This is a genomic window from Pseudomonas sp. 06C 126, assembly GCF_001855215.1.
GTDB lineage: Bacteria > Pseudomonadota > Gammaproteobacteria > Pseudomonadales > Pseudomonadaceae > Aquipseudomonas > Aquipseudomonas proteolytica.
In genome coordinates this window covers 1-115,052 of sequence record NZ_MIFU01000003.1, presented here as the reverse complement: position 1 = coordinate 115,052, position 115,052 = coordinate 1, and the positions used below count along the sequence as shown (strand labels likewise).

Here is a 115,052-nt window from a genome sequence, read left to right as displayed (position 1 = left end):
AATTCAATGCTGTTTTCCTTGCCAGGTGCCGCCATGCTGCTGTTCTTCCCCCTTCGATTACTCCGTGATGTTTAACTGGCTGCGCAGCTCCCTGCCCGCGCGGGCCGGTGTCGCGGTGATCCTGATTGCGATCCTGGCCCTGGCCAGTTCCCTGAGCGCCGGGCTGATCGCCTGGTTCAGCCAGGGCGACGGCGCGGCCATCAACACCGCAGGCTCGGTGCGCATGGAGACCTACCACCTGAGCTGGAAACTCGCCGACCATGCCCCCGCCGACGAGATCCAGGCCATCACCCAAAGCCTGCAACGGCGCCTGGACAGCCAGTCATTGAAAGCAGTGCTGGAAGACGGCCCCCAGAGCGCCCTGCAACAGAGCTACCAGCAGATCCAGCAACACTGGAACCTGGAGCTGCGCCCGGCCATCGAGCGTGGCGACGGCGCCCTGTTCCGCGAACGCGCGCCAGCCTTTGTCGAGCAACTGAACCAGTTCGTCAGCCTGTTGCAGCAGCAGAGCGAGCACAAACAAGGCTGGCAACAGCTGATCCAGGGCCTGGCGCTGTTCAGCACCCTGATCATCCTGCTGCTGGGGCTGTATGAATTGCAGTACGGCGTGGTCACGCCCTTGAAGGAGTTGGTGGACGCGACCCGACGCTTTCGTGAGGGTGACTACACGGCGCGGGTCAATCACCGCTCCCAAGACGAGCTTGGCCAGTTGGCCCTGAGCTTCAACACCCTGGCCGAAACCATCGAGCAGTCCCACCGCACCCTGGAAAGCCAGGTGCAGCACAAGACCCTCAACCTGCAACAAGCCAACGCCGCCCTCGAGTTGCTCTACGAGAGCAGCCGCAGCCTGGCCACGCGCCTGGCCAACGCCGAAGGCCTCGACGAATTGATCCGGCGCTTCCAGAAGCGCCTGCCGGGCCTGCGCCTGTCGCTGTGCCTGCAAGGGCACTTCCTCGCCCCGGCACAGCAGATGCTCGCGCTGCATGGTGAAAACAGCCGCAACGTCTGCGCCATTGGCGACTGCGCCACCTGCGAACGGCATCACGTGGCCCCGCCCCAGGTGTTCAGCATCAGCAACCAGGGCGCAGAGTTGGGCGAACTCAAGGCGCATTTCGTCGATGGGCATACGCCCCAGGACTGGGAAAAACAGCTGATCCAGGCGCTGGCCAACCTGATTGGCACCTCGCTGTCCCTCAAGCGCCAGCGTGAACAGGACCACCGCCTGTTACTGCTGGATGAACGCACGATCATCGCCCGCGAACTACATGACTCCCTGGCGCAAGCGCTGTCGTATATGAAGCTGCAAGTCAGCCGCATGCAGACCCTGCTGCGCCGTGACGAACCCAAGGCCACCCTGGAAACCGTCACCGGCGAACTGCGCGAAGGCCTGAACAACGCCTATCGGCAACTGCGTGAGTTGCTTACCACCTTCCGCCTGCAAATCCACGATGCCGGGCTGGTCCAGGAGCTCAAAGACACCGCCGAGGAGTTCTCGCGCCGTGGCGAATTCCAAGTGCACCTGCATGTGGACGCCCTGGCCTTCCAACTGTCAGCCAGTGAACAGATCCACCTGTTGCAGGTGACCCGTGAAGCCTTGTCCAACTGCCTGCGCCACGCCCATGCCGAGAACGCCTGGCTGCAACTGCGCCAGCACGGCGAAACCGTGAGCTTGAGCATTGAAGACGACGGCCGCGGCTTCAGCGAGCCGGTAGACCAACGCGAACACCACGGCCTGAACATCATGGATGAACGCGCCCGCAGCCTACACGGCCAACTGGATATTTCTGCCCGCGAGCCCCAAGGCACACGGGTACATTTGCTGTTTCGCCCGGAATTCCTCGGGCAGTCTTTACAACAAGGTAGCCTGTCATGAACACCCCACACCGCCACGGCATCCTGCTCGTCGACGACCACCCGATGATGCGCCACGGCATGCGCCAGATGCTCGAACTGGAAGATGACCTGCACGTGGTGGGCGAAGCCGGCAATGGCGAGGAAGCCCTGGGGCTGATCGAATCGTTGCAACCGGACCTGGTGTTGCTGGACAACAACATGCCGCAAATGAACGGCCTGGAAACCCTGCGCCGCCTGCGCGCCATGGCCTATGGCGGCAAGGTCTTGCTGTTTACCGTGTCCGATGCCGAAGACGACATCCGCGACGCCCTGCGCCTGGATGCCAACGGTTATCTGCTCAAGGACATGGAGCCGGAACTGCTGATCCAGTACATCCGCGATGCCCTGCACGGCGCCCTGGTGATCAGCCCTGGCCTGACGCGCGTGCTGGCCCAGGCCCTGCGCTCACCCCAACCCCATGCCGCGGTTGAACTGACCGAGCGCGAGCGGCAGGTGTTGAAGACCATCGCCGGGGGTTACAGCAATAAGGTGATCGGGCACAAGCTGGGGATTACCGAGGGCACGGTGAAGGTGCATGTGAAGAATCTGCTGCACAAACTGGGGTTGCGCTCGCGGGTGGAGGCTGCGGTGTGGGCGATGGAGCATTTGCGCCAGGCTGGGTAGGGGTTTGTGGGAGCTGGCTTGCCTGCGAGGGTCGTTAGCGATGACGTTGGGTAACTGACACCCCGAGGTGTTCTTGCTGGCGTGATCGCAGGCAAGCCAGCTCCTACAGGGGAATGCAGCTGCGCGCTCTGGCGTTGCATTACCGCACTTTCACCGTCAACGCCCCCACACTCGCCAAAACAATAACCGTCCCCACAATCACCATCATCGAAGGTCGCTGCGCCAATATCACCCATGCCATCACCATCGCCACCGGCGGTATGAGGTAAAGCGCAATCGCTGCCCGACTGACCTGGCTATGCGTCAGTACATAAGCCCAGGCCAGGTATGCCAGCGCACTGGGAAAGATGCCCAGCACCAGCACTGCCAGGTTCACCCGCACCGGAGCCTGGGCCACTTCCTCCGGTAATCCGGGCAGATACACCAGCAGCAACGCGGTACCTGACCAGAGGGTGAAACACACCATTGTCAGTCCGTCATAACGCTGTGAGTAACGCTTTTGCAGGGCGAAATACAGGCTCCAGGACGCCGCTGCCAGCAGGATCAACACGCCATGCCCATCCAGTTCGCCCAAGCCCCGATCCCCCACCGCCACGACTCCGGCACCGAGCAGGCCGCCGAGGACACAAGCCCATTGCCAGGCGCCGAGCCGCTCCCTGAACAACGTGCTGGCGAGCAATGCGCTGAACAGTGGCGTCGATTGCGCCAGGACGCTGGCGGCGCCGGCACTCACACCGCGCTGGCCGTAGTTGAGGGCGATGTGGTGCAGCGTCACCGCAAACAATCCCAACACCGCAAACAAAGGCAAATCCCGGACCCGGGGCCGTGCAATGCCCTTGCAGCAGGCCACCCCGGCCATAAACACCGAAGCAATCAAAAAGCGCAGCACAGCCAGATTGTCGGGCGCATAGGCCTGCAGCGCGATATGGATGCCGACAGGCGAATACGCCCAGCAGAGGATGACGAAGAGGGTCGCCAGGACAACTTTTGCGTGGGGCATGAGCATTCTCAGGGACGTGGCAGCACACAGGCACTGCCTGGCAAAAGTATGAGAAAACTCAAGCCCTGAAAAAAGTGACTTAAACTGAGCCCACTCTTCACTTCAGGTGAACCATGGAACTGTCCCAACTGCGCATGTTCAAGACGGTCTACGAGTTGGGCAGCATCGCCCGTGCAGCCGCAAAGCTGCATTGCGTGCCGTCCAATATCACCGCACGGCTCAAGTCCCTGGAGCAGGAGCTCGGGGTCGCGTTGTTCCTGCGTGAGGGCCGGGGCCTGCGGGTCAGTCCTGCGGGCGAAGTGTTTATCGAATACGCGACGAAAATCCTCGACCTCACCGAAGCCTCCCGGCGTGCCGTCGCACCTGGTGGCGCGCCCCATGGGCACCTGCGGATCGGGGCTATCGAGTCCAGTGCAACGGGGCGCTTGCCCCATTTGCTGGCGCGCTACCACGCGCTGTACCCACAAGTGTCGTTGGCGTTGAGCACCGGCACCTGGTCGCAGTTGCTCGATGATATCCAGCACCATCGGCTGGATGCGGCGATTGTCGCCGTGGATGTGCAACGCCCGGGGCTGGAAAGCACGCTGCTGTATAGCGAAGACCTGGTGCTGATCGCCCCCACGTCCCTGGGGCCGGTGCGCACCGTGACCGACCTGCAGGGCCTGACCCTGTTTATGTGGCCGACCGGCTGCCCGTATCGCCTGGCACTGGAGCAGTGGTTGTCACGCCACGGCCAAGTCGCGTCAATCGTCAGCATCGCCAGCTACGGTACGATTATCGGCTGTGTCAGCGCCGGCAGCGGCGCCGCGCTGGTACCACGGGGGATCTACGAGCAATATCGTCAGGGCGCCAACTGGCAAGGCCACGAGTTCGCGGAACTGACGCGCATCGACAACCGGTTTTACTGGCACGCCAACACAGGCTGCCATCCGGCCCGGGATGCATTTTCGGCACTGCTGCGCGATCACTGCCTCCTCGGGGCTACCTCCAACGAGGCATAGGCCCGGCAAGCCTTGCGCCCTACCATGGGGGGGAGCGGAGGTACGCCATGCTGACCCACCCATCCATCGTTTTAACCCTGCGCCGGCATCATCTGTTCAGCCCCTTGCCGGAAAAAATCTTCCAGGACGTCTGCACCCTGGCCAATCTCAAGCGCCTGCCCGGGCACGCGACCTTGATGCATCAGGGCGACCCCGCCGAGCGGTTTTTCCTGTTGATCAGTGGCCAGGTCAAGTTGCACCGGGTCACCGGTGAAGGCCAGGAGCATCTGGTGGAAGTCATTCGCCCCGGCCAGACCTTTGCCGAAGCCCTGCTGTTCAGCCAGGCCAAGGCCTACCCGGTGAGTGCCACGGCGCTCAAGGACAGCGTGCTGGTTACCATCGAGGGCCATCATTACCGCAAGGCCCTGGAAGACCAGCCGCAGATCTGCCTGGCAATCCTCGGCACCATGAGCATCCACCTGCATCAACGCCTCAAGGACATCGACACCCTGAGCCTGGCCAATGCCAGTCGCCGGGTCATCAACTTTCTGATCCAGGAGCGCGACCTGGCCAGCGGCGATGTGGTGCTGCAGGTGCCCAAGCGTCTGGTGGCCTCCAAACTGGGGATTCAGCCAGAGACGTTTTCGCGGATCCTGCATCGGCTGGTAGACGCCGGACTGATCGATGTACAACGGCGCACAATCCGCATCCTGTGCGAGGAGCAGTTGATGACCTATCAGGCCGGCTGACTTAGAATCGACGCCATTCTTCGCCCGCCTTCCTGACACGAGCGCCCCCATGAGCTTTGATTTCGACACGATCCACCCTCGCCTCGGCACCGGCAGCACCAAGTGGAGCCGCTACCCCGAAGACGTCTTGCCGATGTGGATTGCCGACATGGACATCGCCGCCCCGCCGGCGATCCTCAAGGCCCTGCACGCGCGCCTGGACCAGCAGATGCTCGGCTACAGCGTCGCCCGGCCTGAAGTGCGCGAGGCGATCATCAGCGACCTGTGGCACAAGTACGCCTGGCGCGTGCAGCCCGATGAATTGCTGTTCCTGCCGGGTGTCGAGCCAGGCTTCAACATGGCCTTGCATGCCTTTGTCCAACCGGGCCAGTCGGTGGTCTTGCAAACCCCCAACTACGCGCCGCTGCGCCATGCAGCGGGCAACTGGAACCTGCCGAAGATCGAAGTGCCGTTTGAACTGAGCGACCAGGGCGAATACCTCACCCCCCTGCCCGCCTTGCGCCAAGCCCTGAAAGGTGCCGGCGCACTGCTGTTGAGCAACCCCCACAACCCCCTGGGCAAGGTGTTTGCCCGCGAGGAACTGCTGGCCGTCGCCAATGCCTGCCTGGAACAAGGCACGCTGATTGTCTCCGATGAGATCCACGCCGAGCTGTGCTTCGACGGGCGCCGGCATATCCCTACCGCCTCGTTGAGTGCAGAGATCGCACGGCGCACCATCACCCTGATGTCCGCGAGCAAGGCCTACAACGTCGCCGGCCTGAAGACCTGCTTTGCGATTGTCCAGGCCCCACTCATCCGCGAGCGCTTCAACAAGGCACGCTGCGGCATGGTCGATAGCGTCAGCCCGTTGGGCCTGGAAGCCACCTGGGCGGCGTATAGCCAATGTGGTGAGTGGTTGGAGGCGTTGGTCACGTACCTGCAAGGCAACCGCAACTACCTGGTGGATGCCGTGCAAAAACGCCTGCCGGGGGTGGTCATGCATGCGCCTCAAGGTACCTACCTGGCCTGGCTGGATTGCAGCGCCCTGGGCCTGGAAGACCCACAGCGGTTTTTCCTTGAGCAGGCCAAGGTAGGCTTGAGTGCGGGCGTGGAATTTGGCGATGACAGCCAACAGTTCGTGCGCTTGAACTTTGGCTGCCCGCGGGCATTGCTCGAAGAAGGTATTTCACGCCTGGAACGCAGCCTGCAAAACCTGTAGGCGCGGCCCTGGCGGCTGATCAGAGCTTGGCGATGGACACCTCGGTGGATTTGACGAAGGCAATCACTTCACTGCCCACCTTCAACTCCAGGTCACGCACCGAACGTGTGGTGATCACCGAGGTGACAATCCCGGACGCGGTTTGCACGTCGATCTCGGACACCACTTCGCCGAGCAGGATTTCCTTGATCACGCCTTTGAACTGGTTGCGCACGTTGATCGCTTTGATGGTCATGTCGGTTTTCCTTTCACTGTTGGGTCAATCCGCACGAATGCGCAGGCCTTCAAAATGCGCCATTCGCACCAACAACAAAAGGAATAAATAACTATTTATTTATTCCATATAGACATATGAAAAACCCTGTAGGAGCCGGCTTGCCGGCTCCTACATGGGTTTGGTCAAAAACCTACTGTTGCCGACACCAGCCAGGTACGCGGCGTAGACAGGGTCAGGCCGGGCGCGCTGTCGCTGGAGGTCGCGGCCGATGCCCAGTAGGTCGTATTCAGCACGTTCTCCACAGTCGCACGCAGGGTCACTGGGTTTTCCTTGACCTTGAAGGTGTAGCGCGCCCCCAGGTCGTAGCGTTCCCAATTGTCGATCTTCTGCTGGTTGGCCGCGTCCAGGTACTGCGCGCCGGTATGAATCGCGCGGGCGGTCAGGGTCAGGCCTTGCAGGCGTGGGATATCCCATTCGGCACCCAGGTTGACGTTGGCCACTGGTGCACCGGTGCCGCGCTTGCCGTCGGTCAGGCCCTGGGCGGTCTTGGTCTGTTCGCTGTCGAGCAGCATCACCCCGCCGAGCAGGCGCACGCCGGCCAGGGGTTCGCCAAACACGTTCAGTTCCACGCCCTGGTTGCGCAATTCGCCATTGGGTTTGAAGAAGCCCTGGTTGTCGATGCCATAGGCCGGCTGCTTGATCTGGAACACGCTGGCCGTCATGCCAAAGCTGCCCATGTCGTACTTGGCGCCGACCTCCACCTGCTTGCTCTTGGTCGGTGGGAAGATCGCGTTTTCATTGCTTACCCCGCTCGAAGGTGCCGTCTCGCCCTGGCTCAGGCCTTCCATGTAGTTGGTGTACAGGGACAGTTGATCGGTGACTTTCACCACCAGGCCCAGGGCCGGCGAGGTCGCTTGTTCGTCGTACTCCGGCTGGTCCTTGATGCCATTGCTCCAGGACGTGACCTGGACCTTTTGCAGGCGTGCTCCCAGGGTCAGCAGTACCCGTTCATCGAAGAAGGCCAGGGTGTCGGCCAAAGCCAGGCTGGTGAAGCGGTTTTCGGTGTGGGTGCTGGTGTCCCAGCGCACAGCCTGGCCTGGACGGGGCAACACCACCGGGTTGTAGAGGTTGCTCCTGCCGGGGGTATAGCGCTCGCCGGCATTGTCGAAATCCATGTTGAACTGGTTGAGGCTGACATTGAGCGTGTGCCCTACAGGGCCGGTATTGAACCAACTGCGCGCGCCCACAGTGGCGGTCTTGACGTCTTCGTCGCGGCGGAAGCTGCGCGGCACTACCGTGAAGTCGCCATTGCTCTGGGTCGCTTGCACACCGTGGCGCAGGAAGTCGTAGTTGCCTTTGCGCGCACCGGCGGCGGCGTAGACCATCAGCGAATCGCTGACATCAAACTCGCCACGCACCGCCCCAAAGGTGTCCTTGGTATGGGAGTACGTCCAGGATTGGGCAAAGTTGTCGCGGATGTCGCGGGCCTTGGGCATCACGCTGCCCCTGGCAACTTCCACGCGCTCCTGGGGCGCGTCGGCGGTGCGTTCCTGACGCCCGAGGTCGAGGGACAGGCGCACTCGCTCCTTGCGATAGTCGAGGCCGATCACGGTCATTTCGCGGTCGACCTCCTGGTGATCCCATTCGGTATCGCCGGATTGCTTCACGCCATTGAAACGCACGCCAAACTGCTGCTCGTCGCCAAACCGCCGACCGATATCCACCGCACCACCGAACTGCCCGGCCGAGGCATAGCTGCCAGTGAACTCGGTAAGCGGTGCATCGGCGGCACGCTTGGGCTCGATATTGATCCCGCCACCGATACTGCCCCGCGGCGCGATACCACCGAGCAAGGCGCCGGGGCCCTTGAGGATATCGACGCGCTCGACCATTTCCATGTCGATGGCGTAAGTCGGCAGCACGCCATACAGGCCGCCGTAGGACACATCGCTGTTGAACAGGCTGAAACCGCGCACCGAAAACTGCTCGAAACGTCCACCGGCAGGGTTGGTGATGCGCACCGAAGGGTCGCTGGCAACCATTTCGCCGAGGGTCCGCGCTTGCAGGTTCTTCACCGCCTTGGCGGTGTAGGACGTGAGGTTGAACGGGGTATCCATAAAGTCGTTATCGCCCAACAGGCCCTGGGCGCCTTTGCGTGTCACTTGGTCACCGGCGTAGGTTTGGGCAACGGGTGTGTTCGCGGTCCCCAGAATCGAGGTGGCTGGCAACTGATAAGCACCGCCCTGTGGTGCGGGGATCAAGGTGTAGGCACGCTCACCCACCGTTTGCAATTGCAGGCCCGAGCCTTGCAGCAGGCGTGCGAAGCCTTCTTCGACGGCAAACTCACCGGAAATCCCGGCGCTTTGGCGACCGCCGACCAGGGCCGGGTCCACCGACAGATTGACCCCGGCCAGCCCGGCAAAGCGGGTCAAGGCGCTACCCAGGCTGCCGGCGGGCACCTGGTAACTGCGCCGGGCCGCGTCCTCGGCCCAGCTCACAGGGATAAACATTGGGCTGGCACTCAGGCTCAGGACCAGACTCAGGCGCAGTAGCGATGGCGGGACGACAGGCATTAAAAGGCTCTCTGTTTTCGTTCACTTGCCTTGGATGACAGGCGAGCCGAAAAAAAGGGACACGATCGTTCAAACTGGCCGAAAAAATGTTGGAGCCGCTTTGTGTGGGAGCGGGCTTGCTCGCGAAGGCGGTGTATCAGACATAGATGAGTTGGCTGACCCTGCGCCTTCGCGAGCAAGCCCGCTCCCACATTGGATCTGCCTCAACAATTAAATCGTGGTCAAGCCAGGGTTTTACGCGGTGCCAGCGTGACCCAATAGCGCGTGCGCCACTGCACCTGCAGCCCATGGGTGGTGGCCAGCAGGCTGATGATGCGGTCGGTGTCGTCCAGGCGGAAACTGCCGGTGACGCGCAAGGCTTCCAGGCTCGGGTCCCAGCGCAAAACGCCCGGGCGATAGCGATCAAGCTCGCGCAGGAAGTCGCCCAGCCCCTGGTTCTGCGCCGTCAGCACGCCATCGCGCCAGCCCAGTTGCAGCGCGTCGAACGGAACCGGCACCCCCAGCCCCGAGGCCTGCAGGCGTATCTGTTGCCCGCCGCGCACCAGGGCGCTATGCCCCGCTCCGTCGTGCACTTGCACCTGGCCCTTGAGCACCGACACCACACACGCCTGCGCGAACTGGCGCACACAGACCTCCGCCTGGCTGGCGACAACCTGGCCATAACGGGTGTGGACAGTCAGCGCCGCCGCGCCTGGCACACTCAGCGCCATCTCCCCGTCGACCAGGGTCAGGCGCCGCTGCGCAAGGTTTACATCCACCGCGCTGGCCGTGTTCAGTTGCAGGGCGCTGCCATCGGCCAGCGGCACGCGCTTGCGCTCGCCGGTGGCGGTATGCAGGTCGGCACGCCACACGTCGAGGGGTAACTGGCGACTGAGCAGCCATGCCGCCGGCACCAGCGCTGCCACGCCCAGGGCGCGTTTGAGCACGGCACGCCGCCCCGGTTGCGGGCGGTCGAGGCTGGCCATGGCCAGGGAGGATGGCAATTCGGCAAAACGCTGGCGCAGCAACTGCGCTTTTTGCCAGGCCTGTTCGTGCTGGGGATGGCTGTCGCGCCATTGCTGCAAGCCCGCGTGATCGCGCTCGCCGGCCGTGCCCGACTCCAGCAGCGCCAACCACTGCGCCGCTGCCCGCGCCACATCCGGCGCGGTGCGGCTCACAGTTCCACCAGCAGGCAATGCTCATAGGCCTGGGCCATGTAGCGTTTGACCGTACGTTCCGAAACCTTGAGACGCTCGGCAATCTCCCGGTAGCCCAGGCCTTCGAGCTGGCTCCAGAGAAACGCCCGACGCACGACCGGCAGCAAACCATCGAGCAATTCATCCAGTGCCTGCAGGGTTTCCAGCAGCAACCAGCGCTGCTCCGGCGATGGCACGCAGTCGTCGGGCAAACGTGCCAAGGCATTCAGGTAGGCCTGCTCCAGGCTGCGGCGCTGATGGAAATTGACCAGCAGGCGCTTGCCCACTGTCACCAGATAGGCGCGTGGCTCCTGCAATTGCGCTACCGGCTGGGCACTGGCCAGCACCCGCAGGAACGTATCCTGACTCAAGTCGGCGGCATCCCAGGCATTGCCCAGGCGCCGACGCAGCCAGCTTTCCAGCCAACTGCGGTGGTCGCGGTACAAGGTGCTCAGGCTGGGTTCGGCGGTGGTCGTTGGCGATACAGCATCATTCATGGCAAGCGAACCCTGAGCAGCGCGAGTGAGTCTCAAATGAGATTCATTCTATTTAATATCCCTGCGCTGCACCATGTTCTTTTTGCCGGGTAGACGGGCGGAGGCTGTTAATCAAGCGCCCTGGCCTTATGCCGCAGCAGATCAATAAACAACCCCAACTCGTGGCTCACCGGTTCACCCTTGCGCAGCAAGATGCCAAATGGCGCAAGCGTCACTTCCAGCTCCACTGGCAACTCGACCACTAGGCCCATCTTCAGGTAATCACGCAGGGCGCTTTCCGAAAGCACCATGATTGCATCGGTCAGTTGGATCAGTTGCTGCATGGAATACACCGAGCTGCATTCGATGATGTCCGCCGGCAGGGGCAAGGCCAGGCGCTGCAACGCTTCGTCAAAGCCGATGCGTGCCGGGCTGCTTTCCGGTTGCAGAATCCACGGCCAGTCGCTGACCAGTTCCTCCAACGGCAAGCTCGCGCGCTGCGCCAACGGATGCCCGGCATGTACCACCACCAGCAGGCGCTCGTTGCCCAACGGCTCAAAGCTGTAATGCTCGCTATTTGTGGCAGCGTTGCGACGGGCGATGGCCAGGTCGATACGCCCTTGTTCCAGCAGTTGGATCACCTGGTCGCTGGTGTCTCCCATAATGCGAATGCGCAGTTGCGGGTTGAGTGACTTGATCTGGGCAATCGAGTCCATCACCAGGTCCGGCGCGGCGCCCATGATGGTGCCGATGGCCAGGTAGCCATAACCGCCCTGCTGGCGGGCCATCAAGTCTTCGGCGCAGCGGTCCAGGCCGCTGAGTGCCGATTCGGCGAAGCGAATCAACTCCTTGCCCAACGCCGTGGGGCGCATGCCACGGGGCAAGCGTTCGAACAGGTCACAGGCAAACATGTCTTCGATCTCGCGCAGCATGCGGGTGGCCGCCGGTTGCGACATGTTCAGGGCCTGGGAAGCACGGTGCAGGTTCTGGCTCGAACTCAAGGCCACCAGCATATGCAAATGCTTGTAGCGCAGGCGGTTGAACAGGCTGCGGGAGATCAGCGGACTACTCATTCTTTTCCTTACTATCGATACCCTGAGGTTATCGCTTATGAGCGAGATTCGATTTGTAGCGCATTGCTCGGCCGCCGTACAGTCCGGCCCATAAGAACAAAGCCCTACAAAAGGACTTCAAGATGACCACGCTACCCGTGTCCCTGCTCGCCAAAATTTCCTGGCGGCTGCTGCCCTTCCTGCTACTGATGTACATCATGGCCTTCCTCGACCGCGCCAACGTCGGGTTCGCCAAACAAGCCTTCCAGGCCGACACCGGCCTGAGCGACGCCGCCTTCGCCTTTGGCGCCGGGGTGTTTTTTATGGGCTACGCCTTGCTCGAAGTGCCGAGCAACCTGATCCTGCATCGCGTCGGTGCACGCCTGTGGATGTGCCGGATCATGGTCAGTTGGGGCCTGGTCTCGGCGGCCATGATGTTTGCCCACAACGAAACCAGCTTCTACATCCTGCGCTTCTTGCTGGGTGTGGCCGAAGCTGGGTTTTTCCCTGGCGTAATCCTCTACCTCACCTACTGGTTTCCCCAGGCCGCACGCGGCAAGGCCATGGGTTTTTTCTACTTTGGCGCGCCACTGGCCTTCATCTTCGGCAGCCCGCTGTCTGGCCTGCTCCTGGAAATGGACGGCTTCGGCGGCCTGCATGGCTGGCAATGGCTGTTCGTCGTGGAGGGCCTGATGGCTTCGGCAGTGGGGATCTGGGCCTATTGGTACCTGGACAATCGCCCCGCCGACGCCAAATGGCTGACCGTTGAGGAGCGCCGCCAGATCCAGGACCTGCTGGACGCCGAAGACCAGCACAAAGGTTCCCATGGCCGCAGCCTGCTCAGCGTGCTGTGCCAGCCGTCAGTGCTTTACCTGTGCCTGGTCTACCTGCTGATCCAAGCCAGTGTGTACGGCGTGGTGTTTTACCTGCCGACCCAGGTCAGTGGTTTGCTTGGCACCAAGGTCGGCCTGATGGTCGGGCTGGTCTCGGCGATTCCCTGGGTGTGCGCGCTGTTCGCCGCGTGGTGGATCCCCGGTTATTCCGACCGCAGCGGCGAGCGCCGGCGCACCGCATCGCTCACCTTACTAATGGCTGCCGCCGGCATCGCCTGCTCAGTGACATTCGCCAACCCATTGCTGGGCATGCTCGCCCTGTGCTTCGCCGCCTCGGGATTTATTGCCGTGCAGCCGGTGTTCTGGACCTTCCCGTCCAGCTACCTGGCAGGTAGCGCCGCAGCTGCAGGAATTGCCTTGATCAACTCCTTTGGCGCACTGGGCGGGTTTATCGCCCCGGTCCTGAAGAACTGGGCGGAAACCGCCTTCCACTCCCCGGCAGCCGGCCTGTACCTGCTGTCCGCCACCACGGTACTGGCTGCGTTGCTGGTGCTGGGTATCCATTCCCCCGGCCAAAAAGCGTCGAACACGCCGGCCACTGTTTAATTTTCAGGAGTCACACCATGGGCAACATCACCATCAAACACGTCCGCGCTTTTGTGTTGCGCGGCGGTGGCGCGGACTATCACGACCAGGCTGACGGTCACTGGATCGACGACCACATTTCCACGCCCATGAGCAAGTACCCCGAGTACCGCCAGAGCCGCCGCAGTTTCGGGATCAATGTGCTCGGCACGTTGGTAGTGGAGATAGAAGCCAGCGACGGCACCGTTGGGTTTGCCGTGACCACCGGTGGCGAACCTGCGGCCTATATCGTTGAGAAACACCTGGCACGTTTCCTTGAAGGCGCACGCGTCACTGATATCGAGAAAATCTGGGACCAGATGTACCAGTCCACTCTGTATTACGGGCGTAAGGGTCTGGTAATCAACACCATCTCCGGCGTGGACCTGGCGCTATGGGACCTGCTCGGCAAGATCCGCCAGGAACCGGTACACCAATTGCTCGGCGGTGCGGTGCGCGATGAACTGCAGTTCTACGCCACCGGCGCGCGCCCGGACCTGGCGCAGAAGATGGGTTTTATCGGTGGCAAGATGCCCCTGCACCACGGCCCGGCCGAAGGTGAAGAAGGCTTGCGCAAAAACCTCGAAGAGCTGGCGACCATGCGTGAGCGGGTCGGCCCGGACTTCTGGCTGATGCTCGATTGCTGGATGAGCCTGGACCTCAACTACGCCACCAAACTGGCGATTGGCGCCCACGAATACGGCCTTAAATGGATTGAAGAGGCGCTGTCCCCCGACGATTACTGGGGCTACGCAGCGCTGCGTAACAACGTACCCAAGGGCATGCTGGTCACCACCGGCGAACATGAAGCCACCCGCTGGGGCTTTCGCATGCTCCTGGAGATGGGCTGCTGCGACATTATCCAGCCGGATGTCGGCTGGTGCGGCGGCTTGACAGAACTGGTGAAAATTTCCGCCCTGGCCGACGCGCACAACGCCATGGTGGTGCCGCACGGTTCCTCGGTCTATAGCTACCACTTCGTCGCCACCCGGCAGAACAGCCCGTTCGCCGAATTCCTGATGATGGCGCCCAAGGCCGACGAAGTGGTGCCGATGTTCCACCCGCAACTGCTGGGCGAACCGGTGCCGATCAATGGCCGCATGCGCTTGTCGGTACTCGACAAGCCGGGCTTCGGCGTAGACCTGAACCCCGCTTGCCAACTGCACCGTCCGTATAACCGCTAAGGAATTTCACCATGAAAATGCCTCACAACGCGTTCAAGGCCGGCCTGCGGCAGGACGTCAGCCAATACGGGATCTGGGCGGGTTTTGCCAACGGCTACGCCGCAGAAATTGTCGCCAGCGTAGGTTACGACTGGATGCTGATTGACGGCGAACACGCGCCGAACACCGTTCCCAGCGTGCTCAATCAATTGCAGGCAGTGGCGCCGTACAGCACCGCGCCCGTGGTGCGTGCGGTCAGCGGCGATGCCAACCTGATCAAGCAACTGCTGGATCTCGGCGCGCAGACCCTGATGATCCCCATGGTCGAAACCGCCGAGCAAGCCCAGGCCCTGGTGCGCGCCATGCGTTATCCGCCCCACGGTATCCGTGGCGTGGGCGGCGGCCTGACCCGGGCGACGCGCTGGGATGGCGTCGACCATTACCTCACGACCGCCCATCAAGAGCTATGCCTGATCGTTCAGGTCGAGTCGCGCCTGGGCGTGGAAAACGTCGAGGCCATCGCCGCCGTCGAAGGCGTGGACGCGGTATTTATCGGCCCCGCTGACCTGTCCATCGGCCTCGGCCATGCCGGTAACCCCGGCCACCCCGAAGTCCAGGAGCGCATCCAGCACGCGGTCAGCGCTACGCTCGCTGCGGGCAAGGCCTGCGGCATTCTTGCACCCAATGAAGAAGACGCCCGACGTTACCAGGCCTGGGGCTGCCGCTTTATCGCGGTAGCCATTGATATCAGCCTGCTGCGCCAGAGCGCCCAAAGTACCCTCGCCCGCTACCGCCCTGCCGCCGACGCTAAAGCGCCTTCGCGCACTTACTAAGGAGCCTGCCATGCCATCCGTTCCGGTTTACCAGAACTTCATCAACGGCTGCTTTACCGCCAGCAGCGCGCACATCGACGTGCTGAACCCGGCCACCGGCGCACTGCTGTCCAAGGTGCCGGCCGCCACTGCCGAAGATGTCGACCAGGCCCTGGCCGCCGCCCGCGCAGCGCAAAAAGACTGGTCCCGCAAACCGGCCATCGAGCGCGCCGGGCACTTGCGACGAATCGCCGCCAAGCTGCGGGAAAACGTCGCGCACCTGGCCCGCACCGTCACACTAGAACAGGGCAAGATCAGCAGCCTGGCCGAAATCGAAGTCAACTTCACCGCCGACTACCTCGACTACATGGCCGAATGGGCGCGCCGCATCGAAGGCGAGATCATCACCAGCGACCGGCCCAACGAAAACATCTTCCTGTTCCGCAAACCCCTGGGCGTGGTGGCCGGGATCCTGCCGTGGAATTTCCCGTTCTTCCTCATCGCCCGCAAGATGGCCCCGGCTCTGCTGACCGGCAATACCATCGTGATCAAGCCCAGCGAAGAAACACCGAACAACTGCTTTGAGTTCGCCCGCCTGGTGGCCGAGACCGACTTGCCGGCCGGGGTATTCAACGTAGTCTGCGGCGACGGCCAGGTCGGCGGCGCCCTCACCGCCCACAAGGGCGTGGACATGATCAGCTTCACCGGCAGCGTCGCGACTGGCTCGCGGATCATGACCGCGGCGGCACCGAACATCACCAAGCTCAACCTGGAGCTGGGCGGCAAGGCGCCGGCCATCGTCCTGGCCGATGCCAACCTGGAGCTGGCCGTCAAAGCCATTCGTGACTCGCGGATCATCAACAGCGGCCAAGTGTGCAACTGCGCAGAACGTGTGTATGTACAACGCAGCGTCGCCGACCAGTTTATCGAGCGCATCAGCGCGGCGATGGCCGCCACCCGCTACGGCGACCCACTGGCCCAGGCCGATGTGGAAATGGGCCCGCTGATCAACCGCCAGGGTCTGGAGAGTGTCAACCGCAAGGTGCGCACGGCCCTGGCCCAAGGTGCCAGCCTGGTCACCGGCGGGCAGATTGCCGACCTCGGCGCCGGCTTTCACTTTCAGCCGACGGTATTGGCCGGTGGCCGCGCCGACATGGATATCATGCGCGAAGAAATCTTCGGCCCGGTGCTTCCGATCCAGATTATCGACGACCTCGACGAAGCCATCGCCCTGGCCAATGACTGCGACTATGGTCTGACCTCCTCGATCTACACCCGTGACCTGGGCAAGGCGATGCACGCAGTGCGCGAACTCGACTTTGGCGAAACCTACGTCAACCGCGAGAACTTCGAGGCGATGCAGGGCTTCCATGCCGGCGTGCGCAAATCCGGGATCGGCGGCGCCGATGGCAAACACGGCCTGTACGAGTACACCCATACCCACGTGGTGTACCTGCAGAGCTGAGGTGGTGCAACGGTCACGGCATGTGAGTGCCGGCCCTCACAACGACCCTTCCAACAAGGATTGCGCAATGAGCATTGCCAACCTCTACAGCGGCCCGATCATCGACAGCCATTTGCACCTGTTCGACCCACGCCGCCCTCAGGGTATCCCGTGGCCCGAGCCGGGCAACCGCCTGTACGCCGCACATTTGCCTGAAGACTACTGGGCGCTGGCGGCCCGACATAACGTGATCGGTGCCATTGCGGTGGAAGCCAGCCCGTGGCGCGACGATAACCGCTGGTTGCTGGAAACCCTGCGCAGCGATGCGCGAATGCTTGGCTTTGTCGGCAATCTCGACCCGCTGCACGCGCAGTTTGCCGGCGAACTTGCGGCACTGGCCTACGAGCCACTGTTCCTTGGCCTGCGCTACGGCAACCTGTGGGACCGTGATTTGCTGGTCGACCAAACACGTCCCGGGTTTATCGACGGCCTGCGCCAGCTTGCCGATTGCGGCCGTTGCCTGGACAGCGCCAACCCAGACCCGCGGCTGATCAAGGGCCTGTTGCACCTGAGCGATGCCCTCCCCGAGCTGCGCATCATTATCGATCACCTGCCCAACGCCCAGATCCCTGTGGGCCAGGAAACGGCCTACCATGCAGACCTGTTGCGCTTGGCCGAACGGCCCAATGTATTTGCCAAGCTGGCAGAAATCCCCCAGCACGGGCCCAACGGCTTGATTGTCGATAGCGCGTTTTACAACGACCGCCTGGCCGTACTGTGGGACGCGTTTGGCGAAGACCGCTGCTTCTTTGGCAGCGATTGGCCCAATAGCGATCACCTAGCCGATTTCGCCGCCACCCTGGGCCTGGTCAAACGCTGCATGGCTGATCAGCGACAGGCCGTCCAGGAAAAATTCTTCCTGCACAACGCCGTGCGCATCTACAGCCCGACCCTGCCCCCTGGAGGCCTCTGATGCCGACCCGTGCCTTTCGCATGAACCTCAACCCCGGCATGGCCGACGAATACCGTCGGCGCCATGACCAGATCTGGCCGGAGCTGGCCCAGGCCCTGCGTGATGCCGGCGTGGTGGATTACCGGATCTTCCTCGACGAGCCCAGCAACGCACTGTTTGCAGTGTTGACCCACGAAGAGGTGCATGGCCTCGACGCCCTGCCCGGCACTGCGCTGATGCAGCGCTGGTGGCACTACATGCACGACATCATGCCCAGCCACCCGGATAACTCGCCGGTCAGCATGGACCTGCTACCGATGTTCAGCCTCACGCCCGACTGATCCATTCATCTGCTTACCACCACAATAAAAAGGATTCGAACACGTGGAAATCATTCTCCTCGGTGTGATTCTGCATTTAATCGGCGGCTTTGCCTCCGGCAGTTTCTACATCCCCTACAAAAAAGTCGGTGGCTGGGCCTGGGAAAGCTACTGGATCACCGGTGGCCTGGTGTCGTGGCTGATCGTGCCGCTGATTGCCGCGCAATTGACCGTACCCGGCTGGGTCGAGATCCTGCGTAACGCCGACACCAGCACCCTGCTCTGGACTTATATGTTCGGCGTGCTGTGGGGCATCGGCGGGCTGACGTTCGGCCTGACCATGCGTTATCTGGGGCTGTCACTGGGCATGTCGCTGATCATGGGCCTGACCTCGGCCCTCGGTGCGTTGATGCCAGCGTTGTACCGCGACCTGTTCACCCACGAGACAGAGGGCACCCTGACCTCGATGCTGGCATCACAAGGCGGCCATTGGGTGCTATGGGGCGTGGCCGTATCGCTGATCGGCATCGCGGTGTGCGGCAAGGCCGGGTTGATCAAGGAACGGGAAGTGTCCCAGGCAGTGAAGTTAGCCAGTGTCAGCGAGTTCGCCCTGGGCAAGGGCATGCTGGTGGCGGTGATTTCCGGGGTGCTGAGCGCGTGTTTCAGCTATGGCATTTCCGCCGGGCGCCCACTGGCCGCTGCAGCGGTGGAACATGGTGCCAACAGCCTGTTCCAGAACAACGTGACGTTCATGGTAATCATGTGGGGCGGCCTGACGACCAACGGCATCTGGTGCCTGTGGCTGAACTGGCGCAACCGCACGTTCCGCAACTACACCGACCGCAGCACCCCGCTGTTGCGCAACTACCTGCTGGTGGCGTGCGCCGGGACCCTGTGGTTCCTGCAATTTTTCTTCTATGGCATGGGCGAAAGCCGCTTGCAGAACGACGCCAGTTCATGGGTGCTGCACATGTCCTTCATCATCATTGTGTCCAATTGCTGGGGCCTGTATTTGCGCGAATGGCACGGCACCAGCGCGACCAACAAAAGCGTGCTGGTGGCCGGGATCGCGGTGATCCTCGGCGCGATTGCCATGGTTGGCTACGGTAATTACCTCGGCTGAGGCCGCAATGTCTTTTTGTAGGAGCGAGCTTGCTCGCGAAGAACCTGATGACGCCGCGTTTAGCCGCTAAGCCCGCGTTATCGTTGACGTTTTTCGCGAGCAAGCTCGCTCCTACAACAGCGTTAATTTTTTCAGGAGATTTCCCATGATGTTGCTAGCAGACAAAACCGTGATCATCACCGGCGCCTCCCGTGGCATCGGCCGCGCCGCCGCCCGCGAGTGCGCACGCCAGGGCGCCCGCGTAGTGATCGGCCATAGCGGCAGCGAACAAGGCACACACGCCGCGCTGTCGCTGATCGAAGAGATCCGCGCCTTCGGCGGCCAGGCCATTGAAGTGGGTGGCGATGCCGCCGACCCGGACACCGGCGACACGCTGGTGGCCGCTGCGGTCGAGGCCTTTGGCAGTGTCGATGTGTTCGTCAATAACGCCGGTATCTGCCCGTTCCACTCCTTCCTCGACATGCCGCGCGAGGTGTACCTCAAGACCGTCAACACCAACCTCAACGGCGCCTATTTTGCGGTGCAGGCAGCGGCCAACCAAATGAAGAACCAGGGGCGTGGCGGTGCGATCATTGCCGTCAGTTCCATCAGCGCCCTGGTGGGCGGCGGCATGCAGACCCACTACACGCCGACCAAGGCCGGCCTGCATTCGCTGATGCAGTCCTGCGCCATCGCCCTGGGGCCGTATGGCATCCGCTGCAACTCGGTCTTGCCGGGCACTATCGCCACCGACATCAACAAAGAAGACCTGGCTGACGAGGAAAAACTCGCCTACATGACCTCGCGCACGCCGTTGGGCCGCCTGGGTGAGCCGGACGACGTCGCCGGGCCGATCGTGTTCCTCGCCTCCGATATGGCGCGCTACGTGACCGGTGCATCGTTGCTGGTCGATGGCGGGTTGTTCGTCAACTTGCAGTAACCCTTCCCCCGACACCACACATCCACTGTAGGAGCCGGCTTGCCGGCGATAGCGGTCGCACTTCACACCGCCATCGCGAGCAAGCCCGCTGCCACATTGGGGGTCTGTGTGTGCCTGGAATTTGTGTTTTACCCCTGATAACAACAATAAAACCAAGGAGCATTCATGCGCATCAACCTCCCCCTGGCCCTACTTTGCAGCACGGTGTCCACCTGCGCCCTGAGCGCCGGTTTGCTCGACCCTGCCTCGCCGGCCATGCTCGGCGACTGGAACGGCCTGCGCCCGCAACTGGCCGAGCAGGGCTACGACTTTACCCTCAAGTATGTCGGCGAAGCGGGCTCCAACCTCGGTGGCGGCTACGACTCCCACATGACCGCCCGCTGGAGCGACCAGTTGATCCTCGGCGTGACCATGGACCTGCAAAAACTCTGGGGTTGGCAGGACGCGACCTTTCGCATCGGCATCGGCGAGCGCCATGGCAAGGACATCACCAATGACCGTGTGCATCACCCCGACGCCACCGGCCTGACCTCGACCATGGAAGTGTTTGGCGGCGGCAATGCCTGGCGCCTGTCGCAATTTTGGTACGAGCAGAAATTCTTCGAGGGCAAATTCGCCCTGAAACTGGGGCGCTTCGGCCATGGCGAGGACTTTGACCAGTTCCCCTGCGAATTCCAGAACGTCACCCTGTGCGGCTCCCAGGAAGGCAACTGGAATGGCGTGTGGAACAGCTTCCCCATCAGCCAGTGGGCGGTGCGCGCCAAGTACCAGTTCACCGATGAGTTCGCGATGCAGATTGGCGCCTACGACAAGAACCCTGGCAACGCTGAGGCGAGCAACGGCTTCAAGCCGTTTATCAGCGGCTCCCAAGGTACCAGCTTCCCTATCGAAGCCATCTGGAAGGGGCAGGTTGGCGGGCTGAGTTCGGAGTACCACGCCGGTTATTACTACGCCAATGCCGATACCAAGGACATGCTCAAGGACGCCGACGGCAACTACGCGGCCAGCAGCCAGAAGCCTTATCGGATGTATTCAGGCAATGCCGGCTGGTGGTTGTCGGGCCAACAGCAGTTGACCACGGTCGATGGCAACAACAAGCGCGGGCTTAACGTGTTTGCCAACCTGACCATGAATGATCCGCATAAAAGCGTGATCAAGAGCCTGGTACAGGTGGGGCTGATCTATCGAGGGCCCTTCGACTCGCGGCCAGATGACACTTTTGGCATCGGCGCTTCGAAGTTGCAGGTCAGTGACCGCTATACCGACAACACCCAGGCGCTCAACGCGCGCAATGGAGTGACGGGCATGGATGATCCGCTGTATGTGCCTGAGCAAAAGCGTGAGTACAGTTATGAGGTCAACTACGGGGTACAGGCCACCCAATGGCTGATGGTGCGGCCTAACCTGCAATACGTGAAATACCCTGGAGGGTTGACGCAAACCAACGGTGCAGTGGTGGGTGGGGTGCAGTTTATTGCCGACTTCTGAGAGAGGTTGGCCGCAGAGCCGGAGCGCGAAGCTGCAGTCCCGGTAGGAGCTGGCTTGCCTGCGATGGCGGCGTACCAGGCAACCTATGCTTGGGCTGACACACCGCCTTCGCGGGCAAGCCCGCTCCTACAGGGGTTGGATTTTGGTCGCACTACAGCGTTCTTAACGCATCACCACAATCCCCGCCACCAACACCGCCGGCCAGGCCAACAGCGCGGCTCGCCATCCCAGGGGCGCGTGACGTAGTTCCATAAACCCATCGGCAATCACCCAGGCCTTGGCTACTGCGGCCAGCACCACTGCCCACCACCACCCCGCAGCACCGGACATGACGGTGCCCACGCTCAGCAGCACCAGCGCGACCCAGCACGCCAGCAGCCTCACAACACGTACACCAACGGAAACAACACTACCCACACCAAATCCACCATATGCCAATACAACACCCCGGACTCCATCCCCGACTGGCGCCCCGGCCCGTAAGCCCCGCGCCAACAGCGCAACGCCAACCACGCCAGGATCACCATCCCCAGCAGTACATGCAAAAAGTGAAAGCCGGTCAAAATCCAATACAGGGTAAAAAACGTACTGTGCTCCAGCCCCAACCCCGCAGCGGCCAGGTGGCCGTACTCGCTGAGTTTGATCCACACATACACCAGCGCCACCAACAACCCCAGTACCAATAACCCAGCCGCCCGCCGCGAGCGGTCGGCGAGTGCCTGTTGCTGGGCCAACGCCGCAAGCAGGCCGGCCGTCAGCAGGCTCAGGGTCATCGCCAGGCCGGTGGAGGTGTCCAGTTGTGCGCGGCCTTCGGCAAAGACCTCGGGCCGTAGCGTCTGGGTCACGGCAAAGGCAAGGATCAGAATCGCAAACACCGAGAGTTCGGCAAGGATAAAAAACCACATCGCCAGATCACCCGGCAGGCGCCGGTCAACTGAAGTGAACATCAACCACATCCATCAGGGCCGCGACGGTTTGCGGGTCGTCGCTCAGCGCTTCTGCCAGGCAGGCCATGCACGCCTCGCGGGGCGGCATGCCGGCGGCGATCAGGCGGGCGGTGAAGATCAGTAGGCGCGTAGAGGCCACCTCCTCCAGGTCATGCTGGTCAAGCCGGCGCAAGGCTTGCCCCAGGCGCACCACCTGGGCCGCCAGGGCGCTGTCGACCTGGGCTTCGCGGGCGACGATGCGTTCTTCTTCGAGTGTCGATGGATAGCCAAAGCGCATCGCCACAAAACGCTGGCGCGTGCTGGGTTTCATGCCCTTGAGCAGGTTCTGGTAACCGGGGTTATAGGACACCACCAACATGAACGACGGCGGCGCCTTGAGGACTTCGCCGGTGCGCTCCAGGAACAGCTCGCGACGGTCATCGGCCACCGGGTGCAAGACCACGGCGGTGTCCTGGCGCGCCTCGACCACTTCGTCGAGGTAGCAGATGCCCCCTTCACGCACCGCGCGGGTCAGCGGGCCGTCCTGCCACCAGGTGCCCTGGGCGCCGATCAGGTGGCGGCCAATCAGGTCGGCGGCGCTGAGGTCGTCGTGACAGGCCACGGTATACAGCGGCAATTGCAGACGGTGGGCCATGTGCTGCACGAAGCGGGTCTTGCCGCAGCCGGTGGGCCCCTTGATCAGCACCGGCATGCGGTGACGCCAGGCGTGTTCGAACAACTCATGTTCGTTGTTGACGGCTTGATAGAAGGGTTCGGTCATGGCGCACCTTGCATGGACAACGGGTTTGACCGCCACGCTACGGGGGCCTGCGACAACCTGGCAAGCCGTACTCAAGGCAAACTTGATCGCCGTCAAGCGGTCATTCACCCACCGCGACATAGTCTCTGCTGGCACTAAGAACCTGCGTTCTACCCGGATCGCAAAGGTCTTGCCTGAGGAGATATGGAATGCTGACTCGCAACAAAACACCCTTTGTACTGACGCTGGCCGGGCTCAGCTGCGCGCTAGCCCTGGCCCTCTCAACCCAGGCCTTCGCGGCGGCCCCCGCACCGGCTGCAGCCATGGTCAAGAGCCCCGGCGCACCCGACTTGAGCCAAGCCGAGTTCGATGCCTCCAAGCAGATCTACTTCGAGCGCTGCGCCGGTTGCCATGGAGTGTTGCGCAAAGGCGCCACCGGCAAGCCGCTGACCCCGGACATCACCCAGGCCCGTGGCCAGGCGTACCTGGAGGCCTTGATCACCTATGGCTCCCCCGCCGGCATGCCGAACTGGGGCACCTCCAATGCGCTGACCAAGGCGCAGATCACCAGCATGGCCACCTTCATCCAGCACACCGCGCCAACGCCACCGGAATGGGGCATGGCCGAAACCCTCAAGACCTGGAAGGTACTGGTCAAGCCCGAAGACCGTCCGAAGAAGCAACTCAACAAGCTCAACCTGGAAAACCTGTTCTCCGTCACCCTGCGTGACGACGGCAAAATCGCCCTGATCGACGGCGACAGCAAGAAAATCGTCAAGCTCATCGACACCGGCTATGCCGTGCATATCTCGCGGATTTCCGCTTCGGGGCGCTACCTGCTGGTGATCGGCCGTGACGCCAAGATCGACATGATCGACCTGTGGCCCGTCGAGCCGACCAAAGTCGCCGAGATCAAGGTGGGCATCGAGGCTCGCTCGGTGGAGACGTCCAAGTTCAAGGGCTACGAAGACAAGTACGCGATCGCCGGTTCCTACTGGCCGCCGCAGTTCACCATCATGGACGGCGAGACCCTGGAGCCCAAGCAGATCGTCTCTACCCGTGGCATGACCGTGGACAAGCAGGAGTACCACCCGGAACCGCGTGTAGCGGCGATCATCGCCTCCCACGAATGGCCGGAGTTCATCGTCAACGTCAAGGAAACCGGCAAGGTGATGCTGGTCAATTACCAGGACATCAAGAACCTCACCATCACCACCATCGACGCCGCGCCGTTCCTGCATGACGGCGGTTGGGACAGCACCCATCGTTATTTCATGACGGCGGCGAACAACTCCAACAAGGTCGCGGTCATCGACTCCAAGGAGCGCAAGCTCACTGCTCTGGTGGATGTGGGCAAGACCCCGCACCCCGGTCGTGGCGCCAACTTTGTGCACCCGCAATATGGTCCGGTGTGGGCCACCAGCCACCTGGGTGACGGCGGTGTTTCAGTGATTGGTACCGACCCGGTCAAGCACCCGCAGTACGCCTGGAAGCAAGTGACATCGCTCAACGGCCAGGGCGGTGGCTCGCTGTTTATCAAGACCCACCCCAACTCGCGAAACCTCTACGTCGACACCACCCTCAACCCCGACACCAAGCTCAGCCAGTCGGTAGCCGTGTTCAACATCGACAAGCTCGACGCCGGCTACACCGTGCTGCCGATTGCCGAATGGTCCGGCATCAAGCAAGGCGCCCTGCGCGTGGTGCAGCCGGAATACAACAAGGCGGGTGATGAAGTGTGGTTCTCGGTGTGGAACGGCCAGGAAGAGGAGTCGGCGCTGGTCGTGGTCGATGACAAGACCCTCAAGCTCAAGAACGTGATCAGGGACAAGCGCCTGATTACCCCGACCGGCAAGTTCAACGTTTACAACACCCAATTCGATATCTATTGAGCTTCATCAACAAGAGGCAACCCAATGAAAAATATCCTGCTTGCACTCGCGGCCCTGGGCGCGGCGTTAAGCCTGTCCACGGCGCTTGCCGAGGATGGTGCGGCGCTGTTCAAGAGCAAACCCTGCGCCGCCTGCCACACCATCGACAGCAAGATGGTGGGGCCGGCGCTCAAGGAAGTCGCGGCGAAGAACGCCGGGGTCAAGGACGCAGACAAGACCCTGGCCGGCCATATCAAGAACGGTACCCAGGGTAACTGGGGGCCGATTCCGATGCCGCCAAACCAAGTCACCGATGCCGAAGCCCTGACCCTCGCCCAATGGGTGTTGAGCCTCAAATAAGCACAAGGAGCACGCCATGCAAGTCTCGATGATCGGTTCGGCCATGGCGCTGCTTTTTCTTATTCCCGCGCCGGTGCATGGAGCACCGGCGCCTGCACGCCAGGTCCAGCTGGAACACCTGCTGACCCAGGACTGCGGGGCCTGCCACGGCCTGCACCTGACCGGCGGCCTGGGCCCGGCCCTGACGCCCCAAGCCCTGGCCGGACAGACCCGCGACACCCTGATTGCCACCGTGACTTATGGCCGCCCTGCCCTGGCGATGCCCGGCTGGGCCCCGTTGCTCAATGCCGGCGAGATTGCCTGGCTGGTGGACCGCCTCCTGCAAGGAACCCCCGCGCCATGATCCGTCCCCTGCTTGCCTGCTTTGCCGGCCTGTTGCTCACCGCCTGTGCCCAACCCCCGCTGCGCGGCACCGGCGACCTGGGCCTGGTGGTGGAACGTGCCAGCGGCAGCCTGCTGATTATCGACAGCAGCAACCAGGCCCGCCTGGCGCGGGTCGAGGGGCTGGGCGACTTGTCCCATGCTTCGGCGGTGTTTTCCCGGGACCAACGCTACGCCTATCTGTTTGGCCGCGACGGCGGGTTGACCAAGGTTGACCTGCTGACCATGCGCATCGACCAACGCCTGATCCAGGGCGGCAACAGCATCGGCGGCGCGATCAGCCAGGATGGGCGCCTGATTGCGGTCTCCAACTACCAGCCAGGTGGGGTCAAGGTATTCGACGCGCAAACCCTCAAGCAGGTGGCCGATATCCCGGCCACACCCCTGGCCGACGGCAAGCGTTCGCGGGTGGTGGGCCTGGTGGATGCGCCAGGGCAACGCTTTGTGTTCAGCCTGTTCGATACCGACGAGATCTGGAGTGCCGATTTCAGCCAGGGCAACACCCCGGTCATCACCCGCTTCAGCGGTATTGGCCGCCAGCCCTATGACGCATTGATCACTGCCGATGGCCGTTACTACATGGCCGGCTTGTTTGGCGAGGATGGCATGGCCCAGCTCGACCTGTGGCACCCCGAGCACGGGGTCAAGCGCGTGCTCGCCGACTACGGCCGCGGCCAGGAAAAACTGCCGGTGTACAAGATGCCGCACCTGGAAGGCTGGGCCGTGGCCGACAACCAGGCCTTCGTGCCCGCCGTAGGTCGCCACCAAGTGCTGGTGATGGACGCCCGCACCTGGCAACAGACCGCCGCCATCGCCGTGGCCGGCCAGCCGATTTTTGTCACCGCGCGCCCCGACGGGCGCCAGTTGTGGGTCAACTTCGCCTACCCGGACAACGACCGGGTGCAGGTACTCGACACTGAGACCCACCAAGTGGTCGCGGACCTGCGCCCCGGCCCCGGGGTGTTGCACATGGAATTCACCGGGCGCGGTGAGCAGCTGTGGTTGTCGGTTCGCGACGGCCAGCAGGTGCAGGTTTGGGATCCTTATCGTTTGACCTTGCTCAAGACCCTGCCGGCCGAAAGCCCCAGCGGCATCTTCTTCAGCAGCCGCGCGCAAAAAATGGGGTACTGAGATGGAACTGGATGAACTGACCGCACGCCTGATCGACCGCTATCAACATGGCATGCCGCTGTGCGCCGAGCCTTACCTGGAGATGGCCAACACCCTGGGCTGCAGCGAGAAAGAGTTGATGGCCTGCCTGCAACGCCTGGAACTGGCGGGCGCGCTGTCGCGGGTCGGGCCGGTATTCGATCACAGCCGCGCCGGCGCCAGTACCCTCGCCGCCCTGGCGGTGCCCGCCGAGCGCCTGGAGCAGGTGGCGGCGCGCATCAGTCGCTACCCCGAGGTCAATCACAACTACGCCCGCGAACATCACTACAACCTGTGGTTTGTGCTGACCGGGCCCAATCGCCGCCATCTGGAACAGATTCTGGAGGAGCTGGAAAAGGACACCGGCCTGGTCCCCCTGGACCTGCCAATGCTCACCTCCTACCGCATCGATCTGGGTTTTGCCCTGGGAGGCCACCCGTGATCGCCCCGCTGAACCACGAGCAATTGCTCGACCTGCGCCAGTGCCTGGAGCGTGGGCTGCCGCGCGTTTCGCGGCCCTATGAAGACCTCGCCGAGCAGATCGGCGCCCACCATTTGCAGGTGTTGAAGCAGATGCAGCAATGGCAGGAACAGGGCCTGTTCCGCCGCGTCGGCCTGGTGCTCAACCATCGCGCCCTGGGCTATGTGGCCAATGCGATGCTGGTGCTGGACGTGCCCGATGCGCTGATCGATGAAGTCGGCCAGCGCCTGGGCCGCGCGCCGGGCATCACCCTGTGCTACCAGCGGCCACGACGCTTGCCGCACTGGCGCTACAACCTGTTTTGCATGGTCCACGGCCGTGAGCGCGCAGCAGTGCAGGCGCAGATCCAGGCACTGCTGGACCAGCACCTGCTCGCCGATCTGCCCCACCACCTGCTGTTCAGCACGCGCATGTTCAAACAATGCGGCGGGCGCTTTGCACCGCCACCGTCACAGGTATGGGCCCATGGATGAACTCGACCGGCAGTTGATCAACCGCCTGCAGCGGGGCCTGCCTCTGGTACGTCACCCCTGGCAGGCCGTGGCGGCAGAGCTGCACAGCACGCCCGACGAGTTGCTCGACCGCCTGCATCTGTTGCTCGAAGACGGCGTGCTGACGCGCTTCGGGCCGATGTTTGATATCGAGCGCCTGGGTGGCGCGTTCACCCTCGCCGCCCTTGCGGTGCCCGAGTCCCGCTTTGAACAGGTGGCGGCGCAACTCAACGAACTGCCGCAAGTGGCCCACAACTACCGGCGCGAGCACCCCTGGAACATGTGGTTTGTGCTGGCCTGCGCGACCTGCGCCGACCTCGACCAGACCCTGGCCCATATCCACACCATTACCGGGCTTGAGGTGCTCAACCTGCCCAAGGAGCAAACCTACCATGTCGGTCTGTACTTCCCGGTTTGACGAAACCCTGGCCCAACGCTTGATCCAATTGACCGAGTCCGGCCTGCCCCTGGTGGAAGATCCCTGGACCTGGCTCGCCGAACAACTGGGCATCAGCGTCGAATCCACCCTCGACCTGCTCAAGCGCCTGCAGGCAGAAGGCGCCATCCGCCGGATCGCCGCCGTGCCCAATCACTACCGCCTGGGCTACCGCCACAACGGCATGACCGTGTGGGATGTGTGCGATGAACAGATGCCGCGCCTGGGCGAGTTGATCGGCGCCCAACCCTTTGTCAGCCACTGCTATCGCAGGCCCAGGCGTGCGGACTGGCCCTACAACCTGTTCGCCATGGTGCATGGGCGCAGCCGTGAGGAAATCGACAGCTACCGTGAACACCTGCGCTTTCTGCTGGGAACTGCCAGCCGGGCGGACGAGATGTTGGTAAGCAGCCGCATCCTGAAAAAAACCGGCCTGCGCTTGGCCTCTCCTCGCTCCAGTAGAAGCTGGCTTGCCAGCGAAGGTCGTTAACGATAACGCGGGCATCCTGGATGAACGTGTCGCCGGGGCGTTTTTCGCGAGCACGCTCGCTCCTACAACAAGGAACATCTTATGCTTAGGATCAGTCATTACCTGCGCACCCTGGCCGGCCAATGCCCGCCTCCACGCAGCGCCAAACCCGGCAGCCAGCGCGCGCCGGTGGTGATCTGGAACCTGCTGCGCCGTTGCAACCTGACCTGCAAGCACTGCTATGCCACCAGTGCCGACAGTGTGTTCCGCGATGAACTGGACACCGAAGCGGCACTGAAGGTAATCGATGATCTGCACGAGGCCGGGGTCAAGGTGTTGATTCTCTCGGGTGGCGAGCCCCTGCTGCGCGAAGACCTGTTCCAGCTCAGCGCCTATGCCCGCAGCAAGGGGTTTTTCGTGGCGCTGTCGAGCAATGGCACGCTGATCGATGAGGGCAATATCCAGCAGATCGCCGCCGCACGCTTTGACTATGTGGGCATCAGCATCGATGGCTTGAAGGCCACCCACGATGCCTTCCGCCAATGCGAGGGTAGTTTCGAGCGCTCGATGCACGCCATCAACCTGTCCCGTCAGGCGGGGATCCGCGTCGGCCTGCGCACGACCCTGACCCAGGAAAACTACGCGCAACTCCCGCAACTGCTGGCCCTGATGCGTGAATACGATGTGCAGAAGTTCTACCTCTCGCACCTCAACTACAGCGGGCGTGGCAAGCGCAGCCGGCAGCTGGACGCCCATCAACAAATGAGCCGCGACGCCATGCTGATGCTGTTCCAGCAGGCCTGGGACGACATCCAGAATGGCGTGGCCAGCGATTTTGTCAGTGGCAACAACGACGCCGACGCCGTGCTGTTGCTGCAATGGGTGCACCAGCACCTGCCGGAACACTACCCGCAACTTGAACACCTGCTGCATGCCTGGGGCGGCAATGCCTCGGGCAGTGGCATCGCCAATATCGACAACACCGGCGAAGTGCACCCGGACACTTACTGGTGGCAACACTCGGTGGGCAATGTGCGCCACACCTCGTTCCGCGAAATCTGGCTGGAGCGTCCCGACCCGCTGCTGCTGCGCCTGCGCCAATACCCGCGCGAGATCGGTGGCCGTTGTACCGACTGCCGCTGGCTGGGCATTTGCAATGGCAACACCCGCACCCGCGCCTGGGCTGGCGGCGACCTTTGGGGCCCGGACCCCGGTTGCTACCTCAGCGACGCTGAAATCGCCCGCACGCCGCCCACCTTGATTCCTTGCTCGGCACGCTGAACCACCGGCCGGCTACCTGGTGAAACAACCGGGGGCCGCCAACCTGATGATGAACCAAGGAAGTCTCATGCACTCATCCCACGCGTTACCCTCCGTGCTGCACAGCCCCTTCCACCCCGGCGAAGTCGCCCTGGTCGGCGCCGGCCCCGGTGATCCGCGCCTGTTGACCCTGCGCGCCTGGAGCCTGCTGATGCAGGCCGATGCCGTGGTGTTCGACCGCCTGATCAGCGCCGACCTGCTGACCCTGATCCCGCTGACCTGTGCCCGCCATTACGTGGGCAAGGCCAGCGGGTATCACAGCCTGCCCCAGTCGCAGATCAACGAACTGCTGGCCGAGCTGGCCCTGCAGGGGCAGCGCGTGGTTCGGCTCAAGGGCGGCGACCCGTTCGTGTTTGGCCGCGGTGCCGAAGAACTGGAGTACCTGCTGGCACAAGGCGTGTCGTGCCAAGTGGTGCCAGGCATCACGGCGGCCTCCGGTTGCAGCGCCTATGCCGGCATCCCCCTGACCCACCGAGACCTGGTCAATTCGTGCCGCTTCGTCACCGGGCATTTGCAGCGCGACGGCGAATTGAAGTTGCCATGGGCCAGCCTCGCCGACAGCACCCAGACCCTGGTGTTCTACATGGGCCTGTCGAACCTGGCGATGATCGCTGAGCGCCTGATCGATGCCGGCCTGCCCGCCGACACGCCCGCTGCGTTGATCTGCAACGGCGCCCGCGCCGACCAGCAGGTGCATCGCGGCACCCTGCGCCTGCTGCCAGCCCTGGCCTTGATGTGCGAACCCGGGGTGCCGACCTTGACGGTGATCGGGCATGTGGTCGACCTGTTTGCCGATGCGGCCCTGCATTACCCCGCCAGCCTGGCGCCCGCATACCGCGCAGTGTCCGGGGTGGCGGTATGAAACGCCTGTGGCTGGTGCCACTGCTCTGGGCCAGCGCCGCCCACGGCGCAACCGATGCCGCCGCCGATTACCAGCAGCATTGCCAAAGCTGCCATGGCCTCAACCGGGTCGGCAGCAGCGGCCCGGCGTTGCTGCCCGAGAGCCTGGGGCGGATCAAGCCGGCCGAAATTCGCCAGGTAATCGAACAAGGCCGCCCGGCCAGCCAGATGGCGGCATTCGCCCCGCTGCTGACGGCGCAACAGATCGACGGCCTGGTGAGCTTCTTGCAACAGCCGCCCGCCACGCCCGCGACCTGGAGCGAGCAGGACATGCGCAGCAGCCATCGCCAATTGGCCGACCTCAGTCAACTGCCCAGCACCCCGCAGCACCACGCCGACCCGCTGAACCTGTTTGTGGTGGTGGAATCGGGCGATCATCACATCGATATTCTCGACGGGGATCGCTTTGAAGTGCTCGACCGCTTTGCCTCGCACTTTGCTGTACATGGCGGGCCGAAGTTCTCGCCGGACGGGCGCTTTGTGTACTTCGCTTCGCGCGACGGCTGGATCAGCCTGTATGACCTGCACAACCTCAAGCTGATCGCCGAGATCCGCGCCGGCCTCAATACCCGCAACCTCGCGGTGAGCAAGGATGGGCGCTGGGTGCTGGTGGGCAATTACCTGCCCGGCAACCTGGTGGTGCTGGATGCCCACGACCTGTCACTGGTCAAGACGCTGCCGACGGGCTCACGGGTCAGCGCGGTGTACACCGCCCCGCCGCGCAACAGTTTTATCGTCGCCCTCAAGGATGTGAATGAAGTCTGGGAGTTGTCCTACGCGGCGCCCAAACCGGACTTCGAGCCCCGGCGCATCCAGGCCCAGGATGTGCTCGATGACTTTTCCTTTTCTCCCGACTACCGCCAACTGCTCGCCACCTCACGCAAGGCCGGCGGCGGGCAAGTGATCGACCTCGACTCCGGGCAGGTGGTGACCGACATTGCACTGGCGGGCATGCCGCACTTGGGCTCGGGCACTTACTGGCAACGCAACGGGCAGTGGGTATTTGCCACGCCGAATATCAGCAAGGGGCAGATTTCGGTGCTGGACCTCAAGACCTGGAAGCTGATCAAACAGATCCCCACCTTGGGGCCTGGGTTCTTTATGCGCAGCCACACCAACTCGCGCTATGTATGGAGTGATGTGTTTTTTGGTCCGGACAACGACGCGATCCACTTGATCGACAAGCAGACCCTGGAAATCGCCCACACCCTACGGCCGATGCCGGGCAAGACCGCGGCGCACGTGGAATTCACCCGGGATGGACGCTACCTGCTGCTGAGCATCTGGGACCGTGAGGGTGCGTTGATCGTGTACGACAGCCAGACCTTGCAGGAGGTCAAGCGCCTGCCCATGAACAAGCCGTCGGGCAAGTACAACGTGGGCAACAAGATCGAGTTTGCCGAAGGGACTTCCCATTAGCCCGTGGCGAGCGGGCTTGCCACGACAGGGCTATGCACCGGCCTCATCGCTGACCCTGTCCGCACGCTCGCGCACAAAGCCTTGCACGGCTTCGCCAGGCAGCGCTTTGCTGAAATACCAGCCCTGGATAATCAGCTCCGCCCCGGCGTGCCCCCTGCCCGACTGTAGGAACGCCAACTGCTCGGCCGTCTCCACGCCTTCCACCACCACGCCCAGGTTCAGTGCTTCACAAAAGCGCAACATGCCGGTCAAGACCTGCGCGCCCTTGGGGTCCTGCTGGGCCACCACAAAACTGCGGTCGATCTTGATGAAGTCGACCGGAAACTGGTGCAGATAACTCAGCGCGGAATACCCTGTGCCGAAGTCGTCGATATAAACCTTGGCCCCAATGGCCTGCAGTTTCTCGATTATCTGCCGGGTTATCTGGATATCGCCCACCAGCGCATCCTCGGTGATTTCCACTGACACCTGGCCGTTGGCCTGGGACAGGATCTGCACCAGTTGCTTGCCGTACGCCGGGGTCATCAGGGTAGCGCTGGAGATATTGATGGTGATTGGCAGCGCAAACCCGATTTTCTGCCACTTCTGGTACTGGCGCACCGCCTGGGAAGCCACCCACAGGTCGACGTCCGGCATCAAGCGGGCCTGGGCCAGCCACTGGAGGAACTCCCAGGGCGAATGCACCTTGCCTGCGCCATCACGGGCACGCATCAGGGCTTCGCAGCCGGTGCACAAGCCTGTCCGGGAGGACACTTGGGGCTGGTACTCCAGGTAGAACTCATAGTCGCTGATCTGCTGGATCCTGCTTAAATCAAGGGCCTGGCGGGCCAGCGTCTTGTGCGACGTCAGCACCGGGTCCATTTCCAGCAGTCGGCCTTTTTCTTCGAGCCCGCGAAAGGTCATGTCGAATGACTTGAGGTATACGGTCGCGCCCTCCAGGGTCTGCCGATGGATTGCCCGGATATAGGGCGCGTAGACCAGCGTCCCCACCCCCAGCAACACCAGTTGCAGGGCCACCGCGGCCAAATCGCCCTGGGTGCTCAGGTAGGCATTGAGCAGCACCGGCGCGGTGAACGGCACACTGGCCACCGCCGGCGAGACCCAACCGGCCTGCACCACGAGCAATGCCAGCAAGGTGTTGATCACCGGGACGGCTAAAAAGGGAATAAACAGGCGCGGATTGAGGATGATGGGCAAGCCAAACAGCAACACCTCACTGACGTTGAACAGCGACAACGGCAGGCTGGCCACGGCGAGCAGGCGCATGGACTGGCTCTTGGAAAACAGCAGAATCGCCAGCAACAGACACAGGGAACCGCCCGCCCCGCCAATAAAGGCAAAGCACCCCAGCAGGCCGGCATTCAGCACATAGAGGATGGGCTCTCCCGCCGCCAACGCCGCCCCATTGAGCACCACCGCCTGATCCAGTGCGTCAAACAGCGGCTGGATCGCATACACACCATGGATGCCAAAAAACCACAGCAGCGAATTGATCGCGGTAATAAACATCCCGCTGCCATAAGGCGACTGCAACGCATCGAGCATCACCGGGCCCTGGAACTGGGCCACATGGGGAACCTGCAACAGCAACGACAACGTCGCCACCAGCAGCAACGCGGTGATTGCCCCCGGTACGACCATGTTGATGGTGCCCTTGAGGTTGTGTCCCACCAGGTCCTCGTTGACCAGACGGGTCCAGCGGTACCGATGCAGCCAGGCAATCACCGGGACATTGATCAGCGGCGAGGCAATGGCAATGAACAAGACAAACGTCGCCGAGGCGCGGGGGTAGTCGCGCAGGACAAAGGTGGCGATGACGACATGCGCCAGGCACAGGAAGGCCACTGGCAACTGGGGTAGGCGGTGCTGGATCGCCAACATATAGCCGATGGAAGCCGCGACCAGCAGGGGGATCACGGAGCTGATCTGGGCATGCAGGCCCGCCAGGAATGCCACCACCGGCGGTGGGAAATCGAGGATCCGGGCACATTCGGACAACAGCAGGAACCCTGCCGAGACCAGCAGGCACGGCAGGATCCATAACAGCCCCTCACGGATGGCCCGCAGCGATTCCGTGCTCGCCAGGGCCGCCAGGCGTTGGGTGAAAAAGAGTTTGAACAGCGTTTGCGCCATGATTTTCTCCTTACACCCTTCCTGGCCTTGAGGCTGCCTGATCGGGGGCAGCGCCTCAATCGGAGTCTTCAACGAGGGGTTAACGCTACACGCCCAGGCACCGGGAGTGAAAGGGTTTTGCCCCGCCTGGGCACGATAAATCGCCCCTCCATACCTGCGGGCGCACTGGCAAGGGTGTAATTTCCTACGCTTTTTGAAACAATAGCCCGCTTAAGGGCAGTACTGCCCGTGGGTGCGCCAGCTATTGTCGGAACCAATGGTCACCCACACAGGTCTTGAGCTGAGCAGGTCTACCGACCTAAAGGCCGGTATCGAATGAATCGATCCGCAGACCACTTCTACACGCGCGGGTGTCGGCACACCGACTGGCCCAGCAATCTCAGGGAGATGTATTGAACATGCAACGCAGGATCTCAAATCGCGCACGACCTCTGGTTTTCACTGTAGTGCTCTGGTTGTGTGGGGTCGCCGTACTGTTTTTGATCAAGGCCGCCGTCGAAGCCGTCCAAGGGCCTATCAGCAAGACCTGGGTCGACTTGACGCTGGTACTCGCCGCGTACCTGTTCTTTTTCTTGCTCGATCCACTGCAACAGTGGACGGCCAATCGCCTGCGCAAACGCGCCCGCCGCAAAAGCCGTTACGAACAAACCTCATCCTGACGTTGTAACCCCTGTACTCCTGGAGCAACCCCGTGTCTGAACCTGGCGAAAACCATCGGCTGGCCCTGGATATCTTTTTGAACCAGCATCCCGAGTTGCGCGCCGAACTGGACACCCTCAACCCTCTGGCCGCCCAGGCCAAGCGCCAGACCATGGAGCAATACCGCCGCGAGCTTTTGCACGAAGCCTTCGAGGCCCAGGCAGAATCCCAGAACCTGTTTGCGTGGGAGCTGACACTGCAACTGATCAGCCAATCGCCGCAGGAGTTCGCAGCCAGGCGCCTGGAGGTGCACAGGGAAGTCGCTCAAATGGCGGGCCTGGAGTGGGGTGAGTACTGTCAGTTGCATGGCCTGGCTGAGCACTCCTCTTAACGAGCACGGGCGGCGAACCAGCGGCCCACCACCGAGTGTTCACACTGCATGGCTGCCTGCAACTCGTCGGTGGTGATGGCTCGATGCTGCGGGTTGCTACTGAGCGCAACCCGCAACGCTGGCCAGCAACGCCGTGGCAGTTGCCGGGGAGGCTCACGCCGCCCTCCTTGTGCACTACGCCCGCCAAGCGCCAAGTCGTACAGCAGGCACGCGGTTGCATAGAGCTCCGTGCTGGCCGACAGCGGCGCGCCGTCCAACAGTTCGGGGGCCGCGTAGGCCGGTGTCCAGGCGCTGAAGCGCCGGGGATTCAAAGCCGCCAGCTCCGTCAACGGCGCAGTCTTGGCTTGGGCCAGGCCAAAGTCAAACAGACGCAGCCCGTCATCCACCAACATGACATTGCTGGGCTTCACATCGCCGTGCAGCACACCTTGTCGATGGACATGACCCAGCGCATCCAGTAGCCCAGTTGCAATAGGCCGCAATTGCTGCCAGGACAGCCCGCGCGGACAGTCGAGCAACAATTGGTCCAGAGTCATGCCACTCATCAACTCCATGGTAAAGAACGCCACCCCAGCGACCGTGTCCACGTCAAACGCAAACACCCGCACCACGTGCTCATGTCGCAGGTAGCGGGTCAGGGAAAACTCGCTGTAGAGCAGCAGGTGCGCGTCCTGTGACTGGGCAAGGTTTTCACCGAGGACCTTGAGCGCCACCCGGGGCCTCGGTTCGCCGAATTGCTCATGGAGCAAGTCACGGGCCCGGTACACGATGCCCATGCCACCCACCCCGAGCACCCGCTCCAGGCGATAGCGACCGGCAAGTAACTTCGGCATAGAAGCTCTGGCGCCGGGCGGAGCGCTGGACTGGGGTTGTTTTGCGATCATGGTTTTATAACCACCGCCGTCAGATTATCCCGCGCTTCACCGCGCAGGACCCCATCAAACAAACGATCCAGCATTGACTCAGGGGTTGCCAGGCTCAACGCCTGACCCAGTTCGGCATGGCTCAGCGCCTGGTACAGGCCGTCACTGCACAGCAGGAATACATCTCCTGGGTTATGGGTCAGCTCCAACACTTCCAGCGCCACCGGCTCATCGGCGCCGATCGCGCGGGTCAAGGCATTCGCGGCCGGATGCGCGCGGGCCTGTGCAGGGCTCAACTGCTGCTCGACGATCAGTTGCTCCTGTAGCGAGTGGTCGCGGGACAACTGGTACAACGTGCGTTCGCGCCACAGATAACAGCGGCTGTCCCCGGCCCAGATGCAGACGGCACGATCCCCCTCCAGCAACAGGACCACCACCGTACTGCCCATGGTGCAATCCACATTCGAGCTGGTTACGGTGATCTCCTGGCGCAAGCGCCGGTCAAGCCATTGCAGGCAAAGGCAGACCCTCTTGATCCGCGCATCGAGCCCGCCGCCGCTGGGCAGCGCAGCCAGGCTATCGACCACCCACTGGCTGGCGACATCCCCCGCGCGGTGGCCACCCATGCCATCGGCCACCGCCCAACAGCCCATCTGCGGGTGTTGAAGAAAGGCATCCTCGTTACGCGGCCTGACCTTGCCACGATCTGTGCGCCCTGCACTGCTACAGGCATCGAGCCGCGGGCTCACAGTTGCTCCGGTATGCGGAAGGTACGCCACGCCGCCATTTCAAACGGGTTCGGCGTGCGCTGGCTGGTCAGCAGGTAATTGGCGCGCAGGCCGCCGATATCGGCCTTGAGCAACCGCGCATCACGTCCATTCGCCGCCTCGCCTTGCAGCACATCGAACAGGCGAAACAGGGACCATGGCCCGGTGTTTTTTTCGATACCCATTGGCCGCTGCGCCATGCCTTCCAGTACCAGGCTGCTGCGACCGTCCTCGACGGTGGTTGGCCACTGGAACAGCATCGGCACGATCGGCCCGTGGCGGTACTCCATCTGTTGGTCACCGAATCGCAGGGTCGCCCGGCTGACCGTGGGATCCAGGCTGTAGGGCGCCAACGTAAAGCGCACCCCGGGTTCACTCGGGTCATCGGCAAAGAATGCCTGGCGGATAGTGCGCGCCTTTGCCAGTTGCTCCAGCAACGCCCGTGACATCGGCAGGCTACGGCCATCCAGGCTGCGCAACCGATAGCGATGGCCATCGCCAATCACAAAAGGCCGCAGATCCTCATCCAGGAACCGCGCCATCAACCCTTGGGGTTTGAAAAACTCGCGGAAATCGTTAAGCGCAACGTCGCTACTGGCATGGGCACTGAACGGGTAGCGCTGTTTGATCGCAGAAGAATAGAACCCATACACCTCGCTCTGATAGCGCCGATTGAGGTGACGATAAGCATCGTCGAGCACCAGCCGCCAACTGTCGTCGGCCATGGCGGCCAGCCAACCGTGGAGGGCCGCGGGCAGGCGCTCCGTGGCATTGCGCAGGTTGCCCAAAGCATCCTGTTGCCCCTGCATGCGCCGCTTGACCATCTCAAAGGCCGCCCGCTCAGGCTGGCTTTCCCGACCAAGGGCGGCCAACTGCAGCTGCAGTTGGTTGAGGGTTTGCAGCATCTGGGACAACGCAGGCCCTGGGTTGTCCTGCTCATCGAGCAAGTGATGCAGGGCTTCAAAGCGCCGCTGCAGTGCGCGCTGTGCGTTGTCGGGCGCACGTTGCGCAACGCTGTCCAAGACGGTCTGGGCCACTGGCGAGCCCGGCTGGAGCGCTTCCAGGCGCTCGACCGGGCTTGCAAAGCGGGTATTTTCCCTGACTTGCTGCAGTAACTGCACTAATGGCGAACGCGCGGACGTCAGGCTCGCCAACTGCCCGGCAACCTGTCGGGTGCTATCGCTTTGCTGCAAGCGCACCTGGGCCAGTGCGGCGCCCCAGGCCTGGGCGTAGTCGCTGAAATAGTGCTGTTCCAGCTCGACCATCAGTTGGCGCAAGCCCGTTGCACTCAGTTGCGTGCCCTCTCCCAGTACCCAGTTGTCGCGCACGATGGTATCGACCATCCGGCTCCCCTGTACCGCAAAGAACTGACGGTAGCCATGCTGGGTGAAGAAGCCTGGGATCGGCTGGTCGATGCCGGCGAATACCTGCTCATGCGGGTCCAGATGCTGGGTGAAACGGTAGGGTTCAAGTTCCGCACCCTGTTCGCGCAGCAGGCGGTAGACCACGCCCGCCAGGGGTTGCACCTTCAAGACCTGACGGGCATGGGCGACCAGTGTTTCGTCGAGCGGTCGCACAAAGGGCTGTTCGAGCAATTGCGCGAAATGTGCGTTCAACCGTGCCTGCAACCCAGGGTCCGCCGGGTAGTACCCCGACCACAACCCGGCGACTCGATCCATCAACCAGGGTTTGTCGCGGTGCTCGGGCAGGTTGAGCATCAGGTACGCCCGCAGGCTGACAAGCAGTTGCTGACGGTCGTGCACACTGTTGCGTACCTGCTCCTCCAACATCTCGCTGACCCGTGCCAGCAGGTGTTGCAGCAGAGCCTGCTGGTACGCCGTGTCCAGTACCGGGCGGCTCATGCTGCCCTGGAACAGCCCCACGAACTGCCACCAACCCGCGCCTCGCGGCGCAGCAAAGACCTGGGTGGCTGCCAATCGACTGTCCAGTAACGCAACCATCGCCAAAACCGGGTCTTCTGCCGCCTGCCCAGGCACGGGCGGCCGCGCCAATTCGCGCAGTTGCTCCAGCCGTTGATGGTTCTGCGAATAACTGTACATCCACAACGAACCCATGCCTCCAAGCACCAGGAACGCGGCCAGCGCCAAGCCTCTCTGGCGGCGACGGATGTGCACCCGCTCCCGCTGGTCCAGGCCTGCCAGGTCGACGTCACCGAACACCACCCGCTTGAACAGGCCCTGGATAAACCGTGGACGGCTGTGTGCAGCGTTGCCGGAGCTGGTCAAGTAGACACCGCGCAATGCGTTGACGCGCTGGTAACGGTGAGCAGAAAACGCCAGTTCGATAAACAGACACAGCCGCTCACCGATCTGCGCCACGTGCCGGGGAAAGTCCAACATCCGGCCCCGGCGCTCGCCATTGCGCTCCAGATGCAGGCGCTGGATCAGCTCCGCGCTCAAGCGCTGCAGCAAGGTTTCAAAGGCCTGGCGTACTTCGGCAATATCGGTCCCGGTCTTGCCGGACAAGATGGACTCGCCCCATAGGTCATCATTGGCATGCCCTTGCGTGTGCTCGAAAAACTCGGTAAAGCCAGGCAAATGATCGGCCTGCGTCAGCACCAGATAGACCGGCAGCTCCACGTGCAAGGTCTGTTGTAAATCGTGAAGGCGACTGTTGAATTGGCGCGCAGCGACGCTCAGTTCCTGCTCGCTGCCATTGAGCAAGCTATCGACTGATAGCGTCAGCAGCACGCCACTGAGCGGACGCGCGCGACGGCGGGCCTTCAGCAGGTTTAACAGGGTCGCCCAGCCACCGCTATCAACGTCCGCATCGGCGTGTGTCAGGTAGCGCGCCGGGGTTTCGATCAAAACCCCTTGCTCGGCAAAATACCACTCGCAATGACGCACTGCGCCCTCTGCGTGCGGGGCGCCGGAGTCAACGCGATCCAGCGGCTGTTGCAGCCCACCGGCCTGCAACAGCCGGGTCTTGCCACTGGCAATGCATCCCATCACCAGGTACCAGGGCAATTCGTTGCGCCAGCGCTTACCGCGCTTGCCATAGCGTCGCGACATCTTGAGGGCCTGTAGCGCCTCCGTGAAACGGCCGCGAACGTTGTTGTGCTCGTGCTCCACAAGTCCCTTGCGCTGTTTGGAATTCACCTGGCCCGGGCCGGCATCATCTGCAAAGGGTTGCACGGCGTCGCGCCGATTGACGAAAACCATCGTCAGGCCCCAGGCCAGGAACAATCCACTGATGGTCAGCAGGCGCGAAGTCGCGCCAAGCCAGAAACGCCGGTCATCCACCGCCAGCAGCGGCCCGATCCACCACACCACACACGCCAGCAACAACACCAGCAGCAGGCTCCAGACCCAGGTCAGCCCCAGGGCAGCGGCCAGCTTTTTGAATAGACTTTTCATTGATTGCTCCCTGCGTTACAGCAGTGTCCGGGTGATGTCGGTGGTACTCGGCAGATAGGGCTGCAGCACGCTCTCGCGCTGTTCTCCAAGTACCCAGGCGAACCCCGAATACAGGATGGCCAGGCCCATCGCGACGGCGAGCCAAACCCAGGTTGCAGAAACAATACGTATCGCCTGCTGGGGAGCAGCGCTGGACGACGGCCCGGCGCCGGAGGCCTGGGGCGTGTCACCGCGCACATGGATGATCTGTCGGTACAAGGCGTCACGAATGCCGTCCAATTGCAGCAGCCCACGCTCCAACACCCGGTACTTACCCTCAAAGCCCAGCGCCAGGCACAGGTACATCAGCTCCAGCATCGCCAGGTGCTTGATCGGGTCCCTGGACAGTCGCTCAAGCAGTTCGAAGAATTTTTCGCCGCCAAAGGTTTCGTTGTGGAAACGGCTCAACAGGCTTGTTTGTGACCAGTCGCTCTGGCTACCCCATGCCGTGGTGACCACTGCCTCGTCTATTACGCTGCACAACACATAACGCGCCGCCATGATTTGGCTGTCGAGGATTGCCTCGTGCCGGGCCTGGTTTTCAAAGTGCGTAATACCCGCAGACAAACGTTCATTGAGTGCGCGCAGGCCTTCACGGGCAGGGCTGCCCTTGAGCCGAACCACCTCCGACAGCAGGTCCCAGGCCAACGTCACCAGAGGGTTGAGGCCAAGCCTGAAGTGCTGGGCGCCGTGCAAATGAGCGGCATAGATCATTCGGTCCTCAAGCTGCTCAAAGCGCGGTGGCGCCTCGAAATCCGTCATGGCGCCCTGCGCCGGACCGACACCCTGACGGTCCAGCAGGATCGTTCTGTCGTCCTGCGGGTATGCGTTTTCTGTGGTCATGGGTTCAGTTCCTGATAGCCCAGAATTTCAATTCAAGATCGACAAACTCACCACTCACATGGAAGGCGAACCCACCTGAATGCTCCAACTGCTCCAGGTCACGGGCGCTGAGTTCGAGCATGAAATAGGTTTTCTCGGCATGGAACGGGATCTGCCGTGGTGCCACAGGCATCGGCTTGACCTGAATCCCCGCCAGGTGCAGGTTGACCAACTCGCGTATCCGCTCCACAGGCCCGACTTTCAGGTGCGCCGGCAGCCGCTGGCGCAACACCTCAGAATCGCAGTGCGCGCTGACCGCCAGAATGAAGGTCGCCGAACCCAGCAGGTTCAGGCCGTTGACCGGGCACACCTGCACGCCGTATTGGCGCGACTGCAGCACCAGTTCAATGGCATGTTGCTCCAGCACCATCGACAGGACCGAACGAATCGCGGCCATCAATTCACGAAAGCTCGGCCCCTGGTCGCTATGTCGGTAACGCCCTTCAAAACAAGCGCGTTTTGTCGTGCTGGAAAATGTCGAAAGCTCCCCCAGCAGCCCAAGCAGGGTTTGATACAGCACATCGGGGCCCACACGGGCCTGGTCCAGGCAATGTCGCAGGGTCAACTCCATTCGGTTGATCAACTGCAACATCAAGAAGTCCCCCATTTCGGCCCCCGCCGCCTGGCCCGCGTCCTGCAAGCGCTCGGCAATCGCATCAGCGCGAAACGCCAACAGGCTGACCACCTCCTTGAGGCACGACAGCAAAAATGGCGAGTCATGCAGGTGCATGAACGTCGGGGAGAATGCGCTATCGAGTTGCACAACGCCTTGGGCGTCGCAATCCAGGACTTGTGCGACTTTGAGTCTGACGTAGGTCTGGACGTCGTGATCATCGCCCAGCACCAAGCGAAAATCCGCGCGTGCGCAGGTGATGGCGCAGCGCGTGTCTTCCCCGGCATTGGCGTCTCCTACCTCCACTTCGTAGCTGCTATAGCGGGCCAATACGTCAGTCTGCGCCGGGTGACGAACCTCGACCGCATGGCCGGCGAGCATGGGCAGGGCCAGGTACAGCGCCTGGCTGGCACTGTTGGCTGGGACTTCCATCACCAGCGGCGCGGCCATCTCAAACAGGGTCCCGTCAGGCAATACCCCACTGGCCTGATTGACAACCACCTTGCCCATATCGAGGTATTGCGGGTCGATTTCCAATGTCAAGAACCCCCAGGCATAGCCCGGGGACAATTGGCTGCGGCGCGCCAGTTGCTGATGGTAATAGCGGTCGTTGTGCTGCAGGTGTTGAGGGCGCAGCAACATGCCTTCCTGCCAGATCACTTTATCAATCAGCATGTCAGCCACCTGCCTTGGCGGGCGGCACATCCGTCGCGTGCACGCCCGTTTCGTCGAGTACCAGATCGACACGGGTCCGTGACTCGACGGCCAACGGCACGACATGGCGCCATCGCACCTGGGGCAAATCACGGTAGGCGGCCAACACCCCGATATAGCGACTGCCCGGCGTTGCACTGAGCTTGAGCGTCACCTGTTCACCGGGGCGCAGTTCCCACTCTTCGCTGCTGACCAGGTCCTTGGGCAAGGTATTTTCGACACGGCCATACAGGCTGAAAAAGTCCGCGTTCTCGAAGGCCACGGGGTTTCTGAGTTCCAGCAGGCGCACCACGATCGGTGACGGTCGGCCATGCAGATCCGGGTTGACCAGATCACTGGCGGCCAGCGTCAGATCGAGCTTGGTCAGCGTCGAATAGGGAGACAGATTGCTGCAGCCGGGCAACAGCCCCAGCACAGCGAGTAGCAGAACAGAGGTGGTGCGTGACATGCAGATCATCCAGAACAGGTGCTATGAAGGGTGGAAACCAGGCGTACCTGTTCCGTGTAGGCGTTGGCAAAGTCCTCGCTGAGTAAGCGCTCAGTCCAACCGTCTTCCTCGACCAGGCGTTGGTAATGAACCAGATAAGCCCGCCAATAGGCGCCACTGCTGGGGATCCACGGCGTGTTGCCCTGCGTTTGGAAACAGGCCAGCAGTTGCCCTGGCGCAAACGCTGCCAGAGCGCCGCGCATTGCCGCGCGACAGCCAGCGAGCACCGCGACCTGGTGAACCTGCAAATCACGATAGGCCTGGGTAATCATCTGTTCGGCGGGCAACTGCCCCTGGCGATCGGCCACCAACATGGCCTCCAGTGCTTGGGCGCCACACATCAACGGACGCTCGGCGCTGGTTGGTGCACGACCGAGTGCGGTGTTCAATTCACTTGTCAGTTCTTGATGGGTGTGCAGGTTCTGTTGCAGCCCTTCGATTGCCTGCCTGAGCAAGCCAGCTGCCTTGACTGCCAATGCTTGTCGCCCAGGCTCGTCGAGAGGTTCCAGGCACACGCCCAGCGCCTCGGAAAAATCCCGCCAGAACCGCTCATGCGTATCGACTGCCGGAACATGCCCAGCGGCTGGCGCGCACGTCGCAGCAGGCTCGACCAGGGTCGGCACAATCACATGGTGACGCTCCACAGTGCTGGTATCCGTCCAGTTCGACGCCACACTCGGCGGGGCCGGGTCATTCATGGCACGCACGGAATCCAGCTGCAGGAACGCGTCATCCGGAATCAGGTTATCGCCAGGGCTCGTACCACCCGAGCGCTCCAACAACTGCGCGCGAATTTCAAACGGGCCCATGCGAAATACAGTGCCTGGGGTGATAGGCCGGGCCTGGCCTTTGCGCAAACGCACGGCGCTGTCCCCCAGGCAAATGCCATTGCTGCTGATGTCAGTCAGAAAATACTGATCGTCGCGAAAGCTGACCAAGGCATGATGGCTGGACAACTGGCGACTGTGGTCGGCAATGACCCAATCGCAATCGGCACCACGGCCAATCACTCCTCCGGCGCCATCGAAGACTTTATTGCGGGAGCCGCCGGGCATGCCAGGCCCATGGCTACATAGTTCAAATACCAACTGCATAGAAGGTCTCCTGGCTTACTGCCCACGCTGGTGGGACCGTGGATCACCCAGCGGCCGGTAGTCATCGTCGTCAAACACGTAATTTGCCGTGCACCCACTTAGCGCCAACACCAGCAGACCAAGCAGCAATACCTGCCCTCGAGAAACAACCATCAAGGCTCTCCCATTGAATTGAATTCGATTGAGCGGAACATTCAGCACCCTTCCTTGACGTCACCAAAGGGGATATTCAGCCGCGCCAGGCGGTACAACAGGGTGCGCCGGGCAACCCCCAGCTCGCGGGCGGTACGGGTACGATTGCCGCGATTCTTGTGCAGGCAATCAATCAGCAAGCCCCGTTCGACGCGCTCAAGGCGTTGGCGCAGCGTTGCGTCGGTGGCCTGTGCGGGTGACGCCAGTGGCAGCATGAGATGTTGCGGCAGGATTACCCCCTCGTCGCACATCAACACGGCACGTTCCACCAGGCATTTAAGTTCACGCACGTTGCCGGGGAAGCTGTGGCAGGAAAGCTGGTCCAGCGCCTGGTTTGACCAGGACACCGGCGATCGCCCCTGGGTGGCGCAGGCTTTACCTGCGAAGTGCCGGGCCAACTCTCGTATATCGCCTTCACGTTGGCGCAACGCCGGCAGCTCGATCGGGAACTGGGCGAGACGATAATAGAGATCCTCACGAAAACTGCCCTGGGCCACCATCGCGCGAAGGTCACGGTGGGTGGCGGCAACGATGCGCACATCCACTTTATGGGCGGTGCTGGCACCCAGCGGGCGGATTTCCCCCTCCTGTAATACCCGCAGCAATTTGGCTTGCAGTGACAGGGGCATATCGCCGATTTCATCGAGCAGCAACGTACCGCCGTCGGCAGCATCGAACAGCCCAGGACGGTCACGGTCAGCACCAGTAAAGGCACCTTTGCGATAGCCAAACAGTTCGCTTTCGAGCAACCCCTCCGGGAATGCCGCGCAGTTTTGTACGACAAACGCCTTGGATCGGCGCGGGCCCATGGCATGGATCGCCCTGGCGACCACCTCCTTGCCCGTACCGGTTTCACCGCGCAGGAGCACGGTGTAGGTGCTGTCCAGCACCTTGCCGATCAAGCGGCAGGTATCATCCATCGCTACGCTGTTGCCAATCAGGCCAAGGCCTGCGGGACGCACTGCGCTACCGAGCGCCTGATGGGCCGCCGCTGGCCGACCGGGCTCCTGTAGCAGCGCCCGCTGGCGCAACGCAAAAACCCCCAACTGCCCCAGTGGCGTGGCATACGGCTGCAGGTCCAGGGCGCGCTCCGTGACGCATAGCAGCATGCCCTTCACCGGTAGGTGGTGATGGATGAGTGGGACGCACAACAGCGACTGCCATGGCACCAGGCCTGAAGGAATGAAAGCGGTGTCATACATGCAGTCTTGCAGGCCGCAGAGACTCAGGGGACGCTTATGTTCCAGGGCGAACCGCAGCAATTGCTGGCCCTGCTGATCCACTTCTGCGCCTGCACCGATTTCCCACGGCCCTGCTTGCGGCCTATGTTCGGCCGCCAGGAACAAGCCGTGACCCGCCTCATCTGACAGGTACACCTGGCTGAGCGAGCACTGGCTCAACTGCGCGGCGGCATGGGCAAGGTTGCCAGGCATACTTGCCCTATCGCTATCGAGGCCCAGGCGCATGAGCCACTGCACCAGTTGTTCGGCAACGTCCGGTGCCTGTAACAATGGGGTATCCCTCATCACGCAAACTCACAGGTGAGGTGATCGTCGCCGTCCAGCATGGCGTGGGCGCGCTGCACATGCTCATCTCTGGCCATTGCTTCAAGCAGGCGATCGACTATCAGGGGCAATAGATGGCTATCGATCCATTGATCGACATACCGCGCGCCACTGCCGTTGTGGGTACAGCGCTCTGCCAGGTAATCGACCAATCGCGGGCAATAGCTGAATGCGAGGTGCCGCTGCAGCAGACGTTGGCCCAGGCACTGCAACTTGCTTTGTACCAACTCCCGTAGCACCGCACCGCTCAGTGGGTAGTACGGCACGACACGCATGCGGGCCAGCAGTGCCGGCCTGAAATGCTGATTGAGCAGCGGCGCAAGGGCGTCCTGTAATACTTGTGCGCTGGGACGCTGCGTAGCGCCGCACAGGTCGATGGTGCAGTCGCTGCCAAGGTTGGAGGTCATCAGAATCAGCGTGTTGCGAAAGTCGATCTCGCGCCCCTCGCCATCATTGGCCCGCCCTTTGTCAAAGATCTGGTAGAACAGATTCATGACACCCAGGTGTGCTTTCTCGACCTCATCGAGCAGCACCACCGAATAGGGCTTTTGCCTGACGGCTTCGGTCAGCACACCGCCCTCGCCATAACCGACATAACCGGGCGGAGCGCCAATCAGGCGCGACAGCGAATGCTTCTCCTGGTACTCGGACATGTTGATGGTGGTCAGGAACCGTTCGCCGCCATACAACAGGTCGGCCAAGGCCAGTGCCGTCTGCGTCTTGCCAACCCCACTGGGGCCGACCAGCAGAAACACGCCCACGGGTGCATCGGCACGGTTGATGCCCGCCGCAACCGCACGCATCGAACGGTCCAGCATCTGTACCGCCTGTTCCTGGCCGAGAATGCGCGTACGCAGATCGGTATCGAAGTCGAGCACCTTGACGCTGTGTTCGCAAGCCACTTGGCTGAGTGGAATTCCGGTCCAGGCACTGATCACTTGCGCCACCAGCCGCGGGCATACTTCGAAACTCACCAGGCGCTGTCGCGATTGCTCGGCCAGCAAGCTGCCATGGGCTTCGCACAGTTGCTGCTCAAGCACCTCGATGGCCTGGCCTGCCTGCCTGGCTTGATTCAGCTGCATGCGCAGGGCCAGCACCCGCTCGGCCATCTCGCGCTGACGCGTCCAGGCCTGCGTGAGCTGCTCATGTTCGCAACCGGCGGCGTCCAGGCGCGCAGCCAGGACCTGCAGCGCACCTGGATCAATGGGCAACCCGGCATCCCTGTCGCGGCAAAGCGCCCGGTACTCACCAGTACTTTGCGCCAATTGGGTAGCCACGGCCTGCAACGCCGATGGGGCTGTGACGAGGCTGATGCGCACGCGGGCGCAGGCGGTATCGAGCACATCCACGGCTTTGTCGGGCAACTGGCGCCCAGCCAGGTAGCGTGCCGATAACTGCGCGGCGGCAACCACGGCGTCATCGCGCACGTACACGCCGTGGCTGGCTTCATACACCGAAGTGAGACCGCGCAGGATCGTCACTGCCTCATCGACACTCGGCTCATGTACATGCACCGGCTGAAAGCGTCGGGCCAGTGCCGGATCCTTTTCGAAGTACTTCTTGTACTCCGACCAGGTGGTAGCAGCGATGGTACGCAGCTCGCCACGAGCCAGCGCTGGCTTTAGCAGGTTCGCCGCATCGCCGCTGCCCGCCGAGCCACCGGCACCGGCACCGATCAAGGTGTGTGCCTCGTCAATGAACAGGATCACCGGCACCAACGCGGCATTGACCTCCTCGATAACGCCCTTGAGCCGCCGTTCGAACTCGCCCTTGATGCTGGCGCCCGCCTGCAACAGCCCCATATCGAGGATCAGCAGGCGCGTTTCCTTGAGCGCCGGAGGCACCTGTCCCTGGGCAATTTGCCTGGCCAGCCCCTCGACCAGCGCGGTCTTGCCGACACCGGCCTCACCCACAATGATCGGGTTATTCTTGCGCCGGCGTGCCAGGATATCGATCAACTGCGCGATCTCTGCGTCCCGGCACAACACCGGGTCGACCCGCCCTTCACGGGCCTGCTGGGTCAGGTCATGGGTGAAACGCTGCAACAGTGATTCATGCTGGGCACAAGCGGGTGTACGGGAAGCTTCGGCATGGTCGCTCAAGGCAAACTCAAGCAGGCGCTGCGCATCGAGGCGGGCCAACAACACCTGATAGCGGCAGCCCGCGTGATGCAGCGGGTTACGCAACAAGGCAAGGATCAAGGCCGCGTCACTGACATTCGATTGAGCCAACTCCAACTGGGCAACGACCAGCGCTTGCTGCAGCCATTGCACCAGCAGCGGTGCGAACACCGGGTTGCGCGTAGTCCCCTGCCCCATCCTGGGCTGCAGTGTCGCTTGCAGTTCGCCCAGTTCAACGCCAGCGTCTTGCAGAGCACGCGCCAGCAGCCCTTGTGGGCGCTCCAGCAGCGCCAGCAAGACATCCTCCACCAGGACTTCGGCGCCCCCACGGGCCACACAGCGTGCGGCGGCGTGCTCCAGGTCATGGCGAGTCTGAGGCGCCAGCACACGAATCAATTGCTGCAAATCCACATTCATCATATTCATCCGTCGCTCCCGAGTTGACTCGCCAGAATGAGCACGCCATCCGCGCGCGCCTGCCCCATCCAACTGGTCCATCCCAGCCGGCACACATTGCGTTGGCCTATGTGCAGCGCCCGCACCTCGCCGGGGCGCAGGGCCAGGCGCAGGTCGAAGTCCAGAGGGTCGCGGACGGCGAAACGAACCAGCGCGCACAGCGGCGAGTAGCTTGCGCCGCCAGGTAAAAAGTCATGAAAACGCTGCCAGTCGAGGTCCTGCAGATGCACCCTGAACTTGCCGGCACGATCCACAACCTGCCGCCCAAGGACCAGGTCCTGCCCCAGGCGACTGTTCGCTTGCGCCAATTGGTTGCATTGCCTGGGGGCAATCACCACCTTGCGCTTGACGCATTGCTCGATCATCAGCTGCGAGTGTTTGAAGTAGTAACGCAGCACCGTTTCGATAAGCGCCGCCGAATGGGCGCGCATACCCAGCAAACCCAGGTAGGGCAGCAAGCGATTCCAATCCAGTTGTGTAGCACTGCGTATGGCCCGGCCGCCCAGGCCTATCAGGGCAAACATCTGCTCGGAAAACGAGTCGCTGGCACCCGCTCGAAAGCACACCCGGTAGCGGTACTTGCGCCACAGAGGCAGCATCAGCCGATGCAAACGGTGGTGAAACACGTCGAGGAAATCCGCGACAGGATTACCGCCCGCGCGCTCGCTCAATGCGTGTTCGGCATAGAATGCCGGCAGTGGCGAGTTTGCCCCCACCAGCCCCAATACGTTGAGGCGCATGCGTGCCCGTAGTTGCCCGCGCTCGACAAAAAATGTCACTCGGTCAATGTCGTTGCCGGGAAACCCCAGCCCCGGATTGGCCTGGAACTCCAGGTGCTCATAAAGCGCCTCATCGTCAAGGCAGGGGTGGGCATCGCGTATACGCTCAATGACCTGCGAGACCGCCTGGAACAGCGAATACTCGCGAATGGTCCGGGATAATTCGGTTAAAGCAGGGCTTGCTGGCCCATCCGGGATGGCCATAGATACACCTCTCCTTGTGTGCTGGTAACACGCAGTTCGTGATACGAGTTAAGGCTCGCGTACAGCGCAAAAAACTCGTTGAGGACTGAAGCAAATACAAACAAATCGCCCTCTCCGAGAAAGTGCTGGAGATCGACGATCAGGTCGATTGCCACCCCCCGAATCGGCAAGCCACGATGCAACCGGTCGATGGGGCGCTGGCTTATGGAGCGCAATCCACCCAACCGATGGACGCTGACTTTTTCGGCCTGGCGATCGTGGTAGCGCGGCAAGTCATAGGTTTCGAGCACCACTTTCAGCGCATTGATATCGCTCAGGGACAGGTAATTGAGCGACATGTTGCTGATCAGCTTCCACAGAAAACCGCTGTCCAGCGGAGGCGCGATGCCAGGGGTGGCGACCGTGATATTGCGAAAGGACAGGAACTCGGGTGTTTGCTCGCAGGCTTGGTTGATGTCACCGATCCGCAATTTGCGCGGCAAATCATGGTTGGTACAGGTCAGTTCGACGGACAGGGTTTCCTGCTCCTGGGACTGACGAATGCCAAAGTTCAGGTAGGTATCCAGGCCGGTGTGTTGCACCGAGGGCCGCTGGCGAATGCTGTAGCTCGCCGTCTGCTGATCGTGCTCGAACGACTCGAACGGCACATAGGTCTGGTAGCCCAGGCCACCCGGACGCCATCCCGTGACCTGGTCTACAGAGAACACCCCGCAGTGGCCTGGTGCGTAGTCAGTTCCCTGCAGCAGGTACTCGTCCTGCTTGCCATCCAGTCGGATCGGTACCCCATCGTGTTTGAACAGGTTGACCACCGGGGTGCAAAACAGCTTCACGTTGTCCACTGTCGGGAGCACCTGCTCGGGATTGCGCTGACGCAGCTTAAAGCGCAACTCCAAACCCCGAGCCTGCTTGAGCAGGTCATCCGGCAAGCTTTGCAGCACATCCAGGCCATTGACGTCGACAAACAGGTACTTGTCAGGAAACGCGAAATACTCCTGTAGGTGCCGATACCCGGTGAAGGCATTCGGCGGATAGGGCAGCAGCGCCTCGTCTTGGGAAAAACCGGCGGGCCGAACGCCAGAAGCCGGTAATGGTAACGACAGGACCTGACCGTCGCGCCCCTGCAGTGGTTTGCACTCACCATCGAGCAGCAGCAGCTCAATGCCCTGCAGGTGACGCAGCAGGCTCACGTAAAGCATCTGGCTGACATAGCGCTCCCCGGCAAGATGCAAGCGCAGGTGTTCAAGTGCCAGTTCGCCCATATACCCTTCGGCGGTCATCTCCAGGCGCAGGCTCAGCAAGGCCCCCTTGCCTTGCGCGGAGTAATCCAGCGCTGTGAGTTCAAGTGGCAGCACCTGCGTTGCATAACACGTACGAAAACGGCAGCGCTCACCCTCGATCGCCACGCTTTCCACCGGTGTATCGCGCTCGACCGTAATGCCGGGCCCTGCGCGCAACAGCGGCGCAAACTGCAACATGCTGAACGCGGGTATTGGTCGCATGTAGTTGGGCCACAACAGGTGCATCAACGAATGGCTGAGCTCCGGCAACTGATCATCGAGTTTCTGTCGCAGGCGGCCCGTCAGGAACGCAAAGCCCTCAAGCAAACGCTCTACATCCGGGTCCCGGCCTCTGTCCCCGAGGAATGGGGCAAGCGCCGGGTTGCGTTCGCAGAAGCGCCGCCCCAATTGCCGCAAGGCATTGAGTTCACTTTGGTAATAGCGGTTAAAGGACACCTGGGGCGACCTCCACGCGTCCACTGCCGGCCAGGCTTGCGCTAAACACCACGTCCTGCATAACCCCGTCGATATTCAGCGCGCCCTGGATATCAAAGGCCAGCGCCAACGGATCGCGACCCTGGGGTAATGCGACGACCCGGACATTGCTCAGGCGCGGCTCGTAGGCCGCGATGAAGCGTTCGATCAGAAAGCGTGCCTGGCTCAGGGACTCGTGCAGGCTCAGGCGCATATCATTCAGGTCCGGCAAACCGTAGTCAGGCAGCGTCTGCACACTGCCTGCCCGGGTGCTGAGCATGTTGCCCAAGTGGATGGCCACCGATGCCGCAACGCAGGCGCGTGGTGTGCGCCCCGCCAACGCAGGCGCAGTACCGGCAAGGCGCTCAAGGAAACCGCTGTACTGACTCATCTCAAGTTCCCGGCTCATTCTTTATCGAGCTTGCCAACCAGGAACAGGGTGAAATCCGCCCCCATGTATTTGAAGTGCGGGCGTACGCTGAGGTTGATGCGATACCAGCCTGGCTCGCCGTCAACATCACTGACAACAATCCGCGCCGCCCGCAATGGACGTCGCCCCCGAACCTCGGCGCTGGGGTTTTCCTGGTCCGCGACGTACTGGCGAATCCACTTGTTGAGTTCCAACTCCAGATCGGTACGTTCCTTCCACGAACCCAACTGCTCGCGCTGCAGCACTTTCAAATAGTGCGCCAGGCGGTTGACGATCATCATGTACGGCAGCTGGGTGCCGAGCCTGTAGTTCAACTCGGCCGCCTTTCCCTCGGCGCTGATCCCGAAACGCTTGGGCTTCTGCACGGAACTGGCGGAAAAGAATGCGGCGTTGTCGCTGCCCTTGCGCATCGTCAGGGCGATGAAACCCTCCTGGGCCAACTCATATTCCCGACGGTCGGAGACCAGCACTTCGGTGGGGATCTTGGTTTCGATTTCACCCATGCTCTGGAAATGATGCAGCGGCAGGTCTTCCACCGTGCCCCCGCTTTGCGGGCCGATGATGTTGGGGCACCAGCGGAAACGGGCAAAGCTGTCAGTCAAGCGCGTGGCGAAGGCATAGGCGGTATTGCCCCAGAGATAATGCTCGTGGCTGCTGACGACATGTTCGTTATAGGCGAAGGTCTTGACCGGAGAATCCACCGGGTCGTAGGGCGTTCGCAGGAGAAAACGTGGCACCGTCAAGGCGACGTAACGGGCATCCTCGCTCTGGCGGAAGCTCTGCCACTTGGCAAATTGTGGCCCTTCGAAGTGGTCCTGCAGGTCCTTCAGGTCTGGCAGGCCGGTAAAGCTCTCCAGGCCGAAAAAGCCAGGCCCGGCAGCGGCTATGAATGGCGCATGGGCCATGCAAGCGACGCTGGAAACATACTGCATCAGCTTGACGTCGGGCGCGCTGGGTGAAAGGAAGTAGTTGGCGATGATCGCGCCCACGGGTTGACCACCGAACTGACCGTATTCGGCGCTGTAGGTGTGTTTGTAGAGCCCCGACTGAACGACCTCGGGTGAGTCTTCGAAATCATCCAGCAGGTCTTGGCGCGAGACGTTCAGCAACTCGATCTTGATGTTTTCGCGAAAGTCAGTGCGATCCACCAGCAACTGCAAGCCGCGCCAGGCCGATTCCAGTGCCTGGAATTCGGGGTGGTGGAGGATTTCGTCCATTTGCCGGCTGAGCTTGGTGTCGATCTCGGCAATCATCCGGTCTACCAGCTGCTTCTTGACTGGCTCCCCGCGGTTCTGTGGCTTGATCAATTCCTCGATGAACGCGGCGACGCCGCGCCTGGCGATGTCGTAGGTTTCATCATCGGCGGTCAGGCGGGTCTGGGCGATGATGTCGTCGAGAATGCTGTATCCGGTATCCAGGGGTGCCGCATAGGCGTTAGGGCTGGAGGTCATGCTATCAGTGTCCTTTTTACTGAGTGGGTCATGCGGCAGGGCTGTTCAGCCCCAGTTCGGCCAGCACCCGCGCGCGGGCCTGGTCATCGGCCAGCGCACTTTCTATGGCCTTGCGAAAACTCGGTGTATTGCCCAGGGGGCCTTTGAGCGCCACCAGCGCCTCACGCAGCGCCATCAGCTTGTGTAATTGCGGAACTTGCTCCACCAGTTGAGCCGGATTGAAATCCTTCATGGCGTTGATGCGCACCTGGATCGCCAACTCGTCGGCTTCGTCCGTTTCCTGCAGCCGATTGGGAACACTCAACGTCAGCATCAAGGCTTGTTTGGCCAGCACCTCGTCCAGGGTGTTCTTATCGATACTGATGGGCTTGCGGTCTTCAACCTTGCGCGTGTCTTCGCGCTGGGTGAAATCACCCACGACCAGCAGCTTCAAAGGCAGCTCTACTTCTTCCTGGGCACCGCCTATGGCCGGTTTGAACGTGATATTGATACGTTCCTTGGGGGCGACCGAACCTTCTTTGGCCATGTTGTTTCTCCTTTGCTTGATGACGGGAAAACCTATTCGAGTACCGCTTCCAGATCGACCTGGCACAGCTTGCGATGGACATCCTCCCTGCGCTCGCGCAGGCCATGGCCCTGGGGCAATACGTCGTAACAGGCGTACAACAGTTGCAATACCTCAAGGGTCAGATCGGGCTCCCAGCGATATAGGCCGGCATGCTGTAACTCCTGCTCGAGCTGCTCAAGCTGGATCCTGGCCAAGTCGTGCTTGGCACCTTGGATACACAACCGAGCCAGGCCAAGGCGCCAGTAACACCGCGCCCGATCACCCCGCGCCGCCTGCATGGCACTTTTGTAGGCCTGGACCGCAACTTTCAGCCCCTCCTTGCGCAGCAGCGGAGCAACCACCTGCAAGGCCTCCTCCCATGGCGCCGGACCGGCGCCGCCAGTGTTCCGGACCGGCACCCGTGCTTGCAGGTGGCGGCTGACCTGGGTGTCGATCCATCCGCGGGTGGCGGCATCGGCAAAGGGCGCTCCATCGTGGAAGCGCAACTGGGCGAGCCCGGGTAATCGTTGTAGCAACAGGGCGAACTGAATCTCTGTCTCGACCATTGCCAATTCGGCCTGCTGCGCTTGCAGGCATTCCCAGACCATGCGCACACCGTCAAACCAAAAAGGCGCACTCGCCAGGCTGGCTTCAAGCTCCAGCAGCAGGTCGGCGTAATGCCCTTGGGCAAATCGCTCCTGGTAGCGCTTGAGCTTGTCGGGCACCAGCCCGCGCAAGGGCGTTATCTGATCGCTGTTGCTATCGGGAAGACCGGTGATGCCCAGCCACGCCAGCGTGCGGTTGAGGCGCAAGGCCCGCAGATCGGTGGCGTTCTGGCGCAGCCACCAGGCACACAGGGGGCGAGCGTTGTCTTGCAGTGCGCGCAGGAGCTTGTGTACGTCTTTTTCGTTGTTCACCACAGGCTCAGGCGCCAGCAGTTGAGTCGCCGCCTGCTTGACCTGGGCAACCACCGCGCTCACCCCGGACTGTGGTGCAGCGCTCTCCTGGGCTCGTTGCAGCTTGTCCGCGAGATGCCTGCGGGCTGCCAGCAGCAACGGAGCGTCGTCCCCCAGGTGCCCAACCCATAGCTCGTCAAGACACGCCAAATGCCCTGCCATGCACTGGAACAGGGAGCGTTGCTCTCTGAGGGCAACGCTCTGCGCCAGTACCGGCTCGATGCGCTGCATCAACCAGCCAAAGGCCGCGATGCGAGTTCGCTGCTTGATGGGGTGTACCGTCGTCCAGTGGTGTTCACAGAGGTAGCGCAACATGCCAAGCCCAGCCAACAGACCAGGAAAGGACTCACACCGATACAGGGCCCACGTCAGCCAGGCAACGACCCGCAGATCCTTGGACTCGTGACGCAACAACGCCTCGCTTTTGTCCATGACCTGCTGCCAGTCGGGCTGGTTGTTGCCATGGATCAACCGGGCCTTGTCCAACTCGCTTTCCAGCGCTTCGTACGCTGGCGAATAACGGACGTCCGGCCCTGCAAAACAGGCAATGGAAATCGGTGAGCGGGCAACTTCCAAGTAATGCGCAGAAAGTTTGTCTGAGTAAACCATGATGGGCTGCACTGTGCTGATCAATGCTGAATTAAAGTATGGCAAACAGCTATTAAGCGCCGACGACATACTTGCTGAATTCCATTTTCACGCTGGGACAAGTGCAAACAATAGCAGCCATATTTTATTGGACAAGCCACTAAGGCGTAGTTAAGTAGAATCCTACAAAGATAATAAAATCTCGCAACTTTGTAAGCGCACGTAATCGATGCCCCTGCCACGCCAAGAGGTTTCCAGCCTTAGCGAGCCTCATACAGCGCGCAGGGATGCGCAAAAAAATGCGCACTCTTTTCAATCAACTCACCTTGAAAGCAAACATTCACCTTTCAATATCGTGACGTGCCCAACAGTGCAAATATCTGCGCACTATTGCGCAAAGAAAACCAACTTATAAACCAGAAATCATACCGCCCACGCACCGTTACGCCCCCTCCCCCAAGAAACGCCCTTATTTTATTAGGCCAACTATTATCCGGCACACTTCTTGTTAGCGAGTAGTAGCGCCCTGTGGCGCCAACTTATCTATCAGGCAAGGAAACCAATTATGCCAACACCCGCATACCTCTCGATCACCGGTACCAAGCAAGGTTTGATCACGGCAGGCACGTTCACCCAGGATTCGGTAGGCAATATCTATCAGGAAGGCCACGAGGACCAGATCCTGGTCGAGGCCTTCCAGCATCAGGTCATCATTCCCCGTGATCCGCAGTCGGGCCAACCCACCGGCCAGCGTGTACACAAGCCGCTGATGATCAGCAAGGTATTCGATAAATCTTCACCGTTGCTGTTCAGCGCACTGACGTCGGGGGAAATGGTCAAGTGCCGCCTGGAGTGGTATCGCACCTCCTCCGCCGGCACCCAGGAGCATTACTTCACCATCGAGCTGGAGGACGCGATCATCGTCGATATCCAGTCGCGGATGCCCAACTGCCAGGACCCGGGAAATGCACACTTCACCCACCTTGAAGATGTGCACTTTACCTACCGCAAAATCGTCTGGACCCATGAGGTCTCGGGCACGTCCGGCTCTGACGACTGGCGCAGCCCGGTAGCGGGTTGAACCCGGCCACAGGTGAGGCGGTAGCGCGACACGCGCGCCCGCCTCAGTAGGGCTTCAGACCATTGCCAGCGGATGCTTGCGTATCGGCGCACCGAATACTCGGTCGATAGCGTCAAGGTCATGTTCGTCGAGAACCAGCCTGGCCGCGGCGGCATTGAGGCGCACGTGTTCGGGGGTGACGGCCTTGGGGATGGCGATGACACCGGTCTGCCGCAAGACCCACGCCAGGGCAACCTGGGCCGGTGTGACTTGATGTCGACGGGCGATCTGCTTGAGGGTGGGGCTGGCCAACAGTTCCCCACCCTGGGCGATTGGGCAGTAAGCCATCAACGGCAGGTGATGCTGTTGCCACCAGGGCAACAGGTCGAATTCAATGCCGCGCTGTTCGATGTTGTAGAGCACCTGATTGGTGGCGCAGGCGGGTGATGCCAGCTCCTGGAGGTCTGATACGTCGAAGTTGGAAACGCCCCAGCGCCCGATCTTGCCGGCCTCCCGCAGTCGTTCAAAGGCTTCAACCGTTTCGGCAAGCGGGTGTTGCCCACGCCAGTGCAGGAGATACAGATCGATATGATCGGTGCCCAAGCGTTTGAGGCTGGCCTCACAGGCACGGGGAACTCCCGCTTTGCTGGCGTTATGCGGATAGACCTTGCTGACCAGGAATACCTGCTCCCGACGCCCTTGGATCGCCTGCCCGACCACTTCTTCAGCACCGCCTTCGCCGTACATCTCGGCGGTGTCGATCAGGGTCATGCCTTCGTCAATGCCTAATTGCAGCGCAGTCACTTCCGCTGTACGCCGTCCACGGTCTTCACCCATACGCCAGGTGCCTTGGCCGATGACCGGGACTGGGGTACCCGCCAGATCGATGGTGCGCATGCCAACCTCCAGATAAGTGTGCGTTCCCCTAATGTGGCACTGGCCGGGCAATAGGGTTCAATGCAATTGCGCGGCCCGGCGTGGCCCTCATCCCACGCTGCGGAATGCGCTGGGACTGAGCCCCGTCCAGCGCTTGAACGCCCGGCGAAAGCTGCGCACATCACTGTAGCCCACCTCTTGGGTAATGCGTTCGATGGACAGGCTCGGGTTGCCCAGCAGCCCCATGCACCGGGCGCGACGCACCTGTTCCAGCAAGGCTTCGAAGGTCAGCCCATGCTCGGTCAGACGCCGGCGCAGGGTGCGGCCGCTCATGTTCAGGTCACTGGCGACCTTCTCCAGTTGGCTGCCCTGCAAGTCGCGGGAAATAGCGCGTTCCACCGCCTGGATGAGGTCCATTTTCCGGTGTAGTTGGGCACTTACCAGCTCCAGCAGGCCAAGGGCCTGGCGCAATGCCAAGGCGTGGTGATTCGGCAGCGGCACGTCGAGCCACTGGGCCTCCAGGACCATGCGGTTGTGCAGGCAGCCAAAGCGCACATCGTCACCGAACAAACGCTGGTACTCGCCGGCATACGCCGGTGGCGCGTGCATGAACTCCATGCGCAGTGGCTTGAACTCACTGCCCACCAAGGTCCGCCCGTAGATCATGAGGCTGGCAAAAAACTCCTCGGCGGCAAATACCTGGACCTCGGCAAAGGGCAGCAGGCACTCGACATCGACCATGACCTGCTGGGCGCCTTCGTGGATGCGCGAGGTGGCGATGCCGCCGGAGGTGTGTTGGTGGCGCTCGCCCACGGCAAAGGCATCGCGCAGGGTCTTGCACAGTGAGATGACATGCCCGAGCAGGCCCAGGGTGCCCAGCACATTCTGATTGCCGACACACAGGCCCAGCCCCTGGTCTGGCAGGACTTTGAGCGCACGCTGGATCATCGCCACGGCCTGGCGGTAGGAAATGCGCAGCGCCGGGTCATCCAGGTCTGCCAGGGTAAACCCCAGGCCACGGCACAGATGCTCGGCATTGACGCCCTTCTGCGCCGCAACCTGCCCCAGGGTTTGCAGGAGAAAAGGCGAGACCAGCGCCAGTTCGTAGTGTGGATCAACGGTTTTGCTGTGCATGGATCTGCGATTCCCGACTCTTTGCCCGGTTATTGTTTTAGAAACATCCTGACAATCATAGGTGCTTGCAAGGCTTGCCGCACTCTGAATGAACGCTGTCCGGCAAAGCCCCCCTATGTGGCCGCCAATACCCTGCCCTGCGGGGCGTCGAGGGCTTATTTCTATGGGCAAGGCTCCGATGAGGGCCGACGGTGCATTCATCCAACAATAATAATGAGCCCAGACATGAACCCGACCCGCGCGCTTGCCCCCCTGCCCCTTGCCCTGGCCCTTCTCAGCCTGCCGACCCTGGCCACCGAGGGCGGCGTGGACAATATCGGCCCCGGTACCGATGGCTTTTACATCCTGCCGCTGGATGTGGATCACCTGCCGGACCACATGTTCGCCTTCAACCTTTACTACAACCACTATGAAGCCACGAAGCTGGATATCAGTTCCCTCGGGGGCAAGGTGCCACAGGTGAAGATCCGCTCGGATGCAATTATCCCGCGCCTGGATTACCTGAGCCCGTTGCGGGTGTTTGGCGGGCGGTTGGGTGGCTATATCGCCGAGCCCTACCTCAAGCAACAAGTGGCCCTGTTTGGCATGTCTGACCAACGTGAAAGCATGGGCGACACCACTATCGCGCCGATTATCCTGTGGGACCTGGGCAAGAATCTGACCCTGGGCGCCGCGGTAGAAATCACCGTGCCTACCGGTGAATACGACGCTTCGCGCCTGGCCAACACCAGCAACAATTTCTACACCTACAAGCCGCTGGTGTCAGTGACATGGCTACCTGACGAGCGCACTGAGCTGTCGATCAAGACCACCTACAGTTTCAACCAGGAAAACCACGCTACGGACTACCGCTCGGGGCAGATTTTCCACTTCGATTACTCGGCCAGCTACAAAGTGACCGACAACCTGAGCCTGGGCATCAATGGCTACTACCTCAAGCAGACGACTGACGATAAGCAGTACGGACGCACCGTGACCAATATCTATGGCGAAGAAGTCAACGACGGTGTGCGTGGCCAGGTGTTTGCGATTGGGCCGGCGGTGTACTTCACCTTTCTCAAGTACGCCAGCGCAGAGGTGCGTTGGGCCAAGGAGTTTGATGTCGAGAACCGGCCGCAAGGCGATATGTTGTGGGCCAAGCTGACAATTCCGTTTGCCTTGTAGCAATCACCCGTGGCTAGGGGGCTTGCCCCCTAGCCACAACAAGGCCTTCACCACCGTCGGTGCCTACATAGGGACGCGGCATTTCATCCGGTGTAAACCGGCCAGCTGTCGACTATTTTGCCGCCGCGCACCGCCAGCAGATCGCCAAACTGCAAGAGTACCGACTCGGTCTGGGCCGGGCGCAGGAACACCTGGTCGTCGATGTTCAAGCCAACCCCAGGCGAACCGTTGACCATCTCCTGGTTGGAGCTACGGCCATACAAGCCATTGCTTTGCAGCCCTGCAGGCGACTCGAAATCGGCCATCCAGTTGCCGCCATAGATAAAAAACGTGGCGCGTTGGTTGCGATCCCACCACGACAGCAACCGGGACTTGTCGTCCAGCGCCGGGATGTTGACCGCACCGGTGCTTTTGAGGACGGGCGTGGCGATGTAGGCCGCCGGGACATGCTCACTCAAGGAAGGCAGATCGTAATGCGTAGGCTTGAGCAGCGCCGTGCCTACCGAGACTTCGCTGCTCAACTGTTCCTGCTCATGCATCCGGTAGCTGGGGCTGCCAGCGGTATTGAGTGTCAGGTCATCACGCCACAGCGTCGCAAACTGCTGGCGGCTGAAGTCGACAAAACCGTTGTAACGTTGCATGACCTTTTCGAACAGCGCCTGGGGCGATCCGAGAATGCCCGGCACGCCCATGCCGACAAATGGGTCGTAGCCCATGAAGCCGGCAAACTCCAGGTGCTGCGGATGCGCGCGGATCAACCCCAGCATTTGCCCCAACACCGCGTTGTCGCTGATACCGCCGCGATGCAGGCCCACATCCAGTTCGATATTGATCCGCAGCCGCGTGCCCAGGCCCTGGGCCAGCGCCAGGTATTGTTGCAGGCGCTGTGGGGTGTCCAGCAACCACTGCAATTGCCGGGCGGGATCGAATGCCCCTTGGTGGTGTTGATAGAACAGCTCGGCCGAACGTACCGGCAACGGCTTGCCCAGCAGGATATCGGCATCGGGAAATACCTGGGCGTCGTGGTTGAGAAAGGGTTGGTGAAACGACATCAAGCGGCGGGTACCCGCGCGCTTGGCGATGTAGGCCAAGAGTCCCGGTGCTGGCAGGGATTTCTCCACCAGCCGCAGGTGCTTGGCGCCGCGTTGCACCGATTGCATGACGATGTCGATGTTGTGATCCAGGCGATCCAGGTCTATCAGCAGCACCGGCCGCATGGGCCCATGGGCCTTGAGCTGCTGGTTCAACTGGCGAAAATACTCGCTGTACGGCGACCCTCGGTCAGCCGGACGCAGCAGCGCCGCGCCCGCCACCAGCAAGGCGCCGGCGCCCAGGGTACCGGCCATGAAGTGTCTGCGATTCATCAGGCGACTCCCAGGATGGATGACAGGTGTGCATTAAGGAATTTGCCGCCGGGGTCGAGGGCCTGGCGCACTCGCGCGAACTCATTCCAGCGCGGGTACAGGGCCTGCAAGGTGCGGGCATTGAGGGTGTGCAATTTGCCCCAATGGGGCCGCCCGGCGTATTTCCAGAAGATCGGCTCGACGGCCGCGAAGAAGTTGTGGTGGTCCATGGTGTAGTGCTGGTGCACCGAGATCGAACAGCTGTCGCGGCCTTCAAACATGCTCAGGGGAATATCATCGGCCTTGACGTAGCGGTACTCGATGGGAAACCAGGTGCGCAGGTCCTTGTCGCGGATCAGCTTGAGGATTTCCCGCAGGCAGGCCGGGCCATGCTCGGCGGGCACCGAATACTCCATCTCGTTGAAACGCACGTTGCGTACGTTGGCGTAGATTTCGAATGACTCGGCCACCCGGTCCTGGAAACTGGCGAAATAGCGCAGGCTGTTGAGCAGCGTGCGGCGTGCCTGGGGAAAGTCGCTGGCGTATTTGTCGAGGTTTTCGATGATCGACACAAACTCATTGCCGCCCGCCTCTGCCGGATCGATCGGTGGGGTCGGAGCGTCGGTGGTCTCGTTGAGAGCGATGGACAAGGCGTAGTCCGAATGTGTTACCACCAGCATCTCCCAATGCTGGTTTTCCCGGGTGTTTTTCGCCACATCCTCCAGCAGTTCTTCGGTGCGGGCGATCCATTGGCGCTCCCGCAGGCGGTAAGGCGTGCGGTTTTGCAGCCGCACGCGGGTGGCCACGCCCAGCGCGCCCAGTGACACCCTCGCGGCACTGAACACCTCGCGCTCACGGTTGGCGTCGCAGTCCAGCACTTCGCCCTGGGCCGTCACCAGTTGCAGGCCGGTGACACCGGCGGAATACGAGGAAAACCCGACGCCAGTGCCATGGGTCGAGGTGCTAATGGCCCCCGCCAGCGTCTGGTAGTCGATGTCTGCCATGTTCGGCAACGCCTGGCCGACCGCCTTGAGCGCTGGCCCCATGCGTGACATGGGTGTGCCAGCAGCGAAGGTGGCTTGCAGGGTGCTGGCGTCGTGGTCGAGCAAGCCGTTGAAAAAGCTCAGCGAGAGTAATGTGCCATCAGTCGGCACCAAGGCGCTGAACGAGTGACCCGAGCCCACTGGACGGATCTTGCCCGGCGCCTGGCGAATGGCCTTTACCAACTCCCCCAGGTCCTTGGGTGCCAGCCGCTCAAGGGGCAGGCAGCTTTGTGCCCCCGACCAGTTACGCCAGGGGATCAAGCGCGGTGCCCGGGCCAATTGCGCCAGCGCCGGGTTACTGCTCATCGCCAGAAATGCACCGGCCACCGCCGAGCGCTGCAACAGTTGCCTGCGTGAAAGCACCATCACCTACCCCATTGTTGTTATTGGATATGAACACCGGCCATGAAACCGATCAGCCCCAGAAACTGCTCTTCGGAGCACTGCATGCACAGGCCCATCGGCGGCATGCCGTTGTAGCCGTTGAGGGTATGGTCCAACAGCGTATCCGCGCCCTGGGCGACACGCGGGCTCCAGGCCTGGCTATCGCCGGTCAGTGGCGCGCCGGATGCCGGGTTGGCGTGGCAGAGTTTGCAACTGCTGTCGTAAAGCTGGGCCAGGGTCGGATCGGTGGGTACGGCGTTGCGCGCCGTAGTCTGTTGCGGTTTGTCGTCACAGGCTGACAGCAGGCCAAGCAAGGCCAGCAGCAAACCGATGCGACAGGAGGTCGTAGACCACATAGCCACCCTCTCTTTTTAGGTATGAACAGCTGGGTTCACACTAAGTCAGTGGCGGCGCGGTGTTGAGGGTATTGGCGGACATAAAGGGGGCTTGGGCGGACAGGGTTGGGCGACCGGCGAAGCCGGCGCCCGTAACAGCCGGCTTAGAAAGCCAGGCCGACCTTGAAGCCGTACTCATCGCGCTTGAGCTTGGTGTTATCGGCCACTTCCGAATCCGCATCGAGCTTGTACTCGGTGCGGGTGTAGTACAGGCCAGCCATCACTGGCAGGTCGCCATTCTGGTTCATCAGCAGGCTGACTTCGGCGTAAGGGTTGGTGCGGTCCTTGAGGTCCACGGTGTCGCTGCCAATGCCGTCGACCTTGAGCTTGGCGCGGCCGTCGAGGGTGTGGCGGGCGCCGACTTCGACGCGCATGGTCATGCTGTCGAACTGATGGTTGTACCCCACCGCGGCCTTGGCAAACGGCGACTTGCTGGTGAGTTTCATGTCGTAGTCGTCGGAGTCTGGTTCATAGCGAGTCCAGCTATAACCACCACCGACCAGCACATCGACAAAGTTGCGTGCATCCAGCGCAGCGCGCCAACCCAGGTCGAGGTCAGCCTGGCCTTCCTTGAGCTTGTTGTCGCTTTTCTTGCCGAACTTGGCGTCTACACCGGCCTGGTAGATAAAGCCGGATTCGGCGGTCAGCTTGTTGCCGAAGTTATAGAACACGCCGGCTTCGGGCATATGGTCCTTTTCGCTTTCGCTGCCGCCTTCAAGCTTGAAGTCGTTGTAGGCGCCCAGGATACCGAAGGTGGAAATCGGGTCGGTGGACGGTGCAGCGAAGACCACGGCCGGCGCAGCAACCAAGGCCAGGATCGAAGAATTCTTGAGGATTTTTCCGAATAGTTTGGACATCGTCTTACATCTCCATTTTAGGGTGGGCAAATTATTCAGGAACCGGTTCGAACCCCCTGCGGCGCGAAAGGTTCGAATTAATTTGCCTTGATTTGGAGGTAAAACGCTTCAGCGAAGGCTCTGGATCAAGCCTCTTTGGGCGGGCCCATCACGTATCGGCCAATAACTGCGCCAGTTTCGGGCGTAGCTGTGGGTGTTCGGGCAGGCGCAAACCGAACGCCTCTTGCAGCACGGCCAACAGTTCGTCGACATCGGTGATCCGACGTTTCTCACTGTCCCGGCCCAGGTGATGCACGGCGTAGTGGGCATTGTTCAAGGTACGCCGCAGCCCCGGTCCGATAACGGCCACTTTCAACTGCCCGAGGAACGGCGAGTCGGGGTGAGTGGATACGTACCAGTTGCCGATTTCGTAGTCGAAGTGCGACTGCGGCTGCAGGTCGAACACGTATAGCCCGCGCCATTCCTCGCCAACCTGGGCCCATAAGGTGTAGCTGCCGGCATTCGAGGTCAGTCGATAGGGTTCATGGGCGGTGGCCTGGGGCGCCTGATCGTCCAGGCGCAGGGGGCTGGTCGGCACCATGCCACCAAAGCCGACATCGGTGATGTAGCGTTCACCGTCCAGGGTCACCAGGCTCAGGCGATGCGTGCGGGCGGTCAACGCATCGGGTGGCCCGCCCATCACCACGCGGCCAGTGATACCCCGTGCGTCGAAACCCAGTTCTTGCAGCAACGCCAGGAACATCTGGTTGAGCTCGTAGCAGTAGCCACCTCGCCCGTTGAGCAGGACTTTTTGTTCGACGCTGGCCAGATCGATGGGGACCGGCACCTGCAAAAAGGTGCAAAGGCTTTCGAAAACGAAGGTACTGACATGGCGCAATTGCAACTGGGCCAAGGTCTCCAAGGTGGGCGCTGGCGGTGTGTCATACCCCAGGCGTTGCAGGTACAGGCTGCTGTGAGACAGGCTCGGTGAATCCTGGTGCATGGGGCATTCCTTGGGCGTAGAGCGAAGGTTTCACTAATACCTGTAACCGGTGCCGCTGCCAATACTGATCTGTAGCAAGAGGTCGGTGTGTCACACCACAAACTTTCTGAACCTTTCTGAACCTAATTGCATCAACTCCATATCAAAACAGGGAGGCAATATGGGCACGGCAACGATCTACACCATCCATTACAGGCTGCACGGCGAACCCAAGTCCTTTGTGGTGCGGGCGGAGGTGATGAACAACGCCGAAGCATGGCATTGGGCCAGCTGTGATGCTGGGGTGGCCCACGTCGGGCGCATTGGCCGCCAGGGCCATGAACGCACCAAGAAAACCACTCGGCCATGGGCGGAGAAATACGGCATCACCGAAGTTACCTGGATCGCACCCCAGCGCCTGTAGTCGCTGGGGGCTTGGCAAGGGGCTGGCGAAGACGCCGTATCGCCCCTCGACACGGGCCGCTATGGTTTTAGATTGCCCAAAGGATCATAAGCCGGCTGTTTGCCGGCTTTGTGTTTCTTGTCCAACGGGGCAATGGCCGGGCCGACCGGGTCTACCTGCGGGTCGGCCAGATCCGGGGAGTCCGGGTCAAAACCCAAGTCGTGCTGATCACTGGCATGTTCCGACGAGTGCGGGCCATCAGGCTTTTTCGATTGTTCAGTCACAGTCATCTCCTTCGCCTTGCTTACGATGCATACAGCTATTAGAGAAAACCCTGGCCGCCATCGTTCAACTTTCTCACGCCTGCCTACAAACCGTGAGAAGATGCCGCGCCGCGCAATACCCCTACTTAGCTCATGGAGACTGCATCCCGCATGTTTGAGATCAAACCCGTCGATCCGCAAACCTATCGCCAGCAGACCCGCCGCAGTACGTTGATCGTCGCGGTGATCTTCGTCGCCCTGGCCATGCTGCTGTCGAGCCTGGCCGTGATGCTGTTTGGCGAGCCCGGCGGTGACAACTTCCGCTTCAATATCGGTGGCGTGGTGGCTGGGGTGGTGCTGACCATTGCCTTGGTCCGGGGCCCGCTCTGGTCGCAGGCGTGGCTGGCGCCGGCGGTCTATGGCTGGCAGCTCAAGCGCAACCTGATGCGGGTGAGCAACGTGATGCACAAGGTGACCGAGCGGGTACAGGCCAACGATCCGACGGCGCTCAAATTGCTGCGGTTCTATCACTTGGGGCTGACGCAAATGCACGAGCTGGACGCCAATTCCAGCGCACAGGCGCAGTTGGTCGGGGAGATCGAAAAGCATAAGGCGCAGATGAAGGCGCTGGGGATCAAGGCCGAACAAACACGCCTGGATCCAGCGTGGCTGAAGGCCATGAAGGACAACTGACCTTGTAGGAGCCCGCAAGCGGGCTCCTACAGGGGGTCAGGCGGGGAAGATCGCGCCAAGGTCCAGGTGCCCGTCCTTGAGCGGCGGGCACCAGTAGTAGCCACCGGTCAACGGCGTGCTGATGCGGTACAGGCCATCGACAATCCCGTCTTCCAGGCCGCTCATGCGGCGTAACTGGGCCTCAAAGGCATCGAAGGAGTGGCCGAACGCGAGGAACATCAACCCCGCCTGGCCATTTTCGGCCCAGGGCATGGAGCGGCGCACCACAAAGGCTTCGGGGGTGAAGCTCTCCTGGGCGGTGCGCTTGACGTGGGCGGACTCGGGGGCGTCGTCCAGTTCTTCGTTATCGCCATGACGACGACCGATGATGTGGTCGCGCTCCTGGGCCGGCAAGGCGGCGAAACCATCCAGGTCGTGCTGCCATTGCTGGATCGCGGCAAAGCTGGCGCCGCTGCCGGCGACGGCGGCCTCGACGGCGGCGTCGTCGTGGGGGTTTTCGGTGCCGTCTTCGTAGTCGGTCAGGTCAAAACCAGTCTTGTAGCGGAAACCTTCAGTCATCTGCACCAGGCGAAACGCCGGTGCCAGGGCTTTCTCAAAGGCCCGGCTACGCAGGAGCAATTCACCCCGGTCTTCGCCATGCAGCCAGCACCACAACGCCTGCTGCGTGGACGGGTTGTGGGCACCAGGCCCCGAGATCTGCGGGAAACTGCGCAACCCTTCGATCTGTGCGCCAAGGGCCTTGACCAGCGGTTCACCCAACCCCACCACCACTGCCGAGTCGACCAACTGCACCAGCGCGTCGAGCGCTGCTGGCACGGCATCAATGGACTCAATGGCAAAAAACAGATGGCGTGCCTGCAATGGCACCGGTGCGGCAAGAATGCCCGGCTGGTACTGACTCATATGAACTCCTTCAAGAAAGCCGCGTAGTTTACCCGGCACAGCCCCACTGTGCGTAGGGAAATGCGCGTAAGCCTTGCAACAGAGCCCTCGGATGGGGGAATCTCTGACTCAAGCTGTGCAACCACTCCAGGGGTAGCGACATGACCACCAATCACCTGCTTGCCAATCTGTTTCCCACCGCCAACGACATTCCCGAACAATTTCGCCTCGCCACCCCCATCGAACAGCGCGACTATCTGGTCGACGGCCAGTTGCGCACCTGGAACGGCCCCTTGGCCCAAGTGCGCAGCCCGGTCCAATTGGTCGGCGCTGATGGTGACACGCCAGTGATTATCGGCAGCACCCCCCTGCTGGATGCCGACACCGCCCTGCTCGCCCTCGACGCAGCGGTGCGAGCCTATGATCGTGGCCAGGGCCAATGGCCGACCATGCGTGTGGTCGAGCGGATCCAGCACGTCGAGGCTTTTTTGCGCCGCATGCGCGAACAGCGCGATGCCGTGGTGAAACTGCTGATGTGGGAAATCGGCAAGAACCTCAAGGATTCCCAGAAAGAATTCGACCGCACCTGCGACTACATCACCGACACCATCAATGCCCTAAAGGAGCTGGACCGCCGCTCCAGCCGCTTCGAGCTGGAACAGGACACCCTGGGGCAGATCCGCCGCGTGCCCATGGGCGTGGCGTTGTGCATGGGCCCCTACAACTACCCGCTCAACGAAACCTTCACCACGCTGATCCCGGCGCTGATCATGGGCAACACCGTGGTGTTCAAGCCGGCCAAGCTTGGCGTGCTGCTGATCCGTCCGTTGCTGGAGGCCTTTCGCGACAGTTTCCCGGCCGGGGTCATCAATGTGATCTATGGCAGCGGCCGCGAAACCGTCAGTGCGCTGATGGCCAGCGGCAAGGTGGATATCTTTGCGTTTATCGGCACCAACAAGGCAGCCAGTGATTTGAAGAAGCTGCACCCTCGCCCCCATCGCCTGCGCGCGGCCCTGGGGCTGGATGCGAAAAACCCCGGCATCGTATTGCCGGAGGTCGATCTGGATAACGCGGTCAACGAAGCCGTCACCGGCTCGCTGTCGTTCAACGGCCAGCGCTGCACCGCGTTGAAAATCCTGTTTGTGCATGAAGCGGTGGTCGAGCGTTTCATCGAGAAATTCAACCAGAAGCTCGCCACCCTCAAGCCGGGTATGCCCTGGGAGGACGGTGTGTCGCTGACACCGTTGCCGGAGGTAGGCAAGGTGGATTACCTCAATGGCCTGGTGGCCGATGCCGCGCAACACGGGGCCACGGTGGTGAACGCCAATGGAGGTGCCAGCCGTGGCTCGTTCTTTTACCCGGCGGTGCTGTACCCGGTGAACCCGCAGATGCGTGTGTATCACGAGGAGCAGTTTGGCCCGGTGGTGCCCATCGTGCCCTATCGCGACCTGGACACGGTGATCGACTACGTACTGGAGTCGGATTTCGGCCAACAGCTGAGTATTTTCGGCACCGACCCGGCGCAAGTCGGGCGCCTGGTGGACACCTTCGCCAACCAGGTGGGCCGGATCAATATCAACGCCCAATGCCAGCGTGGCCCCGATACGTTCCCGTTCAATGGTCGCAAGAACTCGGCCGAGGGCACGCTGTCGGTGCATGACGCGCTGCGGGTGTTCTCGATACGTACCTTGGTGGCAACCAAGTTCCAGGACAGCAACAAGGCCCTGATCAGCGATATCATTCGTGACCGGGCGTCGAGCTTCCTGACCACCGACTATATTTTCTAGATTCGACATTGCTCCAGTGTGGGAGCGGGCAAGCCCACTCCCACATTGGACTGCATGACATCTATAGATGAGGCCCTCTTAATCCCGATGAACCTGCCGCCCTTCGCCCGCCGCCTGTTGCGGCCCCTGCTCGACCCCTATCGCCGCTATCGCAACGCCAAGCTGATCCACGCCGTGCGCGTGTCCATCGGCCTGCTGGCCACCATCCTGCTCACCACCGGTCTGAACCTGCCCCATGGCGAATGGGCCTCGGTGACCATGCTGGTGGTAATCGGCGGCTTGCAGCACCACGGCAATATCGGCAAAAAGGCCGTGGAACGGGCCTACGGCACGCTGATCGGTGCCAGCGTCGGCCTGTTGCTGGTGGTGCAAGAAGCGTATGTGGGCCAGCCACTGCTCACTTATCTGCTGATGTCAGTGGTGTGCGGATTCTTCTCCTATCACGCCATCGGCAAGGGTGGATACACCGCACTGCTGTCGGCGATTACCGTGTTTATCGTGGCTGGGCATGGGGCTAACCCGCTGTCCGATGGCCTGTGGCGCACCGTGGATATCCTGATCGGCATCGCCCTGGCCCTGGCGTTTTCCTTCGCCCTGCCGCTGTATGCGGTGTATTCCTGGCGCTACAACCTGGCCAGCGCCCTGCGCGATTGTGCCGCCATTTACAGCCGGATCATCAGTGGCCAGTCGGTCACCGATGATGAACATCTCAAGCTGCTCAACCGCTTGAATGCGGCGATGCTGCAACTGCGCTCGCTGATGCCGTCGGTGTCCAAGGAAGTACGGATTTCCATGACCGAACTGGACGCGATCCAGCGGCATCTACGGATGTGCATCAGCACCCTGGAAATTCTCGGTAACACTCGACCTGATCCACGGGACAAGCAGGCACTGGCGCGTATGCAACTGGCGCTCAAGGCTGAGCATCGGCAGATTCGCGTGCAGTTGGTCGGGATGGCGCGGGCGTTGAGATCCGGGGTAACAGAACGCCTGGAGCGAGTAAGCCACATTGCTGGCGGCGAACCTGCGCCCGATACGCCGGTGTACAGCGCACTGGATGGGTATCGGCTATTGACGCTGCAATTGATGGCAAATGTAGAGGCGATGCGCGAGCGGTTGGCCAAGAGCGCGGGACGCTGGGGGATTTGAGGAAAATCCCATCGCGGGATGGAGAAGCGGGACGGACTTACTCTATGAATAAATCCGTCCCGATTATTGCTTTACCTGAGCCCAACACCCAGGCCTTGACTACCGACCCACTGCTTGATTGTTGCTTCGCCCCCGGTGTTTATATTCCTCCCGTAGTAGTAACTGAAAAAGAGGAAGCTATGTGAGAACGTACTTGACCAGTACATGAAGTTCCCCATCGGCCACCGATTGCCATACGCATTGCTCAGGTCGCGCAGTTCGTAGATATTGGCCACGCGTACCCCCTGCCGGCTGGCCGAATTGATGATGTCGGTGTAAGTTCCGCCCCCCAGGCCGTAGCACTGAACAACGCCCCCAACCGACACCGTGTAACTCCTGGTTTGTGGCGGCACCGAGTTATCGCGAACACTGATCGTTGTCCAGCCATTGCCCCGCACACTCACGAAGCCGCCCTGTGTCACGACTGCAACCCCGGTGTTACTCGACGAATAGACATACCCGCCTGTACCTCCCGAGGCGGTGCGGGTAATTGAGTTACCCGCGTTAAACGCCGGCAATATATTGGGACTTCCGGGAATCAGATAGGTACGCCCCGTCAAACTGACCGGTGTTTCCGGGAAGACAAGCGGCGCGGTATGTACGATGGTGTACTGAGTTGTGGGGAATACAACGGCTGCGGACTTATCAGAACTGCCGTCAAAGGTCACAAACACCGACACCACGACCGCTGCATTGTTCTGCAGACTCAGCAGCCAACTGCGCAATACGGGTTTGTTCACAAGCCCGTTGGCCATTTCAATGGAGGTGATCGGGTAGGCCACCAAGACCTCCAGTGGAGCAACACCCGAACTGCTCAGGGTTACCCAGACACGCTGCCCGGTACGACTCAAGCGCCATTTAGCCAAGCCCAGCGAGGCATTACCGCTCATGCTGGAAGGTCTCAGTGCTCCTCCTTGGGCAACACCATCGATCAACGCGCGTGGTAACTGACCGGGCTGGATAGTGGCGACCGTGACCTTTTGTTCATCGGACTCACCCGTGCCACCGCGCCCAAGCTCTGTTGTGTATTGCAGAGAAAAAACGCTGTTTACGCTTTGGGCAAGTACATCATTGGAGATGTTAAAGGTAACAGTGCCGCCAGCCAGGCCGTCCTGTGTCCCGACTTCAATAACGACGCCACTTGCCAGGATCCAGTACAGGGTAATGCGGTCCGTTCCGCCAACGTTCATGTTGTCGTAACTCACCAGCACCTGGCACTTGTTTTCGACGACCACCGGATCAATCGTCACCTCTGGTTCATCAACCGGTACAGAGTCTTTGATTCGAGGATGGGGATACGTGTTGACCACAAGTTGGACCATGTGATGTCGGACTTCGAACAACACGGCATTGGCCAAGTCTCCACTATGGTCGAAGGTGACCCAGAAACGGATCGTCAACTCTGACCAATCCTGCAAGTTACGCAAAGCCAGTACCGGGGTTTCGCTGGTGATGCCATTGATGACCTCCGTCCCATCGACATCTCGCCCCCGATAAACTTCGTTGACATAGGTATTCCCGTTATTGCGAATACCGTCATAGCGCAACCACATGCGCTGCCCCTGGTTTGCATAGATCCAGGGCGCGACACGGGTTTCGTCAAAGTCCTGGAGCAATGGCACTTCCAACACAGCGTTGTCGCCAATGCTGTCGATCAATGGGCCCGCCGGATGAACCAGCGGCAAGAGGTGCAACATCAGAACGGGTGAAGACGTTTCGAAGCCGTTGCGGATGACCTTGAAAAATACTTGGATGGTGCGGCCACTGGGGTGGATGTTGAAACCGATAGGGGTGGTAGGAATCCTGAAATCAATAAAGGTGCCACTCTGGTTTTCCACCAATTCAAAGTGACTTCCAAGTCCAGGAAGACCTTGCCAGCACATTTGAACCTTGTCGGAGGTTTTGATGAACTCATAACGCACCCGCACCGTTGCGCCATCTGGCCAGACCAATGCCGGGTCTAGCTCATCCGGTCCGGTTGTTGCTTGCAGCACCTCAGGCAGGAACAACTCTCCAAGTGCGGTGCCTACCGTGACCACTACCTCCTCAGAGTATTGAACGACGTCGAATCGCTGCCGCAAGTAGCTGACCGTAAGCGTGCCGTCGAGGTTTTCGACAAACAACCGCCGGGCGATATCAGCAATAAATGGGTTGCTTGACACGCCCACGATGTACTCAACAGTTTCCCTTCCCGTCAGCGAGCCGATGAATTCAACAATGACGATGTCCCCGGATCTGAACTCATCCTGCAATTCAAGGGTGCCGACACTGCCAAGATGCGCAGGGTCGATGTTGCCATTGACGGCCTCCTGAATGATTGGCGCGCGCAAGTCTCTGGGTGGGCGGCCTATCTGCACCCACAAGCGATCCGACTCACGGCTGCCTGCTGCATCAGATACGACATAGTGAATATTGGTATCACGCAGCCCTTCGAAAATGGAGTAATCCGGATGGAGGAAATCCCGCAGCCGTGGATGATTCCCCGCTACACGTGAACTTGACCGGCGCTCAACACTGCCGTCCGGGTAGTGCGCAGAGATCTCGACTTTCAGTTCGTCCCCGGCATTGCCTGGTGGTTGGTAATCAGGCATCCGCGTGGTGATGTAAGGTAGATCCGCCGGGATTGATGGGCCGTGCGCCTGGTCAACCGAGGGCTTGGGCAATTCGAAACGAACCCCGGCCACCGTGTAAGTTGATGTTCTGGAGGATAGGTCATCCTCCCCTACTCTTTCCCGCACATACGACACCGAGATGGTGCTCTGGATCAGCGACCTGACAAATTCGTTATGTATCGGGAACTCTAGGAATACATGCAGGCGAGTGACTTCCTGACGCATTGTCAAGTGGACGTACTCACCGTCGACCGTCGTACCCTGGACCGTCAGCACAATAAAATCGCCGACAATAAAAGGCCCAGTGCGCAAAACCGCGACTTCGGCAGTCGCCGGTGCTCGGCCAAGCGCGTCGGCATCCAGGACCATCGTTGGCTCATCGGCTTCGATGATGATGGGCTCATCCAGCAATGTAAGGTTCAGATCCACTTTCACAGGTACAGGTTTGCACCATGGCTGCAACTCGCCAGAGCGATTGCGCACCTCATCGTACAAAAAGAACTGCACGGAAAAATGCCCCGAGTCGGCAAAGTGCAAAAACTCTCGATCAATATGAAAAACCAGATCCTGTCCTACCTGGTCCTCCGTGATCGGCGGAACATCAAACCTGTGTGCCCCCCAGTAGAACATGACCAAGTCATTGACCCGCATATGCTCCCAGTGTTTGATCGTGGCGGTAATGCCACGGGCCGCCACAACGGAGTCAATAAGAGTATCCGATAGCATTAGTATCAACTTTGAATGCCACATCTCAATGGGCCGCTCATCGGCCCCCCCTGGTCGGGTGTTCTTGATAAACACGCGCTGGGGTGCGGATGTGCTGAGCCGCCCGCTACCAATCCGTTCAACTTCTCCATATACATCCGATACAAAGCCCAACGGAACGTTGGGGATGGTCAAGAAAACCCGGCTGTCGCCGATGTTTGCTGACGTCACCTCTCCCTGTTTCAGGCATATCCCCGCCATATAGATCCGATAGCTGTCCCCCACATTGATTTCGTCCCAACGCTCGAAGGCATAGGTCAAGCCTTCCTCCAGGTGACGGATACCCACACCGTAGGCAGCCCCTTCCACAGGGATTACCGGTGCTGGTGAGGTGTAGGGCGGATCAAGATCTTCCACCACCCAACGCGGCTGATCTGGAGAGAGTGAAGTGTCGCTATCAGCACCTTCGGATGTTTGGAGGAGAGTCCCTTGGGCTAACTCAGGACTTTCCTGCGCCTCCACATTCTGAGGGGGAGCGGCTGGTTTTCTAGGCGTGATTTCTCTCCAGGCGTAAGGCGTGCGGAAGAACACGCCACTGGAGAAATCAAACGCTCGCGGTGCTCCAGCGTCTAGCTGTCAAAGTTGACAGTAGCGACGAGTGGTCAGAGCCGTATTGCAGATAAATTTGCCCACATTTTTTCTTACATTTTTTTCACGTTTTATTCACATCCGCAAACGTAAGGTGAAGCCTCATCCGTTACAAATGTTGCATATCAAGCCCGCCGCCCCAGCGGGCTTTTTTTTGCGCGCGATTTGATCAGAACAGCACCGCCAAACTTGTGCGAGCACCTGTTGAGCCTAGCGCAGGCGATAGAGCCGACTCGATATGCCGGCGAAGCCGAGTCGCCCACCACTCTTGTCAAAAGTAAATAAGCTATTGATTTTAAATAACTATATTTTACTTGGATGGCCGTACTTGTGTGGCGAGCGGGCTTGCCACGAGAGGTAGTGGGGACTACTCCATTTGATTGCGACGGGTTCAGCGGGCGACTTTGCTGCTCGCCGGCAGCGCCGACTGTTCACGAATCGCTCGCTGGGTATCGAGTACCCGCCCCAGCGCCGTTTCGGCTTCCGGGCTTTGCTGTGGCACACGAATGGCCGCCGAGACCAGCGTGATCAGCTTGGCCATGACTTCCGCGTCGGTCGCCGGGCGTCCCAGGCTCATGGAGTTCATCAGCAGGCGCAGCTCGGTGCCGGCCATCACCCCGGAAATCGCCTTGAGGGCAAATTGCAGGCGCACCCCCAGCTCATTGCGCGGCAGATCGGGCAACGCCAGGGCGAAGGCTTCGAAGAAGCGCTGGAACACCGGCTGGTAATGGACCTTGAGGTATTCCTGGATGAAGGGCGAAGTGTCGCTGTAGACCCGACCCAGGAACCGGATGAAGGAACGCCCTTCGCCGCTGGCCGGATCACTGCGCTCCAGGCCCATGGCCGGGGCGAACAATACGCCGAGCAAGGTATCGCAATCGAGCGGGCCGTCAGACTCTGCTTCGCAGCGGGCGAGCAACTCCAGGCGCTGCTCGTTGAGCGGCTCCAGGCGTTGCATCAATAACGTTTTCATCAGGGAATCCTTGTCCCCGAAGTGATAATTGACCGCGGCGAGATTGACCTGGGCCTTCTCGGTGATTTGCCGCAACAACACGGCGTCGTAGCCGTACTTGATGAAGAGAGCCTCTGTCGCATCCAGCAGTCGAGTCTTGGTTACATTTGGAGCGCTGAGTTTCTTCGCGACCATATAAGTTCCACGGAGGAAATATGTTTTAAAAAAAAATTTGATTTTTTATACCGGGGCGGGTGTCCGAAAGCAAGTAGTGACAGTGCGCCATACTATCCAAACCCAGGGCGGGTCGCCCTGTAAACGTTCCCCCCAGGGTGGGCCCAAGCGTTTTCCAAAGGCCAGAATCGGTTCCATAACCAGAAAAACCCGCTCTATCTCTGTGGCTGGCGAAGCCGCTGGATCACGGTTACTATTCAAACAATGTTTTTAAAAGAAGAATAAAAACCAGTTGCTGGCAGCCGCGGTGCGGTTCCTGAACATGTTTCAAATATTTTCAGGGATAGGCCGGATTGCCGCAGCGCAAGGCGTAGTCATGATGACAGATACCCCAACGCTCCCAGGCTTCATTTCCCTGCAAGGCATCGGTAAAAGCTATCAATTGGCTGGCCAGCACCTGGCCATTCTCAACGACGTCAGCCTGTCCATCGCCCGTGGCGACAGCTGCGGCATCCTCGGCGCATCCGGTTCCGGCAAAAGTACCCTGCTCAATATCCTCGGCCTGCTGGACCTTCCGGACTGCGGCGCCTATCGCTTTGCCGGCCACGACATTTTCAACGCTACACCGGACCAGCTGGCCGCGCTGCGCAACCAGCAGATCGGGTTTGTCTTCCAGAGCTTCAACCTACTGCCGCGTCTCAGCGCCCTGGACAATGTCGCCCTGCCCCTGGCTTATCGCGGCGTGTCGCGCCAGGAATCGGTAGTGCAGGCCCTGCATATGCTGGAGCAGGTTGGCCTGGCCGACAGGGCTCATCATCGCCCCGCCGACCTGTCCGGCGGCCAGCGCCAGCGGGTGGCGATTGCCCGGGCACTGGTAGGCGCGCCGGCGGTGATTCTGGCCGACGAACCCACCGGCAACCTCGACAGCCACACCGCCCAAGACATCATGGACCTGCTGCTGGCCCTGAACCGCGAGCAAGGCGTCACGCTGATCATCGTCACCCATGATGCGCAAATCGCCGAACGCCTGAATCGCCAGATCCTGGTACGCAACGGCGTGGTTCATCAGGCAGAGTGCGTATGAGCCTGCGGGTCGAACAGAGCCTGAGCCAGTTGCTGCACGAAGCATTTGTCAGCCTGCGAACCCTGGGCAAGCGCTCCATCCTGGCCTTGTTGGGGATTGTCATCGGCAGTTCATCGGTGGTCGCGCTGATCAATATCGGGCATAACGCCGCCGAGGATGCGGCGATGATTTTCAAGGACATGGGCACCGATACCCTGGTGGCCCAGTTCCCGCCCAAGGGCAACAGCACCGCGAAAATGCCCACCAGCCTCAACCTGCAAGCCGTGCGCCAGGCCGTGCCGGGCATCCTCCACATCGGTGCCATTTCCTCGTTCAGCGGGCCGGTCATCTTTCATGGTCGCACCACCAACGCCGGCTTGATTGGCAGTACGCCTGGCCTCAAGGATGCGATGCGCCTGGTACTGCGCGAAGGCCGCTTCCTGTCCGAGTTCGATAACGGCGAAACCTACGCCGTGGTCGGCGACCAGATCGCCCAGGCGTTGAGCACGCCCGGCGACCCACTGCGCCTGGGTGACCGGGTGCGGGTCAACGACTACCTGTTCTTGATCATTGGCATCCTGCAGAACCAGCCGCGATCAATGCTGATTCCGGTGCAAACCAACGACTCACTGTTTATTCCGGCGCCTGGCATGCGCCGCATCTATGCTGCGCCGCAGGTTGGCAGCGTGATCCTGCGCGCGTCCGCCGGCCAGGACATGGAGCGTATCGCCGCCGATGCCACCCACGCCCTGGGCGCTCAACTCACAGACCACACCGTCGAGATCCAGATCCCCCAGCAAATGATCGACGGCATGACCCGCCAAAGCCGCACATTCGCCTATCTGTTACTGGCCCTGGGGGCGATCTCCCTGGTGGGTGGCGGCGTCGGCGTGATGAATGTGATGCTGATGAACGTCTCGCAACGGCGCCGGGAAATCGGCATTCGCATGGCCCTGGGGGCGCGCCAGCGCGATATTCGCAACCTGTTCCTGCTCGAAGCCGTTACCCTCACCGCCGTCGGCGCGCTGTGCGGCGCGGTACTGGGCATGGGCGCGGCTTATCTCTACGCCTGGCTGTCGGGCTGGCAGTTTGCCCTGGCCGTGTCGGCCCTGCCTCTGGGGGTGGGCAGTACGTTGCTGGTGGGGTTGTTTTTCGGCCTTTACCCGGCCGTCTCGGCGTCTCGCTTGCAGCCGGTGGAGGCCCTGCGCGATGAATAAACCCTGGCTGTTGCTGATCGCCCTGGTGAGCCTGCCCTGTGTGGCCGCCGATATCGTGATCCGTCCTTCGGCGCCGACCACCACACGCAGCGGCTATGAGCGCAGTGTCTCGCTCAATGCCCAGCTCACAACCTTGACCCTGGGCGATGCGGTGTACCTGGGCCTGCGCAACAACCCGGCGATTCGCAGCGCGTACCTGCAACGGGTGGCACAGAAATTCGACCTGCGGGTGGCCGAAGATGCCTTCAACCCCAAACTGGTGCTCAACAGTGCCTACCGCACCACCCAAGGCAGTGACGACCGCGCCCGGAACGCCAACCTGGCGCCCACCACCAGCTTGCTTGGCGAATACGGCACTCGGCTGAGCATGGGCTGGACCCAGCAACTGAACAACGCCAACCGCGCCGGGCGCTACCGCAGCGACGGCCTGGACCTGGCCATCATCCAACCGCTGATGCGCGGTGCCGGTTGGGACGCCACCACCGCACCACTGCGCTTGTCGCGCCTTTCCGAGCAGGCCAACCGCTTGAACCTAAAGGCCAACGTCGCCCAGACCATCAGCCAGATCATCGCCACCTACCGCGAATTGCTGCGCGCCCAGGAGCAACTGAGCATCGCCCAGGAAGCGCTCAAGCGCTCCAACACCTTGCTGGAGGTCAACAAGGCGTTGATCGCTGCCGGGCGCATGGCCGAGTTCGAAATCGTCCAGACCGAAGCCGACATTGCCTCGCAACAACTGGGGGTCGAGGAAGCCCAGAACCAGTTGGACATGAGTCGCCTGTCGTTGCTGCGCCTGCTGGCCTTGGACCTGGCCACACCGATCCGCGCCACCGAAGCCCTCGAAGCCTCGCCGATGGCGATCGACAAACGCGAGGCGTTCAACCTGGCGCAAACCCAGCAGCCCGAATACCTATCGGCCCTGCTGGGCAGCCAACAGGCCGACCTCAACCTGGTGCTGGCCAAGGATTCCGGGCGCTGGCAGGTCGACCTGGTGGGCGGCGCCAATCAGATCCGCGCCAATACCGATAACGATGCAGGCAACACCAGCAATCGGCGCTGGGACAGTTATGCCGGCGTCCAGGTGCGCATTCCCATCGGCGATATCAGCACCCGGCAGGCCGAAGTCCGCGCGCGGGTGGATGTGGAAAACCAGGCCATCTTGATCACCGACGCACGCCAGGAGCTGGAACGCAGCGTCAATAACGTGGTGCGCGACCTCGGCACCCGCTGGCGCCAGTATGAAATTGCCCAGCGGGCCGTGGAACTGTCGCGGCGCAAGATCGAGATCGAGCGGGACAAACTGGGCGCCGGGCGCTCCACAAACTTCCAGGTGTTGAGTTTCGAAGCTGACTTGCGCAGCGCCGAAAACTCCCGCCTCAATGCGTTGATTGCTTATCTGAATGCCCAGACCCAGCTCGACCTGACGCTGGGCATGACTTTGGAAAGTTGGGAAATCGCCCTCAATGACTACTAAAAAAGCCCTGCTGGGCGCTGGACTGCTGATATTGCTGGGCGCTGGCGCATTTGCGCTGCTCAGCCGCCCAACGCCTGCCGCCGACCAGGCCGCCATGGCCGAGCAGTGGCTTGAGATAAAAAATGATGCCCTGGTACACCAGATTGGGCTGGTGGGCAGGATCGAACCCGACACCACCATTACCCTCACGGCCCCCTTCGACGGCAACGTGCAAGCCAACCTGGTGGAACAGGGCCAACGGGTCGAGGCCGGCCAGGTCCTGCTGCGGATGGACCCCGCTACCCTTGAAGTGCAACTGCGTGAAGCGTTGTCTACCCAACTCAAGGCCCGGCGCACCGTGCAGGAAATGCAGGACTGGGACGCCAGCCCCACGGTCAGCCGCGCCCGACGCGGCCTGCGCACCTCGCAAATGAGTGCCGACAACACCCAGCGCAAACTGCTTGAAAGCGAGAACCTGTTCAAGCGCGGCATCATCCCGCGCAACGAATTGGACGACCTCAAGCAACAGGCCCAGCAGCAACAGTTGGATCTGGCAGCCGCGCGCAGTGAACTGCAACAAGCCCTGGACCAGGGCAAGGGTGAGTACCGACAGATTGCGGATATGGAGTTGACCAACGCCACGGTCAAGTACGAGGCCCTGCGCAAGCTGCTCGAAGGCCAGGAGGTCAAGGCCCCGTTTTCCGGGATTGTCGTGCCCCCACCGGGCAGCAGCTCCCCCCAGGGCGGCAGCAACAGCAACGTACCGGTGCAAGCGGGAAGCAAGGTCAGCCAAGGCCAGGTGCTGTTCGGGCTGGCCAATATCGAACGCCTGAAAATCGTTGCCAAAGTCTCTGAACTGGATATCAACCAGCTGCATCAGGGCCAGCCGGTGGAAGTCATGGGCGACGGTTTTGATGGCGAGCGCCTGAGCGGTTCCGTCAGTGTGGTCAGCGGCCTGGCGATCGCCAATGACAGCCAGGGCAGCGCGCAATTCCCGGTGACCCTGGCCATTCCAAAATTGACCGATAAACAGCTGCAACGGGTCCGCCTGGGCATGAGCGCGCGCCTGACTATCGTGACCTATAACAATGAGCAGGCGATCATCGTCCCGGCCCAGGCGATCAGGCATGAGGCAGGCGGGCTTTCGGTGGAATATCGGGCAGCCATGAACAAGCCGGTGGAACGGGTGAAAATCACCACGGGACAATCGACTGCCCTAGGGGTGGAAGTGTTTGGGCTCCAGCCTGGGTTTATCAAAACTGTCTTGTGAATCCTTTTGTATCGTGCCTAAAAAACACTTTAGGAATTTACCTACATCAGCATAGGAAACTTACCACGCCATAAAATATTGTAAAAAAATACTCCTTAGGAAAGTATTGTCATCCGTTTTGCCTTGGGCGACAGGTGCGCAATATGAATCGTTATTCAAACATCAAAAAAATGGTGGCTGGCGGTGATTTATTTTGGAGTCGAACACAAGAAGCCCGAATGAGCGGAATTGTCGCCGACAATCTCGGTGACGGCTTCATGCAAGTCGATGGTGACCCATTCATAAACATGTGCTCTTACTCCTACCTCGGCTTGGACTCCAATATAGAAATTTTGAAGGGAGCAATAACGGCACTAGACTCGTCGCAAACCTTAAACTCATCCACATCCCGTGTCCGAATTTGTTTACCGCTATTGGAAGAGGCAGAGCTTGCACTGTCAGATCTTTTTTCCGTCCAGGTGCTGACTACAGTTTCATGCGCTTCAGCCGCCGCAGCAATGCTTCCATTACTCGCCGCAGGTTTATTCACACAAAACATCCCCCCGCTAATGATTTTTGACCAGTCCGCGCACTTCTGCTTGAGTTTGATGAAAGCCGTTTGCGCAGATGAATCCGAAGTAGTGACAGCACCGCACAATGACTTAAACTTTCTGGAAGACTGCTGCAAACAAAAGCAACGGGTCGCTTACATCGCGGACGGCGTCTATAGCACGGGAGGATCCGCCAATGTATCGGAGCTTATGAGCCTGCAAGACAAGTACGGTCTATTTGTTCTATATGACGAGGCTCATGGCCTGTCGGCACAGGGTACAAATGGCTGCGGATTAGTTCTCAATACAATGGGCACACTAAATAGTAACACCATGATCATCGCATCATTGAACAAGGGCTTTGGTGCATCGGGCGGGGCGATCCTCTTTGATTCGTCGATTAGCAAATCAAATTTATTGCGGTTTGGCGGCCCTCTCTCTTGGTCCCAACGAATTAACACAGCAGGTTTGGGTGCAATTATCGCGTCCGCAAAGATACATAGATCCACAGAACTGCAACACCTGCAAAACAGATTGACGACCAACATCCAACTGTTCGATACACACATCAAGACCACCTTGGCAGGAGATGGATTACCTATCAGGTTGATTCCCATGAGTGATGAGCAACATGCAATCACCACCGCAACAAAACTCATGGAGCGTGGATTTTATACATCGCCGCTATTTTACCCTGTCGTTCCCAAATCAACTCCAGGCCTCCGCGTCATGCTCAGAGCAAACATGGCCTCAGACGACTTAAAACAGTTTTGCACAGCGGTAAACTCAATGCTGTAGATGCAACCCCGCACATTAGGACGTCGTGACAAAAGGAATTTACATGTCATCATCCCCCCAGCAAGTACTCCTACTCGCTTGTTGCACGACCATAATTGCCCAGCTTGGTATAACACTATATATACCTGCAACAACCCAACTCGCCTCGATACTGAATACAGAAGAGACGGAAAGCTATAAAGTTCTACTATTTTATTTGGGCGGCGCTGTACTACCGATAGTATTTATGTCACGCCTTATTCGCAGTTTCGGGCGCCACACTGCAATTCTCGTTTGCTGCGCGACTTTATTCGTCGGTAGCATGCTGTCCTTATTCAGTTTGGGCTCCGAGGTGTTCTTTTTCTCCCGGCTCATGCAAGGCATAGGTGCTGGCGGAGGAGCTCTGATCGGCAGAGCACTGTTAACGGATATCTCATCAGGGGCAGCCCTTGCGAAAAACCTGTCTGTATTATCCTATTCATTTATTCTTGCGCTTATCGGCGGGCAAGTAGTAGGCGGCTTTCTGATATCAAGCCTTAACTGGATCGCTCTGCCATACCTAATGATCATCGGATTGATACTTACCTACGCACTAGCTTTTAAAATACGCACGCGCCTTTACAAACTAGACGCCGTGGAAAAAGAATCCGCATTAACGCCAAACTACTACTCCACTGCAACCCAGCCCAGTTTTTTTCTACCGGTCATTTTAGGAGGGTGCGGCTATGGTATTTTTATTATTTATCAAGGTATCGGAGCGTATGTATTTCACTCTAATTTCCGTTGGAACAGCGCCGATTACGGCACATTCGGCTTGTGGTTGGGCCTGGCTTATTACTTAGGCGCACTGACTGTAAGGCGAGCCTTGACTGTTGTCAGTGTTTGCCAATTATCAATTTTTGGCGCATGCCTATTAATCGCTTCGAGCAGCGTGTTGTTTCTGGCCGCCTGGCAAAACATGTCAATCCACTTGGTTGTTGGGACCTATCTGGTTATTTGGTACGCCCAAGCAACACTCTACCCATGTGCAGCAGCCATGGCAGTAAGCAGAATACCCGGCGCCCACCCAATGATGCTGTTTAGTTTCCTACAACAATTGGTAGCGTTAATATTTGGTGCTCTTGCGACTTTTTTTATCCCTTACGGCATTCAAACTGTGGCACTGCTCACCGCATGCCTGGGTGGACTTGGTGTACTCACCACACTGCTCATTCTGAAAAGAGAGGCTTGATATGGACATATTGACTAGAAGTTGGCTATGCATGCCCGCCAGCCAAAAGCATATAGAACGGACAATTATTGAGCCTAGCGCCGATATCGTATTATTGGACTTGGAAGACTCAGTCCCAATGTACAAAAAACAATTTGCACGAGAACAACTGCTGGCATTGGACCACTCTATCCACAATCGGCGCAATCTAGCGATAAGAGTTAACACACTCACCAAACCAGAAGGCATCAGAGACTTGGTTTTCTTGTTAGACCACAACATTATTCCCGAATATTTGATCATCCCCAAAGTAGAGTCGGCCGGAGAACTGAGAGTCCTTAATGAACTGATATCCGCTACTGGCCAACGAGTAAAAACCTTTGCAATCATCGAAACTTTAAAAGGATTGCGCTGCATCGACTCCATTGTCAATGAAAGAACAAACCTGCGCGGCTTGATTTTAGGTAGCGCTGACCTCTCCTCGGAGATCAATTTCAAAATCGCAGAGCGCGCGCTTACCCATATAAAATTCGATATAGCCATCGCTGCCCTCAGCATGGGGCTAATGGTAATTGATTCACCCTGTTTTAAACTGAACAACGAAAAAGCGCTTAGAACAGAAATTGAAACAGCGAAAGAATTTGGCTATTCCGGAAAAATCGCCATTCATCCAGCTCAAGTAGAACTGATAAACAAATTATTTACCCCGACAGCAATCGAACTGAAAAAAGCACGAGCAATTATCAAATGCCTCGAAGCTGCGGGCCCAACGACAGCCATATCCAGCTTAGATGGGGAAATGCTAGGCCCTCCTTTCGAAATCATGGCCCGCAGGCTTTTGAAAATTAACGAATCGCTCTCAAGAACCAATAGGAGGCCAGCATGAACATCAACCAATCGCTCCCCGGCAGCAAGGCATTAAGCAAACTAACCAAAGTTGGGCCCGGACGCTATCGTGAGGATCATGGGCTTGGCTTTGACGACTTTATTATTGGTGACATATTTGAACATCGTCCAGGCCGTACGGTGACAGAGGCGGATAACGTCTGGATGTCGTTAATCTGCATGAATAACCATCCTGCCCACATCAATGCAGAATATGCGAAGCAAACCGAATTTGGACAAATACTGGTATCAAGCCTGGTGACCTTTTCGATAGTCGGTGGGATGAGCCTGGCGAGCACGAGCGCAAAGGCAATTGCCAATTTAGGCTGGGATAATGTTCGTCTGGTAGCCCCTGTATTTGTCGGCGATACATTGTATGCAGAAAGCGAAGTCATCCACAAACGTCCCTCTGCCAGTCGTCCCGGACAAGGCGTAGTAACAGTGCGAACAAAAGGGCTCAAGGCAAATGGACAAATATGTTTATCCTACGAGCGCAGCTTTCTGATCACTCTCGACCAAGTACCCTTGGCATGAGTAGCCTATGAAAATATTAGATGAGGTCTTGATAAAAAACACCATCAGTATGGAAGAGGCGATTGACGTACTTCGTGAAAACTATCGTCAATACAACAGCTCAAACGACAGTAACCCAACACGAACTATCGTGAGAGTCCAGGAGAAACATGCAACGTTTGGGGTAATGCCCTACTACTCTCATTCTCACAATCTATTTATGGTCAAGATTGTTTCTCATCATTTGCTCAACAAAGCCCATGGACGAACATCTATAAGTGGAGTGATCGTTATACAGGATGGCGCTACAGGGCAGATAAAAGCCCAAATGGATGCAGCAGCCATTACCGCGCTACGCACAGGCGCCACTGCAGGATTGGCGACTGATTTGCTGGCAATGGCCCACTCTAAAAAAGTTGCCGTCATCGGCGCAGGTGCTCAGGCAATGGCCGTATTTGAGGCTGTATTGAGCGTCAGAAAGATAAACCAGGTGGCCGTATGCTCTACAAGCAGGGCAAGCACAGAGCGTTTTATAGCTGACGCAAAAAATCGGTTCTTACGTGAAATTGAATACATCAGCCATCATAGCGCCCGCCAGGCAGTCTCAGGCGCCGACATCATCTGCACGGCGACCACCTGCGCAGCCCCTTTGTTCTCCGCCTGCGACGTAGTAAAGGGGGCCCATATAAACGCGGTAGGCAAGCACACACTGGTGTCGCGTGAGTTCCCGTTGGAGCTTCTGCATCGAGCTATCTTACTGGTGGAGGATAGAAAAGCTGCAATTGAAGAGGCTGGGGATTATCACCAAAACTCAACATCCATTGTTGACATGCTGAACAGCCAGTATGCAGTTCACCAAGGCGAGACCACGATTTTTTCTTCGGTAGGGACGGCTTTTCAGGACGCGTGCATCTGCATCGCAATCCTGAAGAAGTTAAAGCTGGTAAGCGAAGTTTGAAGATATTACGAGGCTCCTAATCGGCATGCCAGTGCCTTGGCCTGGATTGCCACATCCGTCACCGCCGTGCTCTCCCACCACATGCCGCGCAGCGGTGGGCCCATGGCGAAGAGTCGTTCACTGGCCACGCCCTGTGCGTCCAGCACCGCACCCGATGCATCCGCCGCAATCCCCAGCGCCAGTGGCCCAGGCTGGATCAAGCCTCGCGCCAACAGCTGCTGGGGCAACGGGCGGGCCACACGGCGCCAGTCGTATTCGATCCCGCTGGAGTTGATCAGCGCTGCACCACTGACCTGCGTGGTGTGTTGCTCGCCACGCCGGCGCAGGCGCAGGGTCACTTCGCCGTTTAGCGTGGGCTCCAGGCCCTGGAACGATGCCGCCTGGATCCGCAGGCGCCCTTGCTTGTGCAGCCGCGCCACCAGCTCGGCGCTCAGCGGCGGCGAGCGATGGTGATGGCTCTCCCACCAGGGCCGAACATGGCGCACGAACTGGCGTTTCTGGCGTTCGCTGGCCTGGCTCCACAAACGGCCGATATGGGCGCGCACGGTATCCAATGGCGCTTGCCAGTCAATGCCCAGTGCCTGGGCTCCCTGGCATTGGCGGCGCACTTCCCGCAGCAATTGCAGCGGGCTGCGCAGGCTGTGATCTTCAGCGAGAAAATCCGGCCAGGTCGGTGGTTGCCGGCGCACATGGGGCAGCAGGCCATGGCGCGAAAAAATCTCGATCGGCCCACGATGACCGGCCTGCTCCAGGGACACCACGGCATCGACCATGGTCAAGCCGGAACCAATGATCAGCACCGTGGAGTGTGGGTCCAGTTGGGTCATGCCGCGCACGTCCCACGGGTCTACCGCCGCCGCATTCAGGCCGCTGGACTGGGTTTGTGGCGTGCGCGCCGCCGGGAACATGCCGGTGGCCAGTACCGCCTGGGCGCCCTGCAGTTGCTGGCCGTCATCCAGGGTCAGGAGTACACCGCCCGGCGCCACCTGCAGGTCGACTACCTCGGCGCGAACATGCTCCAGCGTCGACGCAGACCCCGCCCGAGCCTCTGCCAGGCGCTGTTGCGCGTACAGGCCGAAGATCCCCCGGGGTGGGAACAGCTCGCTGACGGGCACGTGCTGCTGGTCCGACTCCGGCCAGCCGCCGGCAGCAATGTAGTCGGTCAACCACTGGGTCAAGTCATCGGCGTTGTCCGGGTCTACGCTCATGCGCGCGGCATTGCCATTGAGCGTGTGCCCCAGCTCCACCGCGCTATAGGCTTCACCCCGCCCAAGTTCCGTGCGCGGCTCGATCACCAGGATCTGCCGTGTGCCAGGCAAACGCAGCAACTGCACGGCCAGCATGGTGCCGCTCAGCCCCCCTCCGATGATCAGCACATCGGCGTTGCGGATGGCCTTTGTCGCCTGTCCGCGTTCGGTTTCACTCATGAAAATGCGCCCTTACTGTTTGCCCGGATGAATATCATGCCAATTGCTTTGCGCCCAAAATCCGTTGCGTCGCCGTGTGACGTATTGCCCGATCATGCACTATCGCGTTTCAGTTCATCCAGCCATTGGGCGCCTTGGCGCGCACTGGAGGCCTTGGCCGCTGTTGAGCCATTGTTCAAGTAACACCGCCAGGCCACCTTGCCAGCGCGTGCCCTCCTCGCTCCATAACGCGGTTTCGCCGGCGGGTTGCCACCAGCGATTCAGGCGCTGCAGCGGCTCCGCCGGGCCGAGCAATCGAGTGAAGGCGACCACCTCACTACCCGGTACCTGCTGGTCGCTGATCAATACCTGCGGTACGGCGCTGCTGCCCACGACCGTGAGCCAATGCTGCAGCTGCTGGCAGTCCGGGACATACGCATGGGTTGGGCGCAGCCGCCAGATTTGCCCCTGCAGCGCACTGGGCTCAAGGGTGTCAGCCAGCGTCAACACCTGCCCGCCAGTGGCCTCGGCCGCCAGGGCCAGCAGCAACAGATTGGGCTCAAAGGCCCCACTCACCAGCAGCCGCGAGTATTGGCCAAACCCGTGCTGGCGCAAACCATCGGCCAGGCGTTCGACATCACGCAAGGCGTCGATCCAGCGCCAGGCATACCACCGGCCATGACGCTTGTGGCGCAACGCACAGTGCAACGGGCGGAACTGGGCCCAGTGCTGCAATTGCTCCAAGGCCTCGGGCAAGCCGGCGACCCACTCGGCGGGCCAGTTCACATCCTGCGCTGGTTTGAGTGTATGCACGCTCATAGGGGACTGCTCCTCTCGTTGGAATGCGCGTGCGGTGGTCCGTGCTCCGCGTTCTTCAGTAGCCAGACCTGCCCCGTTGCAGATGTTGCGCCAAGATTGAAAAGCCCAATAAAACCGCGCATTCAGAGGGCCCCGTGAACATTTCACACCTGGGGAAACCAGCAAACTGTTGATTGACTGTTGGCTGGCGAACAGCGGCAGAGCAACGCGCAAGCGCCGTGCACTTTCTCGATTGCGATGAAACTGTTAGCGCCATTAGTGGGTTTTTCCATACGCCGGGAACGCACACCATAAGCCGCAACGCGCCTTTGCCTGCTGATTCCCGGAGTTTTTCATGCACCTCAAGCACCGCTTTATCTGGTCGATCCTGGCCTTGACGATTGCCAGCAACAGCCATGCAGCCCAGAGCCTGCCGTTGCCCAGCGAACAAACCGTTGGCGCCATCGAGCAGGTATTCGCTTTCCACGACGCCATGCCCACTGGCGTCAGCGTTGCCGAGAACGGGCGGATTTTTGTCAACTTTCCACGTTGGGGCGATGCCGTGCCGTTTACCGTCGGTGAGCTGCGTGAAGGCAAGGTCGTGCCCTACCCTGACCTGGCCCTGAACCAGGCCGACCCGAAGGACCCGGCCAAGGGTTTTATCAGCGTACAGAGTGTGGTGGCCGATGGTCGCGGGCGTATCTGGATATTGGATACCGCCGCCCCCGGCTTCGCATCACCAACGCCGGGCGGCGCCAAGCTGGTGGCCGTCGATCTGGCCAGCAATAAAGTGGTCAAGACTCTGGTCTTCCCGAAAAACGTGATGCTGCCCAGCACCTACGTCAATGACATGCGCTTTGATTTCCGGGTGGGCGATGAAGGTGTGATCTATATCACCGACTCCTCCCTCAGCGGTCCGGGGGCGATCATCGTCATGGACATTGCCAGCGGCACCGCCATACGCCGACTCAGTGGCGCCCCGTCGACCTCGGTAGACCCCAACTTCGTGCCCAAGGTCGAAGGCCAGGTCTTGCAGGTGCGCAACGCCGACGGCAGCACCCGGCCATTTGCGGTTGCCTCCGATGGCATCGCCCTGTCGGCTGACGGCCAGACGCTGTACTTCTGCCCGCTGTCCAGCCGCCATCTGTACTCGGTGCCAACTGCGCTGCTGCGTGATCCTTCGGTCAGCGAAGCGCGGCTCGATATGGCGGTCAAGGACCTCGGGGAAAAAGGCGCCTCCGATGGCCTCGAAGCCGACGCCGCCGGCGCCCTGTATGCCGGCGACTACGAACACAACAGCGTGCGCAAACGCCTGGCAGATGGGCAGTGGCAAACCATCGTCCACGACCCGCGCGTGCTTTGGCCTGACACCCTGTCCATCGGACCGGATGGCTACCTGTACTTCATGGCCAACCAGCTGCATCGCCAGGGCATTTTTCACGCGGGCAAGGATCTGCGCCAGAAACCCTACAGCCTGCTGCGGGTGAAGATTGATGCAGCGCCGGCGCCCACGCGCTAGGCCACGGATCTGTCCTGTTCATGCGTCCCACGCCGCTCAATCATCGTGAAGGAACAACCATGGGTAAAACCACACCAAGGCGTCCGGGTAAAAAGCTGCCTGTGACCCATCAAGACTTCGCCCGGGCCAATATCGCCAGCGGCTCACGGCGGGTACGGCTGGGTGTCACGGACCTGTCGTTCCACCGCGCCACGGCCGCGGTAGTCGCCCAGGTCATGCAGCACATGGGCCTGACCGTGGAGCGCCAATATGCCCTGCACGAGGACAACTTCAAGCGATTGCGCGAAGGCGCGATCGACATGATTGCCTCGGCCTGGATTCCGTTCAGCCACGGCATCTACAAGCAGACCGTCGATGCGGTGACGCCCACCCGTGAACTGGGCCTGCATTACGAGCCCTATGCATTGTGGGGTGTACCTGACTACGTGAACGAACAGGAGGTGGCCTCCATTGAGGACCTGCTCAAGCCAGCCGTGCGCGCCCGGATGCACCTGCTGATCCAGGGCATCGGACCTGGGGCCGGGATTACCCGGTTCTCGTTGAAGATCATGGATGAGTACGGCTTGAACCGCGCCGGGTACCAGTTCCGCACAGGCTCCCAGGATGACTGCATTGACGCCTTTGAAGCCCTGTACCGCCAGCAGCGCTGGGGCGTCGTGCCGCTGTGGCATCCGCAGTTCCTGCATCACCGCTATCGCATCCGCGACCTCAGCGACCCCAAGGGTTTGCTCGGCAGCGTCGACCGGGCCGTGCTGCTGGCTCGCGAGGATCGCCTGGCGCTACTGACAACCGCCGAGATCCAGGTGCTGGACAACATTCGCCTGTCGAACGCCATCGTTGCCGAGCTCGACGACGCCTTCAATCGCGGCGAACAGTCGGCTGACGAAGCGGCAAGCGACTGGCTGGCAAGGCACCCGGAAACGTTGCGCCGCTGGTTGGCACCGCTGGCCTGAACAGGCGCGTCTTTAAACGTATTTGAAGATTTCTGAAAAAGCGGCCCCGTCCATCCCCCACCAAAGGGCTGGACGGGACATCCGCGCCGCGCACCTGCGGCAACGCACCCAAGGCTTCAACTAACCAAGAACGGGGACTCAATGATGGACATGGTCACACTTTCCAAACGCCGTTACACCGCCAAACTCTTCGATGCTTCACGCAAGATTCCCAAAGCCACCCTGGAGCCGTTGCTGGAGCAACTGCGCAACAGCCCCTCGTCGGTCAACTCGCAACCCTGGCACTTTGTGGTCGCAGAAAGTGAGCATGCCAAAGCACGTATTGCCAAAAGTGCCGAAGGTGCCTTTGGCTTCAACCAGGCAAAAATCCTCGACGCCTCCCATGTGCTGGTGCTGTGTACCCGAACCCAGATGACCGAGGAGTACCTGCAGGCCCTGCTCAGCCAAGAGGCCAGCGATGGACGCTTTCACGACGAGCAAGCCAAGGCAGGCCAGGACAGAGGGCGGCACAATTTTGTCAACTTGCATCGCTATGACCTCAAGGACGTCCAGCACTGGATGGAGAAACAAACTTATCTGGCCCTGGGCACCCTGTTGCTGGGGGCTGCAGCCCTGGACCTTGATGCCACGCCCATGGAAGGTTTCGACAGCAAGGTGTTGGATATCGAACTGGGTTTGCGTGAGCGCGGGTTTACCAGTTCAGTGGTGGTAAGCCTGGGATATCGCAGCAACGAAGACTTCAACGCCCGCCTGGCAAAATCCCGGTTGCCTGCCCAGGTTCTGTTCGACTTTATCTGATCGCGGTGGCAACCAGCCGGCCAAGCGCATATTCCTGTGGGAGCGAGCTTGCCCGCGATTGTGGTGTACCTGACCCACCGCTATCGCGGGCAAGCCCGCTCCTACAAGGGATAGGCTACGACTTTATCGTCATTATCAATGCTGGATCACCGCCTTGAGCACGGTCTTGAAGGTCTCCAACTGTTCATCGCTGAATTGGCTGAAGACCTTGTCCTGCTGCTCACGGGCGATGGTCCACAACGACTCGGTTTCGTCGATGCCCTTGGTGGTCAGTTTGACCCGCTCCTGATCATCGCGTACCAAGGCCTTGCGCTTGAGGTTGTTGACCGCCTCTTCGATCTCGCGCGCCGGCATTGCTACTTCGCGCTGCAGCTCGGCCAGGCTCAGGCCGGCGTCGTTCTCCAGCACCATCAGCATCCGGGCTTCGCTGGTGCGCAGGCCCGTAGATAATTGACGCGGTTGGTAGCTGGCCTGATAGGCCCGCAGCGCCTGGGTCATCAGGTAGTACAGGTTATGGCTCAGGCGGCCCTGGAAATGGCTGCTCGGTGGCTGGCCTTCCTCGCGCTGGGTCATGCGGGTGTGCGGCAGCACCATGGAATAGGCGCCCTGGTGATACAGCAATGGCGAACGACCGCAGTCGTCGAAGGCAACCACTTTGCCAATCATGATCCAGTGGTCCCCCCCGTCGACCTGCTGGAACTTCTCACACTCAAAACGTGCCGAGCAGTCGGCCAGAATCGGTGCCCCGCCCTCGCCGGCCTGGTACTCGACTTCGGCAAACCGGTCTTCCTTGGGCCGGGCGAAGTTGTTGGACAGGTCGATCTGATCGGCGGCCAGCACGTTCACCGCAAAGTGGCTGGCCGTCTCGAACACTGCATGGCTGGTCGAGCGTTTGTCGATGCTCCACAGGATCAGCGGCGGGTCCAGGGACACCGAGTTGAAGCTGTTGGCGGTCACCCCGACCTTGCGCCCGTGGGCATCAGCTGCGGTCACCACCGTGACACCGGTGGCGAAATTGCCCAGGGCGCGGCGAAATGCGCGGGTATCGAATGCGGTGCTTGGGTTTTCAGTAGACATGCAAGGCTCCCGGGCAGGCCGATGGCCCTGCCCTGATTGTTCTTATAGGTAAAGAGTGGTGGGTCAGACCATTGCCGGGTCCGGCTCCAGGCCCATCAGTTCACGCCCCAGGATCTGTGCGCAAACGTCGTAGTCGGTATAGGCATGCGCCCCAGTGAGGTGAGCGTCGCGGAACAGACGTTGCAGCTCGTTGGTTTCAAACCAGGCGCCGCCGCCCGCCGCTTCCATCAAGCGATCCACCGCCTGGATGCACATTTTGGTGGCGTAGCCCTGGTTGGTCCGCCAGAACGCCAGGGTGCCGCGGCTGGGGTATTCATGGCGTTCGCTGTGCTCGGCGATGTCGTCCCAGCTCTTTTCCAGCAACGCCCGCGCGGCGGCCACCTGGTGGGTGGATTCAGCCAGGCGCATCAGCGCCGGTGTCGCAGCGCCGACTGCCGCACCGGTGTAGGCTCGTACGCGGTTTTTGGTTTTTTCACGGAACACGTCGAGCATACGCTCGGCAATCCCCAAGCTGACGGTGGAGAAGCCGCTGGCAAAATACGGACGGTATGGCGCGAAGAAAATCTTGCTGTCGGGGTACAGGCCAAAGCCCGCCGACTTGCCTTCCATCATGTCCTTGGCCTTCTGGATGCGGTGCTCGGGGACGAAGGCCTGGTCGACGATCAAGGTCTTGCTGCCACTGCCGCGCATGCCCACGGCAAACCAGTCGTCACGAATCGTGTAGTCACTGCGCGGCAGCACGGCGAAGCAATAATCCTGGGTGCCTTCGGCGTTTTTGCGGCGAAAGCCCATGATCGCCCATTCGGCATGATCGCAGCCTGAGCTCCAGCCCATCTCGCCGCTGAAGGTCACGCCACCGGGCACTTCTTCGGTACGCCCGAACGGCGCGATGCTGCTGCTGGCGGTGGCGTCCGGGTCAGTGCCCCAGACCTCGTCCTGCAGCTTTGACGGGAACATTGCCATCTGATGGCTGTGAGTACACAGCAGGCTCATGGCCCAAGCGGTACTTGCGCACGAGCCCGCCAACAGGGCGATGCACTGGGCAAATTGCGGCAAGGAGATTTCCATGCCGCCGTATTTCTTCGGCAAGAACGCGCGGTGCATGCCGATGCCCTTGAGCAACGCGATGTTCTCGGCAGGCACGCTACGGTCTTGCTCGGCGGCGAAGGCATTGGCAGCAATGGTGGGCAGGACTGACTTGAGGTCTTCGAGCAGAGGGTTTGGCTTTTTCATGGGTTGTCTCTTTATTATTGGATATCCCCATTCCTGGTGCGTCTGCGCCCTGTTCAAGCCAAAGGCAGGATAAAACAACCGGGAACGTTCGTAATGACGCGACCAGTATGTGGCGCTTGGTCGCAGCGCAAAATGCACGTTCCAAATGGAAGATTGTACTTTCCATGGCCCACAAAAAAGCCGCCGCAGAAACTGCGACGGCTCGGCCGAGGTGGAACAAGATCCAATGGGCGCTGCTTGCCTGCGATAGCTGTGTGTACCTGCCGGAAAAGTAGCGCCTGAACCACCACTATCGCGGGCAAGCCCGCTCCCACACTTGACCGGGTTGGAACGGGATCACTGTGGGAGCTGGCTTGCCTGCGATAGCGTCGTGTGCCTCAGCGATAGCGCTCAAGCCAATGCGCATAAGGCGCCGGCAGGGTCCAGGAGGCCTTGTCCACGCCCAGTTCCTTGGCGGCGAAGTACGCCCAGTGCGGGTCGGCCAGGTGTGCGCGGCCCACGGAAACCAGGTCCAGATGACCGGCCTGCAGTGCCCCTTCGGCCAGTTGCGGCGTGCCGAAACCCCAGGCCGAGGTGACCGGCAGAGCGGCTTCACGACGTACACGCTCGGCAATCGGCCCCATGAACGCCGGGCCCCAAGGGATATTGGTGTCGGGGATGGTGAAGCCAACACTCACGCTCAACAAATCCAAACCGCCGTCCTTGAAGCGACGGGCCAGTTCAATGGATTCCTCCAGGGTCTGTTCGTCACGCCCGTCATATTCGATAACACCGAAACGCGCGGTCAGCGGCAGGTTTTCCGGCCAGACTTCACGCACGGCGGCCAGGGTTTCCAGGAGGAAGCGGCTGCGGTTGTCGAAGCTGCCACCGTAGGCATCGGTGCGCTGGTTGGAGTGTTCGGAGAAGAAGCTCTGGCCCAGGTAACCGTGGGCGAAATGCAGTTCGATCCACTCAAAGCCAGCGTCGCGGGCACGGCGTGCGGCATCGACAAAGTCCTGCTGTACCCGGGCGATATCTTCCAGGGTCATGGCCTGGGGGACTTTCGGCAGGTTCGCACCAAACGCGATCGCCGAGGGTGCCAGGGTTTGCCAGCCTCGGGCGTCGCCGGCGGGGATATGGTCGTCGCCTTCCCATGGGCGGTTGGAACTGGCCTTGCGCCCGGCGTGGGCGATCTGGATGCCGGGCACCGAGCCTGCTGCCTTGATCGCTTGCACCATGGGTACGAAGGCTTGCGCATGGGCATCGCTCCAGATACCGGTACAACCGGGAGTGATCCGGCCTTCAGGGGCCACGGCGGTCGCCTCGACCACCACCAGGCCGGCGCCCCCACGGGCCAGGCTGGCGAGGTGGACGTGGTGCCAGTCATTGACCATGCCGTCTTCGGCCATGTACTGGCACATCGGCGGAATAGCGATGCGATTGCGCAACGTAACGTCTTTGAGCGTAAAGGGTTCGAACAATGCAGCCATGGGAATGCTCCTGAAACGAGGGTAACGTTTGATTCGATAGTTCGATCTTAATCGAACTATGGTAATCAATGCTAGCCCTGTTATCATTCGTTTCATGCGAGCCTTTAAACATCCCTCCTCTGAAGAATTGACCCTCGAACGCCTGCTCTACGCGTTGAGCGACCCCGTGCGCCTGGACATCGTGCGTTGCCTGGCCGGGGTGGAAGAAGCCAGTTGTGGCGAGTTGGACGGCGGGCGTCCAAAGTCCAGCATGTCCCACCACTTCCGGGTTTTACGGGATGCGGGGCTGGTGCATACGCGCAGCGTTGGCACCACCCATATGAACTCCTTGCGGGCCGATGTATTGGCCGTGCGGTTTCCTGGATTGCTGGAGTGCATTCTGTCCCAGCAGTGAGGAACTCAGGCGCCCTTTCGGGCGCCATCGCCGGCAAACCGGCGCCTTCGGGTCAGTAGAAATACGCCAGGCGAAACTGCAGCGAATTATCGATCTTCACCCCTTCACGCACTGATGTGTCATGCATCAGTTGCCCCAATAACTGCACCTGTTTGCCCAGCATCGTGGCCACGGTAAAACCCACCGTGCCATTACTGCGGCTGGTGGCCAGGGTTTCATGGTCCAGCGTCTCGCGGGCGCCCCAATTGTGGCGATAGGAGACCGCCGCGTAAGTCTCTGGGGTGAAGTTGTAGCGCAGGTGGTTGTGCAGTTGCAGCAGCGGATCTTTCTTGGCATCGGTGGCGCGCTGTTCGCCGTAGAACTCCGTCTCGGCAATCACATCCCAGGTGATTTTGTCGGTCAGCCCCTTGATATAACCCACCTGGAAATCCACGGCCCAGCGGTTGCTGCTCAGGGCAAACCCCTGGTTCTTGTCGCTGCCCGTGGGCGCGGTGACAAACGCCGACCACCCCAGATGCTCGTTGTTGGCCAGATCCGCAATGGTCCACACCGTGCCGCCAAACGTGATGTCGCCCAACCCCGAGTTCTTGCTGTCGCTGGCACCGATCTTCTGGTAGCCGAAAGGAATGACGATCTGCGGATCCCAGGTCAGCCCGGTGTTGAAGAACTCGGTGAAGTGGATCAGGCGCAACACGCCAACGGTCATGTCCAGGTCAAGGTTGTCGGCGACTTTCTTGCCGCCGGAGTAGACCTTGTCGCCCCGCGGGTTCTGCTGGTACAGCACCACCACATCGGTGCCCTGGGGCAAGGCCGTGTAGTCGCCGGGGTCGGGTTTGACGTCGGCATGGGCCAAAGGCGCCAGGCTGGCGAAAAGTGTGCCGAGGGTCAACGTGCTCAGTGTTTTCATGGCGAGTCCATCTTATTGTTATTGGAGGCAAAGCTTCGCCATGACGACTCCATGGGAAGTCGCCAGGCGCAGGTTTCAACGAGGGGTCAGTGGTGCGTCTTGAGATCGGCCTGCAAGTCCTGGGTCCGCTTGACCAGGTATTGGCGCAGCAGCTCCATGTCTTCGCGCTGCAGAATGTCAGAGAAGTTGGGCATGCCTTTATTGATCAACGCACCGCTGACATAGGCTGGAAATGCCGCGTGCTTGTTGTCGTCCAGATAGCGCAGGTCTGGCACCACCCCACCGCTGATCGCGTTCAAGCCATGGCAACCGGCGCACAGGCCGTTGAACATGTCACGCGCCTGGGCCAGTTGCCCGGGTGTCGCCGTGAGTACTTGGCGAGTGGTCGGCAGCACAGGCGCAGCCTTGGGCGGTGGCAGCTCGCCGGTGGCGCCGAGCTTGAAGGCAATCACCCGCGACTCGGCCCGTACCTTGCCCTTGTTGGTCAGCGGTCCGGTCAACAGCGGCAGGATCCCGCCCCACCCCACCGAAAACGCCACGTACTGCTCGCCGTTGACCGTATAAGTGACCGGCCCCGCCATCACGCCGGAATTGGCCCGGTGCTCCCACAGTGGCTTGCCGGTGTCGGCACGGTAGGCCACCACCCGCCCGTCGGCGGTGCCCTGGAACACCAGATTGCCGGCGGTGGCGAGGGTGCCGCCGTTGCCGGCACTGACGTAGGGTTGTTTCCACGCGGCTTTCTGCGTCACCGGGTCCCAGGCGATCAACTCACCGCTCCAGGCATCACGGATCTGGTTGAGCACTTTCGGGTCTTCCGGCAGGTCCGGCACATCCAGGCCAAAGTTGACCACCGACTTGTTCGGCAGGAACTGCGGGGCCTTGGCCGCCTTCAATTCGGCCAGGGTGTACTGCGCCGGTATGTACACGTAGCCGGTCTTCGGGCTGTAGGACATGGGGTGCCAATTGTGCCCACCGAGGAAACTCGGCTGCACCACCTTCGGCTCCTTGGAATAGTCCGCCGCGCCGGTGAGGATCGGCCGCCCGGTCTGCAGGTCGATGCCACTGGCCCAGTTCACTGGCACGAAGTTGTTCGCTGACAGCAGTTTGCCGTTGGTGCGATCAAGGACGTAGAAGAAGCCGTTTTTCGGCGCCTGCATGATCACCTTGCGCACGCTGCCATCAATCTTGATATCGGCGAGGATCATGTGCTGGGTCGCGGTGAAGTCCCACTGGTCCTGTGGCGTGACCTGGTAGTGCCAGACGTATTCGCCGGTGTCCGGGCGCAGCGCGAGGATCGACGACACATACAGGTTGTCGCCCTTGCCATTGCTGCGGAACCGGTAATTCCACGGCGAGCCGTTGCCGGTGCCCACGTAGAGCAGGTCCAGTTGCGGGTCGTAGGCCATCGAGTCCCACACGGTGCCACCGCCGCCCCACTTGACCCAGCCGTCGCCATCCCAGGTTTTCATGGCCTTGGCCATCGCGGCGTTTTCCGCTGGCAGCTTGGGGTCGCCCGGCACGGTGTAGAAGCGCCACACTTGCTTGCCGGTGTCGGCATCGTAGGCGGTGACGTAACCGCGCACTCCGAATTCGGCGCCGCCGTTGCCGATCAACACCTTGCCCTTGACGATGCGTGGCGCACCGGTGATGGAGTAGCTTTTGCTGCGGTCAATGATCGTGTCCACGCTCCACACCGGCTGGCCAGTGCCCGCATCCAGCGCAATCAGGCGCCCATCAAAACTGCCCACGTAGACTTTGCCCTGCCACACCGCCACGCCGCGATTGACCGGGCCGCAGCAGCCCTGGCTGAGGTTTTCGGCGGGCACTTTCGGGTCGTATTTCCACAGCAACTCGCCGGTGGCCGCATTGATCGCATAGACGATGCTGAAGGCGCCCGTGGTGTACATCACCCCGTCGACCACCAGCGGCGTGGCTTCGGTGCCGCTGTCGATATCCAGCTTGGTGGTCCAGGCCATGCCCAACTGGCCGACGTTGCCGGCATTCACGCGGTCCAGGGGGCTGTAGCGTTGCTCATCGTAGGTGCGGCCGTGGCTCATCCAGTTACCGGGCTCCTGGTCGGCGGCGATGATTCGCGCCCCATCGACCTGGGCCGGCCCGGCCAAGGCGAGCGAAGCGCACGCGGCCATCAGCAGAGGCGTGCCCAACAGCAGGCTCCGTGTATTCATTGTTATTGTTCTCCAACATTAATCGGTTCTGGCCACGCTATTAGAGGGCCTGCCACGCGCGACCACTTGACTGAGGCTGCCAAAGCCCTTGGCATTCCCTGCCAAAGCGCTGCCTAAACCGGCTGCTGGCGAAAGTCCCGGGGCGCATGTTGGAAGTGCCGCTTGAAGGCCCGACTGAAATGCGCCGCGTCGACAAAGCCCCATTTGAAGGCGATCTGGGTGATCGACTCATGCCGCAAATCCCGAGCGCGCAGGTCCTGTGCCACCCGTTCCAGACGGCGCTGCTGGATATAACGCGCGATGCTTTCATGACGTTGCTCGAACAGCCGGTATAGCTGGCGCACCGAGACATTCAGGTGCCGCGCCAGGTACTCGGGGCCAAGGTCGGTTTCTTGCAGGGAAGCTTCCACCAGGCGCGTGGCCAGGCCGTAGATATCGTCCTGCCCCACGCAGGCAAAACCCGGCTGGCCCTCGGCACGCGCGTCCAGGCCGGCAGCCGCCAGGCCGATCATGGCTTGCTCCACGGCCGGGCCATCGTTCTCGCCGCCATAGCCGTCACTCAGTTGCGCATCCTCCAGGGAGCGCACCAGTGCACGAATCATATGGGTGGCGACGCTATTGCGCGCCAGCTTGCCAAACAAGCGCTGCTGGCCGAACTGGCGGGTAACCTCGGCGCGTGACAGGTGCACCGAGGTATTCTGCACCAGCCCCTGGGGCTCGATCTCGAAGGCCTGGGCCGAGTCCACCAGGGCGATATCGTCCGGCCCCAGTTCGATCACCCGGTGCTGCTGACGGATGCGCTGGTGCCCGCTGCCCTGCAGGATCAGAAAGCAGTGGCGGTCATCGTCGCCATCGCCGTGGGTGTGATCGCGGCTGATCAGCCCGGCATTGGTGCGGATATGGGCCAACTCAAGGCCACACACATCCTGGCCATGGACGCTGCCGATAAACAGGCTGTGTCGATCTGAGCGCGCGGTGCTGAAATTGCCGCATACCGCACGCAAGTCACGATTCCAGTTGGCGAACTCAACGCAAGGGTTCAACAAGGCAGGCATACCCCCTCCCACAGACCATTTATAGTTATATTGTTAACATATTATCTATATAGGGTCAGCGCAAGCGTGGTAAGGCGCTGCTAATCATTCCGGCCCGTGATCAACGCACTGATCGCCTGGGCATTCACCGGCACGCTGAGGTAGAAGCCCTGCGCCTCATCGCACTGCACATCCTTCAGTGCCTTGAGCTGGTCGAGGGTTTCCACGCCTTCGGCGGTCACCGTCAGCGAGAGCGCGCGGCCCAGGCCGACAATCGCCTGGATGATCGACTGATCGCCGCCGCTGGCGGTCAGCCCACCGACAAAACTGCGGTCGATCTTCAGCCCGTCGAAGGGGAATGAGCGCAGATAACTCAACGATGAATAGCCGGTGCCAAAGTCATCCATCAGCAAGCGCACGCCCAGGGCCTTGAGGCCTTGCATGGTGTCCAAGGCGATTTTCTCGTCGTTGAGCATCACACTTTCGGTCAACTCCAGCTCCAGTCGCGCCGGGTTCAAACCCGTCTCGACCAGCACTGCTTTGACCCGCGCCACCAGGTGTCCGCGCTGGAACTCGGTAGAGGACAGGTTGACCGAAATCATCACATCCTCAGGCCAGCCAGCGGCCGCCTGACAGGCCGCGTGCAGTACCCAATTGCTCAACGGCAGGATCAACCCGGTTTCTTCGGCAATGGGGATAAACACGTCAGGGCCCAGCAGCCCGCGCCGCGGATGTTCCCAACGCACCAAGGCCTCGGCGCCGGCCAGGCGCTTGCCTTCGATGCGGTAGCGCGGCTGGAAATCCAGGCGCAGCTCACCGTTCTTGATGGCATGGCGCAAATCCGCTTCAAGCTGGCGCCGCTCAATGATCCGCGCGTTCATATCGCCCGCATAAAAACGCCAGGTATTGCGCCCGCTTTCCTTGGCTTCGTAGAGCGCAATATCGGCATAGCGCAGCAGGTCTTCGGCCAGGGTCGCATCCACCGGCGCCATGGCAATACCAATGCTGGCGCTGATGAATACTTCATGTTCAGTGATATAAAACGGCTGCTCGATACAGTCGATCAGGCGCCGACACAGGCCTTCTACTTCCAACGGCGAACTCATGCCCGCCACCACCAACATAAACTCGTCGCCGCCAATGCGCGCAACCAGGTCGTCACCGCGCAGGCAGCCCTGCAAGCGCCGCGACACCTGGTTGAGTACGTCATCGCCGGCCGCGTGCCCCAGCAGGTCATTGACCGGTTTGAAGCGATCGAGATCGATACTGAGCATCACCAATGGCCGTTCCAGGGTCGGCACCGCCTTGAGCTTGCCCTCGAGGAATTCCTGCATGCGCGAGCGGTTGGCCAGCCCCGTCAAGGCATCGTGTTGCGACAGGTATTCAATGCGTCGCCGGGCCTGTACCTCTTCGGTGATGTCACTGGCAGTGCCCCGATAACCCTGCCCCGGTATCTCGCGCACCGACAACCGGCAGATCCGTGGCTCGCCGTCACCCGACAGGTAGTTGCATTGCACGATGGCATTCGGGCGATGGGCGTGGTCCTTGAACCAGCTGGACAGCAGGCCCTGATCCGAGGCCAATAGGTCATCCGCTGCCAGCCCCAGGCAGTTGGCGCCCTTGAGGCCGGTGATCATATCGAAACGCTCCGACAGGTAGGTGAAGCGCAAATGGGTGTCCAACTCCCAGATCCAATCGGATGCCGCCTCGGCCACATCGCGAAAACGCGCCTCGCTGACCAACAGCGCGGCACGACTGGCTTGCAAGGTGGCGTAGTTGCTGTCCATGATCCGCGCGGCGGCGGTGCTGCGGCGCTGGATCACCCAGGCCATCAGGGCGAAGATCAGCCCGGCGACCGTGACCAGGGGCACGACCAGCACCAGCAACTGGTGCCCCGGGTCATCCGAGTCCCATTGCACCATGCCGGCATTGTCCCTGAGGCTCAGGCTCGGGACGCCGGCCGGCGCCCCGCCAGGCGGGACGACCCGCAGGCCTTGCACGCCAAAGTCCTCGCCCAACGCGGCCAGACGTTGCGGCGTGAGCTTGGCAATGAAGATCAACACAGAGGCGGGCCCACTGTCGGCTTTCACGTCGGGGTCGGTGCCCGGCGTCAGCGCCGCAGCGGCCATCACGGCGGGCGTCCCGTCTGCCTGTATCAGCCGGCTCACCGATTGGCTGTTGACGGCGGCCTCCCTGGCCTGGGCCAGCAGTGGCTCGATCGGGATGTGCAACCAGTCCTGCACTGCCACGGTCTGCAACTGGCCATCAATCACCGAATACACCGTCCGGCCAGCAGGATCGACAACAAAGACCCCCTGGAAGCCCAAGTCGGCAAATAGCGTCGAGCCAAGGTTCTGGCGGACAAACGCCCAATCCACATCCACCTGCTGATGCAGGTGGGTGTAGGCGTCCCCCCAAAATGCATAGTCCTTGACCGTAGCGCCGGCAACCCGCTCGACAGACAGCAAGGCGTTTTCGATATCGATCCGGCTGTGCTCGCCAGCATCGTGATTCAGGTGATCGGCAATCGAAACCAGCAGCACCCCGACCAACAGAAACATGGCCAGTAACAGCAGCGAACAGGCGAGCAGATAAGCCCGTGCGGTAGAGAGATTGGAAACTTTGCCTTCCAGCGACGACTTCGGATCAACGTTGAGCTTTTCCATAGCGCTCCAGGCGCCAAGGCGCCCTGACAACCCGCACCGAAAACCACACCACGCACACACAGCTGCGCGACTGCCTGCCCATAGAAGATAGACACTATTTCGCGATCCATCGAACGATCAGGGTTTACCCAGCACCTTATTGAAGCTTTGCGCGGCCGGTTGCAGCCAGCGCGCCTGCACCAGCAGCGGGGTCACGGCGGCTCCCGGCTCGACCTGCCCATCCACCTGCAACCGCTTTGCGGCGGCCTGGACCTTGAAATGGTGCTCGGCCGCTAATTGCACATCCGCCAGCAGCCGCAGGCCATCGCTGCACTGTAGTTCGATCCGGGCGTTGCCCAGCTTGACCAGCCACGGGCTCAACAGCGCAAGGTCGTGCCCCACCAACTGGCCTTCAGTGTTACGACAACTGGCCCCGGCGCCATTGACCTGCAATCGACCTTCCCAGCGACCGTCCAGCACGAACATCGGCGCCGGCACGGCATTGACCGCGCGCGGTGCCAGTTGCGCCTGCCACTTCCATGGCCAGCCTTGGATCGACAGCGCCCATATGCGCTGTTGGAAGCCCAGGTTCACCTGCGCCTTCCACGGCCGTAGGTGCCACTCCACCGGGCCCAGGGCGCCGACCCGCGCCGCGCGGCCATGCCATACGCTGCCCGCGACACCGCTGGGCTGCCAGCCCGCCGGCCAGGGTATTTGGCGGGCGACAAAGCTGGCTGGCAGTTCCAGCAGCAAGGTCAGGGCAAACACCAGAACGGCCCACGTGATAAGCGCGCGACTCATGGCCGCGCCGCCACTTCCAGGCTAAAGGCATACCTCTGGCCGCCCCCCTGTTCAAGGCTCCACTGCAGCGGCCGTGCCCCCTGCTCCTGCACGGTGCGCAGCAGTTGTTGCAGGGCCTGGGGCCCGGGCAGCTCGCCTTGCAATTGCCAGCGTTCGCCCTGCTGTTCGACACGGGTCAACACCCATTGGCGCGACACCGCCAGCGCCTGCCATTGCTCGTTGGAAAACGCTGCGGGCGGTAGCAGCGCACTGGCTTGCTGCGCCAGTGCCTGCCACTGGCGCGCGTCCTGCCAGGCTGCCAACAGCGGCCGCGTCAGCAACACCAGCAGCAACAGCACAACGGTTGACCAGCCGGCCAGCAGGCTATAGCGGCGCTTGGGCGGCAGTTGGTTGAAGTGGGTCAGGTACGCTTGCATCCGGGCGTTCATGGTTGTTCTCCCAGATCAAAACTCAGGTGCAGTTGCCCGCCAGCGCCCTGTGCCTCATCCATCCATTGGGCACTCGCGAGTTGGGCAATGGCCTGCCATTGGGTCGGCTCCGGCCGGGGGCCATTGCCGCGCAGGGCGAGGCGCCAATGCTTGCCGTCAAACGCCATACTTGTCACCGACCAGCCAGGTTGCTGTTGCAACCAGGCCGAGAGTCCCTGCTCCAGGGCCACGATCTGTTGCTGGCGCACCTGCCACTCGTTCGCCGCGCCTTGCACCCGCGCCAACGCCGCACGGGCCTGTTGCGGGTTGCTGGCGGGCCCGGCCACCGCCCGGACCTGGGTTTTCCACACGTCGACCTGACGCACGCTCTGCAGCAGATACACCGCCCCCCAACAGGCCGCCAACACCATGCATCCCAGCAGCAAGTGGCGCTGCAAGCGGCTCATCATCGGCGCTCGCTGCGCGCGCACACGCGTCGGCCGCGAGCCTTCCAGCACACTGGGCAATTGTTCCAGGCGCGACAGCCGCGACGGCCAGTCGCCCGCAAGCGTCTGCGCAGGCAGGTCGCGCCAGGCCTGGGGCAAGCGCTCACCCAACGCCTGCGGCCACACCAACCATTGCCGGGAGTGGGCCTTCAGGCACAGCAGTTGTTCGCGCTGCCAACGCACCGCGTGCCCCGGCTCGGCGTCTGGCAGCAACTGCAACTCCGCCCAGCCGTGGGTAATTTGCACGCCAAGTGCGGCACACTCGGCCAGCCATTGCTGCACCTGCTCGCGCTGCATCACCAATAGCTCCAACTGCCCAGCTTCACGGGACAGGCAACTGACCAGTAACGCTTCGGCGGGCTGCTGCGCGTACTCTTCAAACAATTGCGGCCACTCATGGCGCTTGAGACCCGGCGGTGCCGGCAGGCAGAAATGGCTGCAGTCAAGCGCCGGGATAATCAAGGCGCCCGGCAGTTGCAGCAGTGCGGCCGGTGGCGGCCAGGCGCCGCTTGAGCAAGCCCGTTGCGCGCTGTAGTGCAGCCACTGCCAACGACCTTCGGCGAGGCTTGGCGGACGCATCAGCAACCATTCCCGGGGTTTGGCCCGCAGACGCTCAAACATACCGGTGCTCCCACTCACGGCTGGGTATCGGGCAAGGCGAAGGTACAGACATAAGGGGCTCCATGATGCTCGAACTCGATCCGCACGCCGCGATTGGGCTGGGCGGCAACAGTAGAAGGAAAGGCCAGCCAACGCGTGCCCTGATAAAAACTGAACGTGGCGCGCGCGACCGGCGCCAATGATTCCTTGAGCGTCCAGCGGGGCTTGCTGGCCGCGTACAGGTCGGCCGAGACCCACAGCTCGAGGCGCTGCTGGCGCGCATCGAACAACAGGCGCTGGCGTTGTACGCGCGATGCGCCGTCGGCGGGCGGCCATGCGGCCAGGGCCACCCACTGCAGTTGCCCCAGGCTCGGCTGCCACTCCAGCCAGGCCAATTCCAGGGGCAAGCGCTGCTCGTACAACTGGCGCAACACCAGGGCATCGAAGCGGCGCTCCAGGGCCATGCACAATTCCAGTACCTGGGGCTCGCCGCCGGGCTCCTCCAGGCGCTCACGCACCTTGACCCAGCCATTGACCAGAGCCGCCAGCAACACCCCGACCACCGCCGTGAGGGCCATCGCCACCAACAACTCCACCAGGGTCAAGCCGCGCTGCGTGGCCTTCATGGGCGCACCAGAAACAGGCTGAATTGGCCCAGGGGCTGGCGCTGCTCGGGATCAGCAAAGAGCGTCAACTCACCACGACGCAAGCGGTTGACCCCGGTATTGCCCAGGGTCAATTGCCAATGACAGGTGCCAAGCCCCTGCCGCAACTGACCGCTCACCACATTGATCTGCGGCCAGTACTGCTCCACGCCAAACCGCGTCTCCAGCTCCCGCGCGCACAAACTGCCCAGGCGATGCTGCGCGACGGCCTGGTGGGTAGCGATGCGCTGGCGCAGCAACTGGCTGACCATCACCGCCATCAGGGCGGCAATCCCCAGGGCGACCATGACTTCGAGCAAGGTAAAACCTCGTTGGCGCTTCATGGCAGGGTCGCGATATGCAAGGTGTTGTCGGCCTGCCATTGCCAGCGCTGGCGGCCCTCGGCCCAGCGCCAGGTCAATGACACCGGGCGGGCCAGCCCCGATGGGGTGAACATCACTTGGGGCTCGCTGCTCACGGGCCAGTCAGGTTGCAGGCCGGCCGGCCAGGGCGCGCCGCGCGAGGGTTCGACCCGCCACCCAGGCGCCCCCCGCCCAGCCTGCCAGCGCACGAACTCGGGGCTGCGGCCATTCCAGCGCAAGCCCAGCAACTGCCCGGCATGCCGGGCCTGGGCGGCCTGGCTGCGCGCCTCGTTGGCCAGTTGGGCCAAGGCCTGGCGCATCGGCGCCTGACCGGCATCGAGGAAGGCCACGCCCAGGGCGCTGAACAAACCGACGATCAACAACACCACCAGCATTTCCAGGAGCGAAAACCCGCGACTGCGCCGCATGCCTAGAGGTCCCAGTTACCGATATCGGCATCGGTGCCTTCACCGCCTTGCTGGCCGTCAGCCCCCAGGGAAAAGAGATCCACCCGGCCATGCTGGCCTGGCGTGCGGTAGCCATAGGCGTTGCCCCACGGGTCCTCGGGCAGCCGGCGGATATAGCCGTCGGCGCGCCAGCTGCGAGGCAACGGCTCCAGGGACGGTTTGCTGACCAGGGCCTGCAAACCCTGCTCGGAGGTAGGGAACCGCAGGTTGTCGAGGCGGTACATATCCAGCGCCTGCTCCAGGGTCGCCAGGTCAGCCAAGGCCTTCTGGCGCATGGCCTTGTCCTGGCTACCGAGCACGCTGGGGGCGACCACCGCGATCAGCAGGCCGATGATAAAAATCACCACCATGATTTCCATCAGGGTGAAACCGCGTTCGCGACGCTTGACCGCACGATTGCCTGGCATGGCGTGCTTTTCCATTTCAAGTTCTCCAGTTTCAGGTTGTCTGTTCAAAGGCTAAGGCCCTGATTGAGCTGCATGATCGGCAGCAATACCGCCAGCACGATGAACAGCACCACCGCGCCCATCAGCAGAATCATCAGGGGTTCGAATAACGCCAGCAGCAGGTCGACCTGGCGCGCAAAACCACGTTCCTGGTTGTCGGCGACCCGCTCCAGCATGTCGGGCAAGGTGCCGCTGGCCTCGCCGCTGGCGACCATGTTCAGCAGCATCGGCGGGAAGTGCCCGCTGGCACTGAGGGCGCGGTACAGGGTCACGCCGCCCTCGACCTGCTCACGCACGGTTTCCAGGGCTTGGTGAATCTGCCGGTTGCCGACCGTGGCGGTGGCGACCTCCAGGGATTCAAGCAACGGCACCCCACTGCCGAGCAAAATCGCCAGGCTGCGCGACACCCGCGCGCTTTCCAGCACCGACAAGAGCACGCCAATACGTGGCAGGCGCAGGGCCAGGCCGTCACGGCGCAAGCGCCACAGTGGCCGGCGCAGTAAAACCCGCGCACCCAGCGCCAGCAGCAAACCCAGCCCCAGCAACCACGGGCCCAGCATCACCAGGCCTTCGCTGGCGCCGATCAGCACCCGGGTAATCAACGGCAGGCTTTGCCCGGTGTGGCTGAACTGCTCGGTGAGCTTGGGCACCACAAAGGTCATCAGGCCGATCACCACCGCTAGCGATACGAGGATCAGCACCGCCGGGTAGATCAACGCCGTGCGCGCCTTGTGCCGCTGTTTTTGCACTTGCTCCAGGTGCTCGGCCAGGCGCTCCAGGACCGGCGCCAATTTGCCCGAGCGCTCACCGGCCTCGACCAGCGCGCAATACAGCGTGTTGAACTGCCCACCCTGGCGGCGCAGGCTCTGGGCCAGGCTCAAGCCTTCGCCAAGGGCGCCGCGCACCGCCACCAGCAGGTTGCGGATCGCCGGTTCTGCCAGTTGGCGTTCCAGGGTGCCCAGGGCATCCACCAGTGGGATGCCGGCACTCAACAGCGTGGCCAACTGGCGGGTCAATTCGCACAGTTGCCCATGGTTCAAACGTTGCCCACGCGGGCTCGACAGGCTAGCGCCCTGCACTTGCAGTTCACGGGCGAACAGGCCTTGCTCGCGCAGCAGTTGCCGGGCATGGCGCTCGCTTTCTGCCTGGATACTGGCTTTGCGGCGATTGCCGCGCAGGTCCAGCGCCTGGTAGCGGTAGGTTGGCATCAGTCGCGCACCGCACGCAGGACCTGCTCCAGGCTGGTGTCGCCACGGCGCAGGCAGTCGGTGGCCATGGCGGTCAGGCTCTGGCGCTTGTCGGCCAGGTATTCGTGCATGGCCGCTTCGCTGGCGCCGTCGTACAGCAGGCTGATCAAGCCGGCATCCAGGGTGATGAATTCGTAGAGCCCGATCCGGCCGTTGTAGCCACTGCCCTGGCAGTCGTCGCAGCCCTGGGGGTGAAAGCTTTGTTCGAGGGTTGCCAGTTCCGGCCACAGCTGGCGCTCGGCGGCCTGCAATGGCGCAGGCGTTGCGCAATGGCACAAACGGCGCACCAGGCGCTGGGCCATGACGCCCTTGAGGCTGGAGGCGATCAGGAACGGTTCGATGCCCATGTCACGCAAGCGGGTGACCGCGCCCACCGCGCTGTTGGTGTGCAGCGTCGACAGCACCAAGTGCCCGGTGAGGCTGGCTTGCACGGCGATTTGCGCGGTCTCCTGGTCACGGATTTCGCCGAGCATGATCACGTCCGGGTCCTGGCGCAGGATCGCCCGCAGGCCACTGGCGAAGGTCATGCCGGCACGGGGGTTGATCGCGGTCTGGCCGATGCCGGTGATCGCGTATTCCACCGGGTCTTCGACGGTGAGGATGTTGCACGAGCCATCGTTCAGCGCATTGAGGCTGGCATACAGTGTGGTGGTCTTGCCCGAGCCGGTGGGCCCGGTGCTCAGCAGAATCCCGTTGGGCCGTGACAGGCAGGCGCGCAGGGCCTGCTCCACCTCGGCGGGCATCCCCAGGTTATTCAGGTCCAGCAGATTGGCCTGTTTATCCAGCACCCGCATCACCACGCGCTCGCCGTGGATACCGGGCAAGGTCGAGACGCGGATATCCACCTCGCGCCCAGCGGAGCGCAGGGTAATGCGGCCGTCCTGGGGCTGGCGTTTTTCGGCGATGTCCAGACGCGCCATGACCTTGATCCGCGACACCAGCATCGCCGACAAGGCCCGTGGCGGGCGCAGGATCTCGCGCAGATGGCCATCGACCCGCAGGCGCACCACCAGGCTCTGCTCGAAGGTTTCAATATGGATATCCGAGGCCCGCAGGCGCAGGCCTTCGGCGAACAGGCCGTTGATCAAGCGGATCACCGGCGCCTCGTTATCGCTCTCCAGCAAGTCTTCGATACGCGGCAGTTCGTTGATCAGGCTGTCGAGGTCAACCTGCTCGCCGATGCCTTCGATCAACGCCGCCGTGGCTGACTCGCCAGCCTGGTACAAAGCGCCCAGGCGCAGTTCGTACTGGGCCGGGTCAAGGTGCTCGACCAGTGTCGGCAGGCCATGCACCCGCAACACTTCCTGCAAGGCGTCGGTGTCGACATCCTCGCGCAGGCACAAGGTCCAGCCCTGCGGGCTCGGCGCCCGTGCCAAACCCGCCTGGCGCGCCAGTCGATAAGGCAACAACGTACTCACCACACGCCCTCGTCCAGGCGTTCGCGGCTGGCCGGGAACAGGCGCAGCAAGGCGTTGTTATCGGAGATTGCGGGCAATGCCAGGTTCGAATTTACCTTGAGGTTGCGGTACTTCTCGCTGCTCAGTTGGGCCAGGGTCTCGCCGTCGCGCATGATCCGCGGGCGGATAAATACCATCAGGTTCTGCTTGGTGCGCTGGCTGGCGTTGGAGCGGAACAGCCGCCCTACCCCCGGGATATCGCCGAGCCACGGCACACGCTGGTCACTGTTCTTGGCCTCGTCGCCGATCAGCCCACCGAGCACCACCAGGCCGTTGTCTTCGACCATGACCTTGGTCTTGATCTCGCGCTTGTTGGTGATCACATCGCTGGCGCCTGTGCTTTCGGCAATCGACGAGACCTCTTGCACGATGTCCAGGCGTACGGTGTTGTCGATATTGATCTGCGGCTTGATCCGCAACTTGATCCCCACTTCCTTGCGCTCGATGGTCTGGTAGGGGTTGGTGTTGTTTTGCGTCACCGAGCCCGTCACAAAGGGCACTTCCTGGCCCACCAGGATCGACGCTTCGGCGTTGTCCAGGGTCAGCAGGGTCGGGGTCGAAAGCAGGTTGAAGCCGCTTTCGCTTTTCAGTGCATTGAGCAGTGCAAGGAAGTTCAGCCCGCCGCCGTTGAGCTTGCCAAAGCCTGCGGTGGCGCCGGGCACATTGGCCAACAGCTTGCCCAGGCCAGCCGTGTCACCACTGGCAGCGGCCCCCGCCAGGCCGGCGATGCTCGTCCCGCCATTGGTAAAGTTCACCGCGCCGCCGCCAAACGAGTCACCCAAAAACAACCATTGCACCCCCAGTTCCTGGGCGCGGGTGTCGGAGACTTCGGCGATGATCGCCTCCACCACCACCTGGGCACGGCGGATATCCAGCTGTTCGACGATGGTGCGGTAGGCGGCGATTTCGCTGTCCGGGCCGACCATCACCACGGCATTGGTGCCCTCCTCCGACTCCATGCGAATCCCCGAGGCGCTGGCCGCCATCTGCTTGGGCGCGCCTTCCCCGGCCACGCCCTCGCCACCGGCGCCGGGGGTGTCCTGGCTCAAGCCGCGCAGCACCTTGACCACTTCGGCGGCGTTGGCATGGCGCAGGTACATCACCACGGTATTCGACGGGCGCAAGGCATTTTGCGGCTGGTCCAGTTGTTTGAGCAGCGCGCGCACCCGTTGGCGGCTGTCGGCACTGCCGCGCACCAGCAAGGCGTTGCTGCGCGGGTCGGCCACCACCTGCGCGCCATCGGCGCCCTGCTCGCGGGCCAGCAAGCGGGTCATCAATTGCGCGGTGTCGTTGGCGCTGGCGTTGACCAGGGGCAGCACTTCCAGGGGCTCCTGGCTGACCTGGTCGAGTTGCTGCAACAGCGCGTCGATACGGTCGAGGTTGCTGCGCCAATCGGTGATCACCAACAGGTTGGCCGACGGGTATGGGCTGATCACCCCGACGCGAGGGTCGATCAGCGGTTTGAGGATATTGAGCATCTGTTCACTGGCGGCGTTGCGCACGCTGAATACCCGGGTGGCCATGCCGTCGTTGGCTTGCGCCACCTGGCGCGCTGACTCCACCGGCACCGGCTCCAGGCGTGCGGCCTGGTCCGGCACGATCTTCACGCTGCCATTGGGCAGGTTGACGGCGGCAAACCCCTGGGCGCGCAACTGGGCGAGGAAGATGTCGTAGATCGCCTCGCTACCGAGCATGTCCAGGCTGCGCACCGTGACCTTGCCCTTGACCCGCGGGTCGATGATGAAGGTGGTGTTGGTGATGCGCGATACGCTGTCGATAAAGTCGGTGAGTTCGGTATCGATGAAGTTCACTTCATACAAGGCCGGTGCTTCTTCGGCGCCGACCGGGGTCACGCTCAAGGCCAGGCACAATGCGCTCAGGCCCAGGCATTTATTGATCATGTGCATCGTCGGTTCATTCCTTGCGCTTGAGGCCGATCACCGGGCGCTCAGTCGGCCATGGCAAGCGCTCGCGCTGCCCTTGATTGTCGAAAATCAGCCCGCGTTCATCGATGTCCTGCAAGACGATGCCCGGGGCCAGGCGCTGACCCAGGGTCAGCGTGCGTTCTTGTTGCGCAAAGCGCAGGACCAGCACCGTGGCGCGCAACGGCGTGGCCTTGAGGCTGCCCAGGTAATCGACCTTGAGCGTGGTCAACGGCAGGTCGTCGCTGGGCGCTTGGCGTGGTGTCCAGTGGCTGCTCAACAGGTCGGCGACCGGTGCGGGAGCCGCAGTTGGCACGATCGGCCGGGCGATCCCGTGCCACAGTTGCAACACGCATTGCGCCGCGAGCCAGGCCAACAACGTAACCAGCAGCACGTTGAGCAGGCTGCCTGCGCGGTTCAACTGAGCAGGCTCCGTGGATGCCATCCTGGGTGCCCTTGCACGTAACGCACTTCGGGCAATTGCAACGGCGCCAGTTGCCAATCTGCCGGTTGCTCGCGCAACCAGCCTTCCAGGTGTTGCCACAACGGTTGCCCGGCATCGGCGGCAAAGCCCAGGCCAAAGGTGCGGCAGGTGCCTACGGGTTCGGCAAACTCACTGACCCTTTTGCCGCCGGGGCTATAAGTGACTTGCCAGGGCTGGCCGAGCCAGCGCGGCAGGTCCTGGCTGTTATCCAGCAGCAGCGGCTCGCCAAACAGTTGCTCGGCGCCGTTTTCCAGGACCTGGCGCACCTGCTGCGCCGGTACATCAACCACCGGCGCCGGGTAACTGGCACTGAGGCTGATCAAGTGTTCGCGGGTGATCATCTGGCCGCGCGCCAAGGGGCTGTCATAACGCAGGCCCGGTAGCAGCACCGCGCTCTTGGGCTCGCGGGCCAGGGCCTGGTGCAACAGGCGATCCCAACTGCCGGCGCGCACATCGCGGCGCCAGAGGTTTTCCGGGGCCTTGGCCAGGGGTTGGTCGAGCCAGGCCGCGTGGGCGGCGCGTTGTTGTTGCAGGCGCGGTTGCAGGCGCTGGGCATGGGCCTGGGCGCTGGCATCCAACGCACTGGCCTGGGCCGGAAAAAAGCGTGCATCAAACCGCCATTGCCCCGCCTGCGCCTGGCAACGGATGCGAAACGCGCCGCTGGCCCGGGTCCCACCCAGCACCACCGGTACACGTTTGCCGGAACTCTGCAGGATCTCCACCGGCTGCGGCCACAGGTCCTGGCCACGGGCGCACAACATCAAGTCCACCTGGCCCAGGCGCTCCGCCAGCCAGAACCCCGGCCCGGTGCCGACATCGGCCAGGGCCACCACCAGGTCGGCTTCTTCACGGGCTTGGGTGAGCACCGGTTGCAGGCTGTGCAACCATTGCTTCAAGGAACCTTGCTGGTCCCGCGCATAAGGGTCGGTGATGCCGACGACGGCGATACGCACGCCCCCCCGGCGGAACACCTGCATTCCCGGGGTGGCCAGGCGTTGCGCACTGGCGCTGGCCAGGCCGGCGCCGAGCACCGGATGACCGAATTGCTGATACAGGCCCTGGCATTGTTCGGGCCACAGCACGCGTTCATCGCTGCTGACCCGTACTTCGCTGCCCAGCAACTGGCTGCCCTGGACCCCGGACAAGCCACGGGTCAGGTAAGCCAGGCCGCTGCCGTTCCAGCACTGGCCGTTTTCCAGGGTCAGGCTATTCTCATGCCCGGCTTCATCACGCAGGCGTTGCAGCACCGCGCCGAGTACCGCATAGCCACCGGTTTGTACGCTGTCACTCAAGGAGGCATCCAGCAGGCCATCCAACTGGCTGCCATCGGCTTGGCGAAAACGTGCATTGGCCCCGGTGATCCACGGCGCCTGGCCGATCCGTGTCGCCGGGCCCAGGCGTGTGGCGGGGACCACCGGGCGACCCGGCAGGCGCGCATCGAGGGTGTCGGCGATGTACAACAGGTCGACCGGCTGGCTGTCCGCAGGCCCCGCCGCAGCCCCCAGGCTAGAGCAGCCGGCCAGCCACGGCGCACAGGCGCCCAGCGTCATCCATCCCAATACATCGCGCCGCACCATTGAAGCCATTGTTCTCTCACCCTAGGGCTATCTCTTCTTTAAGGGCGGCATAGTGGGGGTCAATTAATGACGGTTTAATGTCAGTTTTTTAACAGGAGTGAAATAGGCATCCTTGTAACAAAAGGAAATAAAACAAATACACTTAAATACATTTTTAACAAAACCGACCGCGAATCATCACATTCGGCTCTTAGAGTTCGGGCTCCTTTCAAAAATCGTGATCTACAAAGGACCTGATGAAATGAGTCGAGAGACTGGCGACAACCAGAATCGCAACCTGAGCCTCAATGAGCCGATGGAATCGGTACTCACTGCCTACCTGAGCCGCCGCAGTGTGGTACGTGGCGGACTCGGCGCCGCGATCGCCATGATTGCCGGCACCGGCCTGACGGGCTGCTTCGACAGCGGCGGTGGCTCCGACCACGACACCCCGACCACGCCCACCAAGCCTGCGTTGAAGCTGGGCTTCAACTCGATCCCCGGCTCCCTCACCGATGCCTGCACCGTGGCTGCCGGCTACACCGCCCACGTCCTGGCCCCGTGGGGCACGCCGTTGAACAGCAACGCAGCCCCGTGGAAAAGCGACGGCAGCAACACCTCCACCGACCAGGCCAACTCGGTGGGCATGCACCACGATGGCATGCACTTCTTCCCTATCAACGGCAGCTCCACCGACGGCCTGCTGGCGATCAACCACGAATACATCGACGCGCAAGCCCTGCACCCGGCTGGCCCGACCCTGGTTGGCGGTGTGCGTCCGGTCGAAGAAGTGCGCAAAGAGATCAACGCCCACGGCGCTGGCGTGATGCGCATCACCAAGGTCAACGGCCGTTGGCAGGTGATGGAAAACGACCCGTTGAACCGTCGTTTCACCACCGCCACGGTCATGGACCTGGCGGGCCCGATGAAAGGCACCGACCACGTAAAGACCAAGTTCTCCACTACCGGCACCCAGACCCGCGGCACCAACAACAACTGCGGTAACGGCTACACCCCGTGGGGCACCTACCTGACCTGCGAAGAAAACTGGCCAGGGATTTTCGTCAACAAAAGTGGCGCCCGTCCGGCAGACCAGGTGCGCATCGGCGTGGGCACCGGCAATGGCAACTATCGCTGGGAGTCGGTGGCTGGCGACCCGAGCGAAGTAAACGGCGAGTTCAGCCGCTTCAACGTGACCCCAAGCGGCGCCACCGCGACCGACGACTACCGCAACGAAGCCAGCACCTATGGCTACATCGTCGAGATCGACCCCTACAACGCTTCGACCCGCGCCGTGAAGCGCACTGCCCTGGGTCGTTTCCGCCACGAAGGTTGCTGGCCAGGCCTGACCACCGCTGGCAAGCCAGTGGTGTTCTACAGCGGCGACGATTCGCAAAACGAGTACCTGTACAAGTTCGTCTCCACCGCCCTCTGGGACCCGGCCGATGCCAACCCCAGCGATCGCCTGGCCACCGGTGCCAAGTACATGGACAGCGGCAAGCTCTACGTGGCGCGCTTCAACGCCGATGGCAGTGGTAACTGGCTGCTGCTGGACGTGGCCACCAGCACCACCGACGGCAGCACCCTGGGCGCGAAATTCACCGACCTGCCGGGGATCATCCTCAACACCCGCGGTGCAGCCGATGCCGTGGGCGCCACGCCGATGGACCGCCCGGAGTGGACCTCGGTCAACCCGCTCAATGGCGACGTCTACCTGACGCTCACCAACAACACCAGCCGCACGGTGTCCAACCCCGCCAACCCACGGGTGAACAACAAGCACGGGCACATCATTCGCTGGCATGACGCCGATAACCAGGTGTCGTTCACCTGGGACATCTTTGTGTTTGGCGCCAACGCGGCTGGCAGCCCGGACCTCAACCGCTCCGGCCTGACCACCCTGAACCAGTTCGCCAGCCCGGACGGCATGACCTTCGACAGCCGTGGTGTGATGTGGATCCAGACCGACAACGGCGAAAAAACCCTGACCGATTACACCAATGACCAGATGCTGGTGGTAATCCCCACCAACATGGTCGATGCCCAGGGCAAGCAAGTGCCGGTCAATGCCCAGAACCAGGCCGACCTGCGCCGCTTCTTCGTCGGGCCTAATGGTTCGGAAGTGACTGGGGTGACCTTTACCCCGGATAACAAGACGGTGTTCGTCAACATTCAGCACCCGGAAAACTGGCCGTCGACCACGGTTGCCACGGACGTCACGGTTGGGACTGTGCGTCCACGTGCATCCACGGTGGTGATTCAGCGGGCCGATGGGGGGGAATTGGCGATCTGATCAGGGTGCAGGGGCCGACATGGTTCCTGCTTCACTGTTCTGGTGGGAGCTTTCGAGCCCCGGTGAGGCTGCGATGACGCGGTAATTGCCAGCATTGATGCTGACTGACCTACCGCTTTCGCAGCCTCGCCGGGGCTCGACAGCTCCCACATTTGTTTTGTGGTGCAGGCAAACCCCGCAACGGGCAACACTGCATGCGGGAGCTGGCTTAGCTCTTTGATGGTTCTTGGGGGTGTGTACATATCCGTTGCTGCGGTTATGGCGGCTTAGGGTTCCGCCCTTACGGCGGGTCACTTTCGAGAAGCGCGAAAGTAACCAAAGCGCTCTTGCCCCACCACTCGGCACCTCGCCTAGGCTCGGTGTGCCCGTCATCCGACATTGATTTGGGGGGCCGCCGCGATGGGCCATCCATGGCCCAGCGCGGC

The 115,052-nt window shown here is 61.3% G+C and carries 104 protein-coding genes and 1 pseudogene; 47 read left to right on the top strand and 58 right to left on the bottom strand.

The genetic code is table 11. The features are described from left to right. Window positions 1–67 precede the first annotated feature (67 nt). Both BHC62_RS03615 and narL read left to right on the top strand, forming a co-directional pair. Entirely contained in the window at window positions 68–1,873 is a 1,806-nt protein-coding gene (locus BHC62_RS03615; protein ID WP_070994247.1) for a HAMP domain-containing protein, read from the top strand. Then, window positions 1,870–2,517 (top strand): two-component system response regulator NarL, encoded by a 648-nt coding sequence (gene narL, locus BHC62_RS03610; RefSeq protein WP_029291304.1) that lies wholly within the window; start codon window positions 1,870–1,872, stop codon window positions 2,515–2,517. Before BHC62_RS03615 ends, narL begins: the two co-directional genes overlap by 4 nt. A 139-nt stretch (window positions 2,518–2,656) precedes the next feature. Here the strand turns inward: narL and BHC62_RS03605 are convergent, their stop codons facing one another. Beyond that, window positions 2,657–3,517 carry a DMT family transporter gene (locus BHC62_RS03605; protein WP_070994246.1) on the bottom strand — a complete coding sequence of 287 codons (861 nt, stop codon included), beginning with the start codon at window positions 3,515–3,517 and terminating at the stop codon, window positions 2,657–2,659. Between the two features lie 113 nt (window positions 3,518–3,630). Here BHC62_RS03605 and BHC62_RS03600 point away from each other — a divergent pair, with 113 nt between their 5' ends. From BHC62_RS03600 to BHC62_RS03590, 3 genes are read left to right on the top strand one after another with little or no spacing between them, the layout of a single operon-like run. Next, window positions 3,631–4,518: a LysR family transcriptional regulator gene (locus tag BHC62_RS03600; protein WP_070994245.1), complete on the top strand. Its 888-nt coding sequence runs from the start codon at window positions 3,631–3,633 to the stop codon at window positions 4,516–4,518. A 47-nt stretch (window positions 4,519–4,565) separates the two neighbouring features. Then, window positions 4,566–5,246, top strand: a complete 681-nt coding sequence (locus tag BHC62_RS03595) for a Crp/Fnr family transcriptional regulator (RefSeq protein WP_029291299.1) — start codon at window positions 4,566–4,568, stop codon at window positions 5,244–5,246. Between the two features lie 49 nt (window positions 5,247–5,295). Then, on the top strand, window positions 5,296–6,444 hold the full coding sequence (locus tag BHC62_RS03590) for a MalY/PatB family protein (RefSeq protein WP_070994244.1): 1,149 nt from the start codon (window positions 5,296–5,298) through the stop codon (window positions 6,442–6,444). Window positions 6,445–6,463: 19 nt separating this feature from the next. Here BHC62_RS03590 and BHC62_RS03585 read toward each other — a convergent pair whose 3' ends face one another. The 5 genes from BHC62_RS03585 to BHC62_RS03565 all read right to left on the bottom strand — a co-directional run bounded on the left by BHC62_RS03585 (window position 6,464) and on the right by BHC62_RS03565 (window position 11,958). Further along, window positions 6,464–6,679, bottom strand: a complete 216-nt coding sequence (locus BHC62_RS03585) for a molybdopterin-binding protein (RefSeq protein WP_003173733.1) — start codon at window positions 6,677–6,679, stop codon at window positions 6,464–6,466. Window positions 6,680–6,843: 164 nt separating this feature from the next. Next, entirely contained in the window at window positions 6,844–9,234 is a 2,391-nt protein-coding gene (locus BHC62_RS03580) for a TonB-dependent receptor (RefSeq protein ID WP_070994243.1), read from the bottom strand. 221 nt (window positions 9,235–9,455) lie between these two features. Then, a complete protein-coding gene (locus tag BHC62_RS03575) occupies window positions 9,456–10,391 on the bottom strand; it encodes a FecR domain-containing protein (RefSeq protein ID WP_070994242.1) in 936 nt (311 codons plus the stop codon). Next, on the bottom strand, window positions 10,388–10,906 hold the full coding sequence (locus BHC62_RS03570; RefSeq protein ID WP_029291277.1) for a sigma-70 family RNA polymerase sigma factor: 519 nt from the start codon (window positions 10,904–10,906) through the stop codon (window positions 10,388–10,390). Before BHC62_RS03570 ends, BHC62_RS03575 begins: the two co-directional genes overlap by 4 nt. A 107-nt stretch (window positions 10,907–11,013) precedes the next feature. Beyond that, complete coding sequence (locus tag BHC62_RS03565) at window positions 11,014–11,958, bottom strand: LysR family transcriptional regulator (RefSeq protein WP_029291275.1); 945 nt, start codon at window positions 11,956–11,958, stop codon at window positions 11,014–11,016. A gap of 122 nt (window positions 11,959–12,080) precedes the next feature. Between BHC62_RS03565 and BHC62_RS03560 the strand changes: the two genes are divergently transcribed. The 9 genes from BHC62_RS03560 (at window position 12,081) to BHC62_RS03520 (ending at window position 21,615) form a co-directional block, all read left to right on the top strand. Then, the gene (locus BHC62_RS03560; protein ID WP_070994241.1) at window positions 12,081–13,376 is read left to right on the top strand and encodes an MFS transporter; all 1,296 of its coding nucleotides are present in this window, start codon (window positions 12,081–12,083) and stop codon (window positions 13,374–13,376) included. 17 nt (window positions 13,377–13,393) lie between these two features. Continuing rightward, window positions 13,394–14,578 carry an L-rhamnonate dehydratase gene (gene rhmD, locus BHC62_RS03555; protein ID WP_070994240.1) on the top strand — a complete coding sequence of 395 codons (1,185 nt, stop codon included), beginning with the start codon at window positions 13,394–13,396 and terminating at the stop codon, window positions 14,576–14,578. Window positions 14,579–14,589: 11 nt separating this feature from the next. Beyond that, a complete protein-coding gene (locus tag BHC62_RS03550) occupies window positions 14,590–15,390 on the top strand; it encodes an aldolase/citrate lyase family protein (RefSeq protein WP_029291270.1) in 801 nt (266 codons plus the stop codon). 10 nt (window positions 15,391–15,400) lie between these two features. Further along, window positions 15,401–16,834 (top strand): aldehyde dehydrogenase, encoded by a 1,434-nt coding sequence (gene aldA / locus BHC62_RS03545; RefSeq protein ID WP_070994239.1) that lies wholly within the window; start codon window positions 15,401–15,403, stop codon window positions 16,832–16,834. A gap of 67 nt (window positions 16,835–16,901) precedes the next feature. After that, window positions 16,902–17,786, top strand: coding sequence for an amidohydrolase (locus BHC62_RS03540; RefSeq protein ID WP_070994238.1), 885 nt, complete (start codon window positions 16,902–16,904; stop codon window positions 17,784–17,786). After that, window positions 17,786–18,106 (top strand): L-rhamnose mutarotase, encoded by a 321-nt coding sequence (gene rhaM, locus BHC62_RS03535; RefSeq protein WP_029291266.1) that lies wholly within the window; start codon window positions 17,786–17,788, stop codon window positions 18,104–18,106. The genes BHC62_RS03540 and rhaM overlap by 1 nt, the downstream gene beginning before the upstream one ends. Before the next feature lie 43 nt (window positions 18,107–18,149). After that, complete coding sequence (rhaT, locus tag BHC62_RS03530; RefSeq protein WP_070994237.1) at window positions 18,150–19,208, top strand: L-rhamnose/proton symporter RhaT; 1,059 nt, start codon at window positions 18,150–18,152, stop codon at window positions 19,206–19,208. Between the two features lie 148 nt (window positions 19,209–19,356). Further along, complete coding sequence (locus BHC62_RS03525) at window positions 19,357–20,127, top strand: SDR family NAD(P)-dependent oxidoreductase (RefSeq protein WP_070994276.1); 771 nt, start codon at window positions 19,357–19,359, stop codon at window positions 20,125–20,127. Window positions 20,128–20,292: 165 nt separating this feature from the next. Next, window positions 20,293–21,615 carry a carbohydrate porin gene (locus tag BHC62_RS03520; RefSeq protein WP_070994236.1) on the top strand — a complete coding sequence of 441 codons (1,323 nt, stop codon included), beginning with the start codon at window positions 20,293–20,295 and terminating at the stop codon, window positions 21,613–21,615. Between the two features lie 162 nt (window positions 21,616–21,777). Here BHC62_RS03520 and BHC62_RS03515 read toward each other — a convergent pair whose 3' ends face one another. The 3 genes from BHC62_RS03515 to BHC62_RS03505 are packed head-to-tail and all read right to left on the bottom strand — an operon-like array spanning window position 21,778 to window position 23,322. Further along, window positions 21,778–21,999, bottom strand: a complete 222-nt coding sequence (locus BHC62_RS03515) for a cytochrome C oxidase subunit IV family protein (protein WP_070994235.1) — start codon at window positions 21,997–21,999, stop codon at window positions 21,778–21,780. Beyond that, entirely contained in the window at window positions 21,996–22,562 is a 567-nt protein-coding gene (locus BHC62_RS03510) for a cytochrome c oxidase subunit 3 (RefSeq protein WP_029291255.1), read from the bottom strand. Before BHC62_RS03510 ends, BHC62_RS03515 begins: the two co-directional genes overlap by 4 nt. Beyond that, the gene (locus BHC62_RS03505; protein WP_029291253.1) at window positions 22,546–23,322 is read right to left on the bottom strand and encodes a CbbQ/NirQ/NorQ/GpvN family protein; all 777 of its coding nucleotides are present in this window, start codon (window positions 23,320–23,322) and stop codon (window positions 22,546–22,548) included. The genes BHC62_RS03510 and BHC62_RS03505 overlap by 17 nt, the downstream gene beginning before the upstream one ends. Before the next feature lie 302 nt (window positions 23,323–23,624). Between BHC62_RS03505 and nirS the strand changes: the two genes are divergently transcribed. The 11 genes from nirS (at window position 23,625) to BHC62_RS03450 (ending at window position 32,578) form a co-directional block, all read left to right on the top strand. After that, complete coding sequence (gene nirS / locus BHC62_RS03500) at window positions 23,625–25,193, top strand: nitrite reductase (protein ID WP_224791098.1); 1,569 nt, start codon at window positions 23,625–23,627, stop codon at window positions 25,191–25,193. Between the two features lie 24 nt (window positions 25,194–25,217). Beyond that, window positions 25,218–25,532, top strand: a complete 315-nt coding sequence (locus BHC62_RS03495) for a c-type cytochrome (protein WP_029291248.1) — start codon at window positions 25,218–25,220, stop codon at window positions 25,530–25,532. Between the two features lie 16 nt (window positions 25,533–25,548). Further along, a complete protein-coding gene (locus BHC62_RS03490; RefSeq protein WP_029291245.1) occupies window positions 25,549–25,875 on the top strand; it encodes a cytochrome c in 327 nt (108 codons plus the stop codon). Beyond that, window positions 25,872–27,044 carry a cytochrome D1 domain-containing protein gene (locus BHC62_RS03485; RefSeq protein WP_029291242.1) on the top strand — a complete coding sequence of 391 codons (1,173 nt, stop codon included), beginning with the start codon at window positions 25,872–25,874 and terminating at the stop codon, window positions 27,042–27,044. The genes BHC62_RS03490 and BHC62_RS03485 overlap by 4 nt, the downstream gene beginning before the upstream one ends. 1 nt (window position 27,045) lies before the next feature. Beyond that, the gene (locus tag BHC62_RS03480; protein ID WP_029291240.1) at window positions 27,046–27,504 is read left to right on the top strand and encodes an Lrp/AsnC family transcriptional regulator; all 459 of its coding nucleotides are present in this window, start codon (window positions 27,046–27,048) and stop codon (window positions 27,502–27,504) included. Then, window positions 27,501–28,016: an Lrp/AsnC family transcriptional regulator gene (locus BHC62_RS03475; RefSeq protein WP_029291237.1), complete on the top strand. Its 516-nt coding sequence runs from the start codon at window positions 27,501–27,503 to the stop codon at window positions 28,014–28,016. Before BHC62_RS03480 ends, BHC62_RS03475 begins: the two co-directional genes overlap by 4 nt. After that, window positions 28,009–28,452 carry an Lrp/AsnC family transcriptional regulator gene (locus BHC62_RS03470; protein WP_029291235.1) on the top strand — a complete coding sequence of 148 codons (444 nt, stop codon included), beginning with the start codon at window positions 28,009–28,011 and terminating at the stop codon, window positions 28,450–28,452. The genes BHC62_RS03475 and BHC62_RS03470 overlap by 8 nt, the downstream gene beginning before the upstream one ends. Beyond that, window positions 28,427–28,960: an Lrp/AsnC family transcriptional regulator gene (locus BHC62_RS03465; RefSeq protein WP_070994233.1), complete on the top strand. Its 534-nt coding sequence runs from the start codon at window positions 28,427–28,429 to the stop codon at window positions 28,958–28,960. Before BHC62_RS03470 ends, BHC62_RS03465 begins: the two co-directional genes overlap by 26 nt. 81 nt (window positions 28,961–29,041) lie before the next feature. Continuing rightward, entirely contained in the window at window positions 29,042–30,220 is a 1,179-nt protein-coding gene (gene nirJ / locus BHC62_RS03460; protein WP_070994232.1) for a heme d1 biosynthesis radical SAM protein NirJ, read from the top strand. A gap of 67 nt (window positions 30,221–30,287) precedes the next feature. Further along, window positions 30,288–31,121, top strand: coding sequence for a uroporphyrinogen-III C-methyltransferase (cobA, locus tag BHC62_RS03455; protein WP_070994231.1), 834 nt, complete (start codon window positions 30,288–30,290; stop codon window positions 31,119–31,121). Then, window positions 31,118–32,578: a cytochrome D1 domain-containing protein gene (locus BHC62_RS03450; RefSeq protein WP_070994230.1), complete on the top strand. Its 1,461-nt coding sequence runs from the start codon at window positions 31,118–31,120 to the stop codon at window positions 32,576–32,578. Before cobA ends, BHC62_RS03450 begins: the two co-directional genes overlap by 4 nt. 30 nt (window positions 32,579–32,608) lie before the next feature. Here the strand turns inward: BHC62_RS03450 and BHC62_RS03445 are convergent, their stop codons facing one another. Next, window positions 32,609–34,711 (bottom strand): PTS sugar transporter subunit IIC/EAL domain-containing protein, encoded by a 2,103-nt coding sequence (locus BHC62_RS03445; RefSeq protein WP_070994229.1) that lies wholly within the window; start codon window positions 34,709–34,711, stop codon window positions 32,609–32,611. Between the two features lie 398 nt (window positions 34,712–35,109). Here BHC62_RS03445 and BHC62_RS03440 point away from each other — a divergent pair, with 398 nt between their 5' ends. Further along, on the top strand, window positions 35,110–35,370 hold the full coding sequence (locus BHC62_RS03440) for a hypothetical protein (protein WP_029291221.1): 261 nt from the start codon (window positions 35,110–35,112) through the stop codon (window positions 35,368–35,370). A 32-nt stretch (window positions 35,371–35,402) separates the two neighbouring features. Beyond that, the gene (locus BHC62_RS03435) at window positions 35,403–35,741 is read left to right on the top strand and encodes a DUF6388 family protein (protein WP_029291219.1); all 339 of its coding nucleotides are present in this window, start codon (window positions 35,403–35,405) and stop codon (window positions 35,739–35,741) included. On the opposite strand, the gene BHC62_RS03430 is transcribed toward BHC62_RS03435, so the two are convergent. The 16 genes from BHC62_RS03430 to tssA are packed head-to-tail and all read right to left on the bottom strand — an operon-like array spanning window position 35,738 to window position 55,637. After that, window positions 35,738–36,625, bottom strand: coding sequence for a serine/threonine-protein kinase (locus tag BHC62_RS03430; RefSeq protein ID WP_070994228.1), 888 nt, complete (start codon window positions 36,623–36,625; stop codon window positions 35,738–35,740). The two genes, BHC62_RS03435 and BHC62_RS03430, sit on opposite strands and share 4 nt — an antisense overlap. Next, window positions 36,622–37,353 carry a PP2C family serine/threonine-protein phosphatase gene (locus BHC62_RS03425; RefSeq protein ID WP_070994227.1) on the bottom strand — a complete coding sequence of 244 codons (732 nt, stop codon included), beginning with the start codon at window positions 37,351–37,353 and terminating at the stop codon, window positions 36,622–36,624. Before BHC62_RS03425 ends, BHC62_RS03430 begins: the two co-directional genes overlap by 4 nt. Continuing rightward, window positions 37,350–40,748 (bottom strand): type VI secretion system membrane subunit TssM, encoded by a 3,399-nt coding sequence (gene tssM, locus BHC62_RS03420; RefSeq protein WP_070994226.1) that lies wholly within the window; start codon window positions 40,746–40,748, stop codon window positions 37,350–37,352. The genes BHC62_RS03425 and tssM overlap by 4 nt, the downstream gene beginning before the upstream one ends. A 15-nt stretch (window positions 40,749–40,763) precedes the next feature. After that, window positions 40,764–41,630, bottom strand: a complete 867-nt coding sequence (gene icmH, locus BHC62_RS03415; protein ID WP_070994225.1) for a type IVB secretion system protein IcmH/DotU — start codon at window positions 41,628–41,630, stop codon at window positions 40,764–40,766. Between the two features lie 4 nt (window positions 41,631–41,634). Further along, on the bottom strand, window positions 41,635–42,957 hold the full coding sequence (tssK, locus tag BHC62_RS03410) for a type VI secretion system baseplate subunit TssK (protein WP_070994224.1): 1,323 nt from the start codon (window positions 42,955–42,957) through the stop codon (window positions 41,635–41,637). 1 nt (window position 42,958) lies between these two features. Then, window positions 42,959–43,444 (bottom strand): type VI secretion system lipoprotein TssJ, encoded by a 486-nt coding sequence (gene tssJ, locus BHC62_RS03405; protein WP_070994223.1) that lies wholly within the window; start codon window positions 43,442–43,444, stop codon window positions 42,959–42,961. A 5-nt stretch (window positions 43,445–43,449) separates the two neighbouring features. Continuing rightward, a complete protein-coding gene (gene tagH, locus BHC62_RS03400) occupies window positions 43,450–44,577 on the bottom strand; it encodes a type VI secretion system-associated FHA domain protein TagH (RefSeq protein WP_070994222.1) in 1,128 nt (375 codons plus the stop codon). A 15-nt stretch (window positions 44,578–44,592) separates the two neighbouring features. Further along, window positions 44,593–44,730, bottom strand: coding sequence for a type VI secretion protein TagU (locus tag BHC62_RS27205; protein ID WP_071609993.1), 138 nt, complete (start codon window positions 44,728–44,730; stop codon window positions 44,593–44,595). A 41-nt stretch (window positions 44,731–44,771) separates the two neighbouring features. Beyond that, window positions 44,772–46,295, bottom strand: coding sequence for a sigma-54-dependent Fis family transcriptional regulator (locus BHC62_RS03395; RefSeq protein ID WP_029291206.1), 1,524 nt, complete (start codon window positions 46,293–46,295; stop codon window positions 44,772–44,774). After that, window positions 46,295–48,874, bottom strand: a complete 2,580-nt coding sequence (gene tssH, locus BHC62_RS03390) for a type VI secretion system ATPase TssH (protein WP_070994275.1) — start codon at window positions 48,872–48,874, stop codon at window positions 46,295–46,297. Before tssH ends, BHC62_RS03395 begins: the two co-directional genes overlap by 1 nt. A 2-nt stretch (window positions 48,875–48,876) precedes the next feature. Beyond that, a complete protein-coding gene (gene tssG / locus BHC62_RS03385; protein WP_070994221.1) occupies window positions 48,877–49,893 on the bottom strand; it encodes a type VI secretion system baseplate subunit TssG in 1,017 nt (338 codons plus the stop codon). Continuing rightward, window positions 49,857–51,626 carry a type VI secretion system baseplate subunit TssF gene (gene tssF / locus BHC62_RS03380; protein ID WP_070994220.1) on the bottom strand — a complete coding sequence of 590 codons (1,770 nt, stop codon included), beginning with the start codon at window positions 51,624–51,626 and terminating at the stop codon, window positions 49,857–49,859. The genes tssG and tssF overlap by 37 nt, the downstream gene beginning before the upstream one ends. Continuing rightward, window positions 51,616–52,035 carry a type VI secretion system baseplate subunit TssE gene (gene tssE / locus BHC62_RS03375; RefSeq protein WP_070994219.1) on the bottom strand — a complete coding sequence of 140 codons (420 nt, stop codon included), beginning with the start codon at window positions 52,033–52,035 and terminating at the stop codon, window positions 51,616–51,618. The genes tssF and tssE overlap by 11 nt, the downstream gene beginning before the upstream one ends. Window positions 52,036–52,049: 14 nt before the next feature. Continuing rightward, entirely contained in the window at window positions 52,050–53,525 is a 1,476-nt protein-coding gene (gene tssC, locus BHC62_RS03370) for a type VI secretion system contractile sheath large subunit (RefSeq protein WP_029291196.1), read from the bottom strand. Between the two features lie 28 nt (window positions 53,526–53,553). After that, the gene (gene tssB, locus BHC62_RS03365; RefSeq protein ID WP_029291194.1) at window positions 53,554–54,051 is read right to left on the bottom strand and encodes a type VI secretion system contractile sheath small subunit; all 498 of its coding nucleotides are present in this window, start codon (window positions 54,049–54,051) and stop codon (window positions 53,554–53,556) included. A gap of 32 nt (window positions 54,052–54,083) precedes the next feature. Further along, window positions 54,084–55,637 carry a type VI secretion system protein TssA gene (gene tssA / locus BHC62_RS03360; RefSeq protein ID WP_070994274.1) on the bottom strand — a complete coding sequence of 518 codons (1,554 nt, stop codon included), beginning with the start codon at window positions 55,635–55,637 and terminating at the stop codon, window positions 54,084–54,086. Between the two features lie 544 nt (window positions 55,638–56,181). Between tssA and BHC62_RS03355 the strand changes: the two genes are divergently transcribed. After that, the gene (locus tag BHC62_RS03355) at window positions 56,182–56,697 is read left to right on the top strand and encodes an Hcp family type VI secretion system effector (protein WP_029291189.1); all 516 of its coding nucleotides are present in this window, start codon (window positions 56,182–56,184) and stop codon (window positions 56,695–56,697) included. A gap of 54 nt (window positions 56,698–56,751) precedes the next feature. On the opposite strand, the gene BHC62_RS03350 is transcribed toward BHC62_RS03355, so the two are convergent. After that, window positions 56,752–57,573, bottom strand: a complete 822-nt coding sequence (locus BHC62_RS03350) for an aldo/keto reductase (RefSeq protein WP_070994218.1) — start codon at window positions 57,571–57,573, stop codon at window positions 56,752–56,754. A gap of 87 nt (window positions 57,574–57,660) precedes the next feature. After that, complete coding sequence (locus BHC62_RS03345) at window positions 57,661–58,686, bottom strand: AraC family transcriptional regulator (protein WP_070994217.1); 1,026 nt, start codon at window positions 58,684–58,686, stop codon at window positions 57,661–57,663. Between the two features lie 225 nt (window positions 58,687–58,911). On the opposite strand from BHC62_RS03345, the gene BHC62_RS03340 reads away from it, so the two are divergent. Continuing rightward, window positions 58,912–59,850, top strand: coding sequence for a transporter (locus BHC62_RS03340; RefSeq protein WP_070994216.1), 939 nt, complete (start codon window positions 58,912–58,914; stop codon window positions 59,848–59,850). Between the two features lie 83 nt (window positions 59,851–59,933). On the opposite strand, the gene BHC62_RS03335 is transcribed toward BHC62_RS03340, so the two are convergent. The 5 genes from BHC62_RS03335 to BHC62_RS03315 form a co-directional block, all read right to left on the bottom strand. Next, window positions 59,934–61,145 (bottom strand): DSD1 family PLP-dependent enzyme, encoded by a 1,212-nt coding sequence (locus BHC62_RS03335; protein ID WP_169851657.1) that lies wholly within the window; start codon window positions 61,143–61,145, stop codon window positions 59,934–59,936. 68 nt (window positions 61,146–61,213) lie between these two features. Beyond that, window positions 61,214–62,542, bottom strand: coding sequence for a D-arabinono-1,4-lactone oxidase (locus BHC62_RS03330; protein ID WP_169870718.1), 1,329 nt, complete (start codon window positions 62,540–62,542; stop codon window positions 61,214–61,216). A 77-nt stretch (window positions 62,543–62,619) separates the two neighbouring features. Next, window positions 62,620–62,976, bottom strand: coding sequence for a cytochrome c5 family protein (locus tag BHC62_RS03325; RefSeq protein ID WP_070994213.1), 357 nt, complete (start codon window positions 62,974–62,976; stop codon window positions 62,620–62,622). 143 nt (window positions 62,977–63,119) lie between these two features. Next, entirely contained in the window at window positions 63,120–63,872 is a 753-nt protein-coding gene (locus BHC62_RS03320) for an outer membrane beta-barrel protein (RefSeq protein WP_029291171.1), read from the bottom strand. 148 nt (window positions 63,873–64,020) lie between these two features. After that, window positions 64,021–64,854, bottom strand: coding sequence for an arylamine N-acetyltransferase (locus tag BHC62_RS03315; RefSeq protein ID WP_070994212.1), 834 nt, complete (start codon window positions 64,852–64,854; stop codon window positions 64,021–64,023). 160 nt (window positions 64,855–65,014) lie between these two features. On the opposite strand from BHC62_RS03315, the gene BHC62_RS03310 reads away from it, so the two are divergent. Continuing rightward, window positions 65,015–65,257, top strand: a complete 243-nt coding sequence (locus BHC62_RS03310; RefSeq protein WP_029291166.1) for a DUF6555 family protein — start codon at window positions 65,015–65,017, stop codon at window positions 65,255–65,257. Window positions 65,258–65,316: 59 nt separating this feature from the next. On the opposite strand, the gene BHC62_RS03305 is transcribed toward BHC62_RS03310, so the two are convergent. Next, window positions 65,317–65,526 (bottom strand): DUF6021 family protein, encoded by a 210-nt coding sequence (locus tag BHC62_RS03305; protein ID WP_029291164.1) that lies wholly within the window; start codon window positions 65,524–65,526, stop codon window positions 65,317–65,319. A gap of 144 nt (window positions 65,527–65,670) precedes the next feature. On the opposite strand from BHC62_RS03305, the gene BHC62_RS03300 reads away from it, so the two are divergent. Next, window positions 65,671–66,192, top strand: a complete 522-nt coding sequence (locus BHC62_RS03300) for a DUF3087 domain-containing protein (RefSeq protein WP_070994211.1) — start codon at window positions 65,671–65,673, stop codon at window positions 66,190–66,192. A 36-nt stretch (window positions 66,193–66,228) separates the two neighbouring features. Here the strand turns inward: BHC62_RS03300 and BHC62_RS03295 are convergent, their stop codons facing one another. Then, a complete protein-coding gene (locus BHC62_RS03295; protein ID WP_029291162.1) occupies window positions 66,229–67,095 on the bottom strand; it encodes a Dyp-type peroxidase in 867 nt (288 codons plus the stop codon). Window positions 67,096–67,235: 140 nt separating this feature from the next. On the opposite strand from BHC62_RS03295, the gene BHC62_RS03290 reads away from it, so the two are divergent. Then, entirely contained in the window at window positions 67,236–68,861 is a 1,626-nt protein-coding gene (locus BHC62_RS03290) for an NADP-dependent glyceraldehyde-3-phosphate dehydrogenase (RefSeq protein ID WP_070994210.1), read from the top strand. Window positions 68,862–68,948: 87 nt separating this feature from the next. Continuing rightward, complete coding sequence (locus BHC62_RS03285) at window positions 68,949–70,010, top strand: FUSC family protein (protein ID WP_070994209.1); 1,062 nt, start codon at window positions 68,949–68,951, stop codon at window positions 70,008–70,010. Window positions 70,011–70,081: 71 nt separating this feature from the next. Here the strand turns inward: BHC62_RS03285 and BHC62_RS03280 are convergent, their stop codons facing one another. Together BHC62_RS03280 and BHC62_RS03275 are read right to left on the bottom strand one after the other, a co-directional pair. After that, window positions 70,082–73,687: a hypothetical protein gene (locus tag BHC62_RS03280; protein ID WP_256324228.1), complete on the bottom strand. Its 3,606-nt coding sequence runs from the start codon at window positions 73,685–73,687 to the stop codon at window positions 70,082–70,084. 718 nt (window positions 73,688–74,405) lie between these two features. After that, window positions 74,406–75,161, bottom strand: coding sequence for a TetR/AcrR family transcriptional regulator (locus tag BHC62_RS03275; protein ID WP_029291156.1), 756 nt, complete (start codon window positions 75,159–75,161; stop codon window positions 74,406–74,408). Window positions 75,162–75,516: 355 nt separating this feature from the next. On the opposite strand from BHC62_RS03275, the gene BHC62_RS03270 reads away from it, so the two are divergent. From BHC62_RS03270 to BHC62_RS03230, 9 genes are all read left to right on the top strand, one after another. After that, complete coding sequence (locus BHC62_RS03270; protein ID WP_029291154.1) at window positions 75,517–76,224, top strand: ABC transporter ATP-binding protein; 708 nt, start codon at window positions 75,517–75,519, stop codon at window positions 76,222–76,224. After that, window positions 76,221–77,420, top strand: a complete 1,200-nt coding sequence (locus tag BHC62_RS03265) for an ABC transporter permease (RefSeq protein WP_070994208.1) — start codon at window positions 76,221–76,223, stop codon at window positions 77,418–77,420. The genes BHC62_RS03270 and BHC62_RS03265 overlap by 4 nt, the downstream gene beginning before the upstream one ends. After that, window positions 77,413–78,894 carry a TolC family protein gene (locus BHC62_RS03260; protein WP_070994207.1) on the top strand — a complete coding sequence of 494 codons (1,482 nt, stop codon included), beginning with the start codon at window positions 77,413–77,415 and terminating at the stop codon, window positions 78,892–78,894. Before BHC62_RS03265 ends, BHC62_RS03260 begins: the two co-directional genes overlap by 8 nt. Further along, window positions 78,884–80,143, top strand: coding sequence for an efflux RND transporter periplasmic adaptor subunit (locus BHC62_RS03255; RefSeq protein WP_070994206.1), 1,260 nt, complete (start codon window positions 78,884–78,886; stop codon window positions 80,141–80,143). The genes BHC62_RS03260 and BHC62_RS03255 overlap by 11 nt, the downstream gene beginning before the upstream one ends. Window positions 80,144–80,286: 143 nt before the next feature. Next, entirely contained in the window at window positions 80,287–81,471 is a 1,185-nt protein-coding gene (locus BHC62_RS03250) for an aminotransferase class I/II-fold pyridoxal phosphate-dependent enzyme (RefSeq protein ID WP_070994205.1), read from the top strand. Window positions 81,472–81,514: 43 nt separating this feature from the next. Beyond that, on the top strand, window positions 81,515–82,681 hold the full coding sequence (locus BHC62_RS03245) for an MFS transporter (RefSeq protein WP_070994204.1): 1,167 nt from the start codon (window positions 81,515–81,517) through the stop codon (window positions 82,679–82,681). A gap of 31 nt (window positions 82,682–82,712) precedes the next feature. Beyond that, window positions 82,713–83,546, top strand: a complete 834-nt coding sequence (locus tag BHC62_RS03240; protein WP_176770963.1) for a CoA ester lyase — start codon at window positions 82,713–82,715, stop codon at window positions 83,544–83,546. Further along, window positions 83,543–84,079, top strand: coding sequence for a MaoC family dehydratase (locus BHC62_RS03235; protein ID WP_070994202.1), 537 nt, complete (start codon window positions 83,543–83,545; stop codon window positions 84,077–84,079). Before BHC62_RS03240 ends, BHC62_RS03235 begins: the two co-directional genes overlap by 4 nt. A gap of 7 nt (window positions 84,080–84,086) precedes the next feature. Further along, the gene (locus BHC62_RS03230) at window positions 84,087–85,016 is read left to right on the top strand and encodes an ornithine cyclodeaminase family protein (protein WP_070994201.1); all 930 of its coding nucleotides are present in this window, start codon (window positions 84,087–84,089) and stop codon (window positions 85,014–85,016) included. Window positions 85,017–85,021: 5 nt separating this feature from the next. On the opposite strand, the gene BHC62_RS03225 is transcribed toward BHC62_RS03230, so the two are convergent. Next, a complete protein-coding gene (locus tag BHC62_RS03225) occupies window positions 85,022–86,443 on the bottom strand; it encodes an FAD/NAD(P)-binding protein (RefSeq protein WP_070994200.1) in 1,422 nt (473 codons plus the stop codon). A 147-nt stretch (window positions 86,444–86,590) separates the two neighbouring features. Continuing rightward, window positions 86,591–87,241, bottom strand: a pseudogene (locus BHC62_RS03220) (acyl-CoA synthetase); the annotation flags it as partial. A 334-nt stretch (window positions 87,242–87,575) separates the two neighbouring features. Between BHC62_RS03220 and BHC62_RS03215 the strand changes: the two are divergent. From BHC62_RS03215 to BHC62_RS03205, 3 genes are all read left to right on the top strand, one after another. Continuing rightward, window positions 87,576–88,739 carry an L-dopachrome tautomerase-related protein gene (locus BHC62_RS03215; RefSeq protein WP_070994198.1) on the top strand — a complete coding sequence of 388 codons (1,164 nt, stop codon included), beginning with the start codon at window positions 87,576–87,578 and terminating at the stop codon, window positions 88,737–88,739. A 59-nt stretch (window positions 88,740–88,798) separates the two neighbouring features. After that, complete coding sequence (locus BHC62_RS03210; RefSeq protein WP_083335408.1) at window positions 88,799–89,692, top strand: glycine betaine ABC transporter substrate-binding protein; 894 nt, start codon at window positions 88,799–88,801, stop codon at window positions 89,690–89,692. A 144-nt stretch (window positions 89,693–89,836) separates the two neighbouring features. Continuing rightward, the gene (locus BHC62_RS03205; protein ID WP_029291141.1) at window positions 89,837–90,490 is read left to right on the top strand and encodes an oxygen-insensitive NAD(P)H-dependent nitroreductase NfsB; all 654 of its coding nucleotides are present in this window, start codon (window positions 89,837–89,839) and stop codon (window positions 90,488–90,490) included. Window positions 90,491–90,625: 135 nt separating this feature from the next. Here BHC62_RS03205 and BHC62_RS03200 read toward each other — a convergent pair whose 3' ends face one another. From BHC62_RS03200 to BHC62_RS03190, 3 genes are all read right to left on the bottom strand, one after another. After that, window positions 90,626–91,567: a p-hydroxyphenylacetate 3-hydroxylase reductase component gene (locus BHC62_RS03200; protein WP_070994197.1), complete on the bottom strand. Its 942-nt coding sequence runs from the start codon at window positions 91,565–91,567 to the stop codon at window positions 90,626–90,628. A 63-nt stretch (window positions 91,568–91,630) separates the two neighbouring features. Then, on the bottom strand, window positions 91,631–92,800 hold the full coding sequence (locus BHC62_RS03195; protein WP_029291137.1) for a p-hydroxyphenylacetate 3-hydroxylase oxygenase component: 1,170 nt from the start codon (window positions 92,798–92,800) through the stop codon (window positions 91,631–91,633). A 377-nt stretch (window positions 92,801–93,177) separates the two neighbouring features. Continuing rightward, complete coding sequence (locus BHC62_RS03190) at window positions 93,178–94,269, bottom strand: NADH:flavin oxidoreductase/NADH oxidase (protein ID WP_029291132.1); 1,092 nt, start codon at window positions 94,267–94,269, stop codon at window positions 93,178–93,180. Window positions 94,270–94,327: 58 nt separating this feature from the next. Here BHC62_RS03190 and BHC62_RS03185 point away from each other — a divergent pair, with 58 nt between their 5' ends. Further along, window positions 94,328–94,663, top strand: a complete 336-nt coding sequence (locus BHC62_RS03185) for a helix-turn-helix transcriptional regulator (RefSeq protein WP_029291131.1) — start codon at window positions 94,328–94,330, stop codon at window positions 94,661–94,663. Between the two features lie 52 nt (window positions 94,664–94,715). Here BHC62_RS03185 and BHC62_RS03180 read toward each other — a convergent pair whose 3' ends face one another. The 16 genes from BHC62_RS03180 to BHC62_RS03105 form a co-directional block, all read right to left on the bottom strand. Further along, window positions 94,716–95,570 carry a transporter gene (locus tag BHC62_RS03180; RefSeq protein ID WP_070994196.1) on the bottom strand — a complete coding sequence of 285 codons (855 nt, stop codon included), beginning with the start codon at window positions 95,568–95,570 and terminating at the stop codon, window positions 94,716–94,718. Between the two features lie 86 nt (window positions 95,571–95,656). Next, window positions 95,657–97,756 (bottom strand): PQQ-dependent dehydrogenase, methanol/ethanol family, encoded by a 2,100-nt coding sequence (locus BHC62_RS03175; protein ID WP_070994195.1) that lies wholly within the window; start codon window positions 97,754–97,756, stop codon window positions 95,657–95,659. A gap of 113 nt (window positions 97,757–97,869) precedes the next feature. Then, window positions 97,870–98,811, bottom strand: coding sequence for a transcriptional regulator FeaR (feaR, locus tag BHC62_RS03170; protein WP_070994194.1), 942 nt, complete (start codon window positions 98,809–98,811; stop codon window positions 97,870–97,872). Window positions 98,812–98,891: 80 nt separating this feature from the next. Then, complete coding sequence (locus tag BHC62_RS03165) at window positions 98,892–101,456, bottom strand: EAL domain-containing protein (protein ID WP_070994193.1); 2,565 nt, start codon at window positions 101,454–101,456, stop codon at window positions 98,892–98,894. Between the two features lie 117 nt (window positions 101,457–101,573). Beyond that, the gene (gene gspN, locus BHC62_RS03160; RefSeq protein WP_070994192.1) at window positions 101,574–102,236 is read right to left on the bottom strand and encodes a type II secretion system protein N; all 663 of its coding nucleotides are present in this window, start codon (window positions 102,234–102,236) and stop codon (window positions 101,574–101,576) included. Continuing rightward, window positions 102,233–102,664, bottom strand: a complete 432-nt coding sequence (gene gspM / locus BHC62_RS03155; RefSeq protein WP_083335407.1) for a type II secretion system protein GspM — start codon at window positions 102,662–102,664, stop codon at window positions 102,233–102,235. Before gspM ends, gspN begins: the two co-directional genes overlap by 4 nt. Beyond that, window positions 102,661–103,770, bottom strand: a complete 1,110-nt coding sequence (locus tag BHC62_RS03150; protein ID WP_070994190.1) for a hypothetical protein — start codon at window positions 103,768–103,770, stop codon at window positions 102,661–102,663. The genes gspM and BHC62_RS03150 overlap by 4 nt, the downstream gene beginning before the upstream one ends. 14 nt (window positions 103,771–103,784) lie before the next feature. Further along, entirely contained in the window at window positions 103,785–104,375 is a 591-nt protein-coding gene (locus BHC62_RS03145) for a type II secretion system protein J (protein WP_070994189.1), read from the bottom strand. Continuing rightward, entirely contained in the window at window positions 104,372–104,737 is a 366-nt protein-coding gene (locus tag BHC62_RS03140) for a type II secretion system protein (protein ID WP_029291117.1), read from the bottom strand. The genes BHC62_RS03145 and BHC62_RS03140 overlap by 4 nt, the downstream gene beginning before the upstream one ends. Further along, a complete protein-coding gene (gene gspH, locus BHC62_RS03135) occupies window positions 104,734–105,183 on the bottom strand; it encodes a type II secretion system minor pseudopilin GspH (protein ID WP_070994188.1) in 450 nt (149 codons plus the stop codon). Before gspH ends, BHC62_RS03140 begins: the two co-directional genes overlap by 4 nt. A gap of 2 nt (window positions 105,184–105,185) precedes the next feature. Further along, the gene (gene gspG / locus BHC62_RS03130; RefSeq protein ID WP_371128903.1) at window positions 105,186–105,644 is read right to left on the bottom strand and encodes a type II secretion system major pseudopilin GspG; all 459 of its coding nucleotides are present in this window, start codon (window positions 105,642–105,644) and stop codon (window positions 105,186–105,188) included. Between the two features lie 29 nt (window positions 105,645–105,673). Continuing rightward, window positions 105,674–106,876 (bottom strand): type II secretion system inner membrane protein GspF, encoded by a 1,203-nt coding sequence (gene gspF, locus BHC62_RS03125; protein WP_070994187.1) that lies wholly within the window; start codon window positions 106,874–106,876, stop codon window positions 105,674–105,676. After that, the gene (locus BHC62_RS03120; protein WP_083335409.1) at window positions 106,876–108,324 is read right to left on the bottom strand and encodes a GspE/PulE family protein; all 1,449 of its coding nucleotides are present in this window, start codon (window positions 108,322–108,324) and stop codon (window positions 106,876–106,878) included. Before BHC62_RS03120 ends, gspF begins: the two co-directional genes overlap by 1 nt. A gap of 5 nt (window positions 108,325–108,329) precedes the next feature. Next, complete coding sequence (gene gspD / locus BHC62_RS03115) at window positions 108,330–110,279, bottom strand: type II secretion system secretin GspD (RefSeq protein ID WP_104912521.1); 1,950 nt, start codon at window positions 110,277–110,279, stop codon at window positions 108,330–108,332. A gap of 7 nt (window positions 110,280–110,286) precedes the next feature. Continuing rightward, entirely contained in the window at window positions 110,287–110,739 is a 453-nt protein-coding gene (locus BHC62_RS03110) for a hypothetical protein (protein WP_070994186.1), read from the bottom strand. Beyond that, window positions 110,712–112,364, bottom strand: coding sequence for a lipoprotein UxpA (locus BHC62_RS03105; RefSeq protein WP_070994185.1), 1,653 nt, complete (start codon window positions 112,362–112,364; stop codon window positions 110,712–110,714). The genes BHC62_RS03110 and BHC62_RS03105 overlap by 28 nt, the downstream gene beginning before the upstream one ends. A 232-nt stretch (window positions 112,365–112,596) precedes the next feature. Between BHC62_RS03105 and BHC62_RS03100 the strand changes: the two genes are divergently transcribed. Further along, on the top strand, window positions 112,597–114,627 hold the full coding sequence (locus tag BHC62_RS03100) for a PhoX family phosphatase (protein WP_070994184.1): 2,031 nt from the start codon (window positions 112,597–112,599) through the stop codon (window positions 114,625–114,627). The last annotated feature ends 425 nt before the right edge of the window (window positions 114,628–115,052 follow it).

Excerpts from the sequence above, each read along its gene's own strand:
- BHC62_RS03615 (WP_070994247.1), top strand. The coding sequence starts at position 68 with ATGTTTAACTGGCTGCGCAGCTCCCTGCCCGCGCGGGCCGGTGTCGCG.
- narL (WP_029291304.1), top strand. The coding sequence starts at position 1,870 with ATGAACACCCCACACCGCCACGGCATCCTGCTCGTCGACGACCACCCG.
- BHC62_RS03605 (WP_070994246.1), bottom strand. The coding sequence starts at position 3,517 with ATGCCCCACGCAAAAGTTGTCCTGGCGACCCTCTTCGTCATCCTCTGC.
- BHC62_RS03600 (WP_070994245.1), top strand. The coding sequence starts at position 3,631 with ATGGAACTGTCCCAACTGCGCATGTTCAAGACGGTCTACGAGTTGGGC.
- BHC62_RS03595 (WP_029291299.1), top strand. The coding sequence starts at position 4,566 with ATGCTGACCCACCCATCCATCGTTTTAACCCTGCGCCGGCATCATCTG.
- BHC62_RS03590 (WP_070994244.1), top strand. The coding sequence starts at position 5,296 with ATGAGCTTTGATTTCGACACGATCCACCCTCGCCTCGGCACCGGCAGC.
- BHC62_RS03585 (WP_003173733.1), bottom strand. The coding sequence starts at position 6,679 with ATGACCATCAAAGCGATCAACGTGCGCAACCAGTTCAAAGGCGTGATC.
- BHC62_RS03580 (WP_070994243.1), bottom strand. The coding sequence starts at position 9,234 with ATGCCTGTCGTCCCGCCATCGCTACTGCGCCTGAGTCTGGTCCTGAGC.
- BHC62_RS03570 (WP_029291277.1), bottom strand. The coding sequence starts at position 10,906 with ATGAATGATGCTGTATCGCCAACGACCACCGCCGAACCCAGCCTGAGC.
- BHC62_RS03565 (WP_029291275.1), bottom strand. The coding sequence starts at position 11,958 with ATGAGTAGTCCGCTGATCTCCCGCAGCCTGTTCAACCGCCTGCGCTAC.
- BHC62_RS03560 (WP_070994241.1), top strand. The coding sequence starts at position 12,081 with ATGACCACGCTACCCGTGTCCCTGCTCGCCAAAATTTCCTGGCGGCTG.
- rhmD (WP_070994240.1), top strand. The coding sequence starts at position 13,394 with ATGGGCAACATCACCATCAAACACGTCCGCGCTTTTGTGTTGCGCGGC.
- BHC62_RS03550 (WP_029291270.1), top strand. The coding sequence starts at position 14,590 with ATGAAAATGCCTCACAACGCGTTCAAGGCCGGCCTGCGGCAGGACGTC.
- aldA (WP_070994239.1), top strand. The coding sequence starts at position 15,401 with ATGCCATCCGTTCCGGTTTACCAGAACTTCATCAACGGCTGCTTTACC.
- BHC62_RS03540 (WP_070994238.1), top strand. The coding sequence starts at position 16,902 with ATGAGCATTGCCAACCTCTACAGCGGCCCGATCATCGACAGCCATTTG.
- rhaM (WP_029291266.1), top strand. The coding sequence starts at position 17,786 with ATGCCGACCCGTGCCTTTCGCATGAACCTCAACCCCGGCATGGCCGAC.
- BHC62_RS03525 (WP_070994276.1), top strand. The coding sequence starts at position 19,357 with ATGTTGCTAGCAGACAAAACCGTGATCATCACCGGCGCCTCCCGTGGC.
- BHC62_RS03520 (WP_070994236.1), top strand. The coding sequence starts at position 20,293 with ATGCGCATCAACCTCCCCCTGGCCCTACTTTGCAGCACGGTGTCCACC.
- BHC62_RS03510 (WP_029291255.1), bottom strand. The coding sequence starts at position 22,562 with ATGTTCACTTCAGTTGACCGGCGCCTGCCGGGTGATCTGGCGATGTGG.
- BHC62_RS03505 (WP_029291253.1), bottom strand. The coding sequence starts at position 23,322 with ATGACCGAACCCTTCTATCAAGCCGTCAACAACGAACATGAGTTGTTC.
- nirS (WP_224791098.1), top strand. The coding sequence starts at position 23,625 with ATGGTCAAGAGCCCCGGCGCACCCGACTTGAGCCAAGCCGAGTTCGAT.
- BHC62_RS03495 (WP_029291248.1), top strand. The coding sequence starts at position 25,218 with ATGAAAAATATCCTGCTTGCACTCGCGGCCCTGGGCGCGGCGTTAAGC.
- BHC62_RS03490 (WP_029291245.1), top strand. The coding sequence starts at position 25,549 with ATGCAAGTCTCGATGATCGGTTCGGCCATGGCGCTGCTTTTTCTTATT.
- BHC62_RS03485 (WP_029291242.1), top strand. The coding sequence starts at position 25,872 with ATGATCCGTCCCCTGCTTGCCTGCTTTGCCGGCCTGTTGCTCACCGCC.
- BHC62_RS03480 (WP_029291240.1), top strand. The coding sequence starts at position 27,046 with ATGGAACTGGATGAACTGACCGCACGCCTGATCGACCGCTATCAACAT.
- BHC62_RS03470 (WP_029291235.1), top strand. The coding sequence starts at position 28,009 with ATGGATGAACTCGACCGGCAGTTGATCAACCGCCTGCAGCGGGGCCTG.
- BHC62_RS03465 (WP_070994233.1), top strand. The coding sequence starts at position 28,427 with ATGTCGGTCTGTACTTCCCGGTTTGACGAAACCCTGGCCCAACGCTTG.
- nirJ (WP_070994232.1), top strand. The coding sequence starts at position 29,042 with ATGCTTAGGATCAGTCATTACCTGCGCACCCTGGCCGGCCAATGCCCG.
- cobA (WP_070994231.1), top strand. The coding sequence starts at position 30,288 with ATGCACTCATCCCACGCGTTACCCTCCGTGCTGCACAGCCCCTTCCAC.
- BHC62_RS03450 (WP_070994230.1), top strand. The coding sequence starts at position 31,118 with ATGAAACGCCTGTGGCTGGTGCCACTGCTCTGGGCCAGCGCCGCCCAC.
- BHC62_RS03445 (WP_070994229.1), bottom strand. The coding sequence starts at position 34,711 with ATGGCGCAAACGCTGTTCAAACTCTTTTTCACCCAACGCCTGGCGGCC.
- BHC62_RS03440 (WP_029291221.1), top strand. The coding sequence starts at position 35,110 with ATGCAACGCAGGATCTCAAATCGCGCACGACCTCTGGTTTTCACTGTA.
- BHC62_RS03430 (WP_070994228.1), bottom strand. The coding sequence starts at position 36,625 with ATGATCGCAAAACAACCCCAGTCCAGCGCTCCGCCCGGCGCCAGAGCT.
- tssM (WP_070994226.1), bottom strand. The coding sequence starts at position 40,748 with ATGAAAAGTCTATTCAAAAAGCTGGCCGCTGCCCTGGGGCTGACCTGG.
- icmH (WP_070994225.1), bottom strand. The coding sequence starts at position 41,630 with ATGACCACAGAAAACGCATACCCGCAGGACGACAGAACGATCCTGCTG.
- tssK (WP_070994224.1), bottom strand. The coding sequence starts at position 42,957 with ATGCTGATTGATAAAGTGATCTGGCAGGAAGGCATGTTGCTGCGCCCT.
- tssJ (WP_070994223.1), bottom strand. The coding sequence starts at position 43,444 with ATGTCACGCACCACCTCTGTTCTGCTACTCGCTGTGCTGGGGCTGTTG.
- tagH (WP_070994222.1), bottom strand. The coding sequence starts at position 44,577 with ATGCAGTTGGTATTTGAACTATGTAGCCATGGGCCTGGCATGCCCGGC.
- BHC62_RS27205 (WP_071609993.1), bottom strand. The coding sequence starts at position 44,730 with ATGGTTGTTTCTCGAGGGCAGGTATTGCTGCTTGGTCTGCTGGTGTTG.
- BHC62_RS03395 (WP_029291206.1), bottom strand. The coding sequence starts at position 46,295 with ATGAGGGATACCCCATTGTTACAGGCACCGGACGTTGCCGAACAACTG.
- tssH (WP_070994275.1), bottom strand. The coding sequence starts at position 48,874 with ATGATGAATGTGGATTTGCAGCAATTGATTCGTGTGCTGGCGCCTCAG.
- tssG (WP_070994221.1), bottom strand. The coding sequence starts at position 49,893 with ATGGCCATCCCGGATGGGCCAGCAAGCCCTGCTTTAACCGAATTATCC.
- tssE (WP_070994219.1), bottom strand. The coding sequence starts at position 52,035 with ATGAGTCAGTACAGCGGTTTCCTTGAGCGCCTTGCCGGTACTGCGCCT.
- tssC (WP_029291196.1), bottom strand. The coding sequence starts at position 53,525 with ATGACCTCCAGCCCTAACGCCTATGCGGCACCCCTGGATACCGGATAC.
- tssB (WP_029291194.1), bottom strand. The coding sequence starts at position 54,051 with ATGGCCAAAGAAGGTTCGGTCGCCCCCAAGGAACGTATCAATATCACG.
- tssA (WP_070994274.1), bottom strand. The coding sequence starts at position 55,637 with ATGGTTTACTCAGACAAACTTTCTGCGCATTACTTGGAAGTTGCCCGC.
- BHC62_RS03355 (WP_029291189.1), top strand. The coding sequence starts at position 56,182 with ATGCCAACACCCGCATACCTCTCGATCACCGGTACCAAGCAAGGTTTG.
- BHC62_RS03350 (WP_070994218.1), bottom strand. The coding sequence starts at position 57,573 with ATGCGCACCATCGATCTGGCGGGTACCCCAGTCCCGGTCATCGGCCAA.
- BHC62_RS03345 (WP_070994217.1), bottom strand. The coding sequence starts at position 58,686 with ATGCACAGCAAAACCGTTGATCCACACTACGAACTGGCGCTGGTCTCG.
- BHC62_RS03340 (WP_070994216.1), top strand. The coding sequence starts at position 58,912 with ATGAACCCGACCCGCGCGCTTGCCCCCCTGCCCCTTGCCCTGGCCCTT.
- BHC62_RS03330 (WP_169870718.1), bottom strand. The coding sequence starts at position 62,542 with ATGAGCAGTAACCCGGCGCTGGCGCAATTGGCCCGGGCACCGCGCTTG.
- BHC62_RS03325 (WP_070994213.1), bottom strand. The coding sequence starts at position 62,976 with ATGTGGTCTACGACCTCCTGTCGCATCGGTTTGCTGCTGGCCTTGCTT.
- BHC62_RS03320 (WP_029291171.1), bottom strand. The coding sequence starts at position 63,872 with ATGTCCAAACTATTCGGAAAAATCCTCAAGAATTCTTCGATCCTGGCC.
- BHC62_RS03315 (WP_070994212.1), bottom strand. The coding sequence starts at position 64,854 with ATGCACCAGGATTCACCGAGCCTGTCTCACAGCAGCCTGTACCTGCAA.
- BHC62_RS03310 (WP_029291166.1), top strand. The coding sequence starts at position 65,015 with ATGGGCACGGCAACGATCTACACCATCCATTACAGGCTGCACGGCGAA.
- BHC62_RS03305 (WP_029291164.1), bottom strand. The coding sequence starts at position 65,526 with ATGACTGTGACTGAACAATCGAAAAAGCCTGATGGCCCGCACTCGTCG.
- BHC62_RS03300 (WP_070994211.1), top strand. The coding sequence starts at position 65,671 with ATGTTTGAGATCAAACCCGTCGATCCGCAAACCTATCGCCAGCAGACC.
- BHC62_RS03295 (WP_029291162.1), bottom strand. The coding sequence starts at position 67,095 with ATGAGTCAGTACCAGCCGGGCATTCTTGCCGCACCGGTGCCATTGCAG.
- BHC62_RS03290 (WP_070994210.1), top strand. The coding sequence starts at position 67,236 with ATGACCACCAATCACCTGCTTGCCAATCTGTTTCCCACCGCCAACGAC.
- BHC62_RS03285 (WP_070994209.1), top strand. The coding sequence starts at position 68,949 with ATGAACCTGCCGCCCTTCGCCCGCCGCCTGTTGCGGCCCCTGCTCGAC.
- BHC62_RS03275 (WP_029291156.1), bottom strand. The coding sequence starts at position 75,161 with ATGGTCGCGAAGAAACTCAGCGCTCCAAATGTAACCAAGACTCGACTG.
- BHC62_RS03270 (WP_029291154.1), top strand. The coding sequence starts at position 75,517 with ATGATGACAGATACCCCAACGCTCCCAGGCTTCATTTCCCTGCAAGGC.
- BHC62_RS03265 (WP_070994208.1), top strand. The coding sequence starts at position 76,221 with ATGAGCCTGCGGGTCGAACAGAGCCTGAGCCAGTTGCTGCACGAAGCA.
- BHC62_RS03260 (WP_070994207.1), top strand. The coding sequence starts at position 77,413 with ATGAATAAACCCTGGCTGTTGCTGATCGCCCTGGTGAGCCTGCCCTGT.
- BHC62_RS03255 (WP_070994206.1), top strand. The coding sequence starts at position 78,884 with ATGACTACTAAAAAAGCCCTGCTGGGCGCTGGACTGCTGATATTGCTG.
- BHC62_RS03250 (WP_070994205.1), top strand. The coding sequence starts at position 80,287 with ATGAATCGTTATTCAAACATCAAAAAAATGGTGGCTGGCGGTGATTTA.
- BHC62_RS03245 (WP_070994204.1), top strand. The coding sequence starts at position 81,515 with ATGTCATCATCCCCCCAGCAAGTACTCCTACTCGCTTGTTGCACGACC.
- BHC62_RS03240 (WP_176770963.1), top strand. The coding sequence starts at position 82,713 with ATGCCCGCCAGCCAAAAGCATATAGAACGGACAATTATTGAGCCTAGC.
- BHC62_RS03235 (WP_070994202.1), top strand. The coding sequence starts at position 83,543 with ATGAACATCAACCAATCGCTCCCCGGCAGCAAGGCATTAAGCAAACTA.
- BHC62_RS03230 (WP_070994201.1), top strand. The coding sequence starts at position 84,087 with ATGAAAATATTAGATGAGGTCTTGATAAAAAACACCATCAGTATGGAA.
- BHC62_RS03225 (WP_070994200.1), bottom strand. The coding sequence starts at position 86,443 with ATGAGTGAAACCGAACGCGGACAGGCGACAAAGGCCATCCGCAACGCC.
- BHC62_RS03215 (WP_070994198.1), top strand. The coding sequence starts at position 87,576 with ATGCACCTCAAGCACCGCTTTATCTGGTCGATCCTGGCCTTGACGATT.
- BHC62_RS03210 (WP_083335408.1), top strand. The coding sequence starts at position 88,799 with ATGGGTAAAACCACACCAAGGCGTCCGGGTAAAAAGCTGCCTGTGACC.
- BHC62_RS03205 (WP_029291141.1), top strand. The coding sequence starts at position 89,837 with ATGGACATGGTCACACTTTCCAAACGCCGTTACACCGCCAAACTCTTC.
- BHC62_RS03200 (WP_070994197.1), bottom strand. The coding sequence starts at position 91,567 with ATGTCTACTGAAAACCCAAGCACCGCATTCGATACCCGCGCATTTCGC.
- BHC62_RS03195 (WP_029291137.1), bottom strand. The coding sequence starts at position 92,800 with ATGAAAAAGCCAAACCCTCTGCTCGAAGACCTCAAGTCAGTCCTGCCC.
- BHC62_RS03190 (WP_029291132.1), bottom strand. The coding sequence starts at position 94,269 with ATGGCTGCATTGTTCGAACCCTTTACGCTCAAAGACGTTACGTTGCGC.
- BHC62_RS03185 (WP_029291131.1), top strand. The coding sequence starts at position 94,328 with ATGGTAATCAATGCTAGCCCTGTTATCATTCGTTTCATGCGAGCCTTT.
- BHC62_RS03180 (WP_070994196.1), bottom strand. The coding sequence starts at position 95,570 with ATGAAAACACTGAGCACGTTGACCCTCGGCACACTTTTCGCCAGCCTG.
- BHC62_RS03175 (WP_070994195.1), bottom strand. The coding sequence starts at position 97,756 with ATGAATACACGGAGCCTGCTGTTGGGCACGCCTCTGCTGATGGCCGCG.
- feaR (WP_070994194.1), bottom strand. The coding sequence starts at position 98,811 with ATGCCTGCCTTGTTGAACCCTTGCGTTGAGTTCGCCAACTGGAATCGT.
- BHC62_RS03165 (WP_070994193.1), bottom strand. The coding sequence starts at position 101,456 with ATGGAAAAGCTCAACGTTGATCCGAAGTCGTCGCTGGAAGGCAAAGTT.
- gspN (WP_070994192.1), bottom strand. The coding sequence starts at position 102,236 with ATGAGTCGCGCGCTTATCACGTGGGCCGTTCTGGTGTTTGCCCTGACC.
- gspM (WP_083335407.1), bottom strand. The coding sequence starts at position 102,664 with ATGAACGCCCGGATGCAAGCGTACCTGACCCACTTCAACCAACTGCCG.
- BHC62_RS03150 (WP_070994190.1), bottom strand. The coding sequence starts at position 103,770 with ATGTTTGAGCGTCTGCGGGCCAAACCCCGGGAATGGTTGCTGATGCGT.
- BHC62_RS03145 (WP_070994189.1), bottom strand. The coding sequence starts at position 104,375 with ATGAAGGCCACGCAGCGCGGCTTGACCCTGGTGGAGTTGTTGGTGGCG.
- BHC62_RS03140 (WP_029291117.1), bottom strand. The coding sequence starts at position 104,737 with ATGAAGCGCCAACGAGGTTTTACCTTGCTCGAAGTCATGGTCGCCCTG.
- gspH (WP_070994188.1), bottom strand. The coding sequence starts at position 105,183 with ATGCGGCGCAGTCGCGGGTTTTCGCTCCTGGAAATGCTGGTGGTGTTG.
- gspG (WP_371128903.1), bottom strand. The coding sequence starts at position 105,644 with ATGGAAAAGCACGCCATGCCAGGCAATCGTGCGGTCAAGCGTCGCGAA.
- gspF (WP_070994187.1), bottom strand. The coding sequence starts at position 106,876 with ATGCCAACCTACCGCTACCAGGCGCTGGACCTGCGCGGCAATCGCCGC.
- gspD (WP_104912521.1), bottom strand. The coding sequence starts at position 110,279 with ATGCACATGATCAATAAATGCCTGGGCCTGAGCGCATTGTGCCTGGCC.
- BHC62_RS03110 (WP_070994186.1), bottom strand. The coding sequence starts at position 110,739 with ATGGCATCCACGGAGCCTGCTCAGTTGAACCGCGCAGGCAGCCTGCTC.
- BHC62_RS03105 (WP_070994185.1), bottom strand. The coding sequence starts at position 112,364 with ATGGCTTCAATGGTGCGGCGCGATGTATTGGGATGGATGACGCTGGGC.
- BHC62_RS03100 (WP_070994184.1), top strand. The coding sequence starts at position 112,597 with ATGAGTCGAGAGACTGGCGACAACCAGAATCGCAACCTGAGCCTCAAT.